The sequence below is a fragment of the Lacrimispora sp. genome, assembly GCF_031982545.1.
In the GTDB taxonomy this organism is placed as follows: Bacteria; Bacillota; Clostridia; order Lachnospirales; family Lachnospiraceae; genus Lacrimispora.
Genome location: NZ_DALYXB010000001.1, coordinates 115,344 through 230,686, shown reverse-complemented (window position 1 = coordinate 230,686; position 115,343 = coordinate 115,344). Strand labels below are relative to the sequence as shown.

The following is a 115,343-nucleotide window of genomic DNA, read 5'->3' as shown; positions in this document are numbered from 1 at the left end:
ACAAGGCTGGATATGCAGCAGCTCATTGAAAAACTATGGAAAGAACTTGGGTTTACCACAATTATTGTGACCCACGATGTTGGAGAAGCAGTGAAACTGGCTGATCGTGTCATAATCATTGATGAACATAAAGTCAGGCAGGATATAAAAATTCAGCTGCCTCGTCCAAGAGTTACCGGTAATGACAGCAGCTATTATGAAAAAATTATTCTCTCCCATATTATGAACGAAGATGAGGCGTCAAAAGATTATTCCATTTAAAAAAGAAACGGAGGTAAACGATACTCTTATAGAAAGGGTAAGGTCTACCTCTGTATTTTATTGTTGGGAACACAGTTCGTCTAAAGACTTAAACTGATACCCCATCTCTTCCCATTTGGTCAGCAGTTCATCAAGAATCTGTGCATTAGTACTGGAAGTGCTGTGCAAAAGAACGATAGCACCGGGATGAATCCGTCCTAACAACTTTTTAAAGGCTTCATCCTTTGAAGGCTGCTTATCCTGATACCAGTCCACGTAAGCCAGGCTCCAGAAAAAGGTTTTATATCCCATATCCTTTGCCATCTGCAGATTGGATTCACTGTATTTGCCCTGAGGCGGACGGTAATACTTTCTCATTTTTTGCCCGGTGGTCTGTTCAAACAAAGTTTCTAGGTCTCCCAGCTCTTTTTCAAAGGATTCCTTTGAATTCATCTTCGACATATCCGGATGATGATAAGTGTGGTTTCCTACTGTGTGACCTTCCGCAATCATTCGTTTAACCAGTTCTGGTGCAGTTTCTATGTAGTTGCCCACAATGAAAAAGGTTGCAGGTGCATGGTGCTTTTTCAGTGCATCTAAAATTGCAGCAGTATTTCCGTTTTCATATCCGGCGTCAAAGGTGAGATATAAGACCTTATCCTGGGTTTTCTGTGCATAATAGGCATTAAACTGCTTTAAATAATCCATGGTGGCATTGGCAACAGGAGGCTGACCTTCCTGCTGGAAGCTTAATCCCCAGTTTCCTTCTGCAGCAGTTTCCACAGCGCGATGATGCTCAGTCAGCATTGCCCCCAGACGCCCGGCAAAAAAGGCACATAGAAGGAACAGAAATATCTTCAGACCTTTCTTTCCATTTTCCGGCGAAATGGAAAATGTTCTGATTTTCTCTGCCAGTCTTAATCGGTTGAACCATTTCATAGTAATACTCCGTCGAGTCCATTTGTTTCAATATATGACGTGGTTTCGGGAATATATGCTGTAGGATTAGCGTTCAGACCATTTTTCTCAGTTTTCAAAACGGAACTGGTTCTATAATAGAAAAAAGGATTTCTGCCCTTAATACACAGGACAAAAATCCTTTTTATAGTTACACTTCTGTTATAACGGTACCTGCTTTTCCCTCAAGGCTTTCTTCCGCCTTTTCCAGGGAAGTAATAATCGCTTTCCGATTCCGTCCATGTTCAATAAAATCAAGAGATGCTTCAATCTTAGGAAGCATGGAAGAGGATCCGAACTGATTGTCCTTAATATAAGAATTCGCATCCGCTTTGCTCATAAGGCTGATGGGACTGGCATCCGGCTTTCCAAAGTTTAAGGTTACGTTATCCACATTTGTTAAAATCATCAGCACGTCGGCATCGATTTCTTTTGCAAGCAGTCCGGCAGCCCTGTCCTTTTCAATCACAGCGCTGGCTCCTTTTAAGTAGCAGCCCTGTTCCATAACCGGGATACCGCCTCCTCCGCAGGCAATTACAATCTGATCTGCATCCATAACAGCTTTTATGATATCAATCTCAACAATGGAAACTGGCTTTGGAGAAGCGACTACTCTTCGAAATCCCTTGCCAGGGACCTCTTCCACATAGTTCCCCTTATCCTCTTCTTCCTTTGCTTCCTCTGCAGTCATGAAACGGCCGATGGGCTTCATGGGGGTATAGAAAGCCTCGTCATATGGATTTACCATCATCTGGGTTAAAATCGTAGCCACGGACTTATATATGCCCCGTGTCATAAGTTCTGCACGGATTCCGTTTTGTAAGTCATATCCGATGTATCCCTGGCTCATGGCAGAACAGACAGACATGGGAGCTGAGGTATAACCGTCATGCTGTTTTCCGAATTCATTCATTGCAGTATGGATCATTCCAACCTGGGGAGCGTTGCTGTGAGTAACGGCCACCTGCCAGCCGGACTGAATAAAATCTGCAATTACTTTGGCAGTTCTGGCTACTGCCGTCTTTTGTTCCGGAAGGTTTGTTCCCAGAGCATGGTGTCCCAAAGCTATCACAATACGTTTTTTTGCCATATTATTTCCTCTCAGTTTCATGTAGTTTTAATCAGAAAATATAAGGATATTATATTATCAGCAGATAAAAAAAGCAACCGCTTTCGGGCATCAGAGAATATGAGAAAAGATTTCAATTGTTTTTAGAAATAATTTTAAAAAAATTAAGTGGATATCCTGAATTCAGGTGGTATAATGTTTAAGAAGATACAGAAAATGAAAGGACAGGTACTTATGATAGTAATGATTCTGCATCTGATTCTTCCTTTGTTTACCTATACGTTAGCCACCACGTTTCTGTATTTGGCGGTGCCTCTTGAACCACTTATGGCTACGGGAGTATCTGCATTACTGAATATTCCGGTTTTGCTGTGGTTTTATTCTTACGATCAGAAAAACAGAGGGTCTTCCATGACAGAGAGTTTGAAACCTGCGGACAGTCTGTTTGCGATCTGGCTGCTTGGAGCAGCTCTTTGCATTCTGGGAAATTCAGCTGTGGAAGTTATGGGACTGACCAGAATATCCAAGACGTACCAGGAAGCGGCCAGGGCACTGTATTCTCCGCCATTTGCGCTTCAGCTTCTGGCCTCCGGATTTATCATACCTGTAGCGGAGGAACTGATATTTCGAGGAATGATATTTGCTTCCATCCGGGACAAGTTTTCTTTTGTTTTATCGGCTGTCGTATCAGCCGGCCTGTTTGCCCTTTATCATGGAAATCTTCCCCAGGGTGTTTATGCATTTATCATTGGTCTTACCGCAGCATGGCTTTATGAGAGAACAAAAGCTTTGTCGGCACCTATCATGCTTCACATCTCGGCTAATTTACTTTCGCTTTTTATAACCAACACGGAACTGTCCGGGCTTCTGTTTCAAAGAGAACGTGCAGGAGTGACTACAGCTGTGGTAGTGTTATCAGTCGTTGTAACTGTAATATGTATTATCCGGATTTATTGGAAAAACAACCTAAAGGAGGATATTGTGTGAAACTCTTATCTGTAGCAATTCCATGTTATAATTCAGAAGCCTATATGAGGCATTGCATCGAATCCCTGCTTCCAGGCGGAGACGAGGTTGAGATCCTTATTGTAGATGACGGTTCGACAAAAGACCGTACAGCCGAAATTGCAGATGAATATGAACGGAATTATCCGGGAATCTGCAGGGCGATCCATCAGGAGAATGGCGGGCATGGAGAAGCAGTGAATGCAGGATTAAGGAATGCGTCCGGGATTTATTTTAAGGTAGTGGACAGTGATGACTGGGTGGATGAATCCGCTTATATGGAGATTCTTAATACCCTCAGGCGTTTCGTTTACGGCGAAAAGACACTTGATATGCTGGTAAGTAATTTTGTTTATGAAAAACAGGGTTCCAATCGTAAAAAAGTGATGAATTACCGGACTGCACTTCCGGAGAACCAGCTGATTGACTGGGATGATGTGAAGGTTTTTATTCTGGGACAATACATTCTGATGCATTCTGTGATTTACAGGACAGAACTTTTAAAGCAATGCGGTCTGGAATTGCCAAAGCATACCTTCTATGTGGATAATATTTTTGTTTATCAGCCGCTTCCTCATGTGAAAACCATGTATTATTTAAACGTAAACTTTTACCGATACTTTATAGGCAGAGACGATCAGTCTGTCAATGAACAGGTTATGATCGGACGGATTGACCAGCAGATTCGCGTGACAAAGCTGATGCTTTCCTATTATGACGTGATGAAGATTAAGCAGCGCAAGCTTCGGCGTTATATGGTGCGGTATTTAGAGATTATGATGGTCATTTCCTCCATTCTGGCTATTAAGTCCGGAACAGAGGAAAATATGGAGAAAAAGGAAGAACTGTGGCAGAGTCTTAGAAAACAGAATTTAAAGCTTTATTTAAGGCTTCGCTACGGATTCTTAGGACAGGGAGTCAATCTGCCTGGTAAGAGCGGAATGAAATTCCCCATCGCCATTTATAAGATGACTCAGAAATTTTTCGGATTTAATTAGAATCGGATGGGAAAAGACCTCCCCGGCAGGGAAGGTCTTTTTTTAACTGATTGCTTTTTCGGATACCTTTTTTCTGTTAGGAACAAGGGAATCAGAATAAACAAACTGATACATGATATATGCCATGGCGAATGAGCCAAGTCCGTCAAAAGCAGAGTGCTGTTTTAAAAACACAGTAGCCAGACAGATTAAAATCATTAAAATAAGAGACGCTGTTTTTAACTGTCTGTTATTTTTAAGACGTTCACTTCGGCAGATGGCAATGTGGACACAAATGGAGTTATAAACGTGTATGCTTGGAAATACGTTGGTACAGGTATCTGCAGAGTAGAGAAGATTAACAATAGCAGCACAAATATTTTTATTGGCATCAACGACAGGCCTGAAGTCTGTTCCGTTTGGAAAGACAGTACAGATCACCAGGCTTATGGTCATTCCTGTAAACAGCATGGTGCAAAGCCTGTAGTATTCTTTCACATCATGAAAGAAAAAATAGGCGACAGAGACGGCCACATAACCAAACCACATCAGGTAAGGAATAATGAAATATTCATTAAACGGGATATAGTCATCAATGGCTATATGCATGATGTGATAGTTGCTTGTCACTGTTTTTTCAAGGTACATGAACCATGGTAAATAAATGAAGGCGTAGCTGAGGATCCAGACATGCCTGTACTTGATTATAAACTGTTTGATATTCATAAAAAGACACCCTTCTTAACTAATGCGTGGGATTATAATATTCAACTTTTGAGGATTATATCACACTCGTTTTGTCAGTACAATAGTATTTCAGAAATGTTAATATTTTATTCAGGAAAGGTTTGGAATCATGTGTGTAAATATAATCTTTTTATAAAATAGTTGATAGACTGTCCATCTTTGTGTATAGTATAAAGGCAGACTTTTATTATGAAAGGAATGAATGATGTTACAAAAATATATAACAGTGTTTTTTATTTCCATGGTTCCGCTTATTGAACTAAGGGGAGCGATTCCCTATTCTGCTGTAATGGGACTGCCTTTGTTTCAGTCTTATATTATTGCAATAATCGGAAACATGCTTCCGGTACCCATTATCTATCTGTTTGCCAGAAAAGTTTTGGAGTGGGGAGTAGATAAGCCGGTAATAGGCGGCTTTTTTACCTGGTGTCTGGAAAAAGGAAAACGCGGCGGAGAAAAACTGCAGGCGAAAGCCGGAAGGGGATTGTTCATTGCTCTATTGATATTTGTTGGGATCCCACTTCCAGGCACCGGTGCCTGGACTGGCACATTGGCAGCCAGCCTGCTTGATATTGATTTTAAATCCAGTATTTTAGCTGTGATGGGCGGAGTTTTAATGGCAGGAATCATTATGGGACTTGCCAGTGCAGGTGTTCTTGGAGCGCTTCAGTCCATTGTATTCTAAAATCTGGTAGGAAGAAGGGCAGAATGGAACGAAAGAATGAAGAAGGGCTGACGGAAAAAGAGTTTCTTTTACAATACCGTCCGGGAGATTACGAACGCCCGTCGGTAACGGTGGATATGCTGATATTTGCATATGACCAGGAAGAATCAAAGACAGATATTCTTCTCATTAAGCGGAAAAACCACCCCTGCATCGGTCAGTGGGCGATTCCGGGAGGATTTGTTAACATGGATGAATCCCTGGAGGAAGCAGCAGCCAGAGAACTGTTTGAAGAAACCGGATTAAAGGAAATCTACATGGAACAGCTTTATACCTGGGGAAGTGTAAAAAGGGATCCCAGAACAAGAGTGATTTCCGTTTCTTATTTAGCGGCAGTTTCAAAAGATCAGTTAACCGTAGAGGCCGGTGACGATGCCGGCAAGGCGTGTTGGTTTGAGGTAAAGAAAAAGAAGCTTTCAGACCTTGAAAATGGGGCGACATATGCACTTACCATTGAGAATGAGGAAGAACATATATTTATCAGCTATCGGATTACGGAAACCTTTGAACGGGAAGGCATGATGTGGAAGAGGGATATTGACATTGAACTTCTGCCTGCAATAGACATGCTTGACCAGGAGAAGATGGCATTTGACCATGCGGAAATTTTAAATATTGCAATGGACAGGCTGGAAGAGTTGGAAAAAGAAGATTAATACAGTCGCTTTAGACGATGCATCACTTTTATGAGTGGTGCATTTTTATTTTGTAAGAAAATTTTAAGCGGTAATTATTGGATTTTATGTTATACTGATGGAAGAACTAACTGGTAGAAAAATACAGGAGATAATTGGCTATGACAAAAAAAACTTGCAGATTAATCAGTCTTATCATTGGCTTTTCCATGTTGGCATCAACTGTTGCTTATGCAACAGAGATACCTACGGTTTCGCCTTTCCCGGGTTCCACGCAGGAGACCAGGGCAGAAGCCGGACCAGGTGCTACAATAAGCGGACAGGCAGACCAGAACGCAGACAGTAATAAAACCGCAGCGGATTCCACAGCGGCCACAACCACAACCACCACAGCAGCCTCCACAGTAAGTGTGCCCCAGATCTCTTCCGAGGGAGCTGTGTTAATGGATGCCGATACCGGAGCACTTCTTTATTCTAAAAACAGTGAGACGAAGTATTATCCGGCCAGCATTACCAAACTGATGACTGCGCTTCTGGTGGCAGAACGGACGAACCTTTCCGATACTGTTACCTTTTCCAAGGCAGCTACTACCAATCTGGAATCAGGTGCAGTTACCTTAAATATGGCAGAAGGTGATAAGCTGACGGTAGAGCAGAGTCTCTATGGTCTTATGCTTAAGTCTGCCAATGATGTGGCCAATGGTCTTGCTGAGCATGTATCCGGCAGCGTCAGTTCCTTTGCCCAGCTGATGAATGCCAAAGCCAGGGAACTTGGCTGTACCAATACAAATTTTGTCAATCCCAACGGTCTTACTAATTCCAGTCATTATACAACACCCCATGATATGGCGCTGATTGCAAAAGCCGCTTTTCAAAATGGTGTGGTTAGAAAAGTGTGCGCTACTGTCAGCTACCAGATTCCGGCCACGAAGAAAGCGGGAGCCAGAACGGTAACCATGGGACATAAGATGATCAATTCTTCCGACTCCCGTTATTACCCTGGAGTGTTGGGCGGAAAGACTGGCTTTACCTCTGCGGCTGGCAATACCCTGGTAACTTATGCAGAAAAGAATGGATCACGCTTAATCGTAGTGATTATGAAAAGTAAGTCCACTCATTATGACGATACCAAAGCGCTTTTGGATTATGGTTTTGCCTTAAAGGGGTCAGGCAGCGGCAGTGTAAAAGCCAATGCTTCCTCCGGCTGGGTGCAGTCAGGGGATCAGTGGTTTTATTACCGGGAAGATGGTACCAAGGCATGTAATTACTGGGTGAAAACCAAGGAGAAGTGGTATTATCTTGGCAGTGACGGCGCGATGTTAAAGGATACGGTAACACCTGATGGTTACCGCCTGGACAGAGCCGGTGTCTGGATATCCTAAGAAGAATATAGCATAGAAAAAAGAGCCTTGAGGCTCTTTTTCTATGCCAAATCCTCTGAAGGAAAAGCCTGTTATTTATTTTCCTCAGGGTCAGTATTACAGGTCACACTTGTTGCCTCGCAAATATCGGCCCGATATTCCATAATTTCATCTACGCTGCAGTCTAAAATTTTGCACAGCATATCAATCGTATGAGTAGATACGAAATTGTTTTTCTTAAGCCGTCCGATTTGTCCGGCACTGACCTTGCAATATTTGATCAGATGATACTGGCTGACATTTTTCTTTTTCATGGTTTCCCACAGTCTGTCATAAACAATCATGGTTAGTCACCTCACACTCTTATTAAACCGTGATTATCCAGTATTGCATATTATCCATAATTGGTATCCATTATACAAAAGGGGAAGGTAAAAGAGGAAGCCTTTTACTTGACGGGGACAGGTTCTTCATTGTATGATGGAGGGACAGCAAAAGAAGGAATGAGAGAAGATGAGGTATAAACAGATGTGGTTTGCTGCCGGAGTTTTTTGTGCTGCTGCAGGCGCAGTATCCTTACTGCGTTCTGAATACGAAAGAGAACAGCTTTCCGTAGAGAGAACTGTTATAGAAAGCAGTAAGATCGGAAAAAACTTGAGGCTGGTATTCCTTTCGGATCTTCACAGCCATTGCTTTGGAGAAGACAATAAAAGACTTCTTAAGGCGATTGACCATGTGAATCCGGATGTGGTGCTTGTCGGCGGTGATATGATGGTTGTAAAGAAGACAGCAGATACCAGGGTCAGTTTAAAACTGATGGAGAAGCTGACAAATCGTTACCCGGTTTTTTACGGAAATGGAAATCACGAAAACCGTATGAACCAGGAACGGCTGGTCTATGGTGATCAGTATGATACGTATGAAAACAGCTTAAAAAAGCTTGGGGTGATAGTGTTAAGAGACCGGACGGAATTATACCGGAAGGATATTGCCATTACAGGTGTGGATTTAAAAGAAGGCTGTTATAAGGATTTTATTCCTGAGCGACTTCTTCCCGAAGAACTGGAACAAAAAGCAGGGAAGGCAGGAGAAGAACGGTTTCAGATCCTATTGTCCCATTCCCCCCTTTATTTTAACACTTACCGGGACTGGGGCGCTGATTTATCACTTTCCGGTCATTTTCACGGAGGAACCATACGCCTTCCGTTTCTGGGAGGAGTGATGACTCCGCAGTACCAGTTTTTTAATCCCTACTGTGGAGGGACGTTTCAAAAAGATGAAAAATATATGATAGTAAGCAGAGGCCTTGGAACCCACTCCATTAATATCCGGCTGAATAACAAACCACAGCTGGTAGTTGTGGATTTAAAACCCAAATCCTCAAATTGAACCTTCCATATATTTACAGATCGGTCTCAATTTGGTATACTTCTTTTTGGTATGTTTTTAATCTGCTTTGGAGGAATATATGGGAATCTCTTATAAACTGGATAATTTTGAAGGACCGCTTGATCTGCTTCTTCACTTGATTGATAAAAATAAAGTGAATATCTATGACATTCCCATTGTGATTATTACGGAACAGTATTTAGATTACATGAATCATATGGAGACAGAGGATTTAAATATCGTCAGTGAATTTTTAGTCATGGCGGCAACTCTGATTGACATCAAGGCACGTATGCTTCTTCCCAAAGAGGTCAATGAAGAAGGGGAGGAAGAAGATCCAAGGGCAGAACTTGTTGCCCGCCTTCTGGAGTACAAATATTTTAAATATATGGCATCGGAATTAAAAGACCGGGAAGTAGGAGCAGACCGCCTGTTTTTTAAGACTCCTACCGTGCCTGCCGAGGTGGCGAAATATGAGCCGCCCGTAGATTTGGACAAGCTCCTTGACGGGCTTACCCTGGCAAAGCTGCAGGAAATTTTCCGTGCGGTGACAAAACGGACAGAAGACAGGGTGGATCCCATCAGAAGCCGGTTTGGCAATATTCGTAAGGAAGCGGTAAGCCTGGAAGATAAGATAAAATCAGTAATGGATTTTGCCAGACGAAACCGGAAATTTTCCTTTCGCAGAATGCTTGAGGGACAGCCTGACAAGATAGAAGTAGTAGTCACTTTTTTGGCGCTTCTGGAACTCATGAAGATCGGCAAGATCACCCTGACCCAGGAGCATTTATTTGATGATATGATGATTGAAACCCTGGAGCCGGAAGGCGAGGAAGGGGAACTGGATTTTTCGGATCTGGGAGAGGAAGAAAAAGTTAATGGATAAAGTAACTCTGACAGCAGACGGGTCAGCAAAGAGCGCGAAAGAAGAAAAGAAATGGGAAGCGGTCATTGAGGCAGTTCTTTTTACCATGGGAAATTCGGTGGAACTTAGCAGGCTGGCTGCAGCCATAGAACAGGATGAGGAAACTGCCAGGGAAGCAGTTCTTCGTCTGATGAAACGGTATGAGACAGGGAAAAAGGGAATGCAGATCATTGCACTGGAAAACAGCTATCAGATGTGTACCCGCTCAGAATACTACGAGAATTTAATCCGTGTTGCCTGCGCTCCGAAAAAGCAGGTATTATCGGAAGTGGTTCTGGAGACACTTTCCATCATTGCATACAAACAGCCGGTTACTAAGCTTGAAATCGAGAAGATCCGTGGAGTAAAATCCGATCATGCGGTAAACAAACTGGTAGAATATAATCTGGTGTATGAGGTCGGAAGGCTGGATGCACCGGGACGCCCGGCACTTTTTGCAACAACAGAAGAATTTTTAAGAAGATTTGGCATTGGCTCCACTCAGAATTTACCGGCTGCAGATCCTTTGGTAGCAGCGGAAATTCGTATGGAAGTGGAAGAAGAACTTTCTGGAAGCGGAATATTGCTTACGGAGGAACAAAACAGCGACAGACATCAGGAGGACATACAGTGACAGCGAATATTAAAATTAAATACTTTACAGACGAAATAGAAAGACTGAGATACATAGATGGCAAATCCGACTGGATTGATTTACGGGCGGCGAAGGATGTGGAGTTAAAAGCAGGTGAATTTAAACTGATCCCTCTTGGCATTGCCATGGAACTTCCTGCCGGCTATGAAGCTCATGTAGTTCCAAGAAGCAGTACCTTTAAAAATTACGGCATTATTCAGACCAACAGCATGGGAATTATTGATGAGACTTACTGCGGGGACAATGACCAGTGGTTTTTCCCGGCTTATGCACTTCGGGATACCGTGATCCGTGTCAATGACCGGATCTGCCAGTTTCGTATTATGGAGCATCAGCCAGCCATCTGTTTTGAGGCTGTTGACTCTTTAGATCATGAAGACAGAGGCGGACACGGCAGCACTGGAATACAATAACATTTATAGTTTTGTTAAAGTTGGAGATATTAAAATGAAAAGAAAAACCGGATATGGAACACTTTTAATTGTTCTGACCCTGATTCTTACCATGTCAGCGGGCTGCGGCAAAAAAGAGAATCGGTACACTTACCGGGATGATGGAATTAAGGCGCTGGGTGAAGGAAATTACAAAGACGCCATACAGTCATTTGACCAGGCAATTGATACGAAAAAGGGCCTGGTAGGAAAATTTGATATGGATGTATTAAAATACAGGGCGGAAGCGGAGTATTTATCCGGTGATTATGAGGCAGCTGTAGGAAGCTATGACATCCTGATCAAGGTAGATGGAGAAAAACCGGAGTATTATAATATGCGGAGTGCCTCAAAAGCTGGTTCAGGAGATGATGACGGAGCCATAGCTGATTATAACCGAAGCAATGAACTTGATCCGGATGGCAAAGCTCCGGGAAGAATGAATGCTCTTATGGCAGCTGGTGCAGCCATGGAAAAAGCAGGATCAGCATCGGACGCCATGACGCTTTATGAAAGTGCAGCAGCTGGAGGAGAGGCGGGACCCATGATCTACAACCGAATGGGATTATGCAGGATGGCACAAAAAGACTGGGATGGAGCCCTGGAATCCTTCCAGAAAGGACTGTCGGCACCTGAAGCGAATAGCGTACCGGAGCTGTTATTTAACATTGCCGTGGTTTATGAACGAAAGGGAGAGTTTAAGAAAGCACTGGATACCATGGAACAGTATGTTTCAGCACATGGACCGGATGAGGAAGCACAACGGGAAATTACATTTTTGGAATCTAGATAGTTTGGAGAGGGAATGACAGAACTGATCGAGTTAAAAGAGATAGAAGAAAAGGTTATTCTAATAGCAGTAAGTACGGGAGATGGCACAGATGTGAGTGCCTCCTTAGATGAGCTGGAAGAGCTGGTTAAAACAGCAGGGGCTGTTACTGTGGATAAGATCATTCAGAACCGGGAGAGGATTCATCCAGGAACTTATCTTGGAAAAGGTAAGATTGATGAGATCCGGGAGAGAGTCTTCGAGCTTGGAGCAACGGGAGTGGTGTGTGACGATGAACTTTCCCCTGCCCAGATGCGCAATTTAGAGGATGCCCTGCAGATTAAGGTGATGGATCGGACTATGGTGATTCTTGATATATTTGCAGCAAGAGCAACCACAAGAGAAGGTAAGATACAGGTGGAACTTGCCCAGTTAAAGTACCGTTCTGCAAGGTTGGTGGGACTAAGAAGTTCCTTATCAAGGCTGGGTGGAGGAATTGGTACCAGAGGACCTGGTGAGAAGAAGCTTGAGATAGACCGAAGACTGATTCATGACCGGATCAGTGTCTTAAAGACTGATTTAGAAGATGTAAAGCGTCACAGAGAGGTGGCCAGACAGCAGAGAGATAAAAATCATATGTCTGTGGCTGCGATTGTGGGATATACCAATGCAGGAAAATCCACATTGTTAAACCGCCTGACTGATGCCGGGATCTTAGCGGAGGACAAGCTGTTTGCCACGCTGGATCCAACCACAAGGAGTTTAAGCCTGCCAGGCGGTCAGCAGATTTTGTTGACCGATACGGTAGGATTTATAAGAAAACTGCCTCATCATCTGATTGAAGCGTTTAAAAGTACTCTGGAAGAAGCCAAATACAGTGATATTATTCTTCATGTGGTGGACTGTTCCAACCCTCAGATGGAGATCCAGATGCATGTGGTTTATGAGACGTTACGGGAGTTAGGGGTTACAGAAAAGGTGATGGTTACCGTATTTAATAAGATCGATGCTGCCCAGCCTGATACCACGCTGAAAGATTTCTCTTCGGATTTTCAGGTGCGGATTTCCGCGCGTACAGGGGAAGGGATCGATGAACTGGAAAATCTTCTGGAGACCATTCTTAGAAGCAGAAGGATTTATCTGGAAAAAGTCTATTCTTATAAGGATGCAGGAAAGATTCAGCAGATCCGTAAATACGGTCAGCTGTTAAAAGAAGAATACTTAGAAGAAGGAATACTGGTCAACGCTTACGTGCCCGCTGAATTATTTGCAGGTCTGGCAGAAAACCGGGAATTTATTGACGAATGACAAAAACACAATATCTAGATTTTTGGACAAAAACAAAATCTAGATATTGTGTTTTCTTTTTTGTTCTGCTATAATACACCTGTATGCTAAAAAAGTCATAGCGGTTTTTGTGAAAGGAGAAAAGTTTTAATGATCCAGGTAGTGAAAAGAGATGGGGAAGAAGCTGAATTTAGTTTGGGGAAGATCACGGAAGCCATTAAAAAAGCGTTTAAGGCAACCGGAAAGGAGTACAATAACGAAATTTTAGAGCTTCTGTCTCTGCGTGTGACGGCAGATTTTCAGGAGAAAATGAACGAAGGTATGATTACAGTGGAACAGATCCAGGACAGTGTGGAACATGTACTGGAACATGCAGGATATACAGATGTGGCAAAAGCCTACATATTATATAGAAAACAACGGGAAAAGATACGGAATATGAAGAACACCATTCTGGATTATAAAGATGTGGTGAACAGCTATGTAAAAGTTGAGGACTGGCGTGTAAAAGAGAACTCAACCGTTACTTACTCTGTAGGAGGACTGATCCTAAGCAACTCCGGTGCAGTGACGGCTAATTACTGGCTGTCAGAGATCTATGATCATGAGATAGCAGAAGCCCACAGGAATGCAGACATTCATATCCATGATTTATCCATGTTAACCGGTTACTGTGCAGGCTGGTCGTTAAAACAGCTGCTTTTAGAGGGTTTAGGAGGGATTTCCGGAAAAATCACTTCGTCTCCTGCAAAGCATTTATCCGTACTCTGCAACCAGATGGTTAACTTTCTTGGCATTATGCAGAATGAATGGGCAGGTGCTCAGGCATTTTCTTCCTTTGATACCTATCTGGCTCCCTTTGTAAAGAGTGACCAGTTATCCTATCCCGAAGTAAAAAAGTGCATTGAGTCCTTTATTTATGGTGTGAATACCCCAAGCCGCTGGGGCACCCAGGCACCATTTTCCAATATCACTCTGGACTGGACCGTTCCTTCTGATATGGCTGAACTAAATGCCATTGTGGGCGGAAAAGAGATGGCTTTTAAATATAAAGACTGTAAAAAAGAGATGGATATGGTGAACAAGGCATTTATAGAAACCATGATTGAGGGGGATGCCAACGGAAGAGGTTTTCAATATCCGATTCCCACTTATTCCATCACCAGAGATTTTGACTGGAGTGACACAGAGAACAACCGCTTTTTGTTTGAGATGACCTCCAAATACGGGACACCTTATTTTTCCAATTACATCAACAGCGATATGGAGCCAAGCGATGTAAGAAGCATGTGCTGCCGTCTCAGACTGGATCTAAGAGAATTAAGAAGAAAGACCGGAGGTTTCTTTGGATCAGGAGAGAGTACAGGCTCTGTTGGCGTAGTTACCATTAACATGCCAAGGATCGCTTATCTGGCAAAAGATGAAGCAGATTTTTATAAACGCTTAAACCGCATGATGGACGTGTCGGCAAGATCCTTAAAGACCAAGAGGGAAGTGATTACAAAGCTTTTGGATCAGGGACTCTATCCTTATACCAGACGCTATCTGGGAAGCTTTGAGAACCATTTTTCCACCATCGGGCTCATTGGTATGAATGAGGTTGGTTTAAATGCAAAATGGCTGGGAAAAGATTTAACAGATACAAAGACACAGCAGTTTACAAAAACCGTTTTAAATTATATGCGGGAACGGCTGTCTGATTATCAGGAACTGTATGGAGACCTTTATAATCTGGAAGCGACTCCGGCGGAATCTACCACCTATCGTCTTGCCAAGCACGACAGGAAGTACTATCCGGACATTATGACAGCCGGACATGAGGGAGATACCCCTTACTACACCAACAGCTCTCATCTGCCGGTGGATTACACAGCCGACATTTTTGACGCGCTGGATATTCAGGATGAGCTTCAGACGCTTTATACTTCAGGAACTGTATTTCATGCATTCCTGGGTGAAAAGCTTCCTGACTGGGCAGCGGCTGCAAAGCTGGTTAAAACCATTGCAGATCATTATAAGCTGCCATATTACACCCTGTCTCCTACCTATTCAATCTGCGCAGATCATGGGTATCTGGCAGGAGAGCATCATGTCTGCCCGGTCTGTGGAAGGAAAGCAGAAGTTTACAGCCGTATTACCGGATATTACCGTCCGGTACAAAACTGGAATGAGGGAAAGACCCAGGAGTATAAAAACCGTACTACCTATAACATTACCGGTTCTGTTTTGAAAAATGCCACTCAGGAGCAGAAGTCTGAAAAAGGATTGGATAAGAAACCGGAGATGCCTGCAGGCGCATATTTATTCACTACGAAAACCTGTCCCAACTGCAAGCTGGCAAAACAGTTCCTTCAGAATGTGAATTATGAAACAGTAGATGCAGAAGAGAATGCAGAACTGGCTCATAAGCTGGGGATTATGCAAGCCCCCACACTTGTGATCGTTAAGGAAGGCCTGATTCAGAAGATCACCAACGCTTCTGATATCCGTAAATTTGCAGAGAGCATCCCTTGTTGATAAATAGTAGTCAGTCAAAAGATTCTGTGTTATAATAATACAGAATCTTTTGGCGTTTCAGACAGAAAGGGGTATCGCAGATGGAATATGAGAATACGTGGGTCCTGTATGGCGATGGGGGAGCAGCAGCCAGAAAAAGCATTGAAGCAGAACATCACTATATCAGCCTGCAGATGCAGACGCATGGAGACGGTGTTTATATACTGGTAATAGAGGCTGGAATAGAAGCGGTATCCGTAGAACTTAAGTCAGGAACACTAAAAGAAGCTTTACGGGAAGCCGATGAATTTGCAAGAGATTATTTTCGTGACAAGGCCCGTTTATTTGAAGAAATTGCAGACCGGATCTGACGATAAATTAAAATCCGTTGAATTGCAGAGCTAAGATGCTTCTGTAATCCAACGGATTTTGTTGTTGATCACGGACTTGTCAGTCTTCTATTCCTTCCAGCCGCTTCTGCTCTGTGACGAGGTCGGCAAGTGTGATACTGTCCACCACATCAGAGATAGCCTTGTCCAGTTTCTTCCAGACCATCATGCTGGCACACGTATCAGCTTTGCTGCAGGAATTAATCTCTTCTTCCATACAGGATACTGGTACCAGACTGCCCTCCGCAATCCGCAGGATCATGCCTACAGTGTATTCGGAAGGGTCTTTTGCAAGATAATAGCCTCCCTGGGCGCCCCGGCGGCTTTTTACATATCCGGCACGGCTTAAAATGGTAACAATCTGCTCTAAGTACTTGTCAGATATGTCCTGCCGCTCTGCGACATGGTTGATCTTCGTGCATTCACCGGGACGAAGTGCAAACTCAATCATCATGCGGAGCGCATAACGTCCCTTGGTAGAAAATTTCATCACTGTAAATCCCCCCCCTGATTATTCTTATCTGTTTAGTAGGATATTAAAATATTTTACACGATTGGGATGAAAAAGTAAACCTTAAATTATCCGGCTTCCAAATTGTCGAAAAAGGATGTATACTAATACTCATTGGGAGATTGGAAAAAAGTAGGAGGATTATTTGTGAGTAAAAAAATGCATGCAAATCAGGTGATCATGACAGAAGGCGTAATCTGGAAACAGCTTCTTGCTTTTTCCCTGCCGCTCCTGGTTGGAAATCTGTTTCAGCAGCTCTATAATACGGTGGACTCAGTCGTAGTGGGCAACTTTATCGGCAGTGATGCGCTGGCAGCCGTGGGATCCAGCAATTCACTGATTAATTTAATTATCGGTATGTTTATGGGAATCGGCACCGGAGCAGGAGTTATTATATCCCAGTATTATGGTGCAGAGGAAAAGCAAAAACTGCATTGGGCCGTACATACCACCATGGCATTAAGCATGATAGGGGGCTTTTTACTGATTGCACTTGGAGTGCTTTTATCCCCGCTTATTCTTGTTTTAATGGGAACACCGGAATCGGTTATGCCGGGCGCTGTAGCATATCTGCGGATCTTTTTCTGCGGGTCTTTGTTTAATCTGGTATATAATATGGGGTCAGGTGTACTGAGGGCTGTGGGAGACTCAAAGAGGCCTTTGATTTTTCTATGCATTTCCTCTGTCATTAATATTGTTCTGGATCTTTTGTTTGTGGTGGTTTTTCAGATGGGAACTGCAGGCGTTGGTTATGCAACTGTGGCTGCACAGGGAGTATCTGCTCTTCTTACAGTCAGAGCACTGGTACGGACTGATGACAGTTACCGGCTGGAACTGGGTAAAATAAAAATTGACCGGCGCATGATGGCGAGAGTTTTGAAAATAGGAATTCCAAGCGGCATACAGCAGTCAATTATATCCCTTTCCAACGTAATCGTTCAGGCCAATGTCAACAGCTTCGGCGCTGCTGCCATGGCGGGTTTTGGATCCTATAGTAAGATTGACGGATTTGCCATGCTGCCGCTTCAAAGTTTTTGCATGGCAGCGACCACATTTACCGGACAGAACATCGGTGCCAAAAAGTCCAGGCGTGTGAAGCAGGGTGTGTTTCAGGGGCTTGTAATCAGTATGATTTATACCATTTTTATTTCCATTATTCTTTATCTGAATGCGGAGCGTATTTTAAGAGTATTTTCACCGGATCGGGATGTAATCGCATACGGTTATTCCTCCATGCTGATTCTGCTTCCGTTTTACTGGACCATGGCAATACACCAGATCTTAATGGGCAGCATTCGGGGAAGCGGAAGAACGATGGTGACCATGCTGATCGGAGTGGGAAACATGTGTATCCTCCGAATGATATATATTAATTTGCTGGTACCATTTTTCCCCAGTTTTGAAGCGGTGATGTGGTGTTATCCTATAACATGGCTTACTACCATGGGAATGGACTGTATCTATTCATGGAAGGCAAAATGGATACCAAAAGGGAAAGAAGAACAGATAGGAGAAAAAAGTCAATGAAACATGGATATATCAGAGTTGCAGCAGCGACTCCAGATGTGAAAGTTGCAGATCCCCAGTTTAACAGAGAAAATATTGTAAGGCTTATCCGGGAGGGAATTGAGAGAAATACAAAAATCATGGTATTTCCTGAACTTTGTCTTACTGCCTATACCTGCGCGGATCTCTTCGGACAGGACGCTCTGCTTACAAAAGCAAAAGAAGAGTTAAAGGTGATTGTGAAAGAAACCGAGGGCAGCGACTTACTTGCTTTTATCGGACTGCCATGGGAAAGAGACGGAAAACTTTACAATACGGCTGCTGCAGTACAAAATGGCAGAATACTTGGACTCATACCAAAGACAAATCTTCCTAATTATTCTGAGTTCTATGAACTGCGGTATTTTGAACCAGGAAATAAAAAGCCCGTTATGATTACCTGGGAGGGATATGAAATCCCCATGGGAACGGATCTGCTTTTTGCCTGTAAAGAAATTCCCGGCCTTGTAATCGGAACAGAAATCTGCGAAGATGCGTGGGTCCCAAATCCGCCTTCCATCCGCCATGCAGTTGCAGGAGCCACCGTGATTGTAAACTGCTCTGCAAGTGATGAAACCACTGGAAAAGATCTTTACCGGAGAAGTCTGATCACCGGACATTCTGCCAGTCTGGTCTGCGGTTATATCTATGCCAATGCAGGAGAAGGAGAATCCACCCAGGATCTGGTATTCGGGGGACAGAATTTAATTGCTGAGAACGGTCTTTTACTTGCAGAATCAAAACGTTTTGGCAATGAAACCATTTATGCAGATATGGATCTGGAACGGCTCATTCATGAGCGGAGGCGTATGACCACGTTTCCGGCACCTGACAGGGAGAACTATCAGGTGATTCCGTTTACCATGGAACAGGTGGAACTGGATTTAAAAAGAAGGATTGATCCAAGGCCATTCGTTCCCGATGGAGAAGCAGAACGGAACCGAAGATGTGAAGAGATTCTGTCGATACAGGCCATGGGCTTAAAAAAGAGACTGGCGCATACAGGCTGCAAGGATGTGGTAATTGGTATATCCGGTGGTCTTGACTCCACTCTTGCTCTTTTAGTGACTGTCCGGGCTTTTGATATGCTTGAATTGCCCAGAAACCGCATTCATGCAATCACCATGCCCTGCTTTGGAACCACAGACCGGACGTATCAGAATGCCTGCATACTGACGGAAAAGCTGGAGGCAGAATTAACAGAGGTCAATATCAGGGAAGCGGTGTCCATTCATTTCCGTGATATCGGACACGATCCGGGTCAGCACGATGTTACCTATGAAAACTCCCAGGCCAGGGAGCGAACCCAGATCCTGATGGATCTGGCCAACCGGCTTGGAGGGCTTGTTATTGGTACTGGGGACATGTCGGAACTGGCACTTGGCTGGGCCACTTATAACGGCGACCATATGTCCATGTACGGAGTCAATGCATCGGTTCCAAAGACTCTGGTACGCCATCTGGTCCGTTACTATGCCGATACCTGTGAGGAAGGAGCGTTAAAGAAAGTGCTGATGGATGTACTTGATACGCCTGTAAGTCCGGAGCTGCTGCCTCCAAAGGATGGAGAAATCGCCCAGAAAACAGAAGACCTTGTAGGACCATACGAGCTTCATGATTTTTACCTCTATCAGATTTTAAGATTCGGCACCCGGCCTTCAAAGGTTTACCGATTGGCCCTTGCTGCCTTTGATCAGCAATACGAACCGGATGTCATTTTAAAATGGCTGAAGGTATTTTACAAACGATTTTTCAGCCAGCAGTTTAAGCGCTCCTGTATGCCAGATGGCCCGAAGGTGGGTTCTGTGGCAGTTTCACCAAGAGGGGATCTGCGTATGCCAAGTGATGCAGTCAGCCGCCTGTGGCTTTTAGAACTGGATAATTTATAAAGAGAGGTACCATATGATAACAAGCAGTGCCAATGGGAAAGTGAAACAGGTGATGAACCTGATAAAGAAGGCCAAAGCCAGAAATGAAAGCGGATTATTTGTGGCAGAGGGGCTTCGCATATTTAAGGAGATCCCCCGTGAACAGATTGACAGCATCTTTGTCTCGGAAAGCTTTCTAAAGGAGGAAGAGAGAAAACATCTGATCGGTGGAATGAAGTATGAAGTGCTTACCGATGATGTCTTCCAGGTGATGTCAGATACAAAGACGCCCCAGGGGATTTTAGCTCTTGTAAAACAGCATGCTTATACCCCGGAGGATCTTACCCGTGTCCCCGGACCTGCTTTTTTAATGATACTTGAAAATATACAGGATCCGGGAAATTTAGGGACGATTATAAGGGCAGGAGAAGGAGCGGGAATCACCGGAGTGCTTATGAACAGCACCACTGCGGATATCTATAATCCTAAAGTGATAAGATCCACCATGGGCTCTGTTTTCAGAGTTCCGTTTGCCTATACAGATGATTTGGCTGATTCCATTCTTCAGTTAAAGAAGAAAGGGATTAAGCTGTATGCAGCACACTTAAATGGCAGGAATAATTATGAAAAAGAAGATTATACTGTTGATACAGGGTTTTTAATTGGTAATGAAGCCAATGGTCTTACTGAAGACACTGCAAAGCTTGCAGATACTTACATCAAGATTCCAATGATGGGAAGTGTGGAATCTTTAAATGCGGCAGTGGCGTCATCTGTTCTGATGTTTGAAACCGCAAGACAGCGCAGAAGTTAGGTATTTGAAATAAAACAGGCTTTTTACTGCGGGAATGTTGAGAAATGCCTGAACATATAGTATGATAGTGTCAACGGATAGATTTGCCGTGGTGCTTTGCCTAACATGGCAGGGAAGGGGAATGAGATAATGGCAGCGATCTATTGGCTTATAGGTTTTGTAGTGCTCCTTGGAATTGAAGCAGCAACCATGGCACTTACCACCATCTGGTTTGCAGGCGGGGCACTGGTTGCATTTGTGCTTGCATTATTTGGTGTTAATACGCAGGTACAGCTTGCAGTGTTTGTAATTGTATCTTTTATTCTTTTGTTTTTTACCAGACCCTTTGCCTTAAAATATGTAAACCGGAATACAGTGAAGACCAATGTAGAAAGTCTGATTGGGAAATATGCCCGGGTTACGGCAGAGATCAATAACCTGGAAGGTAGAGGTGCTGCAGTTTTAAACGGGCAGGAATGGACTGCAAGAGCATTGGAAGATGACAACATTTATCCGGTGGGAGCCATGGTGGAAGTAAAGGATATCAGAGGAGTCAAGCTGATTGTAAGCAAGAAACAGGAGGAAATGTAAGATGGGAGCAATTGGATTTTCAGCAGTTATTATAATTTTGGTTATTATTCTGGCAGTATTGTCATCCTGTATCAGAATTGTTCCCCAGGCCCAGGCGCTTGTTGTGGAACGACTTGGAGCATACCTTGATGCTTGGACGGTAGGTGTGCACATCAAGATGCCTTTTATTGACCGGGTGGCAAAGAGAGTGAATTTAAAGGAACAGGTAGCGGATTTCCCGCCTCAGCCGGTTATTACCAAGGATAACGTTACCATGAGGATTGACACAGTCTTGTTCTTTCAGATCACAGATGCAAAGCTTTATGCTTATGGTGTGGAAAACCCACTTATGGCAATTGAGAATTTAACAGCAACATCTCTTCGTAATATCATCGGTGATTTAGAGCTTGACCAGACGCTTACTTCCAGAGAGACCATTAATGCGAAGATGAGAGAAACTCTGGATATCGCGACAGATCCTTGGGGAATCAAGGTAAACCGTGTAGAGTTGAAAAATATTATGCCACCGGCAGCTATTCAGGATGCCATGGAAAAGCAGATGAAGGCGGAACGTGAACGACGGGAATCAATCTTAAGGGCAGAAGGAGAAAAGACGTCAACAATTCTTGTAGCAGAAGGTAAAAAAGAATCCGTGATTCTTGATGCTCAAGCTGAAAAACAGGCTGCAATCCTTCGGGCAGAAGCTGAAAAGGAAAAGAGAATCCGTGAGGCAGAGGGTGAGGCAGAAGCAACATTAAAGATTCAGCAGGCGAATGCGGATGGGATCCGTATGTTAAAGGAGGCTGGAGCGGACCAGGCGGTTCTTGTTATAAAAAGCCTGGAAGCATTTAAGGCTGCAGCTGACGGTAAGGCAACTAAAATCATCATACCGTCTGAGATTCAGGGATTGGCAGGACTTGTTTCCTCTATTACGGAGATACCCAAAGAATGAGTTAACCGCAGCAGATGTCTTATGACTTCTTGCTGCGGTTTTTGCAGACGAAGACGGAAATTTGGAGGTCTTTATGGAGCTTAAACTTGATTTGAACCGGGAATACGGGCTTGTTTTAGAAGGCGGAGGCGCCAAAGGTGCTTACCAGATCGGGGCGTGGAAGGCACTTCGGGAAGCGGAAGTAAACATAAAAGGGATTGCAGGTGCGTCGGTTGGATCTTTAAACGGTGCCTTAATCTGCATGGATGATTTGGACCGGGCAGAGGAGATCTGGAAGAACATCGATTACTCTCAGGTAATGTCGGTCAGCAACGAAACGATGGAAGCTCTGAAAAAGAAGGATTTTAAATCTCTGAATTTACAGGAATTAATAACCAAAGGTTTCCAGCTTGTGAAAGACGGCGGATTTGACATTACTCCCCTGAAGGATCTGATTGCCAATGTAGTAGGGGATGAAGCCAGAATTGTTGATTCTGACAGAGAACTTTATTCTGTCACTTATTCCGTTTCCGACCGGAAAGAGCTGGTGGTTGATTTAAGAAAGGGGGAAATGGGCACAGTTAAGGATATGCTATTGGCAAGTGCTTATTTTCTCGCTTTCAAAAATGAAAAGCTTGGTGGAAAACGGTATATGGATGGAGGTGGATTTAACAATGTCCCCTTAGATGTGCTGATTGATCATGGTTATGAGGACATTATTGTAATCCGGATTTATGGCTGGGGGGCTGATAAGGAACGGGTGGTGAAGATACCCGACGGAACCAAAGTCTACCATATCGCTCCAAGACAGGATCTTGGCGGAATACTGGAATTTGATAAGAAACAGGCCAGAAAGAATTTGACACTGGGCTATTACGACGCCAAGCGGTTCTTATATGACCTTGCCGGTCGGATCTATTATATTGACGCACCAAAGACAGAACCTTATTATTTTGATAAGATGATGTCAGAGATGGAACTTTTAAAACTGTATATGAAGGATATAATCGGTGAGGCTGGATTGGAGGCGCTCAGTGGATACCGGGTATTTACAGAGACGCTTTTTCCCAAGCTCGCTTTGGATTTTAAACTGAAAGAAGGCTGGGATTACAAGGATATGTATCTTGGACTTTTAGAAGACCTGGCAAAGCGGCTAAAAGTGAAACGTTTCCGGATCTATACCGTAGAAGAACTTCTTTATGAAATCCGAAAGAAGATCCATTCCCTGGAAGAAGGGGCTTCCTTTTAGTTAATTTGTATTTTTAAAAATATAGCTTGCATGATTATACATGATATACTATAATAATGTATAAAAATACAGTTAACGGAGGAAATCATATGAATCTGAAGGGAAGAAATTTTATTACATTAAAGGATTATACACCGGAAGAGATTCAGTACTTACTGGATCTGTCTGCAGATTTGAAGGCTAAGAAAAAGCAGGGAATGACTGGAGACTCCTTAAAGGGGAAGAATATTGCACTTATTTTTGAAAAACCATCCACCCGTACCAGGTGTGCATTTGTTGTAGCTGCCGTAGATGAAGGAGCTCATCCGGAATATCTGGGGAAAGATGATATACAGCTGGGTCATAAGGAAAGTGTGGAGGATACAGCCAGGGTTCTGGGCCGGATGTTTGACGGTATTGAATTCAGGGGCTTTAAACACAAAACAGTAGAAGCTTTGGCTGAATACGCAGGTGTTCCGGTTTGGAACGGTCTGACAGAGGATTATCATCCCACTCAGATCCTTGCAGATCTTCTGACCATCAGGGAACACTTTGGTTACTTAAAAGGACTGAAGTTTGTTTATGCAGGAGACGGACGTAATAATATGGCCAACAGCCTGATGATCGGTATGAGTAAGATGGGAGTTCATTTTACCATTCTTGCACCGGAATGCCTCTGGCCAAATAAGGAACTGGTGGAACTTTGCCAGGGATATGCAGATTTAAGCGGAAGCACCATTACCTTAACAGAAGACTGTGAAAAGGTAACGGATGCAGATGTTATTTACACCGATGTATGGTGCTCCATGGGAGAGGAAGAAAAGGCAGCAGAGCGTGTTGCACTCTTAAAACCATATCAGGTGAATCAGGAACTGATGAATAAAACAGGCAAAGATACTACTATATTTATGCATTGCCTGCCGGCGGTAAAAGGCAACGAAGTGACAGAGGATGTCTTTGAATCCGGCGTATCGGTAGTATTTGATGAAGCGGAAAACAGAATGCATACCATAAAGGCAGTGATGGTGGCGACGTTAGGAGAATAGAGATGTATTTACAGGAACGAGGAAAAAATTTGAGAAATGCTTCCATGATGGTAGATCTTGTACACATTGTGGTAGGAATCTTAATTGTGGTACTGGCGGTTATTTCTTTTTTGAATCCGGAAGACAATATGCTGATGTTCCCGGTCATATTCTTTCTGGCAGGAGCTTTGAATTTTATAAACGGGATTTACAGAATCAGGCTCAGCGGCAGGGAAAAAAGGAAAAAAGCAGCTGGCGTCGCCTCGGTCATTGCAGGGTGTCTGCTGTTTGCCCTTGCAGTGATCAGTGCAGTAAGCATCTGGTGGGGGTGATCATTTGAAAACCGAGATTTTAAAACTTTTAAAGGAAAGTGATGAATATATCTCAGGTCAGGAAATATGCCAGCGCTTTCATGTTTCCAGGACGGCTGTATGGAAGGTAATCCGTCAGCTTCAGGAAGAAGGATATCAAATTGAAGCAGTACGAAATAAAGGATACCATTTACTCGAATCCTGTGATATAATGACGAAAACGGAGATAGAAAGCTGCATCAGAGGACAATTCGGCCGGATTGTGGATTTTCATGATTCCATTGACTCTACCAATCTAAGAGCCAGGCGTCTGGCAGAGGAAGGTGCAGGGAGCGAGACTCTTGTGGTTGCTGATGCCCAGGAAGCGGGGAGAGGCAGAAGAGGCAGGAAGTGGGTATCTCCTTCGGGTAAGAATATATTTATGAGTCTGATCTTAAGACCCGATATTCTTCCTGCAAAAGCTTCCATGCTGACTCTTGTGGCTGCATTGGCTGTTCGTGGCGGTATTGAGTCCGTAACCGGACTTTCTCCGGTCATCAAGTGGCCCAACGACATCGTTTCAAACGGGAAAAAGCTCTGTGGTATCTTAACTGAGATGAGTGCGGAGCTGGAAGGCATCCATTACGTGGTAGTTGGAATCGGAATCAATGTTAACCTGGAAGAGTTTCCCCAGGAAGTTCGTGACACAGCAACCTCTCTGTTTCTTGAAACGGGGGGGAAAGTGGTCAGAAGTCAGCTGATTGCAGCAGTTTTAGAAGCATTTGAGCATTATTATGAAGAATTTATCAGCCAGGGTGATTTATCCCGGCTGATAAGTGTCTATAATAAGAATATGGTCAATGCAGGAAAGGAAGTAAGAATTCTGGAACCATCAGGTGAATACAAAGGGAGAGCTTTGGGTATTAATGAAAAAGGAGAACTTCTTGTTGAGATGCCGGATGGAGAGGTCAGACATGTGATTTCAGGTGAGGTGTCTGTCCGGGGAATTTATGGATATGTATAATGAATCACTCCCTCTATGACAAATTACAGGTTTTAGAGCCGGCTGGTCAGGCTATAGACAAGGAAGAACGTCTGAGTGCAGCCGCCCGTCCCCTGTTAAGCTGGTACCATCAGAACAGAAGAATTCTTCCATGGCGGGAAAATCCAGAACCATATCGTGTCTGGATTTCGGAGATCATGCTTCAACAGACGAGAGTGGAAGCGGTGAAACCGTATTTCCACCGTTTTATGGAAGCTTTGCCCGGAGTGGAAGCGCTGGGTGAAGTGTCAGAAGACCGTCTTTTAAAGCTTTGGGAGGGATTGGGCTATTACAGCAGGGCAAGGAATTTAAAAAAAGCGGCTGAGCTTCTTGTAGAGAAGTACGGAGGAAAGCTTCCGTCATCCTATGAGGAGCTTAAAGCACTTCCGGGGATCGGTTCCTACACAGCCGGAGCCATCGCCTCCATCGCCTTTCAAATTCCAGTTCCTGCCGTAGACGGCAATGTACTTCGAGTCATATCAAGGCTGACCGGGAGTATGGAGGATATTACAAAGCAGTCTGTAAAAAAGGACATGGAAGAGCTGATAAAAGGCGTTATGCCCAAAGAAGACCCAGGAGCCTATAATCAGGCGCTTATTGAGGTTGGAGCCATTGTGTGTGTGCCAAATGGCGCTCCCCTTTGTGGAAGTTGTCCTCTTTTTTCCTTATGCGTAGCCAGGCAGAAGGACCTTACTGGAGTCATACCTGTAAAAGCTCCTAAAAAGGAACGAAGAACAGAGCATAGAACCATTCTTATCCTGACAAAGGACGAGTACGTGGCGATCCGCAAAAGAGATGACACAGGACTTCTGGCTTCATTATATGAGCTGCCGGGACTTGATGGATGGATTCCCCAGGAACAGATAAAGGAAACACTTGGCGTGAAAGAGGCAAAGATTACGCCTCTTCCTGAGGCGAAGCATATTTTCAGCCATGTGGAATGGCACATGACTGGTTATCGGGTGGAACTGACTGAAGTACCAAAAGGTGACTATCTGTGGGTCACTCCCGAAGAAATAAAAAAAACTTATTCCCTGCCTGGGGCATTCAAGGCGTATACAAAGTTGATTAGGTGATAATAATGAAGAAGATGCTTTTTATATTTAATCCGCGTTCCGGAAAGGGTCAGATCAGAAATAAGCTGGTGGATATTCTGGATATTTTTACGAAAGCCGGTTATGAACTGACCGTTCATGTAACGCAGCGTCAGGGAGATGCCAGGGAAGCAGCTTACCGCTATGGAAAAAATAAAGATCTGGTGATATGCAGCGGTGGAGACGGAACTTTAAACGAGACCATCAGTGGCCTTATGAAGCTTCCTCAATATCCGGAACTTGGTTATATTCCTGCAGGTTCCACCAATGATTTTGCCTCCAGTTTAAAGATTTCCAAAGATATGCTGAAAGCGGCGGATGCTGCTGTATCCGGACAATCCTGTCCCATTGATATCGGTGGCTTTTGTGAAGATCAGTATTTTATTTACATCGCTGCGTTCGGAGCCTTTACAGAGGTTTCCTATCTGACTCCCCAGGATAAGAAAAATGTTCTGGGTCATCAGGCTTATATGATTGAAGGAATGAAGAGTCTGACCTCCATTAAATCCTACTCCATGCGGGTTGAATGTGATGAGCTTACGCTGGAAGGAGAATTCATTTTTGGTATGATTACCAATACCATCAGTGTGGGCGGCTTTAAAGGTCTTGTCACTCAGGATGTGGCTCTTGACGATGGTGAATTTGAAGTCCTTTTAATACGGTCACCTAAAACTGCTCTTGATTTTACCAATATCATTAATTATATGTTTTTAAAAGAAGAACCCAACGAATACGTCCATAAATTTCGGACACGGTCCTTGAAACTCATCTCCGATGAACCGATAGACTGGGTACTTGACGGAGAATTCGGGGGTGCGAAAAGAGAGGTCTCGATCACAAACTTGGAAAAGAAAATCCATATTATGAGAAAACAGACGAAATAACAATAAAACTGCTTGTTTCGGAAGAAATATGTTGAAATATGGGGTCTGGTAGTATATAATGAAAAGTTGTGTGGGCTTTATGTATACTTCTTAGCGAAAGGACGTTATTAAGTGGAAAAAGATAATTTTTTAGATAAGCTGGGTAAACTAGTCGAACTTGCAAAAACAAAGCATAATGCTTTGGACGTTACAGAGATTAATAACTTCTTTATAGGAGAAGAACTGACTGCAGAGCAGATGGATCAGATTTATACGTACCTGGAGAATCGCGGCGTTGACGTGATCCCGGTCATGGATGATTCCACTTTAACTGATGATGTGCTCATGTCAGATGACTTGCTCCTTGATGATGATCTTGACGACGGTTTTGTTAAAGATGTTGATGAAGAGGATATTGATTTAGACGCCATTGATTTATTGGAAGGCATCGGCACAGAAGACCCTGTCCGCATGTATTTAAAAGAAATCGGCACAGTACCGCTCTTAAACGCAGAGGAAGAACTTCGTCTTGCTAAGAGAAAAGCGGATGGTGACGGTGATGCCAAGGAACGTCTGATTGAGGCCAATCTGCGCCTTGTTGTCAGCATTGCAAAACGTTACACAGGCCGTGGTATGAGTTTCCTTGATCTGGTACAGGAGGGGAATTTAGGTCTGATTAAAGGTGTTGAAAAATTTGATTATACCAAAGGCTACAAATTAAGTACATATGCTACTTGGTGGATTCGTCAGTCTGTAACCCGTGCTTTGGCAGACCAGGCAAGAACAATCCGGGTTCCTGTGCATATGGTAGAGACGATTAATAAGATGTCCAAGATGCAGAGAAAATTAACCCTGGAACTAGGATATGAGCCTTCTGTTGCAGAACTTGCAGAAGCGCTTGACATGTCTGAGGACAAGGTTATGGAGATCATGCAGATTGCCAGAGAGCCGGCATCCTTAGAGACTCCCATTGGTGAGGAAGATGATTCTAATTTAGGCGATTTTGTGGCTGATAATAATGTGGTAACACCGGAAGGCAACGTTGAGTCTGTTATGTTAAGAGAACATATCGACGCGCTTTTAGGTGATTTGAAGGAAAGAGAACGTCAGGTAATTGTATTGAGGTTCGGTTTGGAAGACGGACATCCGCGCACATTGGAAGAAGTGGGAAAAGAATTTAATGTTACCCGCGAACGCATCAGGCAGATTGAGGCGAAAGCACTTAGAAAGCTGAGAAACCCGGTTCGCAGCAAGCGAATCAGAGATTTCTTATAAGACAAATAAAAGGCGCGGCTGGTATTGATCTGCGCCTTTTTGTCATTTCTGAAGACGGCAGGGAGGAAGACATCATGAACCCAAGAAATTATCAGAAGGAATTGGATCAGATTATTGAAGAAATAAAAGTACAGAATAAAGTTCCCAGACTTTTGATACATAGCTGTTGCGCTCCATGCAGCAGTTATGTACTGGAGTATTTGTCCCAATATTTTGAAATTACTGTTTATTTTTACAATCCCAATATATATCCTCCACTGGAATATATAAGACGTGTGGAGGAACAGGACCGGCTGATTCAGGAGATGAATTTTGTTCATCCGGTTACCTTACAGACCGGCGCGTATGAACCTCAGGAGTTTTACCGGATTGTGGAAGGTCTTGAGAAAGAACCTGAAGGCGGATTACGGTGCTTTCGCTGTTATGAGCTCCGTCTTCAGGAGGCAGCCAAGATCGCCCAGGCGGGCAGATATGATTATTTTACAACTACCTTGTCCATCAGCCCCCTTAAAAACGCAGATAAGCTGAATGAAATAGGTGAAAAGCTGGGGAGAGAATACCGGGTGGCTTATCTTCCTTCTGATTTTAAAAAGAAAAACGGGTATAAACGCTCTGTGGAACTGTCAAAGGAGCATGATCTTTACAGACAGGACTACTGTGGCTGTGTATATTCACAAAGAGAGAGACAGACAAAAGAGTCTTCCTGCTGACTGTGACCTTACTTTGGAAATATCTGAAAGACATGTTGTGTTTGGCTTGACACAAAATGGATATTGTAATAAAATTAACAGCGTGGAGTATAAAAATTTGAGGATAAAGGAGTGAATTATATGTTATCAAAATCACTGACTGTTGTAAATCCATCCGGACTTCATTTAAGACCGGCAGGCGTTCTGTCTCAGACAGCTATGAAATTTAAATCTGATATAATTATTGAATACGGAGAGAAGAGGATTGTTGCCAAGAGCGTATTAAACGTAATGGCAGCCGGAATCAAATGCGGCGCTATGATCAATGTGATCTGCGACGGCGAGGACGAAGAAACGGCAATGAAAACCATGACCGAAGCAATTGAGAGCGGTCTTGGCGAGATGTAATCCGTATCTGTTTATCGTATAAAATTCAACAGTGAAAGGCCCTGGATCGATGCTGATTCCGGGTCTTTTTTTATTTACAGCAATTGATATATCGTTTCTATGATTCCTGGAACTGTTATAAAAATAAAGGAAATTAAGGTAAATTCCAATTGAATGCTTAATGAAAAAAACATGCACTTAATAATAATAAGTTAAGACTTAAATAAATTAGAAATTTATACCACTGGTGAAAAAAACCACGCAAATTGTACTATAACGATAAAATATTTTTGCATATAGTTTAAAAATACAGATAATTTATTTTTTAATAGATTATATTCAAATTATCTGACAATATCAAAATAAAACACATTTACAAAGTGCGAAAAATGTAGTATTATCAACTAAAATTACTGTTACACTTTAGCACCTCAAAGCAGAGGAGCAGTCAGGAAAGGAAGAGATTATGGATAAGAGTTTACAATCCCCTAATAAAACAGGAACTCCGGGACTATATGATCCCCGCTTCGAGCATGATAACTGCGGTATCGGTGCAGTGGCAAATATGAAAGGGATAAAGACCCATAAGACAGTGGAGCAAGCTCTTCATATCGTGGAAAATTTAGAACACAGGGCAGGAAAAGATGCAGATGGCAAGACTGGTGACGGTGTTGGTATTATGCTTCAGATCTCTCACAAGTTCTTTAAGAAAGTGACCAAACCATTAAACATCGGGATTGGTGAAGAGAGAGAATACGGTGTGGGCATGTTTTTCTTCCCCCAGGATGAGCTTGCCAGAAACCAGGCAAAGAAGATGTTTGAAATTATTGTACAGAAGGAAGGTCTTGAATTTCTGGGCTGGAGAGATGTACCCATTCATCCGGAACTGATTGGTGCCAAAGCAGTGGAACGTATGCCTTATATCGCTCAGGCTTTTATTAAAAAGCCTGCTGACGTAAAAAAAGGCCTGGATTTTGACCGGAAACTTTATGTATCCAGACGAATTTTTGAACAGAGCAATGATAATACCTATGTGGTTTCTTTAAGCAGCAGGACAATTGTATATAAAGGAATGTTTCTAGTAAAGGAATTAAGACAGTTCTTTACAGATCTTCAGGATAAAGATTATGAATCAGCGATTGCAGTGGTTCATTCCCGTTTCAGTACCAATACTAATCCAAGCTGGATGAGAGCTCATCCAAACCGTCTCATCGTACATAACGGCGAGATCAACACCATTCGCGGGAATGTGGATAAGATGATGGCCAGGGAAGAAAACATGGAATCTGAGTATTTCAGCAGTGATATGCATAAAGTTCTTCCTATTATTAATCAGGAAGGCTCTGACTCTGCCATGCTAGACAATGCCCTGGAGTTTATGATGATGAGCGGCATGGATTTACCTCTGGCAGTGATGGTAACCATTCCTGCACCGTGGGAGCATGATAAATCCATGCCTCATGAGATCCGTGACTTCTATCGTTACTATGCAACCATGATGGAACCATGGGATGGTCCGGCTTCCATTGTATTCAGTGACGGTGATTTGGTAGGAGCTGTGTTAGACCGGAATGGTCTCAGGCCTTCCAGATATTATATAACCGATGATGATCATATGATTCTGGCATCTGAGGTAGGCGCAATTGACATCGAGCAGAGCCATGTGGTGAAAAAGGAACGCCTTCGCCCGGGAAAGATGCTTTTGATCGATACGGTAAAAGGATGCCTGATTACCGATGAAGAATTAAAAGAAACTTATGCCCAGAGAAAGCCTTACGGTGAATGGCTGGATTCCAACTTAATTGAATTAAAGGATCTCCCTATCCCCAATAAAGGCGTTCCTGCCATGACCAGGACGGACCGTGCAAAAATGCAGAAAACCTATGGTTATACGTACGAAGAATATAAAACCATGATTCTGCCTATGGCCTTAAACGGAGCGGAAGCAGTTTCAGCCATGGGTGCAGACAGTCCGCTTGCTGTATTAAGCAAGAAGCATCAGCCGCTCTTTAATTACTTTAAGCAGCTGTTTGCCCAGGTAACCAATCCGCCTATTGACTCCATTCGTGAGGAGATCGTAACTTCCACTACGGTTTATGTGGGGGAAGAGGGCAATATTTTAAAAGAAGAAGCGGATAACTGCAAGATCTTAAAAGTGAATAATCCCATTCTTACCTGTACGGATTTACTGAAGATCAAACACATGAAGAGACCGGGATTTAAGGTAGAAGTGATTCCCATTACCTATTATAAGAACACCTCACTGGAAAAAGCCATTGACAGGCTGTTTTTAGAGGCAGACAGAGCTCATCGGGATGGCGCTAATATTATAATTTTATCAGACCGTGATATTGATGAAAACCACGTGCCCATTCCCTCTTTACTGGCAGTCTCTGCACTTCAGCAGCATCTGGTAAAAACCAAGAAAAGAACCTCGGTTGCCCTTATATTAGAAAGCGGAGAGCCCAGGGAAGTTCATCATTTTGCAACACTCTTAGGATATGGAGCCTGTGCAATCAATCCGTATCTGGCTCAGGAATCCATTCATAATTTAATTGAAAATGGCATGCTTGATAAGGATTATTATGCAGCAGTAGAGGATTATAACTCTGCCGTATTACATGGCATTGTAAAGATTGCCTCTAAAATGGGTATCTCCACCGTGCAGTCCTATCAGGGAGCACAGATATTTGAAGCCATTGGTATTTCAAAGAAAGTGGTAGATACGTATTTTACCGATACAGTAAGCCGTGTGGAAGGAATTAACTTAGAGGATATTGCCAATGACGTGGATACACTTCACTCCGCAGCATTTGATCCCCTTGGTCTTGATGTGGACTTAACCTTAGACAGCGTGGGAAGCCATAAAGAAAGAGCGGGACAGGAAGAGCATCTTTACAATCCACGTACCATTCATCTGCTTCAGCAGGCTACCAGAACAGGCAGTTATGAGACATTTAAGGAGTACACACACGCGTTAACGGAAGAAGGTCAGATGGTCAATTTAAGAAGTCTCTTAGACTTCGATTACGCAAAGACCAAAGAAATTCCGGTTGAAGAAGTGGAAAGTGTGGAATCCATTGTAAAACGTTTTAAGACAGGTGCCATGTCCTATGGCTCCATTTCACAGGAAGCTCACGAGGCTCTCGCCATTGCCATGAACCGGATTCACGGAAAATCAAACAGCGGAGAGGGCGGCGAAAGTCTGGAGCGTCTGACAACAGGGCCAGATGGAGTAAACCGTTGTTCTGCAATTAAACAGGTTGCTTCCGGACGTTTTGGCGTGACTTCCAGATACCTAGTCAGTGCAAAAGAAATTCAGATTAAAATGGCACAGGGTGCAAAGCCAGGAGAGGGCGGCCAGCTCCCAGGACAGAAGGTATATCCCTGGGTGGCCAAAACAAGACATTCCACAACAGGAGTGGGATTAATCTCTCCGCCGCCGCATCATGATATTTATTCCATTGAGGATCTTGCCCAGCTGATTTACGATTTGAAAAATTCCAATACCAGTGCCAGAATTTCCGTTAAGCTGGTTTCCGAAGCAGGAGTGGGAACAGTAGCTGCCGGTGTTGCCAAGGCAGGTGCCCAGGTTATTTTAATTTCCTCATTTGACGGAGGAACCGGTGCAGCACCCAGAAACTCCATCTATAATGCAGGACTTCCATGGGAACTTGGCGTGGCAGAGGCTCATCAGACTCTGATTATGAACGGGCTTCGTGATAAGGTAATTCTGGAAACAGACGGAAAACTGATGACTGGACGGGATGTGGCAATTGCCTGTATGCTTGGAGCCGAGGAATTCGGCTTTGCAACAGCACCTCTTGTAACGCTGGGATGCGTTATGATGAGAGTCTGCAACCTAGATACCTGTCCGGTTGGAGTAGCCACTCAAAATCCGGAACTTCGCAAGCGCTTTAAGGGAAAACCGGAATACGTTGTTAATTTCATGTTCTTTATTGCAAAAGAGCTTCGGGAATATATGGCAAAGCTTGGAGTCCGCACAGTGGATGAGTTGGTTGGAAGAACTGATCTCTTAAAGAAAAAAGATCAGATTTCCAATGAAAGAGCGAAGAAAGTAGATTTCTCTGCAATTTTAGGCAATCCATATGTAGACGGAAAAGTAGCAGGCTACGACAAAAAGCTGGTTTATGACTTCGAGCTGGATAAAACCATTGACGAGAAGATTATTTTAAAGAAATTAAGGCAGGCGCTCGCTGCCGGTCAGAAGAAGGGACTTCAGATTGATGTATCCAATACCGACCGTGCACTGGGTACCATATTCGGGTCAGAGATTACCAGACTGTATCCGGAAGGTCTGGCAGAGGATACCTTTACCATTAACTGTACAGGAAGCGGCGGTCAGAGTTTTGGCGCATTTATTCCAAGAGGTCTGACTCTGGAACTGATCGGTGACAGCAACGATTACTTTGGCAAGGGACTTTCCGGCGGAAAGCTGGTGGTTTATCCTCCTCAGGGAATTAAGTTTAAACCGGAAGAGAATATTGTCATCGGTAATGTGGCTCTGTATGGCGCAACCAGCGGAAAAGCCTTTATCTGCGGCGTGGCAGGAGAACGGTTCTGTGTTAGAAACTCCGGCGCAACCGCAGTGGTAGAAGGTGTTGGTGACCACGGATGTGAATACATGACAGGTGGCCGCGTGGTGGTGCTTGGATCAACCGGCAAGAATTTTGCAGCAGGTATGAGCGGCGGAATCGCTTACGTATTAGATGAAAAGAGGGATTTATACAAACGCCTCAATAAGGAAATGGTTTCTTTTGAAGAAGTTACCAACAAATACGATGTTTTGGAATTAAAGGATATGATCAAGGAACATGTGGCTTATACCAACTCCGCAAAGGGCAAGGAAATCCTCGACAACTTTGGAGAATATCTGCCTAAATTCAAGAAAATCATGCCTCATGACTACAGACGCATGATGAATACCATTGTTCAGATGGAAGAAAAGGGTTTAAGCAGCGAGCAGGCACAGATTGAAGCATTTTATGCCAATACAAAGAAGTAAGGAGGAGCGAAAATGGGTAAGCCAACAGGATTTTTAGAATATAAAAGAGAAACAGGAAGAACGGTAGATCCCAAGACCCGTTTGAAAAATTATAACGAGTTCCATCTGCCCCTTTCTGAAAAAGAACAAAAATGCCAGGGTGCGCGGTGCATGGACTGCGGAGTACCATTTTGCCAGTCAGGAGTTATTTTAAATGGAATGGTTTCTGGCTGTCCCTTAAACAATTTAATACCGGAATGGAATGATCTTGTCTATTCCGGTACCTGGCAGCAGGCATATAACCGTTTGAAAAAAACCAACAGCTTTCCGGAATTTACTGCACGGGTCTGCCCGGCGCCATGTGAAGCTGCATGTACCTGCGGATTAAACGGTGACCCGGTTGCTATTAAGGAAAATGAGTATGCCATTGTTGAACGTGCCTATGCTTCCGGAATTGCAGGACCAAGACCTCCTAAAATCCGCACTGGAAAGAAGGTTGCAGTAATTGGATCCGGTCCTGCCGGACTGGCAGCTGCGGACCAGTTAAATAAACGGGGACACAGCGTAACGGTCCTGGAACGGGAAGACCGTGCAGGCGGACTTCTGATGTATGGAATTCCCAATATGAAGCTGGAAAAGCATGTGATTGACCGGAAGGTTGAGATCATGAAAGCAGAGGGAATCGAGTTTCTTACCAATGCTGACGTTGGAAAGAATCAGAAGGCGAAAGACCTTTTAAAGGAGTATGACCGTATTATCCTTGCATGCGGAGCATCAAATCCCAGGGATTTAAACGCTCCTGGAAGAGATGCACAGGGAATCTATTTTGCAGTTGATTTCTTAAAATCCACAACAAAAAGTCTGTTAAACTCTGACCTGCAGGATAACCAGTATCTATCGGCAAAGGGAAAGCATGTGATTGTAATCGGCGGCGGAGATACGGGTAATGACTGTGTTGGTACGTCACTGCGCCATGGCTGTGCCTCTGTGACTCAGCTTGAAATGATGCCAAAGCTTCCTGAAACAAGGACAGAGGATAACTCCTGGCCGGAATGGCCAAAAGTGCTGAAAACTGATTACGGTCAGGAAGAGGCAATCTCTGTATTTGGCAAAGACCCAAGAGTATATCAGACGACTGTGAAGGAATTTATAAAAGATAAATCCGGCAAGCTGGTGAAAGCAGTTTTAATGAGCCTTGAGCCGAAAAAGGATGAGAAAACCGGACGGGTAAGCATGGAGCCGGTAGCAGGCAGTGAAAAGGAAGTTCCTGCTGATTTAGTACTGATAGCAGCCGGTTTTTTAGGAGCCCAGAATTATGTTGCAGATGCGTTCGGTGTGAAGTTAAACGGCAGAAGTAATGTTGAAACTGAAGCAGGCAGATACAAAACCAATGTGGATAAGGTTTTTGTGGCAGGAGATATGCACAGAGGCCAGTCCCTTGTGGTATGGGCAATCAGAGAAGGCCGTGAAGTAGCGAAAGAAGTAGATATCAGCCTTATGGGCTATACAAATCTGGTATAATAAGAAGGAAGAGAGGCTGTGTTTGTCTCTCTTCTTTTAATACAGTCTTCCTCTATTTTTTACGCCCGTTTATATAATAATATTTACTATCTTTTTATCATTATTTATGTAGCAATAATCTGTATGGTGTATTTTTTCTATGTCAAAATTATGGAATATGCTTAGAATGTCTTTAAGATCAGCGTAAAAATGTGGAACGTTATTTTCTGGACCCTCTTCCTTATTTAACATGGTACCCTCTTTTGATTCTACCATTTAAAGACCCTCCGATTAAATTTAGCGCAATTCTGTCTTATAAATAATATTTTGTATATATTATACTATAAATTTATATTATATATAGAATCTATATGGCAATTTCAAACATAGATTAATTAAATACAATTAACTGATATAATTGAGCTGATAACTATAATATACAACAATATTTAATATACAACATTAATATTGAAAAAAACGTCACAATAAGTTATAATTAGAAAAAAATAAAAGGAGGAAAACCTATGTATAATATTCTGATTGGTGGCGCTGCCGGCCAAGGCATCGATACCACAGTCTCAATTCTAGAAAAGCTGCTGAAGCATTCCGGCTATTATATCTATACAACCAGAGATTTTATGTCTCGGGTGCGGGGAGGCCATAACTTTTCCCTTCTGCGCTTTGGGACGGAGGTCATAACCTCCCACAGTTATTGTTTAGATGGAATTATCGCTTTGAATCAGGAAACTATTGATTTACATAAACATGAATTGAAGGAAGAAGGCTTTGTCTTATGTGACAGCAGTTTTGATTATCCTGATACAGACTTAAGAGTTATGAAACTTCCCATGAACAAGATTGCAAAAGAACTTGGGAATGGGAAAGCTTCTGCAAGTGTGGCAGTGGGAGCGGTATTGAAGCTTTTCGGTGAGCCATTTACCTATGTTGAGGAAATCATGGCTGATGTCATGAAGAAGGAAATTCTTGAGGTTAATTTAAATGCAGCAAAAGCTGGATACTCTGCCGTGGAAGCAAAATTTAACCATCTGGATGGCGGTTATAAAGATTACATGCTTATTTCAGGCAGTGAGGCTTTAGGGCTTGGAGCGGTAGCAGGAGGACTTAAATTCTATTCTGCCTATCCAATGTCTCCGTCTACGGCGGTTTTGGAATATCTGGCATCTGTGGGACATAAAGCAGGAATTGTGGTGGAACAGGCTGAAGATGAGATTGCTGCTGTTAATATGGCACTCGGCGCTTCCTTTGCCGGTGCAAGGGCTATGACAGGAACCAGCGGAGGCGGCTTCTGTTTAAAGGTGGAGGCGCTGGGATTCTCCGGCATTGCGGAGATTCCCCTTGTAGCCGTAGATGTGCAAAGGCCTGGTCCGGCAACTGGTCTGCCCACCCGTACAGAGCAAAGTGATCTAAAATTTGTTATTTCCGCATCTCAGGGAGAGTTCCCCAGATTTGTGATAGCTTTAAGAAATCAGGAGGATGCTTTTTACCAGACATTCCGGGCTCTTAATCTGGCAGAAAAATACCAGATTCCTGTCATACTGCTCAGTGACCAGTATATTGGAGATGCAACAGCCTGTGTGAAGCCCTTTGACATATCGGGACTGAAACAAGTCAGTCATGCAAAGGAGGCAGAAGGAGAGTATCTGCGTTACAGGATAACGGAAGATGGTATCTCACCCAGGCTTATTCCAGGACTTACAGACCATATTGTTGCCGCTGACAGTGATGAACATGATGAAAGAGGCTGGATTACGGAATCTGCAGAGGTCAGAATCCAGATGGTGGATAAGCGGATGAGAAAATTAAAGGGTCTGATAGAAGAACTGTCGGAACCGGAGTTTATGGGAGAGGAGCACTGCGAAACACTTTTGCTTGGCTGGGGCTCTGCTTATGGCCCCATCAAAGAGGCGGTCTCTCTATTAAATAATAATGGGAAAGGAAGCTATGGTGCCCTGGTGTTTGGAGATATTTATCCCCTTCCTCAGGAGAAATTAAAATTTTATGGAAAAGGCAGGACGTTAATTAACGTAGAGCAGAATGCTACAGGCCAGCTGGCTTCCCTAATCAGAGAGCAGACAGGAATCGAATGTCATAAGAGTATTTTAAAATATGATGGCAGGCAGATATCAGGTGAAGAAATTACAAAAAAAGTGCTGGAAGGAGGTTCTAAGTAGATGGATAAATTTAAAACTTTTGAAACAGCATGGTGTCCAGGGTGCGGAAACTTTTCCATTTTGAACAGCCTGAAAACAGCGCTGGAGGAACTGGGCATTGAACCAAATAAAGTATTGATGGTCGGAGGAATCGGCCAGGCGGCGAAGACGCCCCAGTATTTAAATGCCAACAGCTTCTGCGGGCTTCATGGAAGAGCGCTTCCGGCCGCAGTTGCCGCTAAAATTGCCAATGAGGAGCTTACTGTTATAGTAAATTCCGGAGATGGTGACTCTTACGGCGAAGGAGGCAATCATTTTATTCACAATATTAGAAGAAATGTAAATATTGCTCATTTCGTTCATGACAACCAGATCTATGGTCTGACCAAAGGGCAGGCATCACCCACCAGCGGGGAAGGTTTTGTCACAGGAGTTCAGACCGATGGCAACTTAAATACGCCTTTAAATCCAGTACTTCTGGCAATTGCCTCGGGTGCGGGATTTGTAGCCAGGGGCTTCAGCGGTGATTCAAAGCAGCTGGTAAGTATTATGAAGGAAGCAATCCTTTATCCGGGATATGCCTTCGTGGATATTCTTCAGCCATGCATCACCTTCAATAAAGTAAATACCTTTGCTTACTATAAAAATATGGCAGCGCCGCTTGGAGATGACTATGACCCCACCAATCGGCTGGAAGCCATCCGAATGTCAATGGAAGTAAGTGAAAAAATCCCCACCGGCATTCTATATCGGGAAGATAAGCTGGATTTTCACAGGAAAAACGGAATTTTAAATGACGGTACACCCCTGATAAGACGAGAAACACAAGATGAGGTTCTTAAGGATCTGATCAGCAGCTTTATATAATAAAACAAGGGCAGAAATCCATACAATGGGGATTTCTGCCCTTGTTTCTATGGGAATCATACCTGTCAGGAATGTGCAGGTGATCCCTCTTCTTTTAAATATTTCTTTGCCATGGGAATCAGACAGCCGCCTGTTAAGTTTCCGGCAGATATCACCAGAATATATAAGAATGCCTTGGCACTCCAGGCACCTGCCATGGTGAAATAAAACATATCTGCAATACTGTGCTCATATCCGGAAAGGATGAATACCATAACTGGAAGAACCAGAGCAAAATATTTTCCGACTCCATCCTTAATGGTTTGAAAACCGATGACTGCAATGCACATCATCACGCCGCAAAAAATGGCCATGATAAAGGTGCTGAATAAGGTGTCCGAAAGCTTTATACTGACAATATCTGCGGCGTGGGCTGTTAATTTGGAGAGTTTTGTATGTCTGAATATGGTTCCCATTCCTGCGGTTCCCACAAAGTTACCTATGTACACCAGAAGAACGGTAAGGAGATAGGAGGGTTTTTCCTCCACAATATAGCATACCTTGCCTGTAAATAGATGGAAGCCAAAGGTGTATATGGTAAATAACCCGATGGTAAATAAGAAAGAACCTGCAATATGGTTCTCCAGGGTTAAATAAATGATGCCCCCCGTGCTGATAGCGATCCCTGCAATTACTGCTTTTATTAATGTCTTCATCTGTGCGGTAACTCCCTTTTTTATTCTGTTGTGTTTCATATTCTGTCTGTATTTTCAGAGCCATGTCATATTATAACATAAGAAAAAGAGTTTACAAGAGCAATTAACATTTTGACAAAATTTATCAGAATTTGCATAAAAAAACCGCCGGTTTCATGCCGGCGGCAGTAACATATTTATACATTGAAACGGAATAAAATTACATCTCCGTCTTTCACTACGTATTCTTTTCCTTCCAATCGTACCAGACCTTTTTCCTTTGCGGCGGGATAGGTTTTACAATCCAGCAGATCCTGGTAATTAACTACTTCAGCACGGATAAATCCCCGTTCGAAATCAGAGTGGATCTTTCCAGCTGCTCCAGGTGCCTTAGTCCCTTCTTTTATGGTCCAGGCTCTGGTTTCGGTGGGACCGGCTGTTAAGTAGCTGATTAAGCCCAGTAAGTGGTAGCTGGCAGCAATCAGTTTCTCAAGACCTGATTCAGTCAGTCCAAGATCTTCTAAGAACATCTTTTTTTCATCTTCTTCCAGCTCTGCAATTTCCTGTTCAATCTGAGCACAGATGACAAAAACTTCACTGTTGTTTTCTTTAGCAAAGGAACGGACTTTTTCCACATAAGCATTGGAAGCGCCGTCATCGGCAAGGTCATCTTCGCATACGTTAGCGGCGAAAATTACCGGCTTATAAGTAAGAAGATTAAGACTGTTGATAAATACAGCTTCCTCCTCATCCTCTGTCTCTAAGCTTCTGGCAAGATTTCCGTCTTCTAAATGGGCTTTGATTTTCTTTAAGATGGTTAATTCTTTTGCCAGGGATTTATCATTCATTGCGCCCTTTGTCGATTTGGCGATTCTGCGGTCAAGGATGTCCAGATCAGAGAAAATCAGCTCTAAATCAATGGTCTCAATATCCCGGAGCGGATCTACGCTTCCGTCTACGTGAATGACATTGGGGTCTTCAAAGCAGCGTACTACATGGACAATGGCATCAACTTCGCGGATGTTGGAAAGAAACTGGTTACCAAGTCCTTCTCCTTTGGATGCTCCTTTTACAAGACCTGCGATATCTACGAATTCGATGACTGCAGGTGTGATTTTAGCGGAATCATACAATGCGGCCAGCTGTCCTAAACGTACATCCGGAACAGGAACAACTCCTACGTTTGGATCAATGGTACAGAAAGGATAGTTGGCAGATTCTGCCCCAGCCTTTGTGAGTGAATTAAACAAAGTACTTTTCCCTACGTTCGGCAAGCCGACAATACCTAATTTCATATCAAATACCTTCCTAATATTGTTTATATTCATGGTTGATTTTTATCTACAACTAATATAGAATATCATATTATCCACGAAATTAAAAGAGAAAAACAAAAAGAACAAAGGGCTTGTCGAAATATAGTTGAATATGTCGGGCGATAATGTTTGATTTTTGTGTTTTAGCGGGGTAAAATAAAGAAAACATCGAAAGGAGAAGACGAATGGCAAATACGGCAGATATTAGTTTTGTGCATTTGGGAATTACCATTGACCACTTGCAAAACAGTATCTCGATATTTGGATTCCGAATTGCATTTTACGGTATTATCATAGGGATTGGAATCTTGGCAGGTCTTTGGGTTGCGACAGGCGATGCAAAACGCAGAGGGCAGGATCCGGATATTTATCTGGATTATGCACTGTACGCAATCATTATTTCTATTATGGGAGCCCGTATCTATTATGTGATTTTTGACTGGGACACTTATAAAGATGATCTGCTTCAGATATTCAATACCAGAGCAGGAGGGCTGGCAATCTACGGTGGCGTCATAGGAGCTGTCATTACCCTCACGGTTTACACCAGAGTGAAGAAACTTTCCTTCTTTTCTTTGGCGGACACTGGTTGCTTGGGATTAATTACCGGGCAAATTATAGGAAGATGGGGAAACTTCTTTAATTGCGAGGCATTCGGCGGATATACAGACGGCCTGTTTGCTATGAGAATCAGAAGGGCGCTTGTTAATGAGAATATGATATCTAAGGAGCTTTTAAACCACTTAATTGTAAAAGACGGTGTGGAATTTATTCAGGTTCATCCCACGTTTCTTTATGAATCAGTGTGGAATTTATGCGTTTTGATTTTCATGCTTTGGTATCGGAAACGCAAAAAGTTCGATGGTGAAATGCTTCTTATCTACCTGCTGGGCTATGGATTGGGACGAGTATGGATCGAAGGACTCCGTACGGATCAGCTGATCTTCTTTAGTACTGGCATACCGGTGTCTCAGGCGCTGTCATTGATTTTGGTAGTGATATCTACTCTTGTGCTCTTCTGCAAACACAGACAGATACGAATAAAGAGCAAAGGAGAATCATGAAATGATAATGTCAAAAGAAGAGTTAATACAGAATATCGAAGTTGCAAGGGAAAGATTAAATACAAGTATTGATCACGAGGATGGCGAAGTGATTTATCTTAGAAGTGTGGAGTTGGATAAATTAATTGAACAATATATCGAAGCAGGATATTGAAGAACGAATAGAAAGCAATTGTTTTAAATCGAGTTTTTTCGGAGAACAGAATGTGTAGAGATACATATCCTGTTCTTTTTTGGCTTATTACTTTTCAGCAATTTAATGAGGTGGATTATGAAAAACAGGCTTAAAAGCATTATTCGACATTTATTTCATTCAGGCACCATATTTACCCAGCTTGTTACCTTTACAGCTGTTGTAAGTATCGTTCCCATCCTTTTTATCAGTTCTCTGATGCTTCGAAAGATCAGCCATATGATAACAGAGGAACTGATCGCCTCCCATAACCAGCTGGTTGCTCAGTACACAACGTCTCTTGAGAGTAAATTAAATCAGTATCAGTACAGCTTAAAGCAGCTGTCCAATAATACCATTGTCTTAAATACCCTCCAAGGGAGAACCGGGGAGAAAAACCCCTACGTCATGGGGAATGATGTCAGTATTGAGGTGAATAAATCCTTTCATCTGGATGGATATGAAGTTCGAAATTGTATGATTTATTCAAATAATCTGGATAATAAAATTTATGGAACCAGAGTTGCGATGATTACAGAGGCCAGCAGGGAGATCTGGTATATAAGCAAGGAAGCAGCCAACCAGTATTATTTTATTTATGCCACTGGAGACGGTAAGAAAAGTAAGGTACTGTCTCTGATTAAAAATATTGTCGATGTAGATGTCAACAGTTATGAGAGCAAATACGTGGGATTTGTAAAACTGGACCTGTATACGAAAAAGCTGTTTGAACCGGCAATCGGAGAAGATTATTCTTATGCCTATGACGTGATTGTGCTGGACCGGAAAAATCAGATTGTATATTCTTCTAATCCATCGTACAATGACATCATACAGGAACAATCCTTTGAAGAGCTGAAACAGAAGGGGAATTATGGGAAGAATACCATGATTGGTACCAGTACAGAGGAATATTACGGACTGAAGCTGATTTTTCTCTTTAACAACAGCCAGCTGGATCACAAACGGCAGGAAATACAAAACTCCATATTGCCGGTACTGGTACTGGTTATGCTGATTATTGCACTGACAGCTTTTTTATTTACCAGAAGCTTTGCAAAACGTGTATCACGATTAATTGATAAGATAAAAATTGCGGAAACCGGAGATCTTACCATTAATGAGGAGATCAAGGGCAGTGACGAGATTGCAGTCCTTGATAAGCAGTTTAATCAGATGCTGTTAAAACTGGACCGTCTGATTAAGAAAAATTACGTTCAGCAGCTGGAAAACAAGGAAAGCCAGGTGCGCAATCTTCAGCTGCAGATTAATCCGCATTTTTTATACAATACTCTGGAAACCATCAGCTCCATCGCTGCTGTAAACGGAGTTTTTCTTATCTGTGATCTTTGCGAAAAGCTGGGTGAGAATTTCCGTTACAGTCTGGGCAGAAATTACGGAGAATTTGTTACTGTGGAGCAGGAACTTTCCCATACTCAGAATTATATTTATATACAAAAAACCCGTTTTGGGAATAAATTTGAGGCATATTACAATGTGGAGCCGGGACTGGAGAAAAATCTGGTTTTAAGGTTTATCTTGCAACCCATTGTGGAAAATGCCATTGTTCATGGCCTGAGTGTGATGGAACAGACAGGAACTTTGGAAATCTCCATTTACCAGGAAGATGACTATCTGATGATTAAGATTGCAGATGATGGAATCGGTATGTCAGAAGAGATGGTGGAGGAGATCAGGGATCATATTGAAATCAGGGGCGATGGGGAGAAGAAAAAGCAGAGTATCGGGATACAGAATGTAAATCAAAGAATTAAGCTTACTTATGGTGAGGAATATGGAATCACCATGGAAAGCGGGGAGAATAAGGGCAGCATTTTCACCATATGTCTGCCTTTCATGCAATAGGAGGGGCATAAATGGATAAAAGGGTTTTAATTGTAGACGATGAAGACTTAATCAGACAGGGGATGATTGCCAGACTTCAGTATTTAAATCTGAAGCCTGTGCAATTGTATGAGGCGGAAAGCGGACTTGGGGCAATTGAAATACTTAAAAATCAACCAGTGGATATTGTTATAACAGATATCCGTATGGCGGATATGGATGGTTTGACCCTGATTCGGACGGTGAAATCATTTTTACCTGAAATCCATTTTATTATTATAAGCGGCTACGCGGAATTTGAATATGCGGAACAGGCGATCCGGCTGGGGGTGACAGCTTATCTTTTAAAGCCAATATCCAATGAGGCCTTAAAAAAAGCGGTAGAAGAAGCGGCAGATCGGATTGATGAAAAGAAGAAGGAAAGGCAGATGATACAGAAGGGCATCCGCTCTATGGAGGAGAACCGGACTTATCTGTTTGAAAAGACAGTGAATGACTTGCTTTTAAACCAGGAAACCATTGGCGCAGGCACTACCCTGGAAACAGCAGTGTTTGAGAAGTTTCCTCTTCTTAACCGTTATGTGATGGTGATGATCATTCATATTGACGGAGACAGCTATGATCAAAATTATTTTGAATGTAAAGACATTGATTTAATCCAGTTTTCCATTAAAAATGTATTTATGGAGCTTTCTTCCCCCTGCGGGAAGCTGATCGTAAGCAATCTGGGCAATAGCAACCAGCTTTACGGGCTGACCAGTCATGAAAATAAAAATCAGCTTCGCCTGGAAACAGAACGGCTCCTTACCATATTTTCTAATGTCATGCGTAAAAAGCTTCGGATTTCACTTACGGTTGGTGTCAGCACACCCCTTTTGGAAACAGTGAAAAACGGGGTGGAAGAGGCGAGAGAAAGCCTGACCCAAAGAGTCATTCACGGAAATTCCAATCTGTATTTTTATGATGATATCAGAGTTCTGTCTGCAGACCAGTTTCCAGTATCGGAACTGAACATGATGCGACGGTACATTGAACGTCATGATGCAGAGCATATTGAAGTGATGATACAGGATATATTTTCAGATGAGAACATAAAGAAATACAATACTTCTTATGTGCGGATTCTATGGACCAGAATTACAAACATGATATTAAGTCAGTCCAGTTCGGCAGCCATCGATCCGGATAAGATAGAAAAGCTGGTAATGAAGCCGGAACTTTTCGCTTCCTTTCACTCATTAGAGGATTTACGAAGACATCTTTATCTGCTGATCATGGACTGTATGAATGCAGATGCCGACCCGGATGGCAATGCAAAAAACAAGGTAAAATTAAGCATTAAATACATCAGGGATAATTATAACAGGGATATTTCGGTCAATGAACTGGCTGAAAAGTATTCCTTAAGTCCCAATTACTATTCCACCATATTTAAACGGGAGACTGGGCAGACGACCATTAATTACATTAAGGAGCTGCGTTTAAATAAAGCCTGTGATTATCTGGTGAATTCGGGAAAAAGTATCGCTGATATATCCAAAGAGGTGGGCTATGAGGACAGCCAGTATTTCTTTCGCGTTTTTAAAAAGACCACTGGCCTGACTCCTTTGGAGTACCGCAAAGCCCACCGCAGATAATTACGAGCTATCAGCCTGGTACAATGACAGGGGCCACCGCCACCAGATTTTCAATGGCTGTATCATTTTGATACAGCTTTGGAATGAGAACAGACCGGGGATCAGAATCCGGATACAGCTCCTTGAACGGGATTTCCAAAGACTGGCAGTCCGGGAATTCTTTTACAACAGTTCTTGTCATACTGCGCAGGGAAAGGATATAGCGGTTACTGTCTGAGTGAATGAATCCCGGTTTTTTTGTCTCGCAGATGGTGAATAAGATTGTCTGCTTCTGGGGGTTATATTGAGATTCTAAAATAGGCCCTCTGGAAACCCATGTTTTTTGATGTCTGATGGCATCTTCCAGTTCTCTTTCAATATTGCCGCCGTTCACTCCTTCTATAAAGGTGGCATACTGATTGTTCATGTCCCACCTGCCGTGTAAATCCATACCGCAGGTGGCGGACAGCAAAAAACCTTTTAAAACAAGATCTTCCCACCACAAAAGTGCGGGTTCATTTACCTGGTGAAGGGGTTCAGGATTATTAAATATTTCAATGAAATCAAAGGAATTAAAATCTGTAATAGTCATATCAAACCGGCAGCCTCTGGCAAATGGATGTCCATAGGAAAATGGATGGGCAACTCCAACCAGGGCTCCTTTTTCTTTCAGACTGTGAAATAATAGCTCCGGTCGATGGTAATCGATGGATTCCCAGGAAAGATATTCTTTTAAATTCAGGCACAGTATGTGTCCGTAATAGGTGGTATACTCTATTCCATAGATGGCGGATATACTGCTTTTTTTCTGTTCCAGCAGCCCTTTGATTTTACTATGTCCGGAAATGGTATTATGGTCTGTGATTGCAAACCCATCTACAAGATTCTCCTCCATAAACTGGATCAGCTGGGAGGGGGTCATTGTACCGTCTGATTCTGTGGTGTGATTGTGAAGTTCCAGTCGCTTATACATAGGCACCTCCATCTGGGGAAATCCGTTTTTCCTGATTTCCTGCGGATAACTTCAGGCGGTAGTTTGTTCCGTCAAGAAGTACATTAAAGACTGCCAGAGTCACCTTGATTACTCCGGAAATACGTTCCTGGGGGATGCAGCCGTCACTGGTAAAATCCTCTGAGAAAACCATGTGCCTTGTGGTGAGCTGTTTGTGTACTCCTCCGATAAAAGTGTCATTCATTGTAACAATGGTATGTATTTCAGTTTTCATTCCTCTCATGGCATCCATGAGTTCTTCCTCTGAAGCATGTTCGTATTCAGTGCCACTGCAGGACTCTCTGATTTTTTTTCCCATTTCTTCTGTGATAGTCTGATAATGCTGTTTGTCAAAGGTAAATTCAATTTCCATAGCGTCGTAAACTTTGTCCAGGCAGACAGTATAAGAGATCTGTCCTACGAAACCTTCGTTTAAAATTCCCCCTGTTTCATAGATTAATTCCATAAAAAACCTCCGTTTTCTTCTGTGTTAAGCACACTATACTACTGCTGCAATCAGGAAGCAATACAGGTAGTTAAAGTTTAACAATTATCCACTGATAAGCGGAGAAATGTCCATTGTGGAGAAATGAATTTTCCGATATTCTTATATCAGAAACCAGGAAGGGAGTGTTCATAAGTGAAACTGGTTACATTTAATATCCGGTGCGATTATGGTCAGGACAAGGAAAACAGCTTCTGTTTCCGCAAACCGCATATTTTACAAAAAATTAAAAAAGAGTCTCCCGACGTCATTTGCTTTCAGGAAGTTCTGCCTCATGTGGCGCTGTGGCTGAAAGAAAATTTGACGGATTACAACATTGTGGGATGCGGGAGAGGGAAAGACTTAGAGGATGAGCAGACAGCAGTTGCCTATCGGAAAATGAAATTTGATCTACTGGGACTGGAAGTTTTCTGGCTTTCAAATACGCCTGAGGTTTTTGGCTCCCGTTATGAAAATCAAAGCATGTGTCCAAGAACCTGCACAAAGGTTTTACTGTGGAGTCTTGAGGAAAGTAAGCTGATTCGCATTTATAATACCCATCTGGATCATGAAGGCAAAGAGGCGAGAGAGGCAGCGTTAACCCAGATACTGAAAAAAATCCGGGTTGACAGATGGGGTAACGATGCCCCTGCTGTCATTACAGGAGATTTCAACGCCAGTCCGGATTCTCCGGAAATGGAGATTATGAAAACTGCCAGAGAATTTACGGATTTAACGGCACAGATCGACGGAACCTTTCATGATTATGGAAGACAGGAACAGGAAAAAATCGACTATATTTTCGGAGACAGAGAAATTATCTGCCAGGAGGTAACAATCTGGGATGAATCATGGGGAGGCGTCTATCTTTCCGATCACTATCCGGTTTGTGTAAGTCTTAAATTTGCGGCTGAAGGAAAAGGAGAGAGTTAATATGTCCATTGCAAGAAAGATGATCCGGTTCTGGCCTTTGTATCTCATGCTGGTGCCCTGTATGATTTATTATGTTCTCATCTGTTACGTACCAATGGGAGGTGTCTTACTGGCTTTTAAGGACTATTCCTTCCGAAAGGGAATATGGGGAAGTCCCTGGGTGGGACTGCGTTATTTCCGCATGTTTTTTAGCAGCTACGATTTTCCCAGATTATTAAGAAACACACTGATTGTGGGATTTATTAAATGTATTCTGGAGTTTCCTTTTGCTATTATTCTTGCGCTTCTGCTTAATGAGTTTAAGAATGAAAAATTTAAAAAGATCAGCCAGACCATTACGTATCTGCCACATTTTTTATCCACAGTTATTATTGTGACCATGCTTCAGAGGATCCTGGCACCCAATATCGGTGTGTTAAATCAGTTTATCGGAAAACTGGGAGGGGATCCCAGTACATTTTTCTTAATGGAACCAAAGTATTTCTTTCAGCTGTTGTTCTCCATGGATTTATGGAGAAATATCGGCTGGGATTCCATCATATATCTGGCAGCAATCAGCGGCGTAGATGCGGCTCTTTATGAGGCGGCCAGCATTGACGGCTGTTCCAAGTTAAAAAAAATCTGGCATATTACATTGCCAGGTATTCGGGGAACCATTGGTCTGCTTTTCATTATGGGAGTGGGAGGACTTTTGTCCAGCGGTTTTGAACAGATTTACTTACTGAGGACCCCCGGAAACATGTCGGTTGCAGATACACTTGATACCTTTGTTCTTCAGATGGGACTTATGAATGGGCAGTTTGGCTATGCCACAGCCGTGGGACTCATTCAGGGTATTGTAGGACTTATTCTGGTAATTGTGTGCAACCGGTTATCAAAACGATTTACAGGAGTCAGTCTCTGGTAAATAAAAGAGGAAAGAGGAGGTATTTTTATGAGGAAAAGTATTGGAAAGCGGCTGCTTGCGGGAGCATTAGTGGTTGCAATGGGCGCAGCGGGAGTGACAGGATGCAGCTCAAAAGCAAATGAGGGGGCAAAAGGCGAAGAGAGCAAAAATTCTGACAATTCCGGGAAACCGGATACATGGATTGCAGACCGGACCATTACGGTGCAGGCTTACGTTGACGATATCGGAAACAGTCTGCCAAAGGATCTGGCCAATACAGAAGTTATGAAGGAGCTGACAAAGCGCACGGGTATTAAACTGGATATTCAGTATACTCCTGGTGATAAGGACTCCAATGTTATGGCAGCCCAGCTGGCGTCTGGAACCATTCCGGATGTGATTTTCTCTTATATGGATGATTCCACGAGAAAAGAATTCCCTATTCTTTTAAAGGCAGCAAAGGAAGGTATGTTTGCTGATGTATCCGGATTGTTAAAGGACACAAAAGTTTACAGTCATTACCTGGAAGATAAATATTTACCCGATGATTCAAAGAAAAACATTACCTTCCGGGAAGATTTCAAAGGTGCAGCTTATATTCTGCCTTTATCGGTTGATTCCGAGGACAGATCTTTAATCTATGATCCACAGACTGCATACAGAGGCGGGATGTACATTCAAAAAGCGATTGTAGATAAGCTTGGAATTGATCCATCTAAGATCAGAACACAGGATCAGTTCTATGACCTGCTGGTACAGATTAAAAATGGAGATTTTAAAGATGACAACGGAAATCCTGTTTATCCACTTGGACCGAAATACTGGGGAGGATCTCCGGATACACTGCAGTACATTGTACCTGGCTTTACCTGGGGCGTCAGTGATGGCTACAACTTAGACAGTAACGGAATTATTAAGCATGAGGCAGATACGGATTACGTATTTGATAAAATCAGTTACTTGAGAAAACTGCTGGCAGATGGCCTGATGAATCCGGAGTTCTTCACCATGGATGGAACCAGAGCAGAAGAAGTGTCCAGATCTCATAATTCCGCAATTATGGCAGATGTACACAATTATCAGGATATTATATACGCTTCCGAAGACTGGGTTCCCCTTGGACCGTTAGACGATATTACTGGTAATAATGCGAAAGTAGTTCATGGAAAAAAACAGAACGGCGTGTGGGCTATTTCTGCAGATGCAAAGAAACCGGAAGAAATCTTAAAATTCTTTGATTATTTATCCACTCCGGAAGGTCAGCTTCTCTGCCAGTACGGCGTAGAGGGAAAAAGCTATGAAATGAAGGATGGAAAACCGGTACTGACCGATGAGACGTTAAAGAAATTAAATGATGGTGACAAGGATTATCTGGTTAATAACATCGGCGCCGGCTTTGGATATACCGGCTGCGTATTCTTCAGCTTTGTTTTGACCAATTTGGACAACATGAATAATTTCGGCGAAAACAGGCCAGGTTCCAATTCCAGCACAACCTTTAAACGTGCGGTAGAGGTAGCAAAAGATTATCCCATTACCTACAGACTGGTTCCAGGACTGGATGCAACCGGATATTTATCAGCTGATTCCATGGCAGAAGTAAAAGCGCAGATGTCTCTTCTTAATTATAAGGAAATGATCGTTCAGGCAGTTTATGCAGGAACAGACGACGATGCAAAAAAGATTGTGGAATCGTTCCGCCAGCAGTTAAAAGCAGCTGGTAATGACAAATTTGTGGAATATTTAACAGAGCTTTACAAAAAAGATCCTTCATCCATCGACTTTGACAAAAAATAAAATGCAGTGAGAAAGAAAGGGCAGGGTGCTCAGACATGAAAGCAAAAGAGGCTGTGAACAGACGCAATAAAATAAAATCAGGCAGATCGGAACAGGTGATTCAGGTTTTAATCTATTGCGTGGTCATAGGACTGTGCCTTGCCATCATCCTGCCCTGCTTAAATATTGCAGCTCTGTCTTTTAATGACGGAAAGGATGCGGCAAAAGGAGGCATTTATTTCTGGCCCAGAATGTTTACCCTGGATAATTATAAACAGGTATTTAAAGATGGAACCATAACCAAGGCTTATATTATTACCATAGCAAGAACTGTGATTGGAACAGCTGCCAGCTTAACAGTGACCTCCTTTGCCGCTTATGCGTTAAAGGAGAAGGAACTGCCAGGCAGAAAAATCCTTACAATGCTGATTACCTTTACCATGCTGTTTGGAGGAGGGATGATCCCCACTTATATTCAGTACAACAGACTGGGACTGGTGGACCATTTCAGTGTTTATGTTATTCCTGGCCTGGTAAGCGTCACTTACCTGTTAATGATGAGAACCTTTTTTGAAAGCATACCGGAGAGCCTGGAAGAATCAGCAAAGCTTGACGGATGTGGATATTTTGGGATTTTTACCAGAATTGTACTTCCATTAAGCAAGCCGGTCATTGCAGTCGTGGGACTATATACAGCAGTTAATCACTGGAATGACTGGTTCTCTGGAGCGTTTTACATGAGAAGCAGCCGGCTGTGGCCGGTACAGACCGTTTTACAGCAAATGCTGACCAGGGCCATGGCAAACAAAGAGGTAACTTCTGTGGCTCAGGCAATTGCTCAGAATACCAATTCTGTCACCTCAGATTCTCTTAAGATGGCGGCAGTTATCATAACAACAGTTCCTATTCTATGTGTGTATCCCTTTGCACAGAAGTATTTCACAAAAGGGGCCATGATCGGAGCTGTAAAAGAGTAAATCAGGCTGACAGACGGAGGATTCAATGACAGGAAAAAAGTGGGATGTATTTATTTATGGAGATATTAATGTGGATATTGTAATACCGGGAGTAGAGCAGTTTCCCGGCGCCGGTCAGGAGCATGTGGTAGAAGACATGAATGTTTATCCAGGCGGCGGAGCAGCACTGTTTGCTTTAGGACTTGGAAAGCTGGGGTTAACCCCGGCTTTTCAGGGAAGTGTGGGAGCGGACTGCCATGGAGCCTGGCTTCGTGAGGAGCTGAAACGCAGTCACGTGGACTGTTCCTTTTTGGGTACGTCACAGAAGAATAAAACTGGAATTTCTTTAAGTTTTACCAATGAAAAGGATCGTTCCTTTCTCACATACAGAGGAACCAATGAGGAATGGAACTTAGAGGCCATTGATTTTGAAGGAGTAAAAGATGCGGGGCATATTCACCTGACTTCTTACGCCGGTAGCCGCAATCACCATCTATTTATAATGCTTCTTAAAAAAATCAGGAAGATCAGTTCTGCCACAGTCAGCTTTGATGTGGGCTGGGATGAAACAGGGGAGTGGTATGAGGGTATTTATGAACTGCTTCCTTTCATAGATATCTTGTTTATGAATGAAACGGAAGCACTTCATTATACAAGAGGGCTGAATGCCGAAGAGGCCGCTTTGGAGTTTTCAAGGCACTGCGCCATGGCAGTAATCAAGCTGGGAAAGAGCGGGTCTATTGGTGCGGTAAATGGTGTACTCACCAAATCCCATCCCTATCGGGTAAGTGCAGTTGATACCACCGGAGCCGGGGATTCTTTTAATGCAGGCTTTGTTTATGGATTTTTAAAGGGCGAGACCGTGGAACAATGTCTGAGAATTGCCAATGCCTGCGGTGCCATGTCAGTCACTGCATATGGAGGCAATACAGCCTTTCCGACGAAAGAGGAGCTGTATCATTTTATAAAACAACAGGATGAAAGGCAGGAAGATTAAATGAAGATAACAGTAATCGGTGGAGCAGGAGTAAGAACAGTCATTTTTATTAACGGTCTTCTTGATCGTTATAAGAAGTTAAATATAGATGAAGTGGTGTTATATGATACTGACAGGGAAAAACTGGAGATCATAAGCCGTTTGTGCCGCCATGTTGTGGTAAGACGGGGGCAGGGGTTAAAAGTCAGTACTTCTTTTGATGCGGTTGAAGCAATTTCGGGAGCGGATTATATCGTAACCACAATCCGGGCAGGGGGAGATCATTCCAGAGTTGTTGATGAGGAAATTGCCTTAAATGCCGGAGTCATCGGTCAGGAAACAACAGGAGCCGGTGGTTTTTCCATGGCTGTGCGCACCATTCCTGTCTTAATGGAATACTGCGAATTAATCAAAAATCATGCTCCCCATGCCTGGATCTTTAATTTTACCAACCCTTCCGGGCTGGTGACACAGGCTTTAAAAAATGCAGGGTATGAGCGGATCATAGGAATCTGCGATGCTCCCAGCAGTACCAAATTCCGTATGGCAAAGCAGCTGGGTGTGACTCAGGATCAGCTTTCTGTGGAATTTTTCGGACTGAATCATTTATCATGGATACAGAGTGTGAAAGTGGAGGGACGGGAGATTTTGCAGGAACTTCTGTCTGATGAATCATTTTTAAAGAGTGTGCAGGAATTTTCTATCTTTGATCCTGAGCTTTTAAGATCAATGGGGTATCTGCCCAATGAGTATCTCTACTATTATTATCATAGGGAAAAAGCTCTTGATAACATCAAAAAGTCTGGTGTAACAAGAGGAAAGTCCATTGAGTCGGTAAATTGCCGGATGATGGAAGAATTAAAACAAATAGATATAGAAAAGGCTCCGGAGGAAGCACTTCAGGTATTTCTGTATTACATGGCATTGAGGGAAGAATCCTATATGAGCATTGAAACCGGACACGGTAAAAAGGAACCCATCAAAAAAGGGGAACTGGAAGTGCCCGATGGTATGGGGTATGCCGGAGTTATGCTGGACTGTATTGAAGGTCTTCAAAGCGAAGAAGGACGGGAACTGGTACTGTCTGTCCAGAATAATGGCTGTATCGAAGGACTGGAGGATCAGGACGTCATCGAGGTCACCTGCCATGTATCAAAAAATGGGATCATACCTGTGCCTGTAGGTGAGGTACCGGAGCATTGCTATTTACTGATCAGACTGATTAAGATGTATGAAAAACTGACGGTGGAAGCGGTTAAAAACCATTCAAAGGAAACTGCAGTCAGGGCGCTCACATTACATCCGCTGGTTAATTCCTATTCACTGGCAAAGATACTGGTTGAGGAATACGATTTCGCTTACGGAGGGATTTTAGGAGGCTGCCATGCCATTTGATTTACACAACAGAGACCGGATCTGCCACCTCATTGAAGAACTGGCGGAGTTACGATATAAAAATCTGAAGAATTTTGATCATATCTTCTGGTATGAGGACAATGGAACAACAGGAAACAGAACGCCCCTGGGTGAATCGGTGGAAATTGAACAGGGCTTTCGCTGGAAAGGCTGGGATCAGTATAACTGGCTTTGTACCAGACTTACTGTGCCAGCAGAACTTATGGAGGAAGAAGTAGTCGGTATTTTTGATTTTGGCGTTCCAGAAGGAACCGGTAATAACAGCCATTTTGAAAGTCTTCTTTATTTAAATGGCAAACCGTATCAGGGAGTGGACGGAAACCACAAAGAGGTCTTTTTTCAGGTAAAAGAAAACGGAGCTTTGCTGGATTTAAAATTCCGCCTTTGGTCTGGCTTAAATGGAGGCGGAGTTCCAAAGGATATGGTTATGGAACTGGTTCGTGCCCAATACGGGGTGCTTGATCATGATACCGATGATTTTTACTTTCTGGCAAGGAATGTGCTGGAAACTTATGATATTTTAGATTCTGGCAACGAGTATAGAGCGTGGTTGCTGAATATGCTTGTAAAAGCCTTTGGTTTCGTTGATTATACAGAACCGGGTACGGAACGTTTTTATGAAAGCATCAGGAAGGCATATGAATGCTTAAACGGGAAGATGAAAGGGCAGGGGAAACCGGATATACAGGTCAGCATGCTGGGACATACCCACATCGATGTGGCGTGGTTGTGGAGGCCTCGCCATACGAGAGAAAAGGCTGCCCGTTCCTTTTCTACGGTAAATCGGATGATGGATCGCTATGACCATTATCATTTTCTCCAGTCCCAGGCCCAGCTTTATGAATTTATCAAAGAGGATTATCCGGATATATATGCATCCATCAAAAAGCGTGTTAAAGAAGGCAAATGGGAGCCTGCCGGAGCCATGTGGGTGGAATGCGACTGTAACCTGGCAAGCGGCGAGTCCATTGTAAGACAGATCCTTGTGGGTAAAAATTTCTTTCAGGATGAATTTGAATATGAGAGTGAATTCCTCTGGCTTCCAGATGTCTTCGGGTACTCCTGGGCACTTCCCCAGATTCTGAAAAAGGCAGGAGTGGAGGCATTCATGACCACCAAGATCAGTTGGAATGATACCAACCGTCTGCCCTTTGACACCTTCCTTTGGAAGGGAATTGACGGGACTGAGATTACGGCTCATTTTGTCACCACTACGGATCAGGATTCCGATTCCTATACGTACAATGGGGATACCAGACCCTACGCAGTCAAGGGGGTATGGGATAATTATAAAAATAAAGATTTAAACCGGGATCTTCTTATTTCATATGGATATGGAGATGGCGGCGGCGGACCAAACCGTGATATGATAGAGACACTGAAACACTTAAACAAAATTCCCGGACTTCCCAAAGTACAGTTTGAAAGTGCAACGGAGTATTTCAGAAGGCTGAGAGAAAATGTAGAACGAAATGAGATGGAAGGAAACCTGCCGGTCTGGGATGGGGAACTTTATCTGGAGTTTCACAGAGGAACCTACACCTCTCAGGCATACAATAAGAAAATGAACCGGAAGATGGAATTTTACCTTCGGGACACAGAGATACGTTCTGTTCTGGCAAAGGAGTGGGGCGGTATTGCCTATGACAGAGACAGGCTGCAAAAAGCCTGGAAGATTGTTCTCTGCCAGCAATTCCATGACATTCTGCCTGGTTCCTCTATCAGGGAGGTGTATGAGGACAGTCATGTGGAATACGAAAAGGCCTGTCGGCTTCTTGCTGAGGTAGAAGACGAGATCAGCCTGGCACTGTATGCGGAAAAACCGGGGGTTTATACGGTATGGAATAATTCAAACTGGAAGAGAACCTCTGTTATCATGATTTCCGAAACATCAGACAGTGACCGCTTCCGGGATGAAAATGGACGGCTTCTTGACAGTGATACAAAGGAGGGGGTATCACAGGTTCTGGTTAAGGATATGGCTCCGTTTTCTTTTGTGACACTGTACCGGGATACGGCTTCTTTGGAAGTGGATCATACCGGTCAGGATTCCAGTAATATTAGCACACAAGAGAGTTCCCGCCAGGCTGAAACCAGATATTACCGCGTTGCCTGGAATGAGTGGGGGCAGCTGACGGAAATTTATGATAAGGAAGCAGGCAGAGATATTCTTTCAAAAGGGAAGAGGGGCAATGTCTTACAGGTGTTTGAAGACAAGCCAAGATGCTTTGACGCATGGGAGCTGGAACCGACGTATGGAGATAAGATGGAAGAGATCAGGGATTTAAAGGAGGTTTGTACAGAAGTAAATCCGCTTGGTATCTGGATTACATTCTCCTGGGGTTATCACAAATCCACAGTCTCACAAACCATGTGCCTTTACCATGAAAAAAAGAGGATTGACTTTAAAACCAGGATCATATGGGAAGAACGCCAGAAATTGTTAAAGACGGCATTTCCTGTAGGCATCAGAAGCATTGACGCCAGATTTGATATTCAGTATGGAAACATCAGGCGCAGAATAACAAGAAATGACAGCTGGGAAGCCGCCAGATTTGAAGTGGTTGCCCACAAGTGGATGGATTTCAGCGAAACGGGATATGGAGTGGCGCTTTTAAACGACTGCAAGTATGGCCACGATATCTATGAGGATACCATGCGCTTAACTTTAATTAAATCGGCAACAGATCCCGATTATACCGCAGATTTAGGACTGCATGAATTTACCTATTCTCTCTATCCTCATAAAGAGGAATGGTACGATTCCGGACTGGAACAGGAGTCCTTTGATTTAAATAATCCCATTACAGCAGTCTCTGGTGCGCCAAAGATCACGGCAGGAAGTCTGTTTCATCTTGATAGTGACTATATTGCTGCAGACTGTATCAAACAGGCAGAGCATTCTCAGGATATCGTCTTACGGTTTCATGAATTTGCAGGTGCAAGAGTGAGCGCAGTACTGACAAGCGCACTTAACATCTCTTCCTGGTGCCAGTGTGATTTAATGGAACGGCCCACGGAAGAATTTAAAAGCGGACCGGTCAGCCTGGAATTTGCGCCTTACGAGATAAAAACTATTTTTGTCAGATTTAATTAACAACGATAGAACAGGAGGCAGTATGAAGCTGGAAGAAAAACAGATATTATTAAATCAGGCGGTGGAAGAAATTGCCGAAACTATTAAAAATAAGCTGCCTTTAAATCAGGATTTACTTCAGACTTTCGAAAAATGTTTTCAGACTACAGCCAGGACAACAGTCCGATTTCTGGAAAACGGAGAAGTGTTTGTAATTACCGGAGACATCCATGCAATGTGGCTTCGGGATTCTTCCGCTCAGGTGATTCATTATCTGCCGTTTTTGAAGAAATACCCCATTTTGGCAGAACTGGTACGGGGGCTGATTAAAAGGCAGTTCCGTTATATTCTCATCGATCCATATGCCAATGCGTTTAATGAGGAAGCAAACGGGAACTGCTGGGATGAGGATATTACCGACTCCACACCCTGGAATTGGGAAAGAAAATACGAAGTGGATTCCCTCTGTTATCCGGTATGGCTGCTTCATGAGTATTTTGAGATGACTGGAGATCAGGAGATTTTTTCAAATGAGGTGAAGCAGGGGCTTTTGCAGATTGTTTCCTTATGGAAAAGAGAACAGAACCATGACAAAGACTCCACGTACCGCTTTGAACGAAGAAACTGCCCGCCTTCGGATACACTCCCGGAAGGCGGAAAAGGTACACCTGCGTCATATACAGGTATGACCTGGTCCGGCTTTCGCCCCAGTGATGACGCATGCACTTATGGTTATTTAATTCCTTCTAATATGTTTGCTTCAGTGGTACTAAAACATATAGAGGAGTATTCCATAAATATTTATCAGGATTCAGACCTTGGAGATTCTGCCCGTGGGCTTAGAAATGAAATAGAAGAGGGAATCCGCAAGTTTGGTATTGTCAAAGACCCTGAATACGGGGATATTTACGTATATGAGACAGACGGGTATGGAAATTACAACCTGATGGATGATGCGAATGTTCCCAGCCTTCTCTCCATTCCGTGGCTAAAGTATGAAACAGAAGAAAGTGAGATCTATGAGAATACAAGAAGATTTCTGTTAAGCAGCAGGAATCCGTACTATTTTAAAGGAGCATATGGACAGGGAGTGGGAAGTCCTCATACGCCGGACCGCTATATCTGGCATATCGCATTAATTATGGAAGGTCTGACTGAGAAGGATCCCATAAAAAGAGAAACACTCCTGTCCGACATTTTAAATACCCGCGGTGGAACCAGAGTCATGCATGAAAGCTTCTTTTGCGACAATCCGGCTGAATATACCAGAGACTGGTTTGCGTGGGCCGATTCACTTTTTGCGCTGTTCGTGATGAAGAGCTACGGGGTGGAATTATGAAGAACTACACCTTTGATACGGTGATTGAACTGGAAGTACTTAAAAACTATCTTTCCAGAGCAGCATCGGCAGCCTTTTTAATTCATACCAAAACACTGAGTGATGATTTAAGAGCCATTAAAAATCTGGGTATTAAGTTTCTTGGCAGGGCATCTGGTTACTGGTACCCGGATTCAGATGAAGAGGATCATTTTACAAAGTCAGGGGAACTGGGGGAAAAGGTTCATGAAACTGATCCGGAGATCATTCTGCAGGCCTGCATTTTTGAGGCAGTATACAGACCTTTAGAAACAATTCCCATCCCAGCCTATGTTTTTGAAGCATTTGGATTGGAACCTGAAAACAGATGCTTTTCTTTCCAACGGATGCGTTTTCCAAAGGCCCCGCAGGGGTTCTGGTGGGAAGAAGATGGTGCGCTTCCGGATATTACCCAGCTGGAGACGAGACTGTGGTTTTATTACCGTGCAGTACGGTATATTGACGCGGGCTATGAAGCGCTTCACATGGGTCAGATTCATTTATACACAGCAGATGACCGCGGAATGGTGAAAATGGGTGAATTAATGGAAATGATCCGGGCCTATGCCAGAAAAAATGCCAGGAGACACCTGGTGTTACTGGATGCACACAGCCATGGCATCAGCATAAGAGGGAAACTACTGCTGGATTATCACGCTATGCCCTACACCAGATATCCGGTGACAGACCGGGAGGGGGACAGACTGGTACTGGTGAAGGAAGGGTTTAGTGAAGGCGGATTCAATCCAAATGGATTTGAATTGAGTTCCATGCCATATCTCATGGAGTATGATAACTGGGGAGGAAAGGTGATAAATGACTTTGCCAGTGTGACAAAAGAGCAACGGGCATGGAGCGACTGGTGGGGATATGATCAGATTGGCTGGTTTGCCAACCAATCCCCGGAAGCTCAGGGTGAATTTCTGGAATATACTGCTTTATGGTCTGCTGTTAATCACGCTTTTTTTGAAATACCCTTCCGCCGTTCCTTAGATGCAGCCGCCGTCTCCATGAAACGGGGCGACAACGGCCAGATGGACGTGCAGGATTATTATCAGATCAATCAGAAAAGTCCGGACTGTCCCATGGGATTTAGCCAGGAGGAGACCATAAAAAGGATATGGGAATCGGAGGAAGTCTTGAGAAAGGTGGAAACGAACCCGGAAAATTCTTCTGATTATGGTGCAAAAAATGTTTACGATGAGGAAACCGGAATGAAACTTCCGGAGAGGGTGGTCGTTTACGGCAGTTTCCAGCCATATGTGGGGGCGGTAAAAAATGATTCTAACAGCGAAGTCACCCGGATGTATTATATAGGAAATAACACCTATGCACTCAGCGTTGTGATTCCCTTTGCGGGAGAATATGATTATGCGGTTTCTACCTATGGAACATTGTCGGCAACATACAGCCACGATACTTATCCCAGAAGTGGGTCATCTAATAAAGGCTTTATTTCGGTATTAAATGATAATACTGTAGTTCGGTTTGTTTTTCATTTTATCAATCATACGGTTACCATCAGGCAGTGGCATCATAATCTTTTGCTATAGCCAGCCGTCACAGTAATGTGACAGGTTTCTTTCGCTTACATTCAGGTCTGTTACCCATAAAGAGCCCTCTAATGGATTTATTCTGTGGAATTTCAAACGAATGGGTATTTATCAACAGAGCCTCATTTACGAGGTACACAATAATTTCTGACCGCATTTAGCGGTGAAGTGACAGTCACTATAGGCGGAAAAAGTTTTGTTGTCAATGAAAGAAAAGCAATACGTTTCAAAGCTGATGAACCCCATAGCTATGAAAACACAGGAGGGGCAATGTGTAAGCTTGATATGGTTATTTATTATCCGGATTAAGTTTACCCATTTTAAGTTTTGAAAAAAGTTACGGTAAAACGTAGCAAAAACGGCATAAAAACAGTTTGTAATTAAAAATGGTAATCACCCAAACTCTGCAAAACAGCAGTGTGTGGTGTGATTGCCATTTTTGTCGATTTATGGAATTTTATGGAAAATGTCCGTAAACCCTAGTAAATAAGCCAAATTAAATTGAAATTAATTCGAAAATATCCTTGCGTTTTTGAATCAAATGTACTAGAATTAGAGTACAAGTGGTGGAAAGTGGTACGAAGTGGTAGGAAATGGAGGAAAAGTGGTCTGATTTTCCCAAACCGAAGTACAAGCAGGTGATTAGTATGTTCATGGGCGAATACAATCATACGGTCGATGCGAAGGGACGTCTTATTGTCCCATCCAAATTCAGAGAGCAGCTAGGAGAAGAATTCGTCGTGACGAAGGGCTTGGACGGCTGTTTATTTGTGTATGACAATGATGAGTGGAGAGCCCTGGAAGAAAAATTAAAAAGCCTGCCGCTGACTAACACCAATGCCAGAAAGTTTTCCAGATTTTTTCTGGCAGGAGCCAGTTCCTGTGAAGTGGACAAGCAGGGAAGAATTCTGCTTCCGGCGGTATTAAGAGAACACGCCGGAATCGATAAAGACGCAGTATTAGTAGGAGTTGGAAGCAGGATTGAGATCTGGAGCAAGGATGCATGGCTGGCAGCCAATACCTATGATGATATGGAAGAAATCGCGGAAGCTATGGAAGGACTAGGTATATGATGTTTGAACACAAATCGGTGCTGCTTTATGAAACCATCAACAGCCTGAATATAAAACCAGATGGCATTTATGTTGATGGAACCTTAGGAGGCGGAGGACATGCTTTAGAAGTATGCAGACGCCTGGGGGAACACGGAAGATTAATCGGAATTGACCAGGATGCGGATGCCATTGCTGCAGCAACTGAGCGGCTGAAAGAATATAAAGATAAGGTAACTGTGGTCAGAAGCAATTACGAAAATATACATGGGGTTTTAACAGAACTTGGAATTGATAAAGTGGACGGAATTTATCTGGATCTTGGAGTTTCCTCCTATCAGCTGGACATGCCGGAGAGGGGATTTACCTACCGGGAAGAGGACGCTCCTCTTGATATGAGAATGGACCAGAGAAATCCGCAGACAGCTGCCGATATTATCAATCAGTACAGCGAATTTGATTTATATCGGATTATACGGGATTATGGAGAAGATAAATTTGCAAAGAATATTGCAAAACATATTGTAAGAGCCAGGGCTGTGAAGCCAATTGAAACAACGGGAGAATTGTCAGAGATCATTAAAAACGCAATTCCTGCAAAGATAAGAGCGGTAGGGGGCCACCCTTCTAAGCGGACCTTTCAGGCAATCAGAATTGAACTCAATCACGAGCTGGATGTGTTGAAAAACTCTCTTGATACCATGATTGGGCTTTTAAATCCCGGAGGAAGGCTTTCCATCATTACCTTCCACTCACTGGAAGACCGAATTGTAAAGACCAGATTCAGGGATAATGAAGATCCATGTATCTGCCCGCCTAACTTTCCGGTCTGCGTATGCGGAAGAAAAAGTATGGGTAAAGTCATCACAAGAAAGCCCATTTTACCGTCAGAAGAAGAATTATCAGAAAACAAACGCTCAAAGAGTTCAAAGCTTCGTGTGTTTGAACGAATCTAAAAAGGGAGGAAAATAAGAGTGGCTGCAAGAAGAAATGTGCATTCCTATCGGAACTCTGCCTATGTGCAGGGGAATACGGTTCGTAAAACCATGCCGGTCAGCAGACCGGTTTCTACACCGGATGAAATTCGCCGTCCCGTGCCCCATCATGTAAGACGGAACCGCGAGAAAGCATTACAGATGGATTTGCCTTATGTAATTATGCTGACGATTGCTGCAGTCATTACCCTTTGTTTGTGTGTGAATTATTTGCATTTACAGTCCTCAATTACAACCAGCATTCATGAAATTGAAACCCGGGAAGTACAGCTGGAGAAACTGAAAACCGAAAACGATGCATTGGAAATGAGCATTAACACTTCCGTTGATCTTGATCATGTGTATAAAGTTGCCACTGAGGAACTAGGTATGGTCTATGCTAACAAAGATCAGATCCTTCACTATGATAAAACGGAAAGTGAGTATGTAAGGCAGAATGAGGACATTCCGAAACAATAATAAAAACAGGAGCAAAAGAAATAAAGTATTTCCTCGTTATATGCAGGAAAAGCTGGCGATTACGGTTTTGGTGATAACGCTGGCTTTGTTTGCATTGGTTATGGTTCTTTATAACATGATGACGAAGAAAAAAGAAGATTATAACCAGATTGTACTGTCCCAGCAGGAGTATGACAGCAGAGTCATTCCTTTTAAGAGGGGGGACGTACTGGATCGAAACGGCACCTATCTGGCCACCAGTGAGAAAGTATATAACTTAATCCTTGATCCAAAGCAGATCATGAGTGACCCGGAGGCCTATCTGGAACCAACCATCAATGCATTGACGGAATGCTTTGGATATGACAAAACTGAAATCACCAATCTCATTCAGGAGAAAAAGGACAAGCAGTATGTCCGCTATGCGAAGCAGCTGACTTATGATGACAAGGATAAATATGAGAAGTACAAAACGGAAAAAGCAGAGGAATTGAAAAAAACCAGAAAAGCCATAAAGGGAATCTGGTTTGAAGATGAGTATAAGCGTGTATACCCCTACAATTCTCTTGCAAGCAAGCTGGTCGGTTTCGCCAACGGGGACGGTATGGATGGAACCGGAGGAATCGAACAGTATTACAATACCACTCTCATGGGAGTCAACGGAAGAGAATACGGCTATTTAAATGATGATTCCAATTTAGAGAGGGTAATAAAACCGGCTTCAAACGGTAATACAGTTGTATCTACTGTAGATGTTAATGTACAAAAGATAGTGGAAAAATACATCGCTGAGTGGGAAGCGCAGACCGGAAGCAAGCGGGTAGGTGTGGTTGTAATGGATCCCAATAACGGGGAAGTTCTTGCCATGTCAGATGACAAGACCTTTGATTTAAATAACCCCCGTGATCTGCGCCCTGAGTTTACTGCAGATGTACTCAGACAGCTGGGGATAAAGGAAGCCATGGATGATTATAAAAGGAAGAATAAGGATGCCCAGCCTCTCACACCGGAGACAGTATCTCAGCACTATTCCGATGAACAGATCATATCTCTTGGCACTCAGGTAGCGTGGAATCAGACCTGGCGTAATTTCTGCATCAGTGACGGCTATGAGCCAGGATCTACAGAAAAAATATTTACGGTCTCTGCAGCATTAGAGGAAGGCGCCATAACAGGAAAAGAAACTTATGAATGCAATAAGTTTCTGGAAGTAGGCGGACATAAGATTAACTGTGTCAGCAGATACGGACACGGACTCATTACTGTAGAAGAAGGTCTTATGAAGTCCTGTAACGTGGTTATGATGCGGATTGCCCAGCAGATGGGAAAAGAGAAATTCTATAAATACCAGCAGATCTTTGGATTCGGTTCAAAGACCGGTATCGATCTGCCAGGAGAAGCGGATAATAAAACCGTTATGTATACGGCTGATACCGCAGGACCTACCGATCTTGCAACCAATGCCTTCGGACAGAACTTTAACTGTACCATGATCCAGATGGCAGCAGCTTACTGTTCCGTTATAAACGGGGGATCCTATTACGAACCCCATGTGGTAAAACAGATCTTAAATGAACAGGGATCTGTGATGAAAAAAGTCGACCCGGTACTGGTGCGTGAGACTGTTTCTGAGTCTACCACAAAGTTTATTAATGAAGCTTTATTTAAGACAGTCAATGCTGAGGGAGGAACAGGCGGCGCTGCCAGAATTGCCGGATATAAGGTTGCCGGAAAAACTGGTACAGCAGAGAAGATTCCAAGAGATAAAACAAACTATGTAGTATCCTTCTGCGGATATGCGCCATCCGATAATCCACAGGTACTGGTTTATGTGGTTGTTGACGAACCTCATGTTGAGGATCAGCCTCACAGCACATATGCCAGCCAGATTTTTGAAAAAATTATGGCGGAGATTCTTCCTTATTTAAATGTATTCCCAGATACAGAGACTCAAGGGTCACTTTCTTCCGAAGATGCAGCTACCCTTCCCCAGCAGGAGGGCATTACTACTGAGACACAGCCATCTTCTGAAAGTGGAGAGGCTGGAGCAGAGACGACGGAACAGGAGTCTTCCAAAGAAGCACCAACCATGGAAAATGGAGAAAAGGTTCCGGATGAATTACTGAATCCCACTGAAGAATATGTTAACCGGCAGGAAGGCGAAGGCACGGATTTACCGGCAGCCCTTCCGGGAGATACCGGCGGAGCCTCTCAGGATACAACAGAAGGGGTGGAAACCCAGGCTTCAGAATAAACTTTAAGGCAAACTGACTCATAAAAAAAGCCGAATTTCATATACTGTAACAATGATGACGATGGAGCAGCTTATGAATTCGAATAAAACACATCACAGAGAGAAAATAGCCCTCCTGTTTTTCCTGTTGTTTCTTGCCATGACAGGATTAATGGGACGGCTTATTTTTCTAATGATCTTTCGCTCTGATCACTACAGCGCCATGGCCTCCGATCTTCATGAGAGAGAGAGGACCATTAAAGCGGCAAGAGGCAATATTATTGACGCCAGTGGGACTGTTATCGCTACAAACCGCACCGTCTGCACCATATCGGTCATCCACAATCAGGTAAAAAAGCCGGATGAGGTGGTTGCGGTTCTGTCTAAGGAGTTAGGGCTGAATGAAGCAGAGATCCGCAAGAAAGTGGAAAAGTACAGTTCCAGGGAAATTATTAAAACGAATGTAGACAAGGCTATGGGAGATCAGATAAGGTCCTATCATCTGGCAGGAGTCAAGGTAGATGAAGATTACAAACGGTATTACCCTTACGATACCCTTGCATCCACCGTACTTGGATTTACAGGAGGAGACAACCAGGGAATTATTGGCCTGGAGGTGAAATACGAGCAGTACTTAAAAGGACTGAACGGTAAGATTTTAACCATGTCAGACGCAGCAGGAATTGAAATTGAAAATGAGGCAGAAGACCGGATAGAACCAATTGCAGGACAGGATCTGCATATCAGTCTGGATGTAAATATTCAGCGCTACTGTGAGCAGGCGGCCTACCAGGTAATGGAGAAAAAAGGTGCAAAGCGAGTGTCCATCATTATAATGAATCCTCAAAACGGGGAAATTATGGCAATGGTAAATGCACCTGAATTTAATTTAAATGATCCGTTTACACTAAATACCACAACAGAAGTTCCTGCAAATGAGAAAGAAAAGCAGGATCTGTTAAATAAGATGTGGAGAAATCCCTGCATCAACGACACTTACGAGCCAGGATCTACTTTTAAGATTGTAACAGCTGCAGCTGGACTGGAGGCTGGAGTTGTAAAGCTTACGGATCAGTTTTCCTGTCCCGGATTCCGGGTGGTAGAGGACAGAAAAATCAGATGCCATAAAGTGGGCGGTCATGGATCAGAAACATTCCTTCAGGGCATGATGAATTCCTGTAACCCTGTACTCATCGATGTGGGGCAGAGGCTTGGAGTAGATAATTACTACAAGTATTTTGAACAGTTTGGTCTGAAAGGAAAAACCGGAATTGATCTGCCTGGCGAGGCTTCCACCATCATGCATAAAAAAGAAGATATGGGACTGGTAGAGCTGGCAACCGTATCCTTTGGACAGTCATTTCAGATCACCCCCATGCAGTTAATTACGACGGCTTCTTCTATTGTAAACGGGGGAAACCGCATTACTCCTCATTTTGGCGTGAGTACAGTAAGTTCGGACGGAAAATCCGTGCATACGTTTAACTACCCGGTAAAGGAGGGGATTGTATCAAAAGAAACCAGTGAAACCATGCGTTATATTTTAGAGCAGGTTGTTTCCGAGGGAAGCGGGAAAAAAGCAAAGATTGAAGGATACCGGATCGGAGGAAAAACTGCAACCTCTGAAAAACTTCCGCGAAGTTTAAAAAAGTATATTTCATCCTTTGTCGGATTCGCTCCCGCCGATAATCCAAAAGTAATTGCCCTTATTACCATTGATGAACCACAGGGTATTTACTATGGCGGAACCATTGCCGCACCAGTGATTGCTGATATTTTTAAGAACATTTTTCCTTATCTGGGAATAGAGCCAGAAGAGGAAAAAACTGTTTCTACGTTTCGAATCAGTGGTTGATTATTCAGGCAAAAAGACGTATACTACTAACTGTGTACTTTTGACATACAAATACATAAAATATTGAGGTGTGACATGATAAACGAAACGATTCTGGCAATTATCATAGCTTTTGCAATTAGCGCTATGCTATGCCCCATTGTAATACCATTTCTCCACAGACTGAAATTTGGCCAGGAGGTCCGAAGAGAAGGACCTGAGAGTCATCTAAAAAAACAGGGAACTCCGACTATGGGGGGATTGATTATCCTGACCAGTGTTATTGTCACATCCTTGTTTTATATCAGGGATTATCCGAAGATCCTTCCTGTGCTGTTCATGACAGTCGGATTTGGTATTGTTGGATTTCTTGATGATTATATCAAGATTGTGATGAAGCGTTCCGAAGGTCTTAAACCTTTTCAGAAAATAATAGGGCAGTTAATTATAACAGGAATTTTTGCATATTATCTGATTCATTCAAAAGATGTAGGTACCGGCATGCTGATTCCTTTTACTGGCGGATTTGATAAGGGCCTGTATTTAAATCTGGGTATATTCTTTGTCCCTGCTGTGTTTTTCATTGTAATCGGAACTGATAATGGTGTCAATTTTACCGATGGATTAGACGGATTATGTACCAGTGTAACCATTTTGGTTGCAACATTCCTGACTGTAGTAGCCATTGGTGAGAAGGCTGGGATCAGTCCAATTACAGGAGCGGTGGTCGGAAGTCTTTTAGGATTTTTGCTTTTCAATGTTTATCCGGCAAGAGTTTTTATGGGGGATACAGGATCCCTTGCACTTGGGGGTTTTGTTGCTTCCAGTGCATTTATGATGCAGATTCCGATTTTTATAGCAATTATAGGATTTATTTATTTACTGGAGGTTTTATCTGATATCATCCAGATCGCATACTTTAAAAAAACAGGCGGCAAGAGATTTTTTAAGATGGCTCCAATCCATCACCATTTCGAGCTTTGTGGCTGGTCAGAAACACGTGTGGTGGCTGTATTTGCCATTGTAACAACGGTTCTTTGTCTGCTTGCATACATTGGATTATAGGAGAGAAACCATATGAGTCAGAAAATTTTAGTTGCAGGAAGTGGAAAAAGTGGGATCGCCGCCTCCAGGATGATTTTAAAAACCGGAGATGAAGCTGTTTTATATGACAGCAATGATGCTTTAAAAAAGGATGAGCTGTTAAGCCAGTTCGGTGAAACAGAAAAAATCTCCGTGATTCTTGGAGAACTGAAAAAAGAAGATTTAAAAGATATTTCTATTTGTGTAATCAGCCCGGGCATCGGACTTGATGCACCGTTTGTATCTGTTTTAAAGGAAGAGAACATTCCTGTCTGGAGTGAGATTCAGCTGGCATATCATCATGCAAAAGGGAGGCTGGCTGCCATTACGGGAACCAACGGAAAGACCACTACCACGGCATTGACAGGCGAGATCATGAAAACATTTTATGAGCATGTCTATGTGGTGGGAAATATTGGAATTCCTTACACCCAGGAGGCACTGAAAACCACGGAAGATTCCGTTACGGTAGCAGAGGTCAGCAGCTTTCAGTTAGAAACCATTACTGATTTCCACCCGGATGTCAGCGCGATTTTAAACATAACGCCGGATCATTTAAACCGTCATAAAACCATGGAATGCTACATAAAAGTGAAAGAAAGCATCACTGTTAACCAGACAGAGAAGGATTGCTGTGTTTTAAACTATGATGACCTTGTGTTACGGGAGTTCGGAGAGTCGATGAAACCCCGAGCCATCTATTTCAGCAGCAGGAATTTTCTTAATGAGGGCTATTGTATTAATGGAGATGTGATTATACGCAATCACAGGGGAAATCGGGAAGAAATTGTAAACATTAACGAATTAAATCTTCTGGGGCGCCATAACCATGAGAATGTGATGGCTGCCATTGCCATAGCTTCCGAACTGAATGTTCCAACAGAAGTAATTAAAAAGGCTGTCTGTGAGTTTCAGGCAGTGGAACACAGAATTGAGTTTGTAGCTGAGAAAGCAGGAGTGAAGTATTACAATGATTCCAAGGGGACCAATCCCGATGCGGCAATCCAGGCAGTGAAAGCCATGCCAGGCCCCACCATTTTAATCGCAGGCGGATATGACAAAAATTCCGAATACGATGAGTGGATTGAATCCTTTGACGGAAAAGTGAAACATATGGTGCTTCTTGGCCAGACCAGGGAGAAAATCGCGGAATGCGCGGCAAGACACGGCTTTACCAACGTGATGTATGCGGAGGATATGCAGGAAGCAGTAAAAGTCTGTGCCTCCTATGCAAACAAAGGAGATTACGTACTGCTCTCACCTGCATGCGCAAGCTGGGGAATGTTTCAATGCTACGAAGAGCGGGGAGAGATTTTTAAAGAATGTGTCCGCAGTCTTTAATCAGGAACGGGCATTGTAATTTGAATGGCGAGGAGGAATGGTATGGCGGAAAAAAGGCCAGTAGTGAAAAAAAACAGGCCGCGCCGTTTTTATGACTACAGTCTGCTGTTCACGGTAATATTTCTGTCTGTTTTCGGTTTGATTATGATATATAGCTCCAGCTCTTATGCCGCTCAGTTAAAGTTTGGCAATGCCTCATTTTTTATGATGAAGCAGGCAAAGATCGCTTTGGGCGGATTTATCCTGATGATCATTATTTCGAAGATGGATTACCACTGGTATGGGAAATTTGCGGTGTTTGCCTATGTGCTTTCTTATATTCTGATGATCGCTGTCTCTCTGTTTGGTAAAAAGTTTAACGGAAAGCGAAGATGGCTGGGAGTAGGAAGCCTGACGTTTCAGCCTACGGAGTTTGTAAAAATAGCTCTCATTGTTATGCTGGCTGTCATGATTGTACAGATGGGCAAAAACATCAACACGAAAAATGGCGTGGCGCTGATCATTGTAACAACCCTGCCGATTGCAGGAATTGTTGCTGCCAACAACTTAAGCTCCGGTATCATCATTGTGGGAATTGCATTTGTCATGCTGTTTGTGGCGTGTAAAAAGAAATGGCCGTTTTTTGCCTGCGGATTTGCAGGAGTAGGATTTTTGGCGTTTGCCGGTCCCATTGCCACGGTTCTTGAGAAGTTAAACATTCTCCATGATTATCAGCTGGGAAGAATCCTTGTCTGGCTGGAACCGGAGGCTTATCCTTCTACGGGAGGGTATCAGGTATTGCAGGGACTTTATGCCATTGGCTCCGGGGGCCTGGTAGGAAGAGGCTTAGGAGAGAGCATACAGAAGATGGGATTTGTGCCTGAGGCACAAAATGATATGATTTTTTCCATAATCTGTGAGGAACTTGGACTTTTTGGAGCGGTATCCGTGATTCTTATTTTCCTATTCATGATATACCGTTTCATGCTGATTGCAGACAATGCACCGGATCTGTTCGGCGCACTTTTAGTGGTAGGCGTTATGGGACACATAGCCATACAGGTTATCCTAAACATCGCTGTTGTAACCAATACCATACCTAATACCGGAATCACACTGCCCTTTATCAGTTATGGGGGAACCTCGGTCCTGTTTCTTATGGCTGAAATGGGCATGGTTCTAAGTGTTTCCAATCAGATTAAACTGGAAAAATAGCTGGATATGAAACCATTCTCTCACTTATAACATAGGATAGTATATAAGAAACCATGGGAGGTACCGGTTTGTCAGTCATACAGGTCCAGGGGTTACGATCCTTAAAAGGTGAGATAAAAATTCAGGGTTCCAAAAATGCTGTTCTGCCGATTATGGCAGCGGCGGTTCTCCATAAAGGTACTACAGTGATTCATAATGTCCCCAGGATACAGGATGTGTTCTGTATGCTGGGGATACTTGAGCGTATCGGGTGTATTTACAGTCTTGACGGAAATACGCTGACTATTGATGCTTCTGACATCAAATGTGCAGAGATTCCGGAAGAGTATATAAAGAGCATGCGTTCTTCTATTATATTATCAGGTCCCCTGTTAGGGAGGCTGGGCGATGCAGTTACCAGCTTTCCCGGAGGCTGCTCCATCGGGCAGAGACCCATTGACCTGCATCTGGCTGCATTTCGCACCCTTGGCGCAGTGATAGAGGAAAAGGATGAGAAACTGTGTGCTTCTGCGAAGACACTTGTGGGCGCTGATATTTATTTTCCGTTTCCCAGTGTGGGAGCTACGGAGAATGCCCTGATGGCAGCTGTCTATGCGAAAGGAATCACTGTCATACATGGAGCAGCAAAAGAACCGGAGGTCACTTCTCTCTGTGAATTCCTAAACAACATGGGGGCAATTATTCACGGGGCCGGAACCACCAGACTTGCTGTGACGGGAGTGACAGGTTTACACGATTCTGAATTTGTTGTCGCAGGAGACCGGATTGTGGCAGGTACTTATTTAACGGCAGTGATGGCAGCGGAAGGAAATGTGCTTTTGGATGGAATCCGTCCGGGTCATCTGACTGCAGCTCTCTCTCTGGCAGAACAAATGGGAGCTGAATTAAAGCTATATAAAAATCAGCTGGAGGTTTCCATGAGAGGCCGTCCTGACTGTGTGAACGTTGTAACCGAACCTTACCCGGGTTTTCCAACCGATCTTCAATCTCAGGTGATGGCAGTGATGGCATCGGGATCTGGCTGGGGAAGAGTGGAGGAAACGATTTTTGAAGGCAGGTTCGGAGCGGCAAATGAGCTTAAGAAACTGGGGGCAGATATCGTCATAGAGGGCAAACGGGCCATTGTACACGGACTGTATCCTCTAAAAGGAAACTGTGTAACTGCTCCTGATCTAAGAGGCGGAGCTGCCCTTGTGGTAGCCGGGCTTGCAGGCGAAGGCGTGACGGAGATTTCTGAATGCCACCATATCGAACGGGGGTATGAGGACATTTGCCGGGATTTAAGCAGTCTTGGAGCTGCAATCAGAGGTAAGGAATGAGAAACTTCAAAAAAAGCAGAAGAAAAGTGATCGTTGCAATCATAGCAGTATTCCTTCTGGCCGGGTCGGCAGCTTTTTTGTCACTGCAGATCAGAAACATTACTGTAACCGGCAACAAGAAATATACTTCAGATCAGATCATAGACTTATTATTTAAAGATGGCTGGGATAGGAATGCGATTACCTGTTTTTATAAGGATCGTTTTCGGGAACACGAACAGATCCCTTTTGTGGAAGATTACAAAATCGTATTCCTAAGCCCAGTCAGCATAGAAGTGATTGTATATGAAAAATCCGTGGTTGGTTATGTTTCCTATATGGGCAGCTATATGTATTTTGATAAAGACGGGATTATTGTGGAAAGTTCCAGCGGAAAACTGACAGGAATTCCATGGATTACGGGGCTTAAGTATGGGCACATCGCTCTGCACCAGCCCCTCCCCGTGGAGGACTCCAAAGTATTTGGCCAGATCTTAACACTAACCCAGCTTTTATCAACCCATGAAATCCCTGTGGATGAGATCCGCTATGATTCCGGCGGGAATGCAACTCTTGTTATGGGGACCATCAGGGTTTACCTTGGAAGCAATGATCAGATGAACGGAAAAATCTCAGAACTGGGTGATCAGCTCCCGGTTTTAGGCGGTCTGGCTGGCACTCTGTATCTGGATACATATGACGAGGCGGAAACTGTCACTTCTTATCGGTTTGTGAAGGATAAGTGAATTTACATAATTTGTCTGGAATTTTGTTAAAAAAATGGTTGATATTTTTTACAAAATAAAATATTATATTAAATAGGTTTATACAGTAAGCTGTATATGGTTAAAGGAGGATATAATCTTGTTAGAGATTAAAATAAATGAGGCGGATAACGCTGCTAGAATTCTGGTAATCGGTGTAGGCGGTGCCGGGAACAATGCTGTGAACCGCATGATTGATGAGAATATAGCTGGTGTGGAATTTTTTGGAATCAATACGGACAAGCAGGCATTGCAGTTTTGCAAGGCCCCTACAGCCATGCAGATCGGTGAGAAGCTGACCAAGGGACTTGGTGCAGGAGCAAAACCTGAAATTGGCGAAAAGGCAGCACAAGAGAATGCGGACGAGCTGGCTCAGGTCATGAAGGGTGCCGATATGGTATTCGTAACCTGCGGTATGGGAGGCGGAACAGGAACTGGTGCAGCTCCTGTTGTGGCTAAGATTGCAAAAGATATGGGAATCTTAACTGTTGGTGTTGTAACAAAGCCATTCCGTTTTGAAGCCAAAACACGTATGTCCAATGCAGTGAACGGTATTGAACGTTTAAAAGAAAGTGTTGATACACTGATTGTAATCCCTAACGACCGTCTTCTTGAAATCGTGGACAGGCGTACTACCATGCCTGATGCTTTAAAGAAAGCAGATGAAGTACTTCAGCAGGCAGTTCAGGGTATTACGGATTTAATTAATGTACCAGGACTGATTAACCTGGATTTTGCTGATGTTCAGACCGTTATGACTGACAAGGGTATTGCTCATATTGGTATCGGTCACGCAAAGGGCGATGAGAAGGCTTTAGAAGCAGTGAAACAGGCAGTTTCCAGTCCGCTTCTAGAGACAACCATTGAAGGGGCAACTCATGTAATCATTAATATTTCCGGAGATATCAGCCTGATTGAAGCCAATGAGGCAGCAAGCTATGTTCAGGAGATGGCAGGAGATGATGCCAATATTATTTTTGGTGCCATGTACGATGAGAATGCACAGGATGAAGCAAGCATTACAGTGATTGCAACCGGACTTGATATGCAGCATGAAACACCGGTAGCCAAGGTTATGACCAACTTCTCCAATCCAAACTATAAGCAGCCAAAAGCAGCACCACAGGCAGCAAGTCAGGAAGCAGCGGCTACAACTGCAGCTAATCCTTCATACAACCAGAACATTAACCAGAATTATAACAATGCCAATAATTATTCCGGACAGCCTTATCCCAATAACCAGAATACCGGAAATTACAGCAATCCCAATTATAACAATCCAAATTATAATAAACAGCCTACTTACGGACAGGGAACTCCCCAGAATGCACCACAGGGGAATGGCCAGCCTTACCGTCCGACTGTGAACAAAGAAGTACAGATCAATATTCCTGACTTTTTAAGAAATAAAAGATAATAGATACATAACAGGCAGGTTCTCATGAACCTGCCTCTTTTTGAAAGGAGCGCCTTATGTTAAAAGAGGATAAAGACTGGGAATTATCAGAAGATTATTATACCGAACAGGACAGTGAGAAAAAGCTTTCTTTGGAGGATTTCATTACAGAGAAGGATTTAGAGGGGAATTCACTTAATATTCCCCCCCAGTCTGACGAACTACTTAAAAAGACCATTGAAGATGTACATCAGGTTCTGGCACTTGCAAAAGATGGAATGAGCATTGAAAAAATCGCTGAATTAACAGGTCTGGATGAAAAATACGTTTATGACATCCAGGTTTGCGCACAGGGCTTCAGGGAGGATGACGAGATCGCAGTGGCTCATTTGGTTCTGGGTTAAATTAGGGGGAAACAAAAGATGATGAGAAAGATTTGTCCGGTTTGTGATCTGCCGGTGAATGAGATCAATTACTGTCCCAGATGCAGGCGTGTTGTTAAAAAGCCTGTTTACTGGAATACAGACTATTTACTAAATGAGAAGAGAAGCCAGACAGTTATGCCGGTAAGTCAGCCGCCTACTGCTGCAATGCCGGTAAATCAACCGACTGTCCATACTCCATTGCCTGGAAAGGGACGATCCAATGTATTGCTGTTTGTTGTGATTCTGTTTATTGTGATCACGACTCTGGCCAGTGTGATCATCAGCTGCGCTGTGAATGCCACCTCTTTGGAAAGTAAGTATGATACAGCGGTGGGATATGATGACTATGGATATCGGGATTTAAATGAAGCGGAGGTAGTAGCGGCAGGAGAGCATTGCAGCGGCTTCGATCATTTTGATACGGACGGAAGAGAGATTTCCAGGTCTGTGATCCAGTTTATGGAAAAAGAGGAGCATGGCTACACCATCAATTCCCAAGAGACTTATGGGGATAATTATGAGTTTAAACAGGACGGCGATCCGCTGACTTTTTATGAGACGGTGGAAAGCGTTTATCTAATTCCTAAAGCTGCGGAAGAAACTGGCTCTGATGTGGAATCCTATGAGTACGTGGATATTAACTATGATACGGCTACGGGAGAACTCCACCGGTATGTTTCCTATCTGGAGGATCAGGAAGCGACTCTGGTATATTTAAAACAGTTTTTACTGGATACAGAAGCAGGGTGTATGGTTGAGACAGACCAGAGCAGCGTTGACTCGATTATAGAACAGGCACAGGCAAGGATTAACCAGCGGGAAGGAGCCTACATCCTGGAAGGTATCTTTGATGTAAACATCTATATCTATGAAGACCGGATACAGGTTTATGTATCCTATAACAATCCTGAGACTGTAATAAACCAGGAAACTTAACCGCTAAAACCTGCTATTGACAGATAATAATCATTCTGATATAATAATCTCAATCGCAAAAGGGAGTAGCTTCCACCGAAAGGCTGGATAAGCGTGCGTCAGAACGATAAAGAGATTTATCCGCATTCTTATGAAATGTCAAGACTTTTACTGATACCGACAGGTACCGGCAAAGGTCTTTTTTTATATCCATTTTTGCGAGAGACCCCCCAAAAGAAAGAGAGGAAGTTAAGGATGGAAACAGTTAACCCAAAAGGAACGGAGCAATTAAGAAAAATCCGGAAAGTGATAAAGAAATCCGGAATAGCGGTTTTACTCGCTGTTGCGGTTCCTGTGATTGCATTTGGCTCTGTCTATAATGTGCAGGAGCAGGAACAGGCGGTAGTGACCACGTTAGGGATTCCAAGAACGGTTGCAGAGCCGGGGCTGCATTTTAAGATTCCCTTTGTTCAGAATGTGCATAAGGTGAATACCACCATACAGGGATTTGCTGTAGGCTACGATCCCAGTGACAATGAGAGCAAGGAAGAAGATTCCCTGATGATTACAAAAGATTATAATTTTGTAAATGTGGATTTTTTTGTGGAGTATAAAGTCACAGATCCGGTAAAAGCAATCTATGCTTCCAGGGATCCCCTTATCATTCTGCAGAATGTATCAAGAAGCAGCATCCGAACAGTCATTGGCAGCTACGATGTGGATTCTGCGCTGACCAATGGAAAAAATGAAATTCAGTCCAAAGTAAAGGAAATGATCACGGCAAAACTGGCAGAACACAATGTAGGGCTAACGGTGATCAATGTCACCATACAGGATTCAGAACCGCCGACAAAGGAGGTAATGGAAGCCTTTAAGGCAGTGGAAACAGCCAAACAGGGAAAAGAGACGGCAATCAACAACGCAAATAAGTACCGCAATGAAAAGCTTCCGGAGGCAACTGCCCAGACAGATCAGATTCTTCAGGAAGCGGAGTCTTCCAAGGCAAAAAGGATTAATGAGGCAAGTGCAGAGGTAGCAAAGTTCAATGCCATGTACGAGGAATATGTGAAAAACCCGGAAGTGACCAAAAAAAGAATGTTTTATGAAACAATGGAAGATGTGCTTCCAAACATGAAAGTGATTATTGACGGTACGGATCAGACCAGTACCATCCTCCCCCTTGACAGCTTTACCGGAGGAGCGGCCAGTGAAAAGAAGGAGAATCAGGAATGAAAAAGATAAAAACAGGCATAGGAATTGTGATTGCGGCAGTTGCCGTAACAGTGCTTTCCGGAGGGGTAGTGGTAACAAAGGAAAATGAATTTAAGCTGATCAGACAGTTTGGAAGAGTGGAGAGAGTCATTGATTCCCCAGGCATCTCATACAAGATACCATTGATCCAGACAGCAGATACCCTGCCAAAGCAGATCTTAATTTACGATCTTGCGGCTTCCGATGTGATTACCATGGATAAAAAAACCATGCTCAGTGACAGCTACGTGCTCTGGCGGATTGAAGATCCTCTGAAATTTGCCCAGTCACTGAATTCTTCCCTTTCTGGTGCAGAGAGCAGAATTGATACGGTGGTTTATAACTCAGTAAAGAATGTAATCAGCAGTATGGCCCAGAATGAAGTCATAAGCAGCCGTGATGGGGAGCTTTCTCAGGCGATCATGGATAATGTGGGAGAAAACATGGGTCAGTATGGAATCCGCCTGCTGGCAGTGGAAACAAAGCGCCTGGATCTTCCGGCAGATAATAAAACAGCCGTGTATGAAAGAATGATTTCAGAGCGTGCCAAAATAGCTGCCACATATACAGCAGAAGGCCAGGCAGAGGCGAAAAAGATACAAAATACAACAGACCGTGAAATAGCAATCAGTATTTCTGATGCTCAGGCAAAGGCGGCATCAGTCACATCAGAGGGAGAAGGAGAATATATGAGAATTATGGCGGAAGCTTATCATGATCCTCAAAGATCAGATTTCTATTCCTTTGTGCGGTCGTTGGAAGCAGCTAAAAAGTCACTTGCAGGAAATGGGAATACTTTAATCCTTCCAGGAGGCTCTCCGCTTGCCAGGATTTTTACCGGTCAGTAAAATTTGGAATACTACCTGTTGCGGGAAAAAGTTTTTTATGGTAAAGTGTTAAAATAAAAAGAAGCAGAGGATAGGAGATTGACAGAATGAAGATTACAGATATATTGAGCCAGGGAAAGCCGACCTTATCTTTTGAAGTGTTTCCGCCTAAGACAGAGGATAAGTATGATTCTGTTGAGAAGGCGGCTGCTGAGATAGCAAAACTGAAACCTGCCTTTATGAGCGTCACATACGGCGCAGGCGGAGGAACAAGTAAGTATACCGTAGACATCGCTTCTGCCCTCCATCATGAATATCATGTTACGGCCTTGGCCCATTTGACCTGTGTATCTTCAACCAAAGAAAAGGTGCGTCAGGTGTTAGGTGAACTAAAGGAAGCAGGGATAGAGAACGTGCTGGCATTAAGAGGTGATATCCCGGCAGATGCCCCGGATAAGCGGGAATACAATTATGCATCAGAACTGATCCGGGAAATTAAGGAAACCGGTGATTTCTGTATCGGAGCTGCCTGTTATCCGGAAGGTCATGTGGAATCAGCAAACAAGACCATTGATATGGATTACTTAAAGCAGAAGGTGGAAGCAGGATGCGATTTTGTAACCACCCAGATGTTTTTCGATAATAACATCTTATATAATTACTTATACCGGATACGGGAAAAGGGAATTACAGTCCCGGTTGTTGCAGGAATTATGCCTGTAACCAATGTAAGGCAGATCATACGCAGCTGCCAGTTGTCCGGAACCTATCTGCCCACCCGGTTTAAGGCGATCGTTGACCGGTTTGGGGAAGACCCGGCAGCCATGAAGCAGGCAGGAATCGCCTATGCAACGGAGCAGATCATTGATTTAATTGCAAACGGTGTCAATGCCATTCATGTTTATTCTATGAATAAGCCTGATGTGGCCTTAAAGATCAAGGAAAATCTTTCTCAGATACTGTAATCCGTAAAGCAGCAGGTCCGTTTCTGTAAAAGAGCGGACCTGTTTTATCAGGAAAAATCGGAGGGATAAGGATGGAGATCAGCCGGAAGGAGATTCTTAGATATTTAGGATATGGAAATAAGGAAAGCGATGAGCAGATCAGTGCATTGGTTGAGGAAGTATTGGACGAACTTCTGGCTGCAGCATCACCCAAATGTATACACAGGGCATTTCCGTTAACACTGCTTCCTGAGAATGAGATTGATTTTACTGTCTTTCGTACAAAAAGCCGGAATTTAAGTAAAAATCTGGCGGATTGTGAGGAAGTTCTGTTATTTGCAGCAACACTGGGAACCGGAGTGGATGTGCTGCTTCACAAATACACCAGACTGCAGATGAGCAGGGCTGTCATTATGCAGGCTGCTGCAGCAGCAGTGATTGAAGAATACTGTGACGAAGAAAATCGCAAACTGAAACAGGAATATGAGGCCAGGGGCTTTTATTTAAGACCCAGATTCAGTCCCGGCTACGGTGATTTTTCGCTGGAATGTCAAAAAGATATAACAACAGTGTTGGAAACACCCAAGCGGATTGGCATTATGCTTACGGAAAGCCTGCTGATGACTCCCTCCAAATCCGTGACGGCAGTGATGGGAGTCAGTAAGAAGCCTTACCGGTGTGAGATAAAAGGGTGTGAATCCTGTGGGAAAAAGGACTGTGCATACCGGAGATAAGATAGAAACTGAGTGGAGATGGAGGAAAGTATGACAGCGATTTTAGAGAAATTGAAAGAAAGAATCCTTTTTTTTGACGGAGGCATGGGCAGCCTTTTACAGGCCAATGGCTTAAAACCCGGTGAACTGCCGGAAACCTGGAATGTAACCCATTCTGATTTAATCGTAAAGCTGCACAGAGATTATCTGGAAGCCGGTGCAGATATGATTAAAACCAATACCTTTGGTGCGAATGGTTTAAAATATAATAAGGACAAGGAATTTGATTTAGAGCAGATTGTGACAGCTGCCATGAAGAATGCCAGGGAGGCGGCGGATACTGCCGCTTATTCCCAGGGAAGGTCAAAAGGAGCGATAGCCCTTGATATCGGTCCTACCGGTAAACTTTTAAAGCCTCTGGGAGATCTTGATTTTGAAGATGCCTATGAGCTGTTTTCCCAGGTGGTAAGAATCGGTGAACGGGAAGGGGCAGACCTCATTCTCATTGAAACCATGAGTGACAGCTATGAAGCAAAAGCAGCGGTTCTGGCTGCAAAAGAAAACAGCAGACTGCCTGTTTTTGTGACAATGATTTTTGATGAGAAAGGAAAGCTTTTAACCGGAGGAAATGTGGAATCTACGGTAGCTCTTTTAGAAGGGCTGGGAGTGGATGCCATGGGAATTAACTGCGGTCTTGGTCCTGTTCAGATGAAAGGCATTCTGGAAGACATTATGAAGGTGGTTTCTCTACCTGTCATTGTAAACCCCAATGCCGGACTTCCAAGAAGTGAAGGCGGAAAGACGGTTTATGACATTGATGCCGATGAATTTGCCAGAGTCATGAAGGAGATTGTGGAGGCGGGGGCCTGTATCATTGGCGGCTGCTGCGGAACCACGCCGGAGCATATAGAAAAAATGGCAGCCCTTTGTAAGGATTCGCCGGTCAGACTTCCGGAAAGAAAGAACCGGACGGTGATTTCCTCCTATGCCCAGGCTGTTGTCATAGATCAGGATCCGGTTATTATTGGAGAACGGATTAACCCAACAGGAAAAGCTAAATTTAAGCAGGCGTTAAAGGATCACAATCTGGAGTATATCTTAAGAGAAGGCGTTCTCCAGCAGGATAACGGAGCCCATGTGCTTGACGTGAATGTGGGACTTCCTGAGATTGATGAATCAGCCATGATGGTAGAGGTAGTGAAAGAACTGCAAAGTATCATTGACCTGCCTTTACAGATTGACACCTCCAATATGACTGCCATGGAACGTGCCATGAGAATCTATAACGGTAAGCCCCTTATCAATTCCGTGAACGGAAAGAAAGAAGTGATGGAAGCCATTTTCCCTCTTGTAAAACGGTACGGAGGAGTGGTGGTTGCTCTTGCTCTTGACGAAGACGGTATTCCGGAAACGGCTGAGGGAAGAATTGCAGTATCAAAAAAGATTTATGATACCGCAGCCGGATATGGGATCGGAAAAGAAGATATCATCATTGACGCTTTGTGTATGACAGTGAGCTCTGACAACAAAGGTGCCATTACAACCCTTGAGACCGTAAGACGGGTAAGGGATGAATTACAGGGAAAAACCATCCTTGGAGTATCCAATATTTCCTTTGGCCTTCCCCAGAGAGAGATTGTCAATGCAGCATTCTTTACCATGGCTCTGCAAAACGGACTGAGCGCCGCCATTATAAATCCAAACTCAGAGGCCATGATGCGCTCTTACTACAGCTTCCGTGTGCTTGCAGACTTAGATCCCCAGTGTAGCAATTATATCAGCATCTACAGCGGTAACGTGGCCGTTCTTGGTGAGGTAAAAAGACAGGCAGGGGATCAGAAAGCAGCCGGGGTAAGCGGAACGGATTTATCCTTAGGGGAAAGCATAAAAAAAGGATTAAAGGACAGAGCGTATGCCGCAGTTTCTGAACTTCTGGAAAACAGGGAACCCCTTACCATTATTAATGAAGAGATGATTCCCGCTCTCAATGAGGTTGGAAAAGGTTTTGAGAAGGGAACGGTATTTCTTCCCCAGCTCCTGATGAGCGCAGAGGCGGCAAAGGCAGCTTTTGAGGTTATTAAGGAGAAGCTGGCACAAAGCGGTGCAGAGGAAAAGAAAAAGGGAACTGTAATACTTGCAACCGTAAAGGGAGACATTCACGACATCGGCAAAAATATTGTAAAGGTGCTTTTGGAAAATTACAGCTATGAAGTACTGGATCTTGGAAAAGATGTTCCGCCTGAAACCATTGTAAAAACGGCTGTCGAACGGAATGTGAAGCTGGTGGGGTTAAGCGCTCTCATGACAACTACGGTTCCAAGCATGGAAGAGACCATACGCCAGCTTCGCACCCAGGCGCCTTTTGCAAAGGTTATGGTCGGCGGGGCAGTTCTCACAAAAGAGTATGCAATGACAATCGGCGCAGACCAGTATTGCCGGGACGCCATGGCATCCGTGAATTATGCCGAGGATATATTTGAAGTAAAATAAGGTGCCTCATTGACAAATAACGAATGAATGGTACAATAAAACTTGATAATATATCTGGAGGTACAAAATGGGAAAGATAATTTTAACGGGGGACAGACCCACCGGAAAGCTTCACATCGGACATTATGTGGGTTCGCTGAGGCGCAGGGTGGAATTGCAGAATTCCGGCGAATTTGACGAAATTTTTATTATGATAGCGGATGCTCAGGCATTGACGGATAATGCGGACAATCCGGAAAAGGTTCGTCAGAACATTATTGAGGTAGCGCTGGATTATCTCGCATGCGGGCTGGATCCCAGTAAGAGTACGTTGTTCATCCAGTCTCAGATACCACAGCTTACAGAGCTTAGCTTCTATTATATGAATCTGGTTACCGTTTCAAGACTTCAGCGCAATCCTACTGTAAAATCAGAGATTGCCATGAGAAATTTTGAAACCAGCATACCCGTGGGCTTCTTTACCTATCCAATCAGCCAGGCAGCTGATATTACGGCATTTAAGGCCACCACGGTCCCGGTGGGAGAAGATCAGGAGCCTATGATTGAACAGACCAGGGAGATCGTACGGAAGTTCAATTCCGTTTACGGAGATGCTTTAGTAGAGCCGGATATCCTGCTTCCGGATAATCAGGCGTGCTTACGTCTTCCAGGAACAGATGGTAAGGCAAAGATGAGCAAATCCCTTGGCAACTGCATCTACTTATCCGATTCAGAAGATGAGGTTAAGAAAAAGGTAATGAGCATGTACACTGATCCCAATCACCTGATGGTTTCCGATCCCGGACAGGTGGAAGGCAATACTGTATTTACCTATCTGGATGCATTTTGTAAAGAAGAGGATTTTAATGAATATTTACCGGATTACAAGAACCTCGATGAGTTAAAAGAGCACTATCAGAGAGGCGGACTTGGAGACGTGAAAGTAAAGAGATTTTTAAACAGTGTGCTGCAGGCAGAGTTAGAACCCATCAGAAAAAGAAGAAAAGAATACGAAGCAGATATCCCTTACGTATATCAGATCTTAAAAGAGGGAAGTCAGAAAGCAGAAGCAGCAGCAGCAGCTACCTTAAAAGAGGTTAAGGAAGCGATGAAGATCAACTATTTTGACGATGTGGAACTGATCGGAGAACAGGCAAAGCGGTTTAAAGGTCAGGAATAGGAGTTGTCATGAAGATCGTGTCCATTCATGAGATACTGGAATGCAATCAGCTTTTAAAAGACAGCGGATTGGAATTTAAGATTCATTTAAGAGATGCCTGCGGGAAACAGTCCTGCTTTGTGGAATCCCTTAGTGAAAGCAATCAAACAGCAGAATATCAGGCGCTTTATGAAACACTGGAAGCGTACTTTAAGAAACTGCGTTTTCAGTTGGAGTATAATGAAGATAAGACAAACTTCTGGATGAGTTAACTCCGGAATCTGGATTGCCGGAGTGGCTGCAAAGGAGAAAAACCTTTGGGCTTCTCCGGTTTTTTTAACTTAATAATAAAATAATAATTATTATCAATATTATTTATTGAATTTTCTGGTAATCTATGCTATGATTATACCATGAATTAGGAACAACTAACTCATAAATTTAAACGAAACAAGCCATATTAATTTAGTATAGCCATCAGGAAAGGAGATAGATTGTATGTCATTCATTGGAAAAGAGATCAGTGATTTTAAAGTACAAAGTTTTATAAATGGAGAATTTAAGGAAGTGGTTAAAAAGGATGTTCTGGGTAAGTGGTCCGTATTCTTTTTTTATCCGGCGGATTTTACTTTTGTCTGCCCCACAGAACTGGAAGATCTTGCAGATAAATATGAGGATTTTAAAAAGGCGGGCTGTGAAATTTACAGCGTATCCTGTGATACCCATTTTGTACACAAGGCCTGGCATGACGCTTCAAAGACAATAAAAAAGATTCAGTATCCCATGCTTGCGGATCCTACAGGCGCGCTGGCAAGAAGCTTTGATGTTCTGATTGAGGAATCCGGCATGGCGGAACGGGCAACCTTTGTTGTGAATCCGGAAGGAGTTATCGTCGCTTATGAAGTGATTGCCGGCAACGTGGGGAGAAACGCAGAAGAACTGTTTCGGAGAGTGGAGGCTTCTCAGTTTGTCGCCAAACACGGAGATGAGGTTTGTCCTGCAAAATGGAAACCAGGTGAAAAGACATTAAAGCCCAGTCTGGATTTAGTAGGGCTTCTGTAAAGGCGGGATCCTATGGCTGAATTTTATGACGTAATTATTGTAGGCGCAGGTCCTGCAGGTCTCTCCGCAGCCATTTATGCAGCCAGAGCCAGATTTAAGGTTCTGGTACTGGAAAAGGAAAAAATCGGCGGTCAGATTACCATTACATCGGAAATTGTAAATTATCCCGGAATCGAAAAAATAGACGGCACAGAGCTGACAGAAAAGATGCGGGCCCAGGCACAAAGCTTTGGCGCTGAATTTCAAATAGCAAAGGTGACAGATTTTGATTTATCCGGAGATATGCGAATTGTGAAAACCGATAAAGGTGATTTTAAGACCCTTGGAATTGTTCTTGCTCTTGGTGCAAACCCCAGAATGCTGGGGTTTGCAGGAGAGAGAGAATACAAAGGCAGAGGAGTGGCTTACTGTGCAACCTGCGACGGTGAATTTTTCACCGGAATGGATGTATTTGTAATTGGAGGTGGATTTGCAGCAGCAGAAGAAGCTGTATTTCTCACAAAATATGCAAGAAAGGTCACCATCATTGTCAGAGAAGAAGATTTTACCTGTGCCGCCTCTGTAGCGGATAAGGCGAAGAATCACGAAAAGATTGAAGTTCATTATCAGACAGAGATCATGGAAGCTGCTGGTGACAGGCTTTTACAATCTGCCAGATTTCGGGATAATCAGACTGGAAGAGAATGGACTTATGAAGCGCCAGAGGGAGAATCCTTTGGTATATTCGTATTTGCAGGCTATGTACCGGACACAGAAATAGTGAAAGGAAAGCTGGAGCTTGACGGCCACGGTTATCTCATTACAGATCACAATCAGATGACGGGGATTCCCGGAGTGTATGGAGCCGGTGATGTGTGTGTCAAGAATTTAAGACAGGTGGTAACCGCTGTTTCCGACGGTGCAGTTGCCGCCACGTCCTTAGAAAAATATGTGGCTGATGTTTATGAGAAGTTACAGTTGTCTCCACGGGAGCCTCTGGCACAAGCGGATCACAAAAGTGAGAATAGAAAGCAGCAGGATGAATCAGGAGAAGAGAATTTAATTACTTTCGAAATGAGACAGCAGTTAGAAGCGCTGTTTGAAAAATTTCAGAAAAAAGTTGTTGTAAAGGCACTTTTGGATCAAAGTCAGCTTTCCGTTGAAATGGATTCCTTTTTAAAGGAACTCTCTGGCATATCAGAGAAAGTGGAATGTCTTACAGAGCGGGTATCTGATAAGTCAGAACCGGATGAGACAATTCCCGCCCTGTTGGTTTTAAGAGAAGATGGTGCGGAAACAGGAATCCGCTTCCATGGAATTCCAGGAGGCCATGAGTTTAATTCCTTCGTTATCGGATTATACAATGCGGCGGGGCCGGGACAGACTGTTTCTAAGGAAGAAGAAGACAGAATACACAGGTTAGACAAAGAACTTACCATTAAGATTGCGGTTTCATTATCCTGTACCATGTGTCCGACCACCGTTATGTCAGCAGGCAGAGTTGCGGCAGAAAATGGCAAAGTAAAGGCATGGACTTATGATCTTGCTTATTATCCGGAACTAAAGAAACGCTATCAGATTATGAGTGTGCCCTGTATGATTATCAATGATAAGGTTGTAGAATTCGGAAAGAAGTCCGTAGAGGAGCTTCTGACCGTTTTGGAAAGTATAGAATAGAAAAGGAGAAATCATGATGAATTATCTGGAAATTGAAAAGGTCATAGGAAGAGAAATTATTGACTCAAGAGGGAATCCTACTGTTGAGGCGGAGGTTCATTTAGCGGATGGCACCATTGCCACAGGAGCCGCACCAAGCGGAGCGTCTACAGGAGAGTTTGAGGCCCTGGAGTTAAGAGACGGAGATAAGGCCCGTTATGGTGGAAAGGGCGTTTTAAATGCAGTTCACAATATTAATACGGTGATCCATTATGCATTGGTAGGAATGGACGCATCTGATATTTACGGAATCGATCAGGCGATGATTACAGCCGATGGAACACCGGATAAATCAAGACTTGGCGCCAACGCCATTCTTGCAGTATCCATTGCCTGTGCAAGAGCAGCAGCAGTGAGCATGGGAATTCCTCTTTACCGGTTCTTAGGTGGTATTACAGGCAACCGCCTTCCAGTTCCCATGATGAATATTTTAAATGGTGGAGCTCATGCTGCCAATACCGTAGATGTTCAGGAGTTTATGATCATGCCGGCAGGAGCACCAAGCTTTAAGGAAGGCCTTCGCTGGTGTACCGAAGTGTTCCATTGCCTGGCATCTATTTTAAAGGCAAAAGGCCTGGCAACCTCAGTAGGCGACGAAGGCGGTTTTGCCCCTGACTTAGAGAGCGATGACGCAGCGATTGAACTGATTCTGGAAGCGGTGAGAAAAGCAGGATATGAACCTGGACGGGACTTTGTACTTGCCATGGATGCAGCCTCCAGTGAGTGGAAAGGTGAAGGCAAGGGACAGTATCTTCTGCCTAAATCCGGCAAGCATTACTCTTCTGCAGAGTTAATTGAACACTGGAAACAGCTGTGTGAAAAATATCCCATCTACTCCATTGAGGACGCACTTGATGAAGAGGACTGGGAGGGCTGGAAGCTTTTAACCAGGGAACTCGGAAACAAGATCCAGCTGGTAGGTGATGATTTATTTGTTACGAATACAGAACGTCTGAAGAGAGGTATCACAGAAGGGTGCGGTAATTCCATCCTCATTAAACTCAATCAGATCGGTTCCGTATCAGAGACACTGGAAGCCATTAAGATGGCTCACAGGGCAGGGTATACCGCGATTGCTTCCCATCGTTCCGGAGAGACAGAAGATACTACCATCGCAGATCTTGCAGTGGCTTTAAATACCTGTCAGATTAAGACCGGAGCTCCAAGCAGAAGTGAGCGTGTGGCCAAATACAACCAACTGCTTCGTATTGAAGAGGAACTGGGTGAGAGTGCCGTATATCCAGGAATGGATGCATTTCATATCCGCCGTTCCTAATTAAGAGTGAGTAAGACCTGCAGGTCGAAGATAAGACTTGCAGGTCTTTTTTTGTGATTTGCGAAAAGGGTTTGATGTAGGGAGAAATAAATGATATGCTTAAGAAATTGGTGGAATATCCGAGATACTTTCTCAATAGAATAAACAGTGATACCGTTATAAAAGAGCAATAAGTGGGAATGTATGAGAAAGTAGGAGAAGGATAGTGGCGGAAATAAAGAGGATCAGGTGCGGAAGTGAAAACTGTTATCTGATAGAAAAAAAAGAGAGAGCCATTCTGATTGACACCGGTAGAAAAGGCTTTGAAGAAAAGATACTTAATCATTGTAAAAAGAGCAGGGTAGAACTCATTATTCTGACTCATGGTCATATAGAACAGGTACAGAATGCGGCCCATTTATCCAGGGAGTTAAAAGCCCCTCTGGCAATCCACAGAGATGATCTGGGGATTCTTAAGGATAATTTTAAGGAACCTGTGTCTTATCAGGGCCTTTTAGGGATGGTAGTGGCCGATGTTGCTGCAAAAAACTTTGAAGAATCTGTTATTTTTGATTTTACACCTGATATTTTTTTGAAAGAGGGAGACAGGTTGGATGAATACGGGATTGACGGGACAATAATTGAACTGCCTGGTCATACCAGAGGCTCCATCGGGCTGGAACTGGAGAAACGGGCAGTCTTTGTGGGAGATGCTCTGATGAACTTATTTTATCCCGGACTTCCCATGATTTACTGTGACCGGGAAGCCATGATAAGAAGTGCGGAAAAAATCAGTGCTCTTGGAGTAAGAAAAATATATTTCTGTCACGGAAATCCAGCAGAGAACGGAACGTGGAGCCGGATAGAAAAATAAACAGAGGAAATTATAGTATGATAAAAATTTACGCGGAAGAATTTAATTTAGCAGAGGGTGAGAATAAACGGGAAACAGAACATTTTAAGGGGGAGCTGCTCCTTCGAAAGGGATTAAAGAAAGATTATGGAATCGATTATGGTGAGAGCAATCCAATTCCAGTTATAAAGGGAGTACATGGCAAACCTCAATTAAAGGAATATCCCCATATCTTTCATAACATCAGCCATACGGCAGGACTGGCCGCCTGCGCAATTGGAGATGCACCGGTGGGGATTGATGTGGAAGAAATACGCCCTTTTTCTGAGAATATCATCCGAAAAGTGATGTCAGAACAGGAAAAGGAGCAGTTTTATAAGCTTAAGGGAGAGGAACAGACTGCCTTCTTTTTTAAGATCTGGACACTGAAGGAGAGTTATGTAAAAGCCGGAGGCTGGGGGATTACCATTCCTCTTACGGAGTTTTCCTTTGAACTGGGTCCGGATGGTATTACATGCTCTGTTCCCGAAGTGGAGATAGTCCAGTATTGTCTGAAGGAGAGATATATTTTATCTTTGTGCACTTTTAAGAAAACGGAGATATGCTTTAAGGAAATATTATAAGATGGAAATAAATGGGCAAGAATCTATGTAAGTGGTTATCACTGAAATGGAGGAAGGCCCATGAAACTTGTATCGGATCAATATTTAATCACGTATCTTCAAAGATTTGACCAATATCCGTTTGAAGTAAAACTTCACGGAAAAACCCATTTAATCGGGGAGGGGAATCCAGTATTTAAAGTCAGTATGAAAGATGAGATTGACAGCAGTAAGCTGTTGTCCAGTACTTCCCTTGCACTGGGCGAAGCCTATATGAAGGGAAATCTGGATATCGAGGGAGATTTGTTCCAGGCACTGGATCATTTTATGGGACAAATGGCTGCTTTTACGGCAGATCAGAAAAAACTAAAAACACTTTTTTTTACTTCTCTTTCCAAAAAGAATCAGGAAAAGGAGGTTTCTTCTCATTATGACATCGGTAATGATTTTTACAGTCTCTGGCTTGATGATACCATGAGCTATTCCTGTGGTTATTTTAAGGCAGAAAATGATACCCTTTATGAGGCTCAGTGCAATAAAGTGGAACGCATTTTAAAGAAGCTTTGTTTAAAGGAGAACATGACCCTTTTAGACATTGGCTGCGGCTGGGGTTATTTATTAATAAGGGCGGCAGAGGAATACGGTGTAAAGGGTATGGGGATTACCTTAAGTGCAGAGCAGAAAAAGGAATTTGAAAGGCGGATTGAGGTTCTGGGTCTGTCTGATCGTATTACGGTAGAATTAATGGATTACAGGGATCTGCCTAAAAGCGGAAGGACTTTTGACCGGGTAGTCAGCGTGGGAATGGTGGAGCACGTTGGGAGGGAAAATTATGATCTCTTTCTTAAAAGTGCAGAGTCCGTTTTAAAGCCGGGAGGGCTGTTCCTGTTACATTTTATCAGCGCACTGAGGGAATATCCGGGAGATCCCTGGATGAAAAAATATATTTTCCCGGGAGGCATGGTACCCAGTCTCAGAGAAATGATAAATCTATTAAGTGATCATAAATTTTATGTTTTGGATGTGGAAAGTCTCAGACGACATTATTATAAAACACTGCGTCACTGGGATCAGAATTTTAACGAAAACAGGAATCAGATCGAAAAAAAGATGGGAACTGAATTTGTGAGAATGTGGGATTTGTATTTAAATGCCTGCGCTGCAACATTTCATAACGGAATCATTGATCTGCACCAGATTCTTATATCAAAGGGAATTAATAATGAGCTCCCCCTTACCAGGTGGTATTAACGTGAAACACCAGGGTTGCCCCTGCATAAAAAACATGGTATGATTCCATGGGAAGAACCAGAAAGGATCTTTATGGAATCAGATGAATAAGCGAAAGAAGAACATACTTCTGGTTTGCATCTATGCAGTTATGCTCCTGCTGTGCTTTCTCATTGTCCTGTTGTTACAGAAAGTTCATTCTCCTCATACAAAGGACGGAGATGCTAATAGGGCGACGGAGAGCACAGCAGTACCTGATACAAAGGAAGAACCGGAGACGAAAGACAACAGGGAAACGTTCTCTGCTGCTGAGACAGAACAATGTACGAAAGAGGCCATATGCCCTTCTCTTCCCCGCCCCGCGGAAAAGGCAGTGGAAGAAACGAAAGAAGAGGAAAAACCGTACCAGCCTCCGGTCATTGTAATTGCATCAGACGTCCATTATTTTTCACCGGAGCTGACGGATTACGGGGAAGCTTTCGATGAACTGGAAAAGCTGGACGATGGTAAGGTAGTCCGCTATATTCCACAGATTATGGATGCATTTACAGATCAGATGGAGAAAAAGAAGCCTGCCGCGGTGATTTTAAGCGGTGATTTAACTTTAAATGGAGAGAAAAAGGGACATGAGGCGCTGGCTGAAAAATTAGCGGTTCTGGAAGAAAAGGGAGTAAAGGTTCTTGTGATACCTGGAAACCACGATATTAATAATCATGCAGCAGCATCTTATTTTGGTAAGGAAAAGGAACCCATACAGGAAGCAAATGAAAAGGATTTCTATGATATATACCGCAGGTTTGGATATGATCAGGCCAGAAGTCTGGATCAGAACTCTCTTAGTTATGTCTATGAACTGGACGAAAAAAACTGGCTTCTTATGGTGGATTCTGCCCAGTATGAACCTTATAACAAAGTGGGGGGAAGAATTAAAGAGAAAACCCTTGACTGGATGAAAACACAGCTGGAAGAAGCGAAAAAGGTGGGTGTAACGGTTGTGGTAATTGCCCACCATAACCTTTTGAAAGAGAGTATTTTATATCCGGAGGACTGTACCCTGGAAAATAGCGGCGATGTGGTCCGTTTACTGGAGAGTTACCGGATTCCTCTTTACATAAGCGGTCATCTGCATTTGCAGAAAACCAAGACTTACAGACAGGAGCCGGGTGAAAAGGGGGCAGATTACCACATCAGTGAAGTGGTTGCAAACTCCTTTGCCATCAGTCCCAATCAGTACGGTGTCCTGACCTGGACCGGCGATAACCGGCTTATTTATACCACGGAACAGACCGATGTGGAGGACTGGGGTAAGAAAACCGGAACAACGGATGAAAACCTTTTAAGCTTTAGCGGATATGCGGAAAAAAGCTTAAAAGAAGTGGTGTATGAGCAGGTGAGCAGACAGATTAAGAATCTTCCAAAAGAACAGATTGAGGAGATGGCAAAGCTGTATGGGGATTTGAACAGTGATTATTGCGCCGGAAGACCCATCGATGCCAGAGAGATTAAATCCACCACAGCATTTCACTTATGGCAGAGGAATCTGCCGGACAGCCGGCTGTTTGCCCAGATTGACCAGATATTAAGAGATACGGCTTCAGACCATAATACATGGGAGGGCAGGACAGAAGAAACGAAAGAGGAAGACAGCGATGAAGATGACAGAGAACAAACGCCTTAAGCGGGGAAGTGTTCTGACCATAACTGGCGGAATATTATGGGGAATATCGGGAACCTGCGGGCAGTATCTATTGCAGGTGAAAGGAATGGCTTCCGACTGGCTGGTTCCGGTACGATTACTTTGTGCAGGAATTCTGCTGCTGGTTATCTGCTTTATGAAACAGGGAAAGCAGATTTTTGCACCGTTTAAAAACGGAAGGGATATGAGAGATTTATTCATCTTTGGCATGATTGGCATGTCCATGTGCCAGTATACCTATTTCACCGCCATTGGATATTCCAATGCAGGTACTGCAACGGTGCTTCAGTACATAGGACCTGTTCTGATTATGCTTTATGTTTCTGCACGGGCGGGAAAAATTCCTGAGAAACACGAACTACTTGCGGCAGCCCTTGCCATGGCAGGAACTTTTTTACTGGCAACCCATGGAAAACCCGGAAGTCTTGCGATTTCAGACCGAGCCCTGTTTTGGGGACTGTGCTCTGCGGGAGCCCTTGCAGTTTACACCACTCAGCCGGGAAGGCTTTTAAGTAAGTATGGATCTATGGTAATAACGGCATGGGGAATGCTCATTGGAGGAGTTTTACTTGGTCTGATTTTCCGACCCTGGGAGAAGACAGTTCTCCTTGATGGGGCGTCTGTTACGGCAATGGCACTTATTATTGTGTTTGGCACAATCATTGCATTTGCCTGTTATATGGAAGGCGTCAACTGTGTGGGACCTAAGAAAGGGAGCCTTCTGGCATCGGTAGAGCCAGTGTCAGCCACTGTGTTTTCCGTGCTTTTTATGGGAGTTAACTTTGGTCTTATGGACTTTATAGGATTTGTATGCATTCTATCTACTGTATTTCTTCTGACGTCGGGGAAAGAATAGTCCATGCTTTACAATTTATTTCATATCATATATAATGATGAAATAAAATTACATGAATTAGAGGTAAACCATATATGCAGGAAAGTATAAGTGTGTCCGGAGTTCTCTGCTCATCCTACGATTCTTTTTTTGAAGCAGAGAAAAAGATTGCGGATTTTATTCTCTCAAATAAAAGTGATATCATAGACATGACAGTAGCTGAGCTGGCTCTGGCAAGCGGAACAAGCGATGCCACAGTGTCCAGATTCTGCAGAAGATGCGGATTTAATGGCTTTCATCATCTAAAGATTAATCTGGCTAAAGAGGTGGCGGAGGAACGGGGCAATTCCATTGAAGTTTCCAATGACATCAGCCGTGATAATATCGGTCAGTCTCTTCAGAATATCCTGGCCAATAAGGTGGCGGAGCTGACCCAGACCATTTCCATGATGGAACCGGCTGAGCTTGATCAGATCTTAACTATGATAGAAAAAGCCAGAACAGTCCAGCTGGTGGCAGTGGGCAATACCATCCCGGTAGCACTTGACGGTGCCTTTAAATTCAATCAACTGGGAATTGCCACTGTGTCTGGAACCATTTGGGAGACCCAGATGGCATATACCTGCAATATGGGGCCGGATGATGCGGTCATCATCATATCCAATTCCGGTTTTTCCAAACGGCTTATGACTCTGGTGGCAGTAGCTAAGGAAAACCATGTTCCTACCATTGCAATCACCAATAATCCCTCATCCCCTCTGGGACAGGCCTGCGATCTTCACATCACTACGGCAACCAGGGAGAAGCTTCTTTTGGGTGAATTTTGTTTTTCCAGAGTATCGGCCACAACCGTAATGGAGATCCTATATCTCTTTTTATCGGTCAGCAGAAAGAATTCACATGATCATATCAGACGTCACGAAATTGCAATATCCGATGATAAAAAATAAGGAGAGCCGTAAGGTTCTCTTTTTTTGATTCAAAGGGATGAATCTTAGCAGTTTCTTTGGGGAACAATGGTATATGGGGAAATAGCACAAAAAACAGGGTTAGGATAACGGCTGTTTTATCACTAATTGTGCAAAGCGACGAAATGATTTGAGAAATAATATTTCTTGCATAAACGTATTGACGAAATAAAACAATCGTATTATAGTATAGACGAGGGGATGAAATAAAATTTTATATAAAGAAGGAGCAGTGATATATGATTTACACAGTAACATTTAATCCGGCTCTCGATTATGTCGTAAAAGTAGATCACTTCACACTGGGAACCGTCAACAGAACTGAGCAGGAAGACATTTACTGCGGAGGGAAAGGGCTGAACGTATCAACCGTTCTGGCTACTCTGGGATACGGGAATACTGCGTTAGGCTTTGTCGCTGGATTTACCGGAGACGAGATTGAACGCAGAGTGAAAAATCTGGGCTTTCGAAGTGATTTTATTCATGTTGAAGAAGGAATGTCCAGAATCAATGTAAAGCTCAAATCCGGTGAAGAGACAGAAATTAACGGAAGCGGACCAAAGATCACGAAAAAAGATGTGGAAAAGCTTTATGAAAAGCTTGACTGTCTTACAAAAGGGGACGTCCTGATTTTATCTGGAAGTATTCCCGCATCACTGAATGATGATATTTATGAACGGATCATGGAGTATCTGGATAAAAGAGGAATCCGCATTGTGGTCGATGCGACCCGGGATTTACTTTCAAATGTGCTTTATTATCATCCGTTTCTGATAAAACCCAACAATCATGAACTGGGGGAGATGTTCGGTGTAACGCTAAAAAGCGTTGATGAGATTATCCATTATGGAAAACTTCTTCAGGAAAAGGGTGCTGAAAATGTACTGGTTTCCATGGCAGGAGACGGTGCAGTTCTGATTACGGAAAAGGGAGAGGTCTTTACCCTGGGAGTGCCCTCCGGAACCGTGAAAAACTCTGTTGGAGCCGGAGATTCCATGGTAGCAGGCTTTGTTGCAGGTTACCTGGAAAACGGCAGTTATGAACATGCTCTGCGTCTTGGAAGCGCCGCTGGAAGTGCCACCGCATTTTCCGATGGCCTTGCAGGGAAAGAAGATATCAGGAAGCTTTACAATGAATTATTAAAGGAGGGGTTTTGATGAAGATTACAGACTTACTGAAAAAAGAAAGTGTGGAGCTTGGGGTTCATGTTTCCAGTAAGGAAGGGGCCATCGATCGTTTGGTGGATTTGATGGATGCTGCCGGAAGACTGAGGGACAAAGCAGCCTATAAGGAAGGCATTCTGGCAAGAGAGGCACTTGGCAGTACAGCAGTGGGAGATGGAATTGCCATTCCCCATGCGAAGGTAGCGGCAGTAAAAGAGCCGGGTCTTGCAGTAATTGTAGTACCGGACGGAGTGGATTATGACGCGTATGACGGTACCCTGTCTACGATCATTTTTATGATTGCAGCACCCGATGGAGAAGCAGATGTTCATCTGGAGGCACTGTCTAAATTATCGACTTTGTTAATGGATCCTGATTTTAAAGAATCTTTGATTCATGCAGGCTCAAAGGAAGAGTTTCTGCGTCTGATTGATGAAAAAGAAGCTGGCAGAACAGCAAAACCAAAAGAAGTTAAGAGCGGCTACCGTGTTCTGGCAGTAACAGCCTGCCCCACCGGAATTGCACATACCTTTATGGCAGCTGAAAACCTGGAACAGAAGGGTAAAAAGTTAGGAATTCCTCTTAAAGCAGAAACAAACGGCGCAGAGGGGATTGGAAATGCACTGACAAAGGACGAAATCGCTGCAGCTGACGGTATTATTATTGCAGCCGATAAGAATGTGGATATGTCCCGCTTTGACGGGAAACGTGTTGTTGTAGCCACCGTTTCGGAAGGAATTCAAAAAGGTGAGGAACTGATCAAACGTGCAGTGAGCAGTGAAACACCCATTTATCACGATAGCGGTTCTGCAGCTTCCGGGGAAGATACCAGACAAGAGGGTGTCGGTCGTTCTATTTACAAGCATTTAATGAACGGCGTTTCTCATATGCTTCCCTTTGTTATAGGCGGCGGTATCTTAATCGCACTTGCATTCCTGTTTGATGATTATTCCATTGACCCTTCTAATTTCGGCAAAAATACACCGCTTGCGGCTTATTTAAAAACAATCGGAGAACAGGCATTTGGAATGATGCTTCCAGTTCTGGCAGGATATATTGCCATGAGTATTGCTGACCGTCCTGGTCTGGCTGTTGGTTTTGTCGGCGGTCTGATTGCTAAAATGGGAGCCACCTTTGCAAATCCTGGCGGCGGAAGCGTAAACTCCGGATTCCTTGGAGCATTGCTTGCTGGTTTTATCGGTGGTTATATTGTTCTGCTTTTAAAGAGTGCATTTAAAAAACTTCCAAAATCCTTAGAGGGAATTAAACCGGTTCTTCTTTATCCGTTAATTGGGATCCTCCTTGTTTCCGTTGTGACCACATTTATCAATCCGTTTGTGGGAGCGATTAATGACGGACTGACCAGTCTGCTAAACGGTATGGGCGGAACAAGTAAAATTATACTTGGAGCGGTTGTTGGCGGCATGATGTCAGTGGATATGGGTGGTCCGGTTAATAAGGCAGCTTACGTCTTTGGTACAGCACAGCTGGCTGAAGGAAACTTTGATATTATGGCAGCAGTTATGGCAGGCGGTATGGTTCCTCCTATTGCAATCGCGCTGTGTACCACATTCTTTAAAAGGAAATTTACAGACAAAGAGCGTCAGTCCGGTCTTGTGAACTATATTATGGGACTGTCCTTTATCTCTGAGGGCGCAATTCCTTTCGCAGCAGCGGATCCTCTTCGTGTGATTCCCTCCTGTATGATCGGCTCTGCAATAGCAGGCGGACTTTCCATGGCACTTGGATGTACCTTAAGAGCACCTCACGGCGGAATCTTTGTTCTTCCTACAATTGGCAATCCATTTGGTTATCTGATTGCAATTATTGTCGGCTCTTTTGCAGGCTGTCTGGTTCTTGCAGCATTAAAGAAAAATCTTCAGTCTGAATCATAATAGGAATCAAATGCCCCTGTCAGTCACGACGGGGGCATTTGAGTTTCTGCCATCACGTTATCTAAATTCCGGTTAACTTGAACAGCAGGAAGGCTTTCCGGAGCTGCTTTTCTGATCTTGTACCAGTTTACGGTTGTAAAGACGGCAATCATCAGAAAGGCAAATGCCAGGATTAACCCGATTGCCCAGTATCTGTAATGTTTATTCATAATAGACTCCTGTTTTATTTGTATGGGATATTGAAAGTATGGACGGATAAAGGCCTGATATACGAAAAAGTACGAAAAGTGTTGATTAAAAGCCGGACAGGAAGTACAATTTTTATATAGAAGAATGGAAAAAACAAACGAAGTACTGCAGCCAGGAGGTATAACATGTATAAAAGCTGTATATTTGATTTAGACGGAACTATTATTGACACAATCCAGTCCATGTCTCACAGCATCAGCCTGACTATGGGAGAATTTGGCTATGCTCCTATTGACGAAGCTCATACCAAAAAGTTTGTAGGAGATGGATACCGCAAACTGGTGGAACGGGCGCTTTTATATTCAGGAGATAACGAACTGGTTCATTATGAGGAGGCAATAGTGATCTATGACAAGACCTTCCAGGAAAACTGCCTTTATAAGGTGAAGGCATATGACGGTATGCCAGAGTTATTAAAGGATCTAAAAGCAAAGGGGATTAAATTAGGCGTGCTGACCAATAAAGGACACGATCGGGCAGTTGAATGTGTGGAGAGTGTTTATGGTAAAAACTTTTTTGATCAGATTATTGGAGAAGGAAATGGAATAAAGGTAAAACCAGATCCGGCCGGAGCACTTTTAATGGCAGAACGTTTTTCGCTGCTGCCATCGTCCTGTCTGTATTTTGGCGATACCAATACGGATATGAAGACAGGCAGAAATGCAGGAATGGATACAGTAGGAGTGACTTGGGGATTTCGTGACAGGCAGGAGCTGGAAGCATTTGAGCCCAAATATATCATCAGTCATCCCAGAGAGATTCAACATGTTTTTGAATAAAAATCCGAAATGATGGAAAATTAAGGGGAGATACGTAAATGAATCTCTTCTTTTTTTGTGAAGAGGATGGAGGAAACATGGCAAATTCTAAATATTTAAAGTGGGGATTGGTTATCATAGCTTCGGTCTGGGCTTCTTTAATCGGAACAATGATTGGATATGCATGGAACATCACTCATATGCCTCAAAAACTGCCGGAAGTGGAAATGCCTAAAATTCAAAATACCAATATCAGCATTGAGACCCAGGAGAAGATGGAGGGATATTGGACAGTTGCCGTATTTGGAGTGGATTCCAGAGACGGAACATTGGGAAAAGGAACCAGATCCGACATGCAGATGCTGTTCAATATAAACCTGGGAACAGGGGAAATAAGAGCGGTTTCCGTTTACCGGGATACTTATTTGAAAGTAAATAATAAGGGGCGTTTTGATAAGATAAATGAAGCCTACTTCAGCGGAGGTCCCGCACAGGCTCTGGAAGCACTGACGGATAATCTGGATATTAATATTGATGATTATGCATCTTTTACCTGGAAAGCGGTTGCTGATGCCATTAATATTCTGGGTGGAATCGATGTGGATATCAGCCACGATGAATTCCGGTTAATTAATGGATTTATCACAGAGACTGTGGAATCAACAGGTGTGGGATCCCATCATTTAAAAAAGGAAGGCCCAAACCATTTAGACGGAGTTCAGGCAGTTGCTTATGCCAGACTTAGAAAAATAGATACGGATTTTAAACGGACAGAGAGGCAGAGAGAGGTTGCCAATCTGGCATTGAAAAAAGCCAGAGAGGCAGATTTACCGACCTTAAACCGGCTGGCCAATGCCGTACTGCCCCAGATTTCCACCAGTATCGGAATGAAAGATATAATCCCAATTATGAAAAATATGAAGAGATTTCATTTGACGGAAAATCAGGGATTCCCCACTAAAATGATTGATGCTAAAATTAATAAGAGGGATTGTGTCATACCGGTTACTCTGGAGGAGAACGTGAAATGTCTTCATCAGTTTTTATTTGATGAGGACCAGTATGAGCCTTCGGAGCTTGTAAAAAAGATCAGCCGGCAGATTCAGGTAAATGTTAAGAATAAGAAATGATTTCCTTTTCCTTTAGAAAGAAATGTGCTATACTATGCTGATGAATCAGCCGTAAGAAAGGAAAGGCAGCAACACAATCATGGATAAAAAACGAAAAAAACGTTTTAAGTGGAATATAAGCCAGACACAGTATCTGGCTTATGGCTTCTTAGGCATTATATTGACTGGAGCACTTCTTTTAATGCTCCCTTTTTCCAGTAAGGATGGGCAGTCAGAAAATTTTATCAATTGCCTGTTTACGGCTACCAGTGCTACCTGCGTAACAGGTCTGGTAGTCAGGGACACTTGGACCCAGTGGACACTTTTTGGTCAGATTGTGATCATGACCCTGATCCAGATCGGAGGACTTGGTTTTGTTACAGTGGGAGTTTTTATATCCATCGTACTGAGACGTAAAATCGGTCTGAGGGAACGTGGACTTTTGCAGGAGAGTGTGAATACCCTTCAGATCGGAGGAGTGGTAAGGCTGGCAAAAAGAATTATTAAAGGAACCTTTTTGTTTGAAAGTGTGGGAGCAATTTTATTAGCAATCCGGTTTGTTCCCCAGTATGGAATTTTAAGAGGCGTTTTTTATGGTATTTTTCATTCCGTATCTGCGTTCTGCAATGCGGGATTTGACTTAATGGGACATATAGAACCTTATAATTCATTTGTATCATACTACGATGACTGGCTGGTTAACCTGGTTATTATGTCCCTGATTATTATCGGTGGTATTGGCTTTATCGTATGGGATGATATTTATAAGAACCGGTTACATTTCAATAAATATATGCTTCATACCAAAATCGTACTGGTTACGACTTTTACTCTTGTATTTGGTGGAGGACTCCTGTTTTATTTGCTTGAGAGAAACAATCTCTTAGTGGGAATGAACGCTAGTGGTCAGATACTGACTTCCCTGTTCAGCTCTGTAACGGCCAGAACGGCAGGTTTTAATACCACGGATACCCATGCTTTGACCGATGGCAGTAAGCTTTTTACCATCATTCTTATGTTTATTGGAGGAAGCCCGGGTTCTACTGCCGGAGGTATTAAGACTACAACTTTATTTGTACTTCTTATGTGTGTACATTCCAACATCAAACAGTCTTATGGAGTCAATGTATTTGGAAGGCGTCTCCAGGAGGAGGCCATTAAGAGGGCAGGAACCATTTTATCAATCAATCTGTTTCTTGCACTTGCAGCCTCTCTGGTGATTATGGCTAATCAGTCTCTTGGTTTTTCTGATATTCTGTTTGAGACGTTTTCGGCTATAGGAACGGTCGGCATGACCACTGGAATTACCAGAGATCTAAGTACATTTTCCAGAGTTGTTATCATTTTACTGATGTACTGCGGAAGAATCGGCAGTCTTTCATTTGCGCTTGCCTTTGTACAAAATCACAAAATAGCTCATGTGGAACAACCCGCAGAAGCGATTAACGTAGGATAAAGAAAAGGAGTATATTCATGAAATCAATTTTAATTATTGGCCTTGGCAGGTTTGGACATCATCTTTGCATCAATATGGCAAGTCTGGGCAATGATGTTATGATCGTAGATCAGAAGGAAGAATGTTTGGAGGATTTACTCCCCTATGTGACAAGTGCAAAGATTGGTGACTGTACCAACGAAACTGTGTTAAGAAGTCTTGGTATTTCCAACTTTGATATCTGCTTTGTGTGCATCGGAACCAACTTCCAAAGCAGCCTTGAGATCACCAGTCTGGTGAAGGAACTGGGAGGCAGACGGGTAATCAGTAAGGCAAACAGAGATATCCATGCAAAATTCCTTTTAAGAAACGGTGCTGATGAAGTAATCTATCCTGACCGTGATATTGCTGAGAAGACGGCGGTTCGTTACAGCACAGATCATGTTTTTGATTACATTGAGCTGACTCCTGAGTATTCCATTTATGAGATCCCGCCCCTTCCGGAATGGGTGCATAAATCTATCAGAGAAGTTGATATCAGAAACCTGTATCATATCAGTGTTCTTGGAATTAAACGGGAAGGAAGGGCACAGCTTATGCCTCCTGCAGACTATATTATTCAGGCGCAGGAGCATTTGATGGTAATTGGCAGGAGAGAACATATTGACAGTATATTAAAAGAGATGAAATAGGATTTTCGGAGGTATGATGTCTGTCTGGCTGGCTGAGAACTGGGTAACTATTATAATATTGATCATAATTATGGTACTGGTATTTTTTGCTGTCCGCAGCTTACGAAACAACAGAGGCGGCTGCGGATCCGGCGGCTGTGAAAACTGCTTGGGTTGCAACGGGGGCAGAAATAAGGATAAAAAGAACAGGAAATAAGGATGAATAGAAAGAAGGAAACGGAAGAATGATTATGTTCTGCCGTTTCCTTCTTTGTGTTCTTATTTTAAGTCCAGTTTTAAGTCTCCAAATTGAATCCAGCCCGCTTTTCTAAGGAGTTCTCCAAGGGGCAGTGTGATAAGTGCCGGCAGAAGAAAGCAGACAAATAAAATGCCCAGCCACATACTTTTTCCGCCGCCCATGGCTGTATAAACACCAATGGGTCCCACCAGTCCGCAGGTTCCCATTCCTGATCCGGCTGGTATATTTTTCAAATGGAATACCATGGTTGCGACAGGACCTGTAATCATGGATGCCACAGTAGGAGGAATCCAGATTTTTGGATTTTTCACGATATTTCCCATCTGCAGCATGCTGGTACCAAGACCCTGAGCCATAAGACCTCCCACTCCGTTTTCCCGGAATGAGAGAACGGCGAATCCCACCATCTGGGCACAGCATCCCGCCGTTGCAGCTCCGCCTGCCAACCCATCCAGGGAAAGGGCAATGCAGATGGCCGCGCTGCTGATGGGAAGGGTTAGGGCGATTCCGATGAGGGCGGATACCAGTATGCCCATGTAGAATGGCTGCAGTTCGGTGGCAGTCTTTACAAGACTGCCGAACCAGCTCATAAATCCGGCTACACCGGGTCCTACAAACTGAGCCACTAAAACACCGGAAATAATCGTAACGCCCGGTGTTACAAGAATATCCAGACGTGTTTCCTTTGATACCATTTTCCCTAATTCCGTTGCAATCACTGTTGCTGCCAGCGCCCCAACTGGTCCGCCAAGCGCATTGCCCGCGATCCCTACAGTAGCTGCAGAGAACAGTACCAGCGCAGGGGCGTGAAGAGCATAGGCAATGGCCACACCCAAAGCTGCGCCCGTGGCACTTTTTGCAAAATCTGAAATCACGTTAAACAGTTCTAAGTTGAACTGCTTGCCCAGGGTCCCGAAGATGGTTCCGATCAATAGAGACGCAAAAAGGCCAAATGCCATAGCACCCAATGCGTCAATGAGATAGGTCTGGACTGTGATAGTGACGTTCTTCCTTTTCAGGAATTCTTTTACGCCGCGTTTTTCCATGGTTAAAAATCTCCTTTTTGTTTGGTGCACACATTTGACCTTAAGCCAAAGCAGTTGCATGTATTTTACCATAGTATAACCAAAATTCAAGTTTTTTTTATAATTATATATAAAACTGATAAAACGTTAACAATATGCAGAGAAAAACCATGGGGCCTCTGCTTGACTTTGTCCTTTGTTTGTGACACAATAAGTAGTTGTAGTTCCTGTTAAACTCTGGAAAGAAAAGAGGTATTGATTCGTATGACAAAGATTGATATTATATCCGGTTTTCTTGGAGCCGGAAAAACGACTTTTATTAAGAAACTTCTGCAGGAGGCTGTATCTGGTGAGCAGGTTATCCTGATTGAAAATGAATTTGGAGAGATCGGAATTGATGGTGGATTTTTAAAGGATTCCGGCGTGGAAATCAGGGAAATGAACTCCGGCTGTATCTGCTGTTCACTGGTTGGCGATTTTGGACAATCCTTAAAAGAAGTACTTACAACCTATCATCCAGACCGTATTATCATTGAACCATCCGGCGTAGGTAAATTATCCGATGTAATGAAAGCGGTTAAGGATGTAGCAGCTGAGATCCAGGTAACGTTTAACAGTGCAGTTACCATTGTTGATGCCCAGAAGTGTAAGATGTACCGGAAGAATTTTGGTGAGTTTTTTAACAATCAGATTGAAAATGCCGGAACAGTGGTATTAAGCCGTACCGATCTTGCACCCGCTGACAAAGTGGATCTTGCAGTCGAAATAATCAGAGAACTGAATCCAAAAGCAGTAGTTGTTACAACTCCCTGTGATGAATTAACTGGAAAACAGCTCCTTGAGATTATTGAAAAGCCGGACACGATGGAAGAAGACCTGTTAAAGGAACTGAAAGAGCATCATGACCATGATCACGATCATGACCATCACCATGAAGAGGGAAGCTGTGGCTGCGGAGGCCATCACCACGACCATGATCACGACCATGAAGAGGGAAGCTGCGGCTGCGGAGGCCATCACCATGACCATGATCATGACCATGAAGAGGGAAGCTGTGGCTGCGGAGGCCATCACGACCACGATCACGACCATGAAGAGGGGAGCTGTGGCTGCGGAGGCCATCACGACCACGATCACGACCATGAAGAGGGGAGCTGTGGCTGCGGAGGTCATGACCATGACCACGATCATGATCACGGAGAAGGTTGCAGCTGCGGCCATGACCACGACCACCATCATGCTGACGAAGTGTTTACCAGCTGGGGCCTTGAGAATGTGTCTGCTATGAGCAAGGAGACACTTGACCGGATTCTTGACGAACTTGCTTACGGCGATGGTTTTGGAGACGTACTTCGTGCCAAAGGCATGATTCCTGGCATAGATAAGGGAACGTGGCTTTATTTTGATCTGGTTCCGGAACAATATGAGATCAGAGATGGTATCCCGGAGTACACCGGTAAAGTTTGTGTAATCGGGGCTAATTTAAAAGAAGAAGAATTAAAACTTGCCTTTGGCAAATAATTGGACTGGAGGAAATCATGAGTAATATCGACGAAATGGAAGATGATTTTATGCCGGTTTTCCTGATCGATGGATTTTTGGAGTCAGGAAAGACCCAATTCCTTCAATTCACTATGGAACAGGATTATTTTAAGGCGGAAGGAAAGACACTTCTCATTGTCTGCGAAGAGGGAGAAACTGAGTACAGTGACGAGCTGCTGAAAAGAACAAAGACGGCAGCTGTATACATTGACAGTCTGGAGGAATTAAGCCAGGAGAGACTTTTGGAACTGGAACTTTTGTATAATCCGGAGAGAGTTTTAATTGAATGGAATGGCATGTGGAATTTGGATGATTTAAAGCTACCGGATGACTGGAACGTTTACCAGCAGATAACGCTGATAGATATGTCTACCTTTGATCTGTATGCTGCCAATATGAAGTCCCTTTTGTATGCAATGGTACGCAATTCCGAGATGATCATCTGCAACCGCTGTGATGGAATCGAGGATCTGTCTGGCTACCGGCGTACATTAAAGTCCATGTGTCCACGAGGAGAAATCGTATTTGAGGATTCAGATGGGGAAGTGAATGAAATTGCAGAAGAGGACTTACCTTATGACATCAGTGCTGATTTAGTGGAGATATCACCAGAAGCTTATGGAATCTGGTACCTGGACTGTATGGAGCGGCGGGATCGCTATGAAGGAAAGACGGTGGAATTTACCGCAATGGTTTTAAAAACTCCAGACTTTCCAAAGAATTACTTCGTTCCGGGGCGCATGGCAATGACCTGCTGTGAGGATGATATGACATTTCTGGGCTTTATCACCAAGTCCAGAGACGCTAAAGATCTTGAGACAAAACAGTGGGTTCGGGTGAAGGCACGGATTGCATATGAATACTGGAAAGATTATGAAGGGGAAGGACCGGTTTTATATGCCGAGTCTGTAGAACCTGCAAAGCCAGTGAAAGGGTTTGTACAATTTTAAATTAAATAAGATCTGCTGAGTAATAAAAAGGACGAATTGCTGTATACCAGTTAAGGTTATACAGCAACTCGTCCTTTTAAAGTTCTGTTATTTCATCGGCGGAACCGGTGTAGGTCTTGCCGGATCAAATACATCAGGTACATTAAATAAATCATTCAGGCTGTCAGGATAGTAAAACATCCGGTAACCATCTAAATTTCTTCTGGCCTGTCTGAAGTAATCAGGTCCAAGCTGCATCCACACAGGCTTGCTTGCGTCTACGTTACAGAAGTAACGAAAGCCTTTGGATTTTAAATATGTAAAACGTTCGTTGCTGTCTGTGTAAGGAGTCCAGCTTCCGATATCACTTCCAAATGGAAACAGGATGATATCAGTAGGACCGATAATGGATTCCACATTGCGCTCCCATTTATCCGTATCTGTCTTAAAGTGAGTCATGGAAATCTCACCCATGTTCCGGTGCCCCCAACTGTGGGAAGACAGTTCCCAGCCGTGATCCTTTAATGCCTGTGCAACCTTTGCAGCCTCCTGACGGTCTGCTTCATAGTTTGGGTTGGTATCTTTATAAGCTTCGTCGGTGCGATAGCCTAAAATTCCGTTGTATCCGGTAAAGGCAAGAATTCCCCTTGCCCCCTTATAAGAAAAACCTGGATGGGTTTTTATAAAATTCTCAAGGATTGGTACTAAATCATAATCGCCTACAGAAACACTTCCGTCATCCATCTGCATCTCACAGGTGGGATAACCGTCCTCTCCAATTATAATTCGGGTGGCAAAGCCATCGCCTTTCATATATTCATAGTAACATACATCATCCTGTGACAGTACAAAAGCCTTTTTTCCAGGAGGCAGCATAATGTCTCCGTATACAAACTTTGGATTACCGTTCTCATCCTTCTTTTCATACGCCAGATCATGAATTTTTACAAGTACGTAACCCTTGTCATACATGGATTGCATCATTTTAATAAATTCATCTTTCGTCGTCATCATCTGGTTATAACCATCCTGCTTGGAATCACCGTCAAACGCTTTTGAGGTATCCATAATCAGTGAGTGGAAAAATATATGGGTGACTTCCTGTGGATTAATACGGACAAGGGCAGCTTTGGATGTCTCGTAATCGGAAACAGCTTTGGTTACCTCTTCCTTTTCCACAAACCTGGTGTCTGATTTCAGAAGATTAATGGCTCCGTCATAATCGTATTGGGAAGCAAGCTGCTCTGCGTTTGATAAAATAGCCTTTAAATCTGCTTCTGATGTATCAGCCGGGGTGGTTTCCTCAGTAGAAGGCTGTGCCTCGCTTTCAGAAGAAACAGCAGCCGATGAGCCGGCAGGTGTCAGCTTATGATGCAGCTTCTTATTGATAACAATTCCACAGAGTACCATGACCATTACAATCAGCAGACCAATCAGGATAATTGCAATCATGTTTTTTGAGTGTTTTGGCCCTTTTCCAACATTCCATTTACGATAATCATTTTGATTCATAACGAAACCTCATAATTCTGTTATATTTTTGGTTGAATCTATTACTAAAATAACATTCCCTGTCCAAGTATAGCATACTTTGTAGAAAGATGAAATGAAAATGGGGTAATTTTTTTTGGGAAAAGTGGCATATGTATGGGAAGCAGTCCCATACAATGATATAAAGCTATAGATCAGAGGAACGTGTATAACATGAAAAGAGTTACAGCATTTATATTAAGCTTTTTTCTGCTATTTTCCTGTTTGTGCCAGACAGTGGCAGGGCAGGAGCCGGATATAGCGGTTGCCTCGGACATGATTGTAAAAGCAGAAGAGGCCCAGGCGGTTAATACAGAAGGCGGCCCGGCCCTGCAGTCTCCAAGTGCGATTTTAATGGAAGCATCTACCGGGCAGGTCATTTACGAAAAAGATGCGGATGAAAAAAGAAGTCCTGCCAGCATCACTAAAATTATGACGCTCATCCTTATTTTTGATGCTCTGGAATCAGGTAAGATCAAGCTGACCGATGAGGTTGTAACCAGTGCCCACGCAAAATCCATGGGAGGATCTCAGGTATTTCTGGAAGAAGGAGAAGTACAGACGGTTGAAACCATGATCAAATGTATTGTTGTTGCGTCAGGCAATGATGCATCCGTCGCCATGGCGGAGTACATAGCAGGAACAGAGGATGAATTTGTAAAGATGATGAATGAGCGGGCGGCAGCTCTTGGAATGACAAATACCCATTTTGAAGACTGCTGCGGTCTTACAGAATCCCCCACCCATGTGACAACTGCCAGAGATATTGCAACCATGTCAAGGGAACTGATTAATAAGTATCCACAGATTCATAACTATTCAACGATCTGGATGGAAAACATCACTCACGTTACGAAACAGGGAACAAAGGAATTTGGTCTCTCAAACACCAATAAGCTTTTAAAAATGGCAACAAACTTTAATGTAACGGGTTTAAAGACTGGATCTACTTCTATTGCAAAGTACTGTCTTTCTGCAACTGCAGAAAAAGATGGTGTCCGGCTCATTGCTTCCATTATGGCAGCGCCGGATTATAAGGTAAGATTTGCAGATGCCCAGACCCTCTTAAACTATGGTTATGCAAACTGTAAGCTATATGAAGATAAAGAGATGCTGCCCCTTCCGGATATGATTGTAGATAACGGTGTGGACGAGAAAGTTCCTTTAAAATACGGCGGTTCCTTTTCTTATTTAAGCTTAAAGGGAGAGGACTTTACTGCAATAGAAAGGAAACTGGAGCTTGTTCCGTCCGTGTCTGCTCCGATTGAAGAAGGCCAGCCGGCAGGAAACCTTGTATATAGTCTTGGCGGAAAGAAGATCGGCGAAGTTCCGGTTCTGACAGCAGGAGCTGTGCGGGAAGCTAAATTTGGAGATTATTTAAAACGGCTTCTTCATGCGTTTAGTTTGTAGGTGAATTGGTTGAAAAAGAGCAAGGGGCAGAATTTTTCTGCTCCTTTCCTGATTTTGTGTGCATGGGCGTCCAACAGAGAGTCATGTGTTCCAGGACACTCATTTATTTTTTCGATATTCTCCCGGCGTCTTATGAAAGGTTTCCTTAAAAATCCGGTTAAAGTGCTCTGGATTTGTATAGCCAATTATTTCGCAGATGGAAGAGATGCTTAAGTTTGTAGTTTTAAGTGCCCGGCAGGCTTTTTCCAGACGTATATTCCGGATAAGCTTAGTAAAGGTCTGACCTGTATGTTCCTTGACCAGCTTGCTGAAATGGGGGACCGAAAAGCCGAAATGTTCTGCAGCAGAGGAAAGAGTGATATCCATAAAGTGTGTCTGAAAGTAATTCAGGATATCAGGCAGGGCAAGGTTTTTATGAGTGGTATTTAAAAAGCTTTCCAGATGCTTTTCATGCCGGCGCAGCAGGATCGCCCAGAATGTGAGAAGATAGCTGTCCAAAAGGGGATCAGAGTACTTTTCGTGTCCGTAGAATTCAATATAAATGTCTTCGATCAGATTGCAGATCACCTCATCTGACCTGGTATGAAACAGCAGGTAATTGTTTTCTGTTTTTTTATACAAGGTATAGGCAAAAAAGTGGGACAAAGCATTGTTGTTGGCAAACAGCTCAAAAAAGGTTGAATGGAAGGCATTGGATTTAATCATGATATTAATCACGACACTGTCATCAAATACGGCAATGCTGTGCCTTGTTTTAGGAGGGATAATACATAAATCTCCGGTTTTGCACACTCTTTTTTTCCCCTGAATGGTATTGGAGCAGGCGCCGGAATACACGTAAAAGCATTCATAAAATTCATGCTCATGAATAAATTCTGGAGTATAGCGGTTATGTTTATTAATGTAAATATTCTGTGAGGAGGATTTAAAAAATGCGTTTTCAGAGATATATGGATGCCAAATTGGGTGCAGGCAGGGAACATATAGCTGGCGCCGTTCAATATATTTTTGGTCCAATGAATTTACATATGAGGAAAAAGTCTGGGGAGAGCGTTGCTCTGCATCAAAAAGACGGTGGTAAAATTCTTCATCTTCATTATATGAAAAAATAAATTCTTTAAATTCATTCTTGTATATTTTCATGACAGCTTCCTCCGATCGTAATCTTTTTATTAGTGTATCATGTTAAAAAATATCAAGTCAATAACATAAATTAGTCATTAGTCAAAACCTTTTCATGATGATAGTATACAACTATCAATAAATAAGGAGAGGCTGAGAAGATGGATACGTTTGAAAAAGAGATTAAAAAAAGCAAGTGGAGGCAGCGGATTGGTTATGGTTCTTCTGATTTTGCCTGTAATCTGATCTGGCAGGTAATTTCATTATACTTATTATACTTTTATACAGATGTGATGCATTTAAATGCAGCGGCAGTAAGCGTCATGTTTCTGGTAACTAAAATTTTTGACGGATTTACAGATTTGGCAGTGGGGATTCTTATTGACAGAACCAATACGAAATGGGGGAAATCCAGACCATGGATTTTTGCTGGTGCGGTGCCGTTTGCAGTGACTGCATTTCTGGCATTCAGTGTACCGGATATTTCACAGAAGGGGATGCTAATTTATGCATATGTAACCTATATGCTGCTATCTCTTGCCTATACCATTGTAAATATTCCTATGGCCTCCATACTGCCGTCTCTGACTGCTGATCCGCAGGAGAGAACCAACCTGGCCACCAGCCGTGTGTTTTTCTCTTATATGGGTTCTACGGTAGTATCTGCTTTTGCTCTCAAGATGGTAGACCGTTTTGGCAACGGAAATGAAGCGGTAGGATTTCGAATCGTAATGATGATTTTTGGTATTGCAGGCTGTTTGGTATTCTTCTTCTGTTTTTACAATACAAAAGAGAGAGTGCGTATCAATGAAGAAAAGGTAAGCCTGAAGGCCAGTATAAACTGTCTGATTCACAATAAGCCGTGGTTATTGTTTGCTGCCAATATTATCTGGTTTTTCGGCGGTTTTATCATTCAGGCAGGAGCCATTATATATTACTTCACTTACAACTTAAACAATAAAGAACTTTCAAGTGTGGTGGCGACGATTACAACTTTAATCCCTGTTGCTACAAATCTCAGTGTTCCGTTTTTGGCTCGTATGACTTCAAAAAGGAATCTGATGATAACAGGCTCTGTATTTCACGGTGCAGGACTTCTTATTGTTTTTGCTGGAGGGACCTCAGTTCCCGTTGTGATTGCAGGCGTGACAGTTGCAGCTCTGGGATATGGACTGAAGGGAAGTATGCATTTTGCCATTCAGCCTGATCCGGTGGATTATGGTGAATGGAATTCAGGAGTTAACATTGCAGGAACCATGTCAGCCGTAAATGGATTTATAGGTAAGGTGGGAATGGCAGTTGCAAGTTCTGTTGCAGCAGCACTTTTGGCATCCAGCGGCTATGTGGCAAACGCACAGGTTCAGACAAACTCTGCTTTAAATGCCATCAGTGCCATGTATATATGGATTCCGCTTGCAACCAATATATTAACTATCATTACGTTTCTGATGTATGATCTGGATAAAAAACTTCCGCAGATCAACAGAGAGTTAGAGGAAAGAAGATTGGAAAAACGTTAAGAAAGGAATAATTATGGCGGCAGTCAGTATTGATTTGGAGATGAAGAGAGTTACCAATGAGGCATTTGTAGAGAAGGCAAAAAAGCTGGAGGGTAAGCTGATAGAAAATCTGGTAAAACCAGTGGGAATTGTAACAGTAGATGAGAAAGGGAAAATCCATCCAGGGGCAAAGCTTAAAGATTTACCCGGCATGTTACTGAAAAAAGGAGATTCTATTGTTCTGGATTTTGAAGATCATCAGGTGGGCTATGTAAGCATAAAGTTAAAATCAGCCGGAAGTCCTCAGGATGCACCTGCATACTTAAGACTGAAATTCGGTGAAATTGCCAAAGAATTAATAGAAAAATCCGAGGATTACAATGGCTGGATCAGCAGGGGGTGGATTCAGGAGGAGTATATACATATTGATGTGCTTCCCGTATGTCTTAAGCTGCCCCGAAGGTATGCATTCCGCTTTCTTGAGATTTATGTGGTGGATACCTCTTTAAAATATCAGGTGGTGGTAGAGGAAGTTGTATGCAGGGCTGTTTCTGCAGTTAGTATGGAAGGGGTGGCGTGTGTTGCTGACCCGCTCATGAAACAGTTGGACAGAGTCAGCTTACGAACTCTTCAAAACTGTATGCAGTCTGTGTTTGAGGATGGACCCAAACGTGACAGGCGCCTTTGGCTGGGGGATTTAAGGCTGCAGGCACTTGCCAATTACGAGACCTTTAAAAACTATGATATGGTCAAACGATGCCTGTATCTGTTCGGCGGTCTTACAAGAGACGACGGAGCCATCGGAGCCTGTCTTTTTACAGAACCGGAGTATATTGTAGATGATACATTTTTCTTTGATTATTCTTTATTTTTCATATCCACTTTAAAGGATTATTATGAGGCTTCAAAAGATCTGGAAACCTTAAAGGATCTTTGGCAGCCGGCTTACAGACAGATCGAACTGGCAAGAAAGCGTTTTAATGATAACTATATAATTGAGGGCAGCGATACGTTCTGGTGCTTTGTTGACTGGAAAGAAGGACTTGACAAACAGGCCAGTGCTCAGGCAATCTATATCTATACATTAAATGCAGCGATTGAACTTGCTAAGGTCCTGGGGGAAGCAGAACTTGCAAAGCAATTACAGGAGGAAAAGGGGTATTGCATCAGTGCGGCTTTGAAGTATTTATGGGATGAAAAGCTTCATGTGTTTATCAGTGGGGCCAGACGTCAGGTCTCTTATGCAAGCCAGGTATGGATGGTACTGGCAGGTGTAATAAAGGATCAAGAGGCCAGTGCGCTTTTAAAACATATTACTGAGATGAATCCAGATATGGGAATGGTCACACCTTATATGAATCATCATTATGTGGAGGCGCTGATTCTGTGCGGGGAAAAGAAAATGGCAGTGGATTATATGAAATATTACTGGGGAGGTATGCTTTCTTACGGGGCAGATACGTTCTGGGAACTGTATAATCCGGAAAATCCGGAGGAATCGCCTTATGGTTCATCGGCTGTAAACAGCTATTGCCACGCATGGAGCTGTACTCCGGCCTACTTGCTGCGAAAACTGGAGAAGGAGGAAAAGAACAATGGAATTTCTTGTAATTGATGCAGGCGGTACATTTATTAAGTATGCTCTTATGAATGCAGACGGGGAATTTATTGAAAAAGGCAAGGTTAAGACCACGGTTTGTGAAAGTGAGAATCTGGAGAATTATCTGGAAACTCTGTATTCCATTTTTAAAAAGTATGAAGGCAGAGCAGAGGGGATTGCCATGAGTGCTCCCGGGATAATAGACAGTGAAACAGGATACTGCTATACAGGCGGGAGAATAAGCTGTGTGACAGGTCATAATATGGTTGAACTGCTTCAGGAGAAATGTAAAGTGCCTGTTACAATTGAAAATGACGGGAAATGTGCAGCTTTGGCAGAAAAATGGCTGGGGAGTCTGAAAGACGTAAATAACGGAATTGTCCTTGTACTGGGAACTGCGGTAGGAGGTGGCCTGATTATCGACGGTAAGATTTATAAAGGAAACCATTTTTCAGCAGGAGAATTCAGCTACATGGCAGTATCAGATGAAAATCTGGATCAGATGAGCGGATATTGGGGAACTGCAGGAGGAGCGACTGCCCTGATCAAAGCGGTATCAGAAGAAACGGGAATTCCCAAGGAAGAGCTTGATGGTATCCGTATTTTTGAGATGGCAGAACAGGGAAATCCGGAAGTGTTAAAGGGGTTGGACCGCTATACGAAACAGCTTGCAGTCCGGATTTATAATTTACAGGTACTGTTTGATGCGGAGCTGGTGGCGATCGGAGGCGGAATCAGCAAACAGCCGCTTTTGATTGAGTATATCAGAAAACATGTGGATAAATTCTGCAATGAAAATCCTCTGCGGAAACTGTCTCCTTATTTACCAAGACCGGAGGTTGTTGCCTGCCGCTATTTTAATGATTCGAATCTGATTGGAGCCCTGTATCATTATAGAAAGAAAAGAAACATTGATTTTCAATTACACTGACTGGCTTTTATAAGACACCTTTCACGCGATCCTGCGTCTAAGGTGTCTTTTATATTTAAAGTATTTTTCTAATGGGTGTTGACAACTAATATTATATAGCATATAATAACACTATATTATACAACATATAATATAAATATATAAATAATATTATAGATGAAGATTAAAAGTCAGAGGAAAGGTGGTCAATCGTGGGAGCAAAGCGTTTGTACCGTTCAGTGAAGAACAAAGTTTTATGTGGAGTTTGTGGAGGGATTGGTGAGTATCTGGCTGTAGATCCGGTTATGATAAGGCTGATATGGATTCTGCTTATGCTGTTTCAGACATGGAGACATTTGTTTCACCTGATAACCGGGGCATCCTTAATCGGCGGAAGTATTGCCATTTATATACTTGCAGCAGTGATCATACCAAAGGATCCGGGAGAAGGCAGAGAGTAAAGATATCCCCAGGCAGAAAAGATAGGAGTGGACGTATGGTTTTTAACACAGGAGCAGCATTATTGGACGCCATTGTCCTGGCAGTCGTATCAAAAGACCAGGAGGGAACTTACGGCTACAAGATCACCCAGGATGTAAGAAATGTTATTGAGATTTCAGAATCAACGCTTTATCCTGTTCTTCGAAGACTTCAGAAGGAAGAATGTCTGGAAGTATATGATCTTGCATACGATGGAAGGAACCGCAGGTATTATAAGATTACGGAGAAAGGGCGGATACAGTTAAATCTCTATAAAAGCGAATGGGCAGGTTATTCGCAGAAGATATCCCGAATTTTTGAGGAGGCACATATATGAACAGGGATGAGTTTATGAGAGAGCTGGAATATCTGCTGGCGGATATTCCTGATGAAGAAAAAGAAGATGCAATTGAATATTACAGAGATTATCTGGAAGAAGCAGGGCCGGAGAATGAGGAATCTGTAATACGGGAATTTGGAAGCCCGGAACGGATTGCAGCCATGATCCGGGCCGATATGAACGGGCATTTAAAAGAAGGTGGTGAATTCACGGAAAGTGGCTATCAGGATGAGCGCTTTCGGGATCCCAATTACCAGATGGCAAAGCGCTACGATCTCCCGGAGGTTACGGTGCAACCGGAAAAAGACAGCGGGTTTTATGAACAGGAAGGTGAACCCGTCCGAAAAAGACGAAAGGATGACAGACGTACAATTAAAATTATTTTATGGATTGTTCTGATCATTGCAGCTTCTCCCATGCTTTTTGGCATTGGCGGGGGAATACTGGGTATATTGGCAGGTCTGATAGGAGTGCTGTTTGCAGCGGTGGTTGCAATAGGAGCGATCACGTTCGCCTTCCTGGCAGCAGGATTTGCCCTGGCGGTAGCTGGTTTTACTACCATGATCATTCACCCTCTGGACGGAATATTGCTTCTGGGTCTGGGGATACTGATTCTTGGTCTTGGTCTTGTTTCCCTGGCCGTTTGCGGTGTATTTTATGGAAAGTTTCTACCGTTTCTGTTTCGAAGCTGTATCGATCTGTTTAACCGGTTGTTACACGGAAGGAGGGCGCGGACATGAGCAAATTTATGAAAAAATGTGTGATTGCAGGAATAATTCTTGTAGTTGCTGGCGGTATTATGGCTACTACAGCGGTAACCTATGGAGCTGATCTTCGGGATATTATTCCAAGGGGAAGCGGCTTCTGGAAAGATTCATTTTCTGATTTCTCATTTGAGGATCTGGATTATGAAAACCAGCCGAAAGGGACTGAAAATTATTATGATTTTGATTCGGATCTTGAAGTTCCGGAAGAAAAAGGTCAGCAAATTTATACCACCGGTACTGCAAAAAGCCTGAGTGTAGATATCAGAGCAGGAAGGGTTTTTATCGTAGAGGATCCTGCTGTTAGTGAGTTAACCATATATTGCAATAAAAAGGATGGGAACTGGAATTTAAAAGATGAGAATGATGAGATTGATCTGACAACCGGGACTGGATTCCTGTCAGATGAAACGGATCTTGTGATGACGATCAGCGTGCCCCCGGGGTATCATTTTTCAGATGTTGATTTATCAGTTTCCAAGAAGAAAGGGATGCATGGCATGGATCCTATTATAGCCTGTCGGTCCATATCTGCTGATGACATGAACCTTAATGTAAAGGCGGGTGCACTTTCCGTGAGACAGGGTAATGTGGGCGATTTAGACATTAAATGCAGCGTTGGAGCTGTGGAATATACCGGTACAACCACCGGTGATATTAACGGAGAATGCAAAGTAGGTGCAGTCCTGCTGTTTCTTTCAGGCCAAAAGGAAGATTACAATTATAAGATTCAGTCAAGGATTGGAGGAATAAAAATCGCAGATGAACAGATGGCAGCCATTGCCGGCAAAGATAGCTGGGATTATTCCGCCAGTAAGGACATGAATTTAGATTGCAGCACAGGTGGGATAGAAGTGAAATTTTATGAATAATAGATTAGCCTGGTGACAACAAGAGAGGAGATTAAAACATGGAGAAAAAATTATACCGTTCTGATACGGACAAAATGCTGTGTGGTGTATGTGGTGGAATTGCAGAATATTTTGATGTAGACCCTACAATTATCCGCCTTTTATGGGCTATTCTTGCCTGTACAGGTTCCGGAATTGTAGCCTATATCATTGCAGCCGTGATTATACCAAAAAGATAACGTAAAACAAAGAAGAGAGAAGCTTTTTTTGCTTCTTTCTTTTTTGTTTTTGTAAAATGGAGTTTATTTCCATTTGAAACGGGCATACTCTTTTTAGATTTATGAAAGGAGAACGACAGTATGCCAAAAGGAAAAAAAACAGAACCCTTCGATCCCCGCAATTTAAAACCGGAGGAGGTACTTAAATTTGAAATAGCCACAGAGCTTGGTCTTGATGAGAAAGTAATAAAAGGAGGCTGGCGCTGTTTAAGTGCGA

108 protein-coding genes (2 of these 108 cut by a window edge) are annotated in these 115,343 nt (G+C 43.2%); 94 read left to right on the top strand and 14 right to left on the bottom strand.

The features are described from left to right. Window positions 1-261, top strand: partial view of an ABC transporter ATP-binding protein gene (locus ABS301_RS01045; RefSeq protein ID WP_349670421.1) — the 3' portion only. It extends 492 nt beyond the left edge of the window; the window shows 261 of its 753 coding nt (coding positions 493-753); the start codon falls outside the window, past its left edge; it ends in the stop codon at window positions 259-261. A 57-nt stretch (window positions 262-318) separates the two neighbouring features. Here the strand turns inward: ABS301_RS01045 and pdaA are convergent, their stop codons facing one another. Together pdaA and arcC are read right to left on the bottom strand one after the other, a co-directional pair. Continuing rightward, complete coding sequence (gene pdaA / locus ABS301_RS01040; protein WP_349670420.1) at window positions 319-1,179, bottom strand: delta-lactam-biosynthetic de-N-acetylase; 861 nt, start codon at window positions 1,177-1,179, stop codon at window positions 319-321. Window positions 1,180-1,348: 169 nt separating this feature from the next. Beyond that, the gene (arcC, locus tag ABS301_RS01035) at window positions 1,349-2,287 is read right to left on the bottom strand and encodes a carbamate kinase (RefSeq protein WP_349670419.1); all 939 of its coding nucleotides are present in this window, start codon (window positions 2,285-2,287) and stop codon (window positions 1,349-1,351) included. A 174-nt stretch (window positions 2,288-2,461) separates the two neighbouring features. Here arcC and ABS301_RS01030 point away from each other — a divergent pair, with 174 nt between their 5' ends. Together ABS301_RS01030 and ABS301_RS01025 are read left to right on the top strand one after the other, a co-directional pair. Continuing rightward, window positions 2,462-3,253, top strand: coding sequence for a CPBP family intramembrane glutamic endopeptidase (locus ABS301_RS01030; RefSeq protein WP_349670418.1), 792 nt, complete (start codon window positions 2,462-2,464; stop codon window positions 3,251-3,253). Further along, a complete protein-coding gene (locus ABS301_RS01025) occupies window positions 3,250-4,269 on the top strand; it encodes a glycosyltransferase family 2 protein (RefSeq protein ID WP_349670417.1) in 1,020 nt (339 codons plus the stop codon). Before ABS301_RS01030 ends, ABS301_RS01025 begins: the two co-directional genes overlap by 4 nt. 42 nt (window positions 4,270-4,311) lie before the next feature. On the opposite strand, the gene ABS301_RS01020 is transcribed toward ABS301_RS01025, so the two are convergent. After that, window positions 4,312-4,974 (bottom strand): phosphatase PAP2 family protein, encoded by a 663-nt coding sequence (locus ABS301_RS01020; RefSeq protein ID WP_349670416.1) that lies wholly within the window; start codon window positions 4,972-4,974, stop codon window positions 4,312-4,314. 226 nt (window positions 4,975-5,200) lie between these two features. Here ABS301_RS01020 and ABS301_RS01015 point away from each other — a divergent pair, with 226 nt between their 5' ends. From ABS301_RS01015 to ABS301_RS01005, 3 genes are all read left to right on the top strand, one after another. Continuing rightward, window positions 5,201-5,680, top strand: coding sequence for a COG2426 family protein (locus tag ABS301_RS01015; RefSeq protein WP_349670889.1), 480 nt, complete (start codon window positions 5,201-5,203; stop codon window positions 5,678-5,680). Between the two features lie 23 nt (window positions 5,681-5,703). Continuing rightward, the gene (locus tag ABS301_RS01010) at window positions 5,704-6,375 is read left to right on the top strand and encodes an NUDIX domain-containing protein (protein WP_349670415.1); all 672 of its coding nucleotides are present in this window, start codon (window positions 5,704-5,706) and stop codon (window positions 6,373-6,375) included. A gap of 140 nt (window positions 6,376-6,515) precedes the next feature. Beyond that, entirely contained in the window at window positions 6,516-7,736 is a 1,221-nt protein-coding gene (locus ABS301_RS01005; RefSeq protein WP_349670414.1) for a D-alanyl-D-alanine carboxypeptidase family protein, read from the top strand. Window positions 7,737-7,807: 71 nt separating this feature from the next. Here the strand turns inward: ABS301_RS01005 and ABS301_RS01000 are convergent, their stop codons facing one another. Beyond that, window positions 7,808-8,059 carry a helix-turn-helix domain-containing protein gene (locus ABS301_RS01000; protein ID WP_170823419.1) on the bottom strand — a complete coding sequence of 84 codons (252 nt, stop codon included), beginning with the start codon at window positions 8,057-8,059 and terminating at the stop codon, window positions 7,808-7,810. Window positions 8,060-8,243: 184 nt separating this feature from the next. Here ABS301_RS01000 and ABS301_RS00995 point away from each other — a divergent pair, with 184 nt between their 5' ends. From ABS301_RS00995 to ABS301_RS00960, 8 genes are all read left to right on the top strand, one after another. Continuing rightward, window positions 8,244-9,104, top strand: a complete 861-nt coding sequence (locus tag ABS301_RS00995; protein WP_349670888.1) for a metallophosphoesterase — start codon at window positions 8,244-8,246, stop codon at window positions 9,102-9,104. A gap of 79 nt (window positions 9,105-9,183) precedes the next feature. Further along, window positions 9,184-9,990: a segregation and condensation protein A gene (locus ABS301_RS00990; RefSeq protein ID WP_104438400.1), complete on the top strand. Its 807-nt coding sequence runs from the start codon at window positions 9,184-9,186 to the stop codon at window positions 9,988-9,990. After that, the gene (gene scpB / locus ABS301_RS00985) at window positions 9,983-10,642 is read left to right on the top strand and encodes an SMC-Scp complex subunit ScpB (RefSeq protein WP_349670413.1); all 660 of its coding nucleotides are present in this window, start codon (window positions 9,983-9,985) and stop codon (window positions 10,640-10,642) included. The genes ABS301_RS00990 and scpB overlap by 8 nt, the downstream gene beginning before the upstream one ends. Further along, complete coding sequence (locus tag ABS301_RS00980; protein WP_349670412.1) at window positions 10,639-11,076, top strand: dUTP diphosphatase; 438 nt, start codon at window positions 10,639-10,641, stop codon at window positions 11,074-11,076. The genes scpB and ABS301_RS00980 overlap by 4 nt, the downstream gene beginning before the upstream one ends. A 34-nt stretch (window positions 11,077-11,110) precedes the next feature. Further along, window positions 11,111-11,887, top strand: a complete 777-nt coding sequence (locus ABS301_RS00975) for a tetratricopeptide repeat protein (RefSeq protein WP_349670411.1) — start codon at window positions 11,111-11,113, stop codon at window positions 11,885-11,887. A 12-nt stretch (window positions 11,888-11,899) separates the two neighbouring features. Next, window positions 11,900-13,171 carry a GTPase HflX gene (hflX, locus tag ABS301_RS00970; protein ID WP_349670410.1) on the top strand — a complete coding sequence of 424 codons (1,272 nt, stop codon included), beginning with the start codon at window positions 11,900-11,902 and terminating at the stop codon, window positions 13,169-13,171. A gap of 129 nt (window positions 13,172-13,300) precedes the next feature. Then, window positions 13,301-15,667, top strand: a complete 2,367-nt coding sequence (locus ABS301_RS00965) for a ribonucleoside triphosphate reductase (RefSeq protein WP_349670409.1) — start codon at window positions 13,301-13,303, stop codon at window positions 15,665-15,667. An 80-nt stretch (window positions 15,668-15,747) separates the two neighbouring features. After that, window positions 15,748-16,017: a hypothetical protein gene (locus ABS301_RS00960; protein WP_104438405.1), complete on the top strand. Its 270-nt coding sequence runs from the start codon at window positions 15,748-15,750 to the stop codon at window positions 16,015-16,017. Between the two features lie 79 nt (window positions 16,018-16,096). Here the strand turns inward: ABS301_RS00960 and ABS301_RS00955 are convergent, their stop codons facing one another. Continuing rightward, the gene (locus ABS301_RS00955; RefSeq protein WP_277409786.1) at window positions 16,097-16,525 is read right to left on the bottom strand and encodes an RrF2 family transcriptional regulator; all 429 of its coding nucleotides are present in this window, start codon (window positions 16,523-16,525) and stop codon (window positions 16,097-16,099) included. Window positions 16,526-16,705: 180 nt separating this feature from the next. On the opposite strand from ABS301_RS00955, the gene ABS301_RS00950 reads away from it, so the two are divergent. From ABS301_RS00950 to ABS301_RS00875, 16 genes are all read left to right on the top strand, one after another. Beyond that, window positions 16,706-18,073, top strand: coding sequence for an MATE family efflux transporter (locus ABS301_RS00950; protein ID WP_502877927.1), 1,368 nt, complete (start codon window positions 16,706-16,708; stop codon window positions 18,071-18,073). Then, window positions 18,070-19,980, top strand: a complete 1,911-nt coding sequence (locus ABS301_RS00945; protein ID WP_349670407.1) for an NAD(+) synthase — start codon at window positions 18,070-18,072, stop codon at window positions 19,978-19,980. Before ABS301_RS00950 ends, ABS301_RS00945 begins: the two co-directional genes overlap by 4 nt. A gap of 13 nt (window positions 19,981-19,993) precedes the next feature. Continuing rightward, complete coding sequence (locus ABS301_RS00940; protein WP_349670406.1) at window positions 19,994-20,773, top strand: TrmH family RNA methyltransferase; 780 nt, start codon at window positions 19,994-19,996, stop codon at window positions 20,771-20,773. 129 nt (window positions 20,774-20,902) lie between these two features. Beyond that, window positions 20,903-21,343: an NfeD family protein gene (locus ABS301_RS00935; protein WP_349667390.1), complete on the top strand. Its 441-nt coding sequence runs from the start codon at window positions 20,903-20,905 to the stop codon at window positions 21,341-21,343. A 1-nt stretch (window position 21,344) separates the two neighbouring features. Further along, window positions 21,345-22,274 carry an SPFH domain-containing protein gene (locus ABS301_RS00930; protein WP_349670405.1) on the top strand — a complete coding sequence of 310 codons (930 nt, stop codon included), beginning with the start codon at window positions 21,345-21,347 and terminating at the stop codon, window positions 22,272-22,274. A 73-nt stretch (window positions 22,275-22,347) separates the two neighbouring features. Beyond that, window positions 22,348-23,502, top strand: coding sequence for a patatin-like phospholipase family protein (locus tag ABS301_RS00925; RefSeq protein ID WP_349670404.1), 1,155 nt, complete (start codon window positions 22,348-22,350; stop codon window positions 23,500-23,502). 89 nt (window positions 23,503-23,591) lie between these two features. Continuing rightward, entirely contained in the window at window positions 23,592-24,527 is a 936-nt protein-coding gene (argF, locus tag ABS301_RS00920) for an ornithine carbamoyltransferase (RefSeq protein ID WP_349670403.1), read from the top strand. Between the two features lie 2 nt (window positions 24,528-24,529). Further along, window positions 24,530-24,838, top strand: coding sequence for a DUF6637 family protein (locus tag ABS301_RS00915; protein ID WP_349670402.1), 309 nt, complete (start codon window positions 24,530-24,532; stop codon window positions 24,836-24,838). 4 nt (window positions 24,839-24,842) lie between these two features. Next, window positions 24,843-25,820, top strand: a complete 978-nt coding sequence (locus tag ABS301_RS00910) for a biotin--[acetyl-CoA-carboxylase] ligase (RefSeq protein WP_349670401.1) — start codon at window positions 24,843-24,845, stop codon at window positions 25,818-25,820. Beyond that, the gene (gene mutY, locus ABS301_RS00905) at window positions 25,820-26,914 is read left to right on the top strand and encodes an A/G-specific adenine glycosylase (RefSeq protein WP_349670400.1); all 1,095 of its coding nucleotides are present in this window, start codon (window positions 25,820-25,822) and stop codon (window positions 26,912-26,914) included. Before ABS301_RS00910 ends, mutY begins: the two co-directional genes overlap by 1 nt. Before the next feature lie 5 nt (window positions 26,915-26,919). Further along, window positions 26,920-27,816 (top strand): diacylglycerol/lipid kinase family protein, encoded by an 897-nt coding sequence (locus ABS301_RS00900; RefSeq protein WP_349670399.1) that lies wholly within the window; start codon window positions 26,920-26,922, stop codon window positions 27,814-27,816. Between the two features lie 111 nt (window positions 27,817-27,927). Continuing rightward, window positions 27,928-29,070 (top strand): RNA polymerase sigma factor RpoD, encoded by a 1,143-nt coding sequence (gene rpoD / locus ABS301_RS00895; protein ID WP_349670398.1) that lies wholly within the window; start codon window positions 27,928-27,930, stop codon window positions 29,068-29,070. A gap of 74 nt (window positions 29,071-29,144) precedes the next feature. Next, the gene (locus tag ABS301_RS00890) at window positions 29,145-29,780 is read left to right on the top strand and encodes an epoxyqueuosine reductase QueH (protein WP_349670397.1); all 636 of its coding nucleotides are present in this window, start codon (window positions 29,145-29,147) and stop codon (window positions 29,778-29,780) included. A gap of 120 nt (window positions 29,781-29,900) precedes the next feature. Continuing rightward, on the top strand, window positions 29,901-30,167 hold the full coding sequence (locus tag ABS301_RS00885) for an HPr family phosphocarrier protein (protein ID WP_349670396.1): 267 nt from the start codon (window positions 29,901-29,903) through the stop codon (window positions 30,165-30,167). A gap of 445 nt (window positions 30,168-30,612) precedes the next feature. Further along, a complete protein-coding gene (gene gltB, locus ABS301_RS00880; protein WP_349670395.1) occupies window positions 30,613-35,172 on the top strand; it encodes a glutamate synthase large subunit in 4,560 nt (1,519 codons plus the stop codon). 12 nt (window positions 35,173-35,184) lie between these two features. After that, entirely contained in the window at window positions 35,185-36,672 is a 1,488-nt protein-coding gene (locus ABS301_RS00875; RefSeq protein WP_349670394.1) for a glutamate synthase subunit beta, read from the top strand. A 69-nt stretch (window positions 36,673-36,741) separates the two neighbouring features. On the opposite strand, the gene ABS301_RS00870 is transcribed toward ABS301_RS00875, so the two are convergent. After that, on the bottom strand, window positions 36,742-36,927 hold the full coding sequence (locus tag ABS301_RS00870; protein WP_349670393.1) for a hypothetical protein: 186 nt from the start codon (window positions 36,925-36,927) through the stop codon (window positions 36,742-36,744). Window positions 36,928-37,175: 248 nt separating this feature from the next. On the opposite strand from ABS301_RS00870, the gene ABS301_RS00865 reads away from it, so the two are divergent. Continuing rightward, window positions 37,176-38,843, top strand: a complete 1,668-nt coding sequence (locus tag ABS301_RS00865) for a 2-oxoacid:acceptor oxidoreductase subunit alpha (protein ID WP_349670392.1) — start codon at window positions 37,176-37,178, stop codon at window positions 38,841-38,843. Beyond that, window positions 38,844-39,689 carry a 2-oxoacid:ferredoxin oxidoreductase subunit beta gene (locus ABS301_RS00860; RefSeq protein ID WP_349670391.1) on the top strand — a complete coding sequence of 282 codons (846 nt, stop codon included), beginning with the start codon at window positions 38,844-38,846 and terminating at the stop codon, window positions 39,687-39,689. A 65-nt stretch (window positions 39,690-39,754) separates the two neighbouring features. On the opposite strand, the gene ABS301_RS00855 is transcribed toward ABS301_RS00860, so the two are convergent. Next, window positions 39,755-40,423 (bottom strand): formate/nitrite transporter family protein, encoded by a 669-nt coding sequence (locus ABS301_RS00855; RefSeq protein WP_349670390.1) that lies wholly within the window; start codon window positions 40,421-40,423, stop codon window positions 39,755-39,757. A 137-nt stretch (window positions 40,424-40,560) separates the two neighbouring features. Further along, complete coding sequence (gene ychF, locus ABS301_RS00850) at window positions 40,561-41,658, bottom strand: redox-regulated ATPase YchF (protein ID WP_349670389.1); 1,098 nt, start codon at window positions 41,656-41,658, stop codon at window positions 40,561-40,563. Window positions 41,659-41,864: 206 nt separating this feature from the next. Here ychF and lgt point away from each other — a divergent pair, with 206 nt between their 5' ends. The 4 genes from lgt to ABS301_RS00830 all read left to right on the top strand — a co-directional run bounded on the left by lgt (window position 41,865) and on the right by ABS301_RS00830 (window position 46,397). Next, window positions 41,865-42,743, top strand: coding sequence for a prolipoprotein diacylglyceryl transferase (gene lgt / locus ABS301_RS00845; RefSeq protein ID WP_349670388.1), 879 nt, complete (start codon window positions 41,865-41,867; stop codon window positions 42,741-42,743). Between the two features lies 1 nt (window position 42,744). Continuing rightward, window positions 42,745-42,897, top strand: coding sequence for a Spo0E family sporulation regulatory protein-aspartic acid phosphatase (locus tag ABS301_RS00840; RefSeq protein ID WP_170313481.1), 153 nt, complete (start codon window positions 42,745-42,747; stop codon window positions 42,895-42,897). A gap of 117 nt (window positions 42,898-43,014) precedes the next feature. Beyond that, window positions 43,015-44,781, top strand: coding sequence for a sensor histidine kinase (locus ABS301_RS00835; protein WP_349670387.1), 1,767 nt, complete (start codon window positions 43,015-43,017; stop codon window positions 44,779-44,781). 11 nt (window positions 44,782-44,792) lie between these two features. Continuing rightward, window positions 44,793-46,397 (top strand): response regulator transcription factor, encoded by a 1,605-nt coding sequence (locus ABS301_RS00830; protein ID WP_349670386.1) that lies wholly within the window; start codon window positions 44,793-44,795, stop codon window positions 46,395-46,397. Window positions 46,398-46,407: 10 nt separating this feature from the next. On the opposite strand, the gene ABS301_RS00825 is transcribed toward ABS301_RS00830, so the two are convergent. Then, on the bottom strand, window positions 46,408-47,349 hold the full coding sequence (locus tag ABS301_RS00825) for a CehA/McbA family metallohydrolase (protein WP_349670385.1): 942 nt from the start codon (window positions 47,347-47,349) through the stop codon (window positions 46,408-46,410). Beyond that, window positions 47,342-47,833 carry a DUF6669 family protein gene (locus ABS301_RS00820; RefSeq protein ID WP_349670384.1) on the bottom strand — a complete coding sequence of 164 codons (492 nt, stop codon included), beginning with the start codon at window positions 47,831-47,833 and terminating at the stop codon, window positions 47,342-47,344. Before ABS301_RS00820 ends, ABS301_RS00825 begins: the two co-directional genes overlap by 8 nt. 174 nt (window positions 47,834-48,007) lie before the next feature. Between ABS301_RS00820 and ABS301_RS00815 the strand changes: the two genes are divergently transcribed. The 41 genes from ABS301_RS00815 (at window position 48,008) to ABS301_RS00620 (ending at window position 96,365) form a co-directional block, all read left to right on the top strand. Next, window positions 48,008-48,784 carry an endonuclease/exonuclease/phosphatase family protein gene (locus ABS301_RS00815; protein WP_349670383.1) on the top strand — a complete coding sequence of 259 codons (777 nt, stop codon included), beginning with the start codon at window positions 48,008-48,010 and terminating at the stop codon, window positions 48,782-48,784. A gap of 1 nt (window position 48,785) precedes the next feature. Continuing rightward, on the top strand, window positions 48,786-49,691 hold the full coding sequence (locus ABS301_RS00810) for an ABC transporter permease (RefSeq protein ID WP_349670382.1): 906 nt from the start codon (window positions 48,786-48,788) through the stop codon (window positions 49,689-49,691). A gap of 27 nt (window positions 49,692-49,718) precedes the next feature. After that, on the top strand, window positions 49,719-51,467 hold the full coding sequence (locus ABS301_RS00805; protein ID WP_349670381.1) for an extracellular solute-binding protein: 1,749 nt from the start codon (window positions 49,719-49,721) through the stop codon (window positions 51,465-51,467). 35 nt (window positions 51,468-51,502) lie between these two features. Next, window positions 51,503-52,423, top strand: a complete 921-nt coding sequence (locus ABS301_RS00800) for a carbohydrate ABC transporter permease (protein WP_349670380.1) — start codon at window positions 51,503-51,505, stop codon at window positions 52,421-52,423. A 25-nt stretch (window positions 52,424-52,448) separates the two neighbouring features. Further along, a complete protein-coding gene (locus tag ABS301_RS00795) occupies window positions 52,449-53,399 on the top strand; it encodes a carbohydrate kinase family protein (protein WP_349670379.1) in 951 nt (316 codons plus the stop codon). Then, complete coding sequence (locus ABS301_RS00790) at window positions 53,400-54,773, top strand: family 4 glycosyl hydrolase (protein ID WP_349670378.1); 1,374 nt, start codon at window positions 53,400-53,402, stop codon at window positions 54,771-54,773. Further along, the gene (locus ABS301_RS00785) at window positions 54,763-57,891 is read left to right on the top strand and encodes an alpha-mannosidase (protein WP_349670377.1); all 3,129 of its coding nucleotides are present in this window, start codon (window positions 54,763-54,765) and stop codon (window positions 57,889-57,891) included. The genes ABS301_RS00790 and ABS301_RS00785 overlap by 11 nt, the downstream gene beginning before the upstream one ends. 22 nt (window positions 57,892-57,913) lie before the next feature. Further along, entirely contained in the window at window positions 57,914-59,209 is a 1,296-nt protein-coding gene (locus ABS301_RS00780; RefSeq protein WP_349670376.1) for a glycoside hydrolase family 125 protein, read from the top strand. Further along, entirely contained in the window at window positions 59,206-60,780 is a 1,575-nt protein-coding gene (locus ABS301_RS00775) for a hypothetical protein (RefSeq protein ID WP_349670375.1), read from the top strand. Before ABS301_RS00780 ends, ABS301_RS00775 begins: the two co-directional genes overlap by 4 nt. Before the next feature lie 168 nt (window positions 60,781-60,948). After that, entirely contained in the window at window positions 60,949-61,089 is a 141-nt protein-coding gene (locus ABS301_RS25765) for a cupin domain-containing protein (protein ID WP_502877923.1), read from the top strand. 338 nt (window positions 61,090-61,427) lie between these two features. After that, window positions 61,428-61,853 carry a division/cell wall cluster transcriptional repressor MraZ gene (gene mraZ, locus ABS301_RS00770; protein ID WP_349670887.1) on the top strand — a complete coding sequence of 142 codons (426 nt, stop codon included), beginning with the start codon at window positions 61,428-61,430 and terminating at the stop codon, window positions 61,851-61,853. Beyond that, a complete protein-coding gene (gene rsmH / locus ABS301_RS00765; RefSeq protein WP_349670374.1) occupies window positions 61,850-62,788 on the top strand; it encodes a 16S rRNA (cytosine(1402)-N(4))-methyltransferase RsmH in 939 nt (312 codons plus the stop codon). The genes mraZ and rsmH overlap by 4 nt, the downstream gene beginning before the upstream one ends. 18 nt (window positions 62,789-62,806) lie before the next feature. Beyond that, window positions 62,807-63,286 (top strand): FtsB/FtsL family cell division protein, encoded by a 480-nt coding sequence (locus ABS301_RS00760; protein WP_170823378.1) that lies wholly within the window; start codon window positions 62,807-62,809, stop codon window positions 63,284-63,286. Next, on the top strand, window positions 63,264-65,519 hold the full coding sequence (locus ABS301_RS00755; protein ID WP_502877922.1) for a peptidoglycan D,D-transpeptidase FtsI family protein: 2,256 nt from the start codon (window positions 63,264-63,266) through the stop codon (window positions 65,517-65,519). The genes ABS301_RS00760 and ABS301_RS00755 overlap by 23 nt, the downstream gene beginning before the upstream one ends. Window positions 65,520-65,592: 73 nt before the next feature. Beyond that, window positions 65,593-67,353 (top strand): peptidoglycan D,D-transpeptidase FtsI family protein, encoded by a 1,761-nt coding sequence (locus ABS301_RS00750; protein WP_349670373.1) that lies wholly within the window; start codon window positions 65,593-65,595, stop codon window positions 67,351-67,353. A 75-nt stretch (window positions 67,354-67,428) separates the two neighbouring features. After that, window positions 67,429-68,397: a phospho-N-acetylmuramoyl-pentapeptide-transferase gene (gene mraY / locus ABS301_RS00745; protein WP_349670372.1), complete on the top strand. Its 969-nt coding sequence runs from the start codon at window positions 67,429-67,431 to the stop codon at window positions 68,395-68,397. 12 nt (window positions 68,398-68,409) lie between these two features. After that, entirely contained in the window at window positions 68,410-69,756 is a 1,347-nt protein-coding gene (gene murD / locus ABS301_RS00740) for a UDP-N-acetylmuramoyl-L-alanine--D-glutamate ligase (protein ID WP_349670371.1), read from the top strand. Window positions 69,757-69,798: 42 nt separating this feature from the next. Continuing rightward, on the top strand, window positions 69,799-70,950 hold the full coding sequence (locus ABS301_RS00735) for an FtsW/RodA/SpoVE family cell cycle protein (RefSeq protein ID WP_349670370.1): 1,152 nt from the start codon (window positions 69,799-69,801) through the stop codon (window positions 70,948-70,950). Window positions 70,951-71,018: 68 nt separating this feature from the next. Beyond that, complete coding sequence (gene murA / locus ABS301_RS00730) at window positions 71,019-72,269, top strand: UDP-N-acetylglucosamine 1-carboxyvinyltransferase (protein WP_349670369.1); 1,251 nt, start codon at window positions 71,019-71,021, stop codon at window positions 72,267-72,269. Beyond that, the gene (locus tag ABS301_RS00725) at window positions 72,266-72,994 is read left to right on the top strand and encodes a cell division protein FtsQ/DivIB (protein WP_349670368.1); all 729 of its coding nucleotides are present in this window, start codon (window positions 72,266-72,268) and stop codon (window positions 72,992-72,994) included. Before murA ends, ABS301_RS00725 begins: the two co-directional genes overlap by 4 nt. A gap of 118 nt (window positions 72,995-73,112) precedes the next feature. Beyond that, entirely contained in the window at window positions 73,113-74,429 is a 1,317-nt protein-coding gene (gene ftsZ, locus ABS301_RS00720) for a cell division protein FtsZ (protein ID WP_349670367.1), read from the top strand. A gap of 56 nt (window positions 74,430-74,485) precedes the next feature. Further along, window positions 74,486-74,812 (top strand): helix-turn-helix domain-containing protein, encoded by a 327-nt coding sequence (locus ABS301_RS00715; RefSeq protein WP_349670366.1) that lies wholly within the window; start codon window positions 74,486-74,488, stop codon window positions 74,810-74,812. A gap of 18 nt (window positions 74,813-74,830) precedes the next feature. Continuing rightward, a complete protein-coding gene (locus ABS301_RS00710; protein WP_349670365.1) occupies window positions 74,831-75,769 on the top strand; it encodes a hypothetical protein in 939 nt (312 codons plus the stop codon). A gap of 234 nt (window positions 75,770-76,003) precedes the next feature. Beyond that, complete coding sequence (gene hflK / locus ABS301_RS00705) at window positions 76,004-76,981, top strand: FtsH protease activity modulator HflK (RefSeq protein ID WP_349670364.1); 978 nt, start codon at window positions 76,004-76,006, stop codon at window positions 76,979-76,981. Next, window positions 76,978-77,847 carry a protease modulator HflC gene (gene hflC, locus ABS301_RS00700; RefSeq protein ID WP_349670363.1) on the top strand — a complete coding sequence of 290 codons (870 nt, stop codon included), beginning with the start codon at window positions 76,978-76,980 and terminating at the stop codon, window positions 77,845-77,847. The genes hflK and hflC overlap by 4 nt, the downstream gene beginning before the upstream one ends. An 86-nt stretch (window positions 77,848-77,933) precedes the next feature. After that, entirely contained in the window at window positions 77,934-78,791 is an 858-nt protein-coding gene (gene metF / locus ABS301_RS00695; RefSeq protein WP_170823365.1) for a methylenetetrahydrofolate reductase [NAD(P)H], read from the top strand. A gap of 71 nt (window positions 78,792-78,862) precedes the next feature. Continuing rightward, window positions 78,863-79,504: a vitamin B12 dependent-methionine synthase activation domain-containing protein gene (locus ABS301_RS00690; protein WP_349670362.1), complete on the top strand. Its 642-nt coding sequence runs from the start codon at window positions 78,863-78,865 to the stop codon at window positions 79,502-79,504. Between the two features lie 30 nt (window positions 79,505-79,534). Continuing rightward, window positions 79,535-81,973, top strand: coding sequence for a homocysteine S-methyltransferase family protein (locus tag ABS301_RS00685; protein ID WP_349670361.1), 2,439 nt, complete (start codon window positions 79,535-79,537; stop codon window positions 81,971-81,973). Between the two features lie 67 nt (window positions 81,974-82,040). Beyond that, entirely contained in the window at window positions 82,041-83,132 is a 1,092-nt protein-coding gene (gene trpS, locus ABS301_RS00680) for a tryptophan--tRNA ligase (protein ID WP_349670360.1), read from the top strand. A gap of 8 nt (window positions 83,133-83,140) precedes the next feature. After that, window positions 83,141-83,383 (top strand): RDAC family protein, encoded by a 243-nt coding sequence (locus tag ABS301_RS00675; protein WP_349670359.1) that lies wholly within the window; start codon window positions 83,141-83,143, stop codon window positions 83,381-83,383. A gap of 226 nt (window positions 83,384-83,609) precedes the next feature. Next, window positions 83,610-84,173, top strand: coding sequence for an alkyl hydroperoxide reductase subunit C (ahpC, locus tag ABS301_RS00670; RefSeq protein WP_104438460.1), 564 nt, complete (start codon window positions 83,610-83,612; stop codon window positions 84,171-84,173). Between the two features lie 12 nt (window positions 84,174-84,185). Further along, on the top strand, window positions 84,186-85,829 hold the full coding sequence (locus ABS301_RS00665) for an FAD-dependent oxidoreductase (RefSeq protein ID WP_349670358.1): 1,644 nt from the start codon (window positions 84,186-84,188) through the stop codon (window positions 85,827-85,829). Between the two features lie 16 nt (window positions 85,830-85,845). After that, the gene (gene eno, locus ABS301_RS00660) at window positions 85,846-87,144 is read left to right on the top strand and encodes a phosphopyruvate hydratase (protein ID WP_349670885.1); all 1,299 of its coding nucleotides are present in this window, start codon (window positions 85,846-85,848) and stop codon (window positions 87,142-87,144) included. 205 nt (window positions 87,145-87,349) lie between these two features. Continuing rightward, entirely contained in the window at window positions 87,350-87,997 is a 648-nt protein-coding gene (locus ABS301_RS00655; RefSeq protein ID WP_349670357.1) for an MBL fold metallo-hydrolase, read from the top strand. A gap of 17 nt (window positions 87,998-88,014) precedes the next feature. Beyond that, window positions 88,015-88,599 carry a 4'-phosphopantetheinyl transferase family protein gene (locus ABS301_RS00650; RefSeq protein ID WP_349670356.1) on the top strand — a complete coding sequence of 195 codons (585 nt, stop codon included), beginning with the start codon at window positions 88,015-88,017 and terminating at the stop codon, window positions 88,597-88,599. 60 nt (window positions 88,600-88,659) lie between these two features. After that, entirely contained in the window at window positions 88,660-89,829 is a 1,170-nt protein-coding gene (locus tag ABS301_RS00645; RefSeq protein WP_349670355.1) for a class I SAM-dependent methyltransferase, read from the top strand. Between the two features lie 82 nt (window positions 89,830-89,911). Beyond that, complete coding sequence (locus ABS301_RS00640; protein WP_349670354.1) at window positions 89,912-91,486, top strand: metallophosphoesterase; 1,575 nt, start codon at window positions 89,912-89,914, stop codon at window positions 91,484-91,486. Then, entirely contained in the window at window positions 91,458-92,360 is a 903-nt protein-coding gene (locus tag ABS301_RS00635; RefSeq protein WP_349670353.1) for a DMT family transporter, read from the top strand. Before ABS301_RS00640 ends, ABS301_RS00635 begins: the two co-directional genes overlap by 29 nt. 74 nt (window positions 92,361-92,434) lie before the next feature. Next, entirely contained in the window at window positions 92,435-93,289 is an 855-nt protein-coding gene (locus ABS301_RS00630; RefSeq protein ID WP_349670352.1) for a MurR/RpiR family transcriptional regulator, read from the top strand. Window positions 93,290-93,546: 257 nt separating this feature from the next. Continuing rightward, a complete protein-coding gene (pfkB, locus tag ABS301_RS00625; RefSeq protein ID WP_349670351.1) occupies window positions 93,547-94,464 on the top strand; it encodes a 1-phosphofructokinase in 918 nt (305 codons plus the stop codon). Beyond that, window positions 94,464-96,365: a PTS fructose transporter subunit IIABC gene (locus ABS301_RS00620; RefSeq protein WP_349670350.1), complete on the top strand. Its 1,902-nt coding sequence runs from the start codon at window positions 94,464-94,466 to the stop codon at window positions 96,363-96,365. Before pfkB ends, ABS301_RS00620 begins: the two co-directional genes overlap by 1 nt. A gap of 23 nt (window positions 96,366-96,388) precedes the next feature. On the opposite strand, the gene ABS301_RS00615 is transcribed toward ABS301_RS00620, so the two are convergent. Beyond that, the gene (locus tag ABS301_RS00615; protein WP_349670349.1) at window positions 96,389-96,574 is read right to left on the bottom strand and encodes a hypothetical protein; all 186 of its coding nucleotides are present in this window, start codon (window positions 96,572-96,574) and stop codon (window positions 96,389-96,391) included. 165 nt (window positions 96,575-96,739) lie between these two features. Here ABS301_RS00615 and ABS301_RS00610 point away from each other — a divergent pair, with 165 nt between their 5' ends. The 5 genes from ABS301_RS00610 to ABS301_RS00590 all read left to right on the top strand — a co-directional run bounded on the left by ABS301_RS00610 (window position 96,740) and on the right by ABS301_RS00590 (window position 100,804). Beyond that, complete coding sequence (locus ABS301_RS00610; RefSeq protein WP_349670348.1) at window positions 96,740-97,393, top strand: HAD family hydrolase; 654 nt, start codon at window positions 96,740-96,742, stop codon at window positions 97,391-97,393. Window positions 97,394-97,470: 77 nt separating this feature from the next. After that, window positions 97,471-98,502, top strand: a complete 1,032-nt coding sequence (locus ABS301_RS00605) for an LCP family protein (protein ID WP_349670347.1) — start codon at window positions 97,471-97,473, stop codon at window positions 98,500-98,502. Between the two features lie 79 nt (window positions 98,503-98,581). Beyond that, complete coding sequence (locus ABS301_RS00600) at window positions 98,582-99,937, top strand: TrkH family potassium uptake protein (RefSeq protein WP_349670346.1); 1,356 nt, start codon at window positions 98,582-98,584, stop codon at window positions 99,935-99,937. A 17-nt stretch (window positions 99,938-99,954) separates the two neighbouring features. Beyond that, complete coding sequence (locus ABS301_RS00595; protein ID WP_349670345.1) at window positions 99,955-100,608, top strand: potassium channel family protein; 654 nt, start codon at window positions 99,955-99,957, stop codon at window positions 100,606-100,608. 13 nt (window positions 100,609-100,621) lie between these two features. Then, window positions 100,622-100,804 (top strand): FeoB-associated Cys-rich membrane protein, encoded by a 183-nt coding sequence (locus ABS301_RS00590; RefSeq protein WP_349670344.1) that lies wholly within the window; start codon window positions 100,622-100,624, stop codon window positions 100,802-100,804. Window positions 100,805-100,866: 62 nt separating this feature from the next. Here the strand turns inward: ABS301_RS00590 and ABS301_RS00585 are convergent, their stop codons facing one another. Next, window positions 100,867-101,892, bottom strand: coding sequence for a PTS sugar transporter subunit IIC (locus ABS301_RS00585; RefSeq protein WP_349670343.1), 1,026 nt, complete (start codon window positions 101,890-101,892; stop codon window positions 100,867-100,869). Window positions 101,893-102,135: 243 nt separating this feature from the next. Here ABS301_RS00585 and ABS301_RS00580 point away from each other — a divergent pair, with 243 nt between their 5' ends. Then, complete coding sequence (locus ABS301_RS00580; RefSeq protein ID WP_349670342.1) at window positions 102,136-103,392, top strand: CobW family GTP-binding protein; 1,257 nt, start codon at window positions 102,136-102,138, stop codon at window positions 103,390-103,392. A 17-nt stretch (window positions 103,393-103,409) separates the two neighbouring features. Continuing rightward, window positions 103,410-104,363: a TIGR03943 family putative permease subunit gene (locus tag ABS301_RS00575; protein ID WP_502877921.1), complete on the top strand. Its 954-nt coding sequence runs from the start codon at window positions 103,410-103,412 to the stop codon at window positions 104,361-104,363. Window positions 104,364-104,450: 87 nt separating this feature from the next. Here ABS301_RS00575 and ABS301_RS00570 read toward each other — a convergent pair whose 3' ends face one another. Then, window positions 104,451-105,752 (bottom strand): polysaccharide deacetylase family protein, encoded by a 1,302-nt coding sequence (locus ABS301_RS00570; protein ID WP_502877926.1) that lies wholly within the window; start codon window positions 105,750-105,752, stop codon window positions 104,451-104,453. Window positions 105,753-106,046: 294 nt separating this feature from the next. Here ABS301_RS00570 and ABS301_RS00565 point away from each other — a divergent pair, with 294 nt between their 5' ends. Then, complete coding sequence (locus ABS301_RS00565) at window positions 106,047-107,282, top strand: D-alanyl-D-alanine carboxypeptidase family protein (RefSeq protein ID WP_349670340.1); 1,236 nt, start codon at window positions 106,047-106,049, stop codon at window positions 107,280-107,282. 99 nt (window positions 107,283-107,381) lie between these two features. Here ABS301_RS00565 and ABS301_RS00560 read toward each other — a convergent pair whose 3' ends face one another. Further along, window positions 107,382-108,425 (bottom strand): AraC family transcriptional regulator, encoded by a 1,044-nt coding sequence (locus ABS301_RS00560; protein ID WP_349670339.1) that lies wholly within the window; start codon window positions 108,423-108,425, stop codon window positions 107,382-107,384. A gap of 140 nt (window positions 108,426-108,565) precedes the next feature. Between ABS301_RS00560 and ABS301_RS00555 the strand changes: the two genes are divergently transcribed. The 9 genes from ABS301_RS00555 to ABS301_RS00515 form a co-directional block, all read left to right on the top strand. Beyond that, window positions 108,566-109,924, top strand: coding sequence for a glycoside-pentoside-hexuronide (GPH):cation symporter (locus ABS301_RS00555; RefSeq protein ID WP_349670338.1), 1,359 nt, complete (start codon window positions 108,566-108,568; stop codon window positions 109,922-109,924). A gap of 13 nt (window positions 109,925-109,937) precedes the next feature. Further along, complete coding sequence (locus ABS301_RS00550; RefSeq protein ID WP_349670337.1) at window positions 109,938-111,518, top strand: alpha-L-rhamnosidase-related protein; 1,581 nt, start codon at window positions 109,938-109,940, stop codon at window positions 111,516-111,518. Continuing rightward, window positions 111,499-112,434: an ROK family protein gene (locus ABS301_RS00545; RefSeq protein WP_349670336.1), complete on the top strand. Its 936-nt coding sequence runs from the start codon at window positions 111,499-111,501 to the stop codon at window positions 112,432-112,434. The genes ABS301_RS00550 and ABS301_RS00545 overlap by 20 nt, the downstream gene beginning before the upstream one ends. Window positions 112,435-112,625: 191 nt before the next feature. Next, a complete protein-coding gene (locus ABS301_RS00540) occupies window positions 112,626-112,874 on the top strand; it encodes a PspC domain-containing protein (RefSeq protein WP_170821772.1) in 249 nt (82 codons plus the stop codon). Between the two features lie 35 nt (window positions 112,875-112,909). Next, a complete protein-coding gene (locus ABS301_RS00535) occupies window positions 112,910-113,230 on the top strand; it encodes a PadR family transcriptional regulator (RefSeq protein WP_104438483.1) in 321 nt (106 codons plus the stop codon). Further along, entirely contained in the window at window positions 113,227-113,973 is a 747-nt protein-coding gene (locus ABS301_RS00530; protein ID WP_349670335.1) for a DUF1700 domain-containing protein, read from the top strand. The genes ABS301_RS00535 and ABS301_RS00530 overlap by 4 nt, the downstream gene beginning before the upstream one ends. Further along, on the top strand, window positions 113,970-114,869 hold the full coding sequence (locus ABS301_RS00525; RefSeq protein WP_349670334.1) for a hypothetical protein: 900 nt from the start codon (window positions 113,970-113,972) through the stop codon (window positions 114,867-114,869). The genes ABS301_RS00530 and ABS301_RS00525 overlap by 4 nt, the downstream gene beginning before the upstream one ends. A 38-nt stretch (window positions 114,870-114,907) precedes the next feature. Further along, window positions 114,908-115,087: a PspC domain-containing protein gene (locus ABS301_RS00520; RefSeq protein WP_104438486.1), complete on the top strand. Its 180-nt coding sequence runs from the start codon at window positions 114,908-114,910 to the stop codon at window positions 115,085-115,087. 120 nt (window positions 115,088-115,207) lie between these two features. Continuing rightward, a protein-coding gene (locus ABS301_RS00515; RefSeq protein WP_349670333.1) for an alpha/beta-type small acid-soluble spore protein crosses the window boundary here: on the top strand, window positions 115,208-115,343 show its 5' portion. Its footprint extends 86 nt past the window's final position; only the first 136 of its 222 coding nucleotides appear in the window; its start codon is at window positions 115,208-115,210; its stop codon lies beyond the right edge, outside the window.

Bases quoted from the DNA above. Each gene is read 5' to 3' on its own strand.
- ABS301_RS00810 (WP_349670382.1), top strand. From the start codon at position 48,786: ATGTCCATTGCAAGAAAGATGATCCGGTTCTGGCCTTTGTATCTCATG.
- ABS301_RS00615 (WP_349670349.1), bottom strand. From the start codon at position 96,574: ATGAATAAACATTACAGATACTGGGCAATCGGGTTAATCCTGGCATTT.
- ABS301_RS00675 (WP_349670359.1), top strand. From the start codon at position 83,141: ATGAAGATCGTGTCCATTCATGAGATACTGGAATGCAATCAGCTTTTA.
- ABS301_RS00565 (WP_349670340.1), top strand. From the start codon at position 106,047: ATGAAAAGAGTTACAGCATTTATATTAAGCTTTTTTCTGCTATTTTCC.
- ABS301_RS00840 (WP_170313481.1), top strand. From the start codon at position 42,745: ATGATAATGTCAAAAGAAGAGTTAATACAGAATATCGAAGTTGCAAGG.
- ABS301_RS00570 (WP_502877926.1), bottom strand. From the start codon at position 105,752: ATGGTACTCTGTGGAATTGTTATCAATAAGAAGCTGCATCATAAGCTG.
- ABS301_RS00825 (WP_349670385.1), bottom strand. From the start codon at position 47,349: ATGTATAAGCGACTGGAACTTCACAATCACACCACAGAATCAGACGGT.
- ABS301_RS01020 (WP_349670416.1), bottom strand. From the start codon at position 4,974: ATGAATATCAAACAGTTTATAATCAAGTACAGGCATGTCTGGATCCTC.
- metF (WP_170823365.1), top strand. From the start codon at position 77,934: ATGAAGATTACAGATATATTGAGCCAGGGAAAGCCGACCTTATCTTTT.
- ABS301_RS01000 (WP_170823419.1), bottom strand. From the start codon at position 8,059: ATGATTGTTTATGACAGACTGTGGGAAACCATGAAAAAGAAAAATGTC.
- ABS301_RS00600 (WP_349670346.1), top strand. From the start codon at position 98,582: ATGGATAAAAAACGAAAAAAACGTTTTAAGTGGAATATAAGCCAGACA.
- ABS301_RS00725 (WP_349670368.1), top strand. From the start codon at position 72,266: ATGAGAAACTTCAAAAAAAGCAGAAGAAAAGTGATCGTTGCAATCATA.
- arcC (WP_349670419.1), bottom strand. From the start codon at position 2,287: ATGGCAAAAAAACGTATTGTGATAGCTTTGGGACACCATGCTCTGGGA.
- ABS301_RS00735 (WP_349670370.1), top strand. From the start codon at position 69,799: ATGGCGGAAAAAAGGCCAGTAGTGAAAAAAAACAGGCCGCGCCGTTTT.
- ABS301_RS00595 (WP_349670345.1), top strand. From the start codon at position 99,955: ATGAAATCAATTTTAATTATTGGCCTTGGCAGGTTTGGACATCATCTT.
- ABS301_RS00775 (WP_349670375.1), top strand. From the start codon at position 59,206: ATGAAGAACTACACCTTTGATACGGTGATTGAACTGGAAGTACTTAAA.
- ABS301_RS00790 (WP_349670378.1), top strand. From the start codon at position 53,400: ATGAAGATAACAGTAATCGGTGGAGCAGGAGTAAGAACAGTCATTTTT.
- ABS301_RS00545 (WP_349670336.1), top strand. From the start codon at position 111,499: ATGGAATTTCTTGTAATTGATGCAGGCGGTACATTTATTAAGTATGCT.
- ABS301_RS01005 (WP_349670414.1), top strand. From the start codon at position 6,516: ATGACAAAAAAAACTTGCAGATTAATCAGTCTTATCATTGGCTTTTCC.
- ABS301_RS00875 (WP_349670394.1), top strand. From the start codon at position 35,185: ATGGGTAAGCCAACAGGATTTTTAGAATATAAAAGAGAAACAGGAAGA.
- rsmH (WP_349670374.1), top strand. From the start codon at position 61,850: ATGATGTTTGAACACAAATCGGTGCTGCTTTATGAAACCATCAACAGC.
- ABS301_RS00530 (WP_349670335.1), top strand. From the start codon at position 113,227: ATGAACAGGGATGAGTTTATGAGAGAGCTGGAATATCTGCTGGCGGAT.
- ABS301_RS00755 (WP_502877922.1), top strand. From the start codon at position 63,264: ATGAGGACATTCCGAAACAATAATAAAAACAGGAGCAAAAGAAATAAA.
- ychF (WP_349670389.1), bottom strand. From the start codon at position 41,658: ATGAAATTAGGTATTGTCGGCTTGCCGAACGTAGGGAAAAGTACTTTG.
- ABS301_RS00940 (WP_349670406.1), top strand. From the start codon at position 19,994: ATGATAACAAGCAGTGCCAATGGGAAAGTGAAACAGGTGATGAACCTG.
- mraY (WP_349670372.1), top strand. From the start codon at position 67,429: ATGATAAACGAAACGATTCTGGCAATTATCATAGCTTTTGCAATTAGC.
- ABS301_RS00520 (WP_104438486.1), top strand. From the start codon at position 114,908: ATGGAGAAAAAATTATACCGTTCTGATACGGACAAAATGCTGTGTGGT.
- ABS301_RS00800 (WP_349670380.1), top strand. From the start codon at position 51,503: ATGAAAGCAAAAGAGGCTGTGAACAGACGCAATAAAATAAAATCAGGC.
- ABS301_RS00945 (WP_349670407.1), top strand. From the start codon at position 18,070: ATGAAACATGGATATATCAGAGTTGCAGCAGCGACTCCAGATGTGAAA.
- ABS301_RS00915 (WP_349670402.1), top strand. From the start codon at position 24,530: ATGTATTTACAGGAACGAGGAAAAAATTTGAGAAATGCTTCCATGATG.
- ABS301_RS00555 (WP_349670338.1), top strand. From the start codon at position 108,566: ATGGATACGTTTGAAAAAGAGATTAAAAAAAGCAAGTGGAGGCAGCGG.
- hflC (WP_349670363.1), top strand. From the start codon at position 76,978: ATGAAAAAGATAAAAACAGGCATAGGAATTGTGATTGCGGCAGTTGCC.
- ABS301_RS00855 (WP_349670390.1), bottom strand. From the start codon at position 40,423: ATGAAACACAACAGAATAAAAAAGGGAGTTACCGCACAGATGAAGACA.
- pdaA (WP_349670420.1), bottom strand. From the start codon at position 1,179: ATGAAATGGTTCAACCGATTAAGACTGGCAGAGAAAATCAGAACATTT.
- ABS301_RS00830 (WP_349670386.1), top strand. From the start codon at position 44,793: ATGGATAAAAGGGTTTTAATTGTAGACGATGAAGACTTAATCAGACAG.
- ABS301_RS00685 (WP_349670361.1), top strand. From the start codon at position 79,535: ATGACAGCGATTTTAGAGAAATTGAAAGAAAGAATCCTTTTTTTTGAC.
- ABS301_RS00885 (WP_349670396.1), top strand. From the start codon at position 29,901: ATGTTATCAAAATCACTGACTGTTGTAAATCCATCCGGACTTCATTTA.
- ABS301_RS00665 (WP_349670358.1), top strand. From the start codon at position 84,186: ATGGCTGAATTTTATGACGTAATTATTGTAGGCGCAGGTCCTGCAGGT.
- ABS301_RS00925 (WP_349670404.1), top strand. From the start codon at position 22,348: ATGGAGCTTAAACTTGATTTGAACCGGGAATACGGGCTTGTTTTAGAA.
- ABS301_RS00870 (WP_349670393.1), bottom strand. From the start codon at position 36,927: ATGGTAGAATCAAAAGAGGGTACCATGTTAAATAAGGAAGAGGGTCCA.
- ABS301_RS00750 (WP_349670373.1), top strand. From the start codon at position 65,593: ATGAATTCGAATAAAACACATCACAGAGAGAAAATAGCCCTCCTGTTT.
- ABS301_RS00715 (WP_349670366.1), top strand. From the start codon at position 74,486: ATGTTAAAAGAGGATAAAGACTGGGAATTATCAGAAGATTATTATACC.
- ABS301_RS00820 (WP_349670384.1), bottom strand. From the start codon at position 47,833: ATGGAATTAATCTATGAAACAGGGGGAATTTTAAACGAAGGTTTCGTA.
- ABS301_RS00975 (WP_349670411.1), top strand. From the start codon at position 11,111: ATGAAAAGAAAAACCGGATATGGAACACTTTTAATTGTTCTGACCCTG.
- ABS301_RS00930 (WP_349670405.1), top strand. From the start codon at position 21,345: ATGGGAGCAATTGGATTTTCAGCAGTTATTATAATTTTGGTTATTATT.
- ABS301_RS00995 (WP_349670888.1), top strand. From the start codon at position 8,244: ATGTGGTTTGCTGCCGGAGTTTTTTGTGCTGCTGCAGGCGCAGTATCC.
- hflX (WP_349670410.1), top strand. From the start codon at position 11,900: ATGACAGAACTGATCGAGTTAAAAGAGATAGAAGAAAAGGTTATTCTA.
- ABS301_RS01030 (WP_349670418.1), top strand. From the start codon at position 2,462: ATGTTTAAGAAGATACAGAAAATGAAAGGACAGGTACTTATGATAGTA.
- scpB (WP_349670413.1), top strand. From the start codon at position 9,983: ATGGATAAAGTAACTCTGACAGCAGACGGGTCAGCAAAGAGCGCGAAA.
- trpS (WP_349670360.1), top strand. From the start codon at position 82,041: ATGGGAAAGATAATTTTAACGGGGGACAGACCCACCGGAAAGCTTCAC.
- ABS301_RS00710 (WP_349670365.1), top strand. From the start codon at position 74,831: ATGATGAGAAAGATTTGTCCGGTTTGTGATCTGCCGGTGAATGAGATC.
- ahpC (WP_104438460.1), top strand. From the start codon at position 83,610: ATGTCATTCATTGGAAAAGAGATCAGTGATTTTAAAGTACAAAGTTTT.
- lgt (WP_349670388.1), top strand. From the start codon at position 41,865: ATGGCAAATACGGCAGATATTAGTTTTGTGCATTTGGGAATTACCATT.
- argF (WP_349670403.1), top strand. From the start codon at position 23,592: ATGAATCTGAAGGGAAGAAATTTTATTACATTAAAGGATTATACACCG.
- ABS301_RS00835 (WP_349670387.1), top strand. From the start codon at position 43,015: ATGAAAAACAGGCTTAAAAGCATTATTCGACATTTATTTCATTCAGGC.
- ABS301_RS00575 (WP_502877921.1), top strand. From the start codon at position 103,410: ATGAGTAATATCGACGAAATGGAAGATGATTTTATGCCGGTTTTCCTG.
- ABS301_RS00780 (WP_349670376.1), top strand. From the start codon at position 57,914: ATGAAGCTGGAAGAAAAACAGATATTATTAAATCAGGCGGTGGAAGAA.
- ABS301_RS00645 (WP_349670355.1), top strand. From the start codon at position 88,660: ATGAAACTTGTATCGGATCAATATTTAATCACGTATCTTCAAAGATTT.
- ABS301_RS00620 (WP_349670350.1), top strand. From the start codon at position 94,464: ATGAAGATTACAGACTTACTGAAAAAAGAAAGTGTGGAGCTTGGGGTT.
- ABS301_RS00990 (WP_104438400.1), top strand. From the start codon at position 9,184: ATGGGAATCTCTTATAAACTGGATAATTTTGAAGGACCGCTTGATCTG.
- ABS301_RS00900 (WP_349670399.1), top strand. From the start codon at position 26,920: ATGAAGAAGATGCTTTTTATATTTAATCCGCGTTCCGGAAAGGGTCAG.
- mraZ (WP_349670887.1), top strand. From the start codon at position 61,428: ATGTTCATGGGCGAATACAATCATACGGTCGATGCGAAGGGACGTCTT.
- ABS301_RS00890 (WP_349670397.1), top strand. From the start codon at position 29,145: ATGAACCCAAGAAATTATCAGAAGGAATTGGATCAGATTATTGAAGAA.
- ABS301_RS01010 (WP_349670415.1), top strand. From the start codon at position 5,704: ATGGAACGAAAGAATGAAGAAGGGCTGACGGAAAAAGAGTTTCTTTTA.
- ABS301_RS00560 (WP_349670339.1), bottom strand. From the start codon at position 108,425: ATGAAAATATACAAGAATGAATTTAAAGAATTTATTTTTTCATATAAT.
- ABS301_RS00635 (WP_349670353.1), top strand. From the start codon at position 91,458: ATGAAGATGACAGAGAACAAACGCCTTAAGCGGGGAAGTGTTCTGACC.
- ABS301_RS00630 (WP_349670352.1), top strand. From the start codon at position 92,435: ATGCAGGAAAGTATAAGTGTGTCCGGAGTTCTCTGCTCATCCTACGAT.
- ABS301_RS00955 (WP_277409786.1), bottom strand. From the start codon at position 16,525: ATGAAATTTTCTACCAAGGGACGTTATGCGCTCCGCATGATGATTGAG.
- ABS301_RS00580 (WP_349670342.1), top strand. From the start codon at position 102,136: ATGACAAAGATTGATATTATATCCGGTTTTCTTGGAGCCGGAAAAACG.
- mutY (WP_349670400.1), top strand. From the start codon at position 25,820: ATGAATCACTCCCTCTATGACAAATTACAGGTTTTAGAGCCGGCTGGT.
- ABS301_RS00960 (WP_104438405.1), top strand. From the start codon at position 15,748: ATGGAATATGAGAATACGTGGGTCCTGTATGGCGATGGGGGAGCAGCA.
- eno (WP_349670885.1), top strand. From the start codon at position 85,846: ATGAATTATCTGGAAATTGAAAAGGTCATAGGAAGAGAAATTATTGAC.
- ABS301_RS00935 (WP_349667390.1), top strand. From the start codon at position 20,903: ATGGCAGCGATCTATTGGCTTATAGGTTTTGTAGTGCTCCTTGGAATT.
- ABS301_RS00610 (WP_349670348.1), top strand. From the start codon at position 96,740: ATGTATAAAAGCTGTATATTTGATTTAGACGGAACTATTATTGACACA.
- ABS301_RS01015 (WP_349670889.1), top strand. From the start codon at position 5,201: ATGTTACAAAAATATATAACAGTGTTTTTTATTTCCATGGTTCCGCTT.
- ABS301_RS00795 (WP_349670379.1), top strand. From the start codon at position 52,449: ATGACAGGAAAAAAGTGGGATGTATTTATTTATGGAGATATTAATGTG.
- ABS301_RS00550 (WP_349670337.1), top strand. From the start codon at position 109,938: ATGGCGGCAGTCAGTATTGATTTGGAGATGAAGAGAGTTACCAATGAG.
- ABS301_RS00690 (WP_349670362.1), top strand. From the start codon at position 78,863: ATGGAGATCAGCCGGAAGGAGATTCTTAGATATTTAGGATATGGAAAT.
- hflK (WP_349670364.1), top strand. From the start codon at position 76,004: ATGGAAACAGTTAACCCAAAAGGAACGGAGCAATTAAGAAAAATCCGG.
- pfkB (WP_349670351.1), top strand. From the start codon at position 93,547: ATGATTTACACAGTAACATTTAATCCGGCTCTCGATTATGTCGTAAAA.
- ABS301_RS00785 (WP_349670377.1), top strand. From the start codon at position 54,763: ATGCCATTTGATTTACACAACAGAGACCGGATCTGCCACCTCATTGAA.
- ABS301_RS00640 (WP_349670354.1), top strand. From the start codon at position 89,912: ATGAATAAGCGAAAGAAGAACATACTTCTGGTTTGCATCTATGCAGTT.
- ABS301_RS00650 (WP_349670356.1), top strand. From the start codon at position 88,015: ATGATAAAAATTTACGCGGAAGAATTTAATTTAGCAGAGGGTGAGAAT.
- ABS301_RS00805 (WP_349670381.1), top strand. From the start codon at position 49,719: ATGAGGAAAAGTATTGGAAAGCGGCTGCTTGCGGGAGCATTAGTGGTT.
- gltB (WP_349670395.1), top strand. From the start codon at position 30,613: ATGGATAAGAGTTTACAATCCCCTAATAAAACAGGAACTCCGGGACTA.
- ABS301_RS00950 (WP_502877927.1), top strand. From the start codon at position 16,706: ATGCATGCAAATCAGGTGATCATGACAGAAGGCGTAATCTGGAAACAG.
- ABS301_RS00860 (WP_349670391.1), top strand. From the start codon at position 38,844: ATGGATAAATTTAAAACTTTTGAAACAGCATGGTGTCCAGGGTGCGGA.
- ABS301_RS00590 (WP_349670344.1), top strand. From the start codon at position 100,622: ATGATGTCTGTCTGGCTGGCTGAGAACTGGGTAACTATTATAATATTG.
- ABS301_RS00525 (WP_349670334.1), top strand. From the start codon at position 113,970: ATGAGCAAATTTATGAAAAAATGTGTGATTGCAGGAATAATTCTTGTA.
- murD (WP_349670371.1), top strand. From the start codon at position 68,410: ATGAGTCAGAAAATTTTAGTTGCAGGAAGTGGAAAAAGTGGGATCGCC.
- ABS301_RS00865 (WP_349670392.1), top strand. From the start codon at position 37,176: ATGTATAATATTCTGATTGGTGGCGCTGCCGGCCAAGGCATCGATACC.
- ABS301_RS00535 (WP_104438483.1), top strand. From the start codon at position 112,910: ATGGTTTTTAACACAGGAGCAGCATTATTGGACGCCATTGTCCTGGCA.
- ABS301_RS00605 (WP_349670347.1), top strand. From the start codon at position 97,471: ATGGCAAATTCTAAATATTTAAAGTGGGGATTGGTTATCATAGCTTCG.
- ABS301_RS00965 (WP_349670409.1), top strand. From the start codon at position 13,301: ATGATCCAGGTAGTGAAAAGAGATGGGGAAGAAGCTGAATTTAGTTTG.
- ABS301_RS00585 (WP_349670343.1), bottom strand. From the start codon at position 101,892: ATGGAAAAACGCGGCGTAAAAGAATTCCTGAAAAGGAAGAACGTCACT.